The sequence below is a fragment of the Streptomyces sp. NPDC023723 genome (genome assembly GCF_040639815.1).
In the GTDB taxonomy this organism is placed as follows: Bacteria; Actinomycetota; Actinomycetes; order Streptomycetales; family Streptomycetaceae; genus Streptomyces.
Window position 1 is genome coordinate 1 of sequence record NZ_JBFAAP010000009.1, and the last position, 115,343, is coordinate 115,343.

The following is a 115,343-nucleotide window of genomic DNA, read 5'->3' on the forward strand; positions in this document are numbered from 1 at the left end:
GGCGTACGGCCGGTGACCCTGGTGCCGGTCGCGGCGTCCGAGAAGGACACACTCAGCTCCTCGACGGCGCCGGCGGCCGGGGCGGCCTCCACGGCGACGCTGTTCGGCTTGACCGTGATGACCGGGGTGCCCTTGGCGACGCGGGACCTGGTGGTGAACGCGGCGGCGAACACCGACTGGGTGGCCACCGGACCCTCCTCGCCGGCCTCCAGGTCGACGGCGTCGGTGATGATGCCCGAGCCGATGCGCAGCGCGAGGCGGGCGGCGATCTCCTTGCCCTCGGCGGAGGAGGGGACCAGCACGGCGGCCGGGGACACCTGCGAGACAGCGGCCTGGAGCGCGTCCACCTTCGGCACCACCAGGTAATCGGCGTACTCGGCGGCCTCACTGGTGAGGACCCTGACCGCGCCGTGCTCGGCCAGGGCGGCGGCGGTGCCGGCGGCACCGCTGCCCAGCGCGACGGCGACCGGCTCGCCGATACGGCGGGCCAGGGTCAGCAGCTCAAGGGTCGGCTTGCGGACGGCACCGTCCGCGTGGTCGACATAGACAAGGACTTCAGCCATGGGACTTCTTCTCTCCTGCTTGGATCAAGACGAGGGACGGTCAGCGGACACGCGGGGGCTCGGATGAACTTCTGGCCCGCCCGGCTGTTACACGAACTTTCGCTCCGCGAGGAAGGCGGCGAGCTGCTTGCCGCCCTCGCCCTCGTCCTTGACGATCGTGCCCGCGGTGCGCGCCGGGCGCTCGGCCGCCGACTCCACCACCGTGTAGGCGCTCTCCAGACCGACCTCGTCCGCGTCGATGTCCAGGTCCGACAGGTCCCAGGACTCGACCGGCTTCTTCTTGGCCGCCATGATGCCCTTGAACGACGGGTAACGGGCCTCCCCGGACTGGTCGGTCACCGACACGACCGCCGGCAGCGACGCCTCCAGCTGCTCGGAAGCGGCGTCGCCGTCCCGCCGGCCCCGGACAACCCCGTCCGCCACAGAGACCTCGGACAGCAGCGTCACCTGCGGCACCCCCAGCCGCTCGGCCAGCAGCGCGGGCACCACACCCATCGTGCCGTCGGTGGAGGCCATACCGGAGATCACCAGGTCGTACCCGGCCTTCTCCACCGCCTTGGCCAGCACCAGGGAAGTACCGATGGCGTCGGTGCCGTGCAGATCGTCGTCCTCGACATGGACCGCCTTGTCCGCACCCATCGACAGCGCCTTGCGCAACGCGTCCTTGGCGTCCTCGGGACCCAGCGTCAAAACGGTGATCTCCACATCATCGTCCGAGTTCTCGGAGATCTGGAGTGCCTGCTCGACCGCGTACTCGTCCAGCTCGGAGAGCAGACCGTCCACATCGTCACGGTCGACGGTCAGGTCATCGGCGAAGTGCCGGTCGCCGGTGGCGTCGGGCACGTACTTCACAGTGACAACGATCCTCAAGCTCACGCCCATGCCGGTCCTCCTTGGTTTCGGGCTTCGCCCGTGCATCGCACTCGCCTCCGCCGACCAGGCAGATCGAATGCTCCGGCTCTCACCCACGGTGATCCAGAAGCCGTCACCGGCATGCTAATGAATCGTGTACCGGTCGGTCAATAAAACGTCTGGGGCGTTCTCGACCGGAGCGCGCGGCGTTCAGGAGCTGGCTGGCGGCCGAGGTGTCGAGCCGACCGTCGGAGCCCAGGAGGCTTCGGGGTCTAGAGGCAGGTGCGGGAAGGTGGTCTTGAACACGTCCACCCGCTTCTCGACGTCTAGCAGGAAGTCCTCGGATGCGCCGAAGCCCCGGAAGAGGATGCCGCAGCACTCCTGGGCCAGGAAAGTGGGAGTCCAGGAGCCTTTGGGCTTGATCCACTGGTAGGTGTGATTGTGGAGGTTCAGGAACTGCAGGGTCGCCAGGCGGGGCTCCACGGCTCGGAGGGTGCCAAGGGCGATGGCCTCCGCGAGCACCTGAGAGACCAGGCGTTCGAAATCCCCGCGCTGGGCGAGCAGCGTGCGCAGTTCCGTGCCGCTCAGATCCCGGTAGTCGTGCTCATAGACCCAGATGTGATCGAGCCGGTTGAAGATGGTGGTGAGCAGCGACTCGGAGAGCAGGCGCAGGCGCAGGAGCGGGTCCGCGTCGAGGGCGGCGATCTGCCATGCGCGGGCGAGCAGGGGTGACATGACCCGGCTCTGGATCTCGATGAGCAGGTTCTCCTTGGAGACTATGTAGTAGTAAAGGGCTCCCTTCGCGAGCCCGACGGCCTGACTCAGATCGTTGATGGAGGTCGCCGCGTAGCCCTTGCGTGCGAACAGCCGGGCAGCCGTGTCGATGATCTCCTGGCGTTTGACCTCGAAGTCCGGCCCATGACCCGGTGGTCGTGGCATCGGGTTCTCTCCTGGTGTGACGGCGGGGTGGCGTGCTGGATTTACTCGACCGAACGGTACAACAATTCGGCCGCACAGCCGCTCCCGGGCAGGATGACACCCGTACCGCACCGCATCGGGGAACCGCAGGGGCGGAGCGTGAACAGCCGCCGTCCTCAAGGATCACCGTCCCGCTCACCGGCCTCGCGTGGTCGGCCGATCGCCGGCATCGGCGAGACACCGCCGCAGCACCGCATCGCTGTCGGAGTGTCGATGGCCGCCAGTGCGGCGATGCTCGCGGGTGCGTCCGGCACCGTCGTCTCCGGAGTCCTCATCGACTCGTTGGACTGGCGCTACATCTTCGTCTTCGCCGCGGCCGTCGCCGTGCTGGCGGCTCTCTGCGCGCTCAGGCTTCCGCGCTCGACCTGTGCCGACAGGGAGGTTCGCGTCGACTGGCCCGGAGCCGTTCTGTTCGCCCCGGCGATCGCTCTCGTTCTGCGTCCCTGCTGATCAAAAGAAGAGGCGCTGGACAGGCACCTGTGCCGGCCACCGCCCCGGCGCGGCCGATCTCGGTGGCAGAGGGGAACGCGTGAAGGACGACGGCACCGCGCGACCGCGGGCCGTCGTCAGCGGGCGGATCGGATCTGCGGAGTCAGCGGAACACGTCGTAGGAGGGGTCGGTGGTGTTCCGCGTGCCGGAGAATTCGGTGCCGGCTGTGGCGGGTTGCGCCACCTCGCGGTACAGGTCACCCGCATAGACCCGGTGGTCAATGGCCCAGACCCCCGCACGGCGCGACCAGCGGTCCACGTAACGGCCGCGATGGAACAGGTCGGTGACGATCCCGTCGACAGGGCGCGTACGCAGCCACACCGATACGTAGGTCTCGCTCGCCGCGGTTCCCGCGGTGTCGTCGAGTTCGACGAGGACGTTGGAAACCAGATGCGAGTGGCCGGCGAGCTGAGCGTGATATTCCCAGACGAAATCCAGAAATCCGGTGGCGGATCCCCGGTAGTCGGGACCGTAATCGGCCGTACCGTCGGAATGCCAGACGGTGTCGGCCACGGCCCGGTCCATACGGTCCAGGCCGCGACAGTAGCGGTGCAGTACTTCCGTGATCTCCTGTATCGCAGTGAGTCGGGCGATGGCCGTCGAGTCGGTGCGCATGACGTGCTCCTCTCGCGTTGAACGCCACGGGGGCCTGCGGCCCTGGCGCTCGCCTGTTTCAGGCGGAACGCATACGGCACCCTAGGTACCTCGGCGTCGGGAATCACGCCCTGTGCCCGCTGAGCGGGACCGAATCGCTGGGGAGGTGCTTCAGGTGCAGTCGGCTACACCGTTATGCGGGGGTGTGCTCCCTCGTCGCGGCGCTCGAATGACGCAAGCATCGGTGACGCAAGGTCCGCACCATGTGCGCACCGGTATAAATCCCCGTCCCTGGAGACCATGGTGAAGAAATTCCTTCTGTCGAAGCCCGTTCTGTGGTTCCTGTGCCTGTTCAACCTGCTAGCCGCAGCGATTGTCCCTTTCGCTGTCGACGGCAGTCAGGGAGTAACCGCCGCCATCGGAATGGGGCTCGTCTCGCTCAAGGCGGGAATAGGCCTGCTGTGGAAGAAGCGGGCGGTCACTCAGGGTTCTCGTTCTCGCGCTGCACAGATCTGACACGGCAGCTGTAGATGTGGCTGCGTCGTGAGTTGCGGCTGGTCAGCGGGATGGCGGACGCCTGCGGGCATGAGTACGGTCACCGCGATCATGAACGCTTGTGACGACGTTTCAGGACCAGGTGGCCGTGGAGGCTACGAGCCGAGCGGGAGTGGACGGCGGCGTTGGGGGCGGCGACCGAACAGATCGCGGACTGCTTCGAGCGCCGTGAACCACGCGCTGCGTTACGGGAGATGACCGAGGCGATGCTGATGGAGTTGGACACGCGGAACAGTTGGACGCTCGCCGAGGCCCTCGGTCACCGCGGGCCGCACCGGCTGCAGCACCTGCTCTCCCGTGCCGCCGTCGACCATGATCTGGCCCGGGACCGGATCGCCGCCTGGGCGGCCGGCGAACTCGCCGATCCGGACGCGGTGCTAATCGTGGACGAGACCGGGGACGAGAAGTCCTCCACGGACTGCGTTCGGCGCGGCCCGTCAATACTCCGGAGCATGTCCAAGTCGCGGGTGCGGGCGAGCAGGGCGCCGGCCAACTGCGGCTTGGTGGCGAACACGACGTCGTCGGGGACACGGGCGAGCAGGCCTCGTTCCTCGTCAGCGGCCCACTCGGCGCCAAGATACAGGGCCCGGTCGATCGGGGCGTGCCCGAGCCGGCTGGCGTAGGTGAGGTGGACGGCGACCTGGCACAGACCGATACCGCCCAACATCACAGCCCGCTGGCTGGCCGGCGACGAAGTCTACGGAGGCAAGGAGCTGCGCCGCACGCCCCGCGCACTCGGCCTCGACTACGCCCTGGCCGTCCGCACCGACCATCGCGTGGGGGGGCCTATGCACAGTGTCAAGATTCACTAATCGGCCAGTCATGCGGCCGATATGACGTGAAGAGCCTGACGTTTGAAAGCTGGCAGCCCTGTGACCACTGCTGTCAGCCTCTGGACCGATGATCATGTTCCGGTCAACCTTTTGTCGTGAGCATGCACGGGAGATTGTACGGTCCTACAGTGCCTGGACAACTCGTCAGGTAATGAAAGGGTGTGCGCTTCGTGTACGCGCGAATATCCCGTACCAGAGGAAGACGGACAGCTTGGATAGCGGTGGCTAGCGCCCTGCTGATACTTGTGGAAGGCTCACTCGCCGCGGGTGCCGCGGGCGCCGTCCCTCAGCACGTTTCTGATGCCACCTCGGCGGCCCAGGCCGTGGCGCGACTCGCCAGTACCACGAACGGCGAGACGGCCTCCGAGGTCAAGAAGGCGGCGGCGCACGCGAAGGGCTCCCTCGGCTGGGCCATAGCCGAGGCGAAAAGCACGGGCAAAAAGGTTGCCGCTCCCGACGAGACCACCGCTACGTCGTCCACGGTGGCCAACCCGGACGGAACGGTGACCACCGAACTCACCGCAGGCCCTGAGCGGGTGTGGCGAGATGGCGCTTGGCGGAAGATCGACGTCACCCTCACGAAGTCCTCGGACGGCTCAGTGCGGGCCAGGGAGCATCCCAACGGTCTGCGTCTCGCGGGTAAGGGCGGCTCTCAGGCGAAGTCACTGAGCGCCGCGCAGGACTCATCGGCGCGGGACCTGGTCACCCTGGGCAGCGGCGAAGACAGGGTCACGCTCCAGTGGAAGGGCGGATTACCCGAACCCGAGCTTAGTGGCACACGTGCCCGCTACCAGGACGCCGTCCCCGGTGCCGATGTGATCGTCGAGGCGACCCGGACGGGCTTCGAGCAGTTCGTTGAGATTACCGAGAAGCCAGCCGGCGGGGCCTTCACGTACACCCTGCCGCTGCGGGCCGAGGGCATGACGGCCGAGGCCCACAAGGACGGCTCGGTGGTGTTCACCGACATCGAGACCGGAGACGTCCGGGCGACCATGCCCGCCCCGGTGATGTGGGACTCGGCTGTCGACAAGGTGTCCGGCGAGCACACGCGACGGGCGCGCGTGGACATGACGGTCGTTGACAAGGGGCAGGGCGAAATCGACCTCGTCGTCGCCCCAGACTCCGACTTCCTGTCCGACAGTAAGACGCAGTATCCGGTAACGGTCGATCCCTCCACCTCCGCCCTCGCGAGCGCCTTCGATACGTACGTGCAGCAAGGCGAGACGGTCGACTGGTCCAACGACGTCGAACTCGACCTCGGCAACCCCGGCACCACAAACGCAGACGGCACCCCGCGCACCGCGCGATCATTCATCACCTGGAACACCACACCGATCCAGGACGCGCTGATCGTCGACACCAACCTGGCGCTGTACAACTTCCACTCCGGCAACACCGACTGCGCCGTGCAATCCTGGACCGTCTGGGACACCAGCGCGCCCTCAACGTCCTCACGCTGGACGTCGCAGCCCACGTGGAACAAGCAGTACCACTCCTCCACCGAGACCAAGGGCAACCCATCCTGCACGACCACCCAGCCGGACGGCTGGATCAACGCCGACGTCGACACCCTGGTACAGACCTGGGCCTCGGCGAAGGCCACCCGCGGCCACATGGGCCTGCGCGCCGCGACCGACTCAGTCAGCGCCTGGAAGCGGGTCAATTCGGGCAACGCGACCGCCAACCAGCCCAAACTGACGGTCACGTACAACTACCGTCCGCAAGACGGGTCAGCTCAGCAGGCAGGCCCGCCGTACAAGACGTACGAGGGTGTGTGGGGCGTCAACACCCTCACGCCGACCCTCAGGGACAAGTTCGCGGACGCGGACGGTGACCAGGTGAGCGGCAGCTTCCAGGTCTACGACGCGGAGACGAACACACCGATCACCACGTCGGCCGGGGACGGCGTCCTTGTCTCCGGCTATGTCGAGCCCGGTGAGTGGGCCACCGTGCAGGTCCCGGCCGGGGAGTTGACGGACGGCAAGATGTAAAGTTCCGCACCAACGCCTACGACGGCACCCACTACAACCTGGGATGGTCGCCGTGGGCGACGTTCGTCGTGGAGACCGCGGCAGCCGGTGTTCCCACCAACCTCCAGCCCGGCGACTCCTACACGATCAACGACCCCGAGCTGATCGCCGACCCCGCCCGGATCCAGGAAGTCTTCAACAGGGACGGCAACCTGGAGGCGCTCGGGCTGCTGCCGCGCACCGGTCCCTCGGCGCTGGAGCCCACAGAGACGAAGGCCGCTTGGGAACGTACGTACACCGTCGGCAGCTCTCGCTTCGCAGGAGGCCGCAAACCTGAGAACAATGGCCTCGACCCATATGAATACATCGCTGACGTCGACGAGTGCGTCAACGCCGACGACTCGGACAACAAAACCGGCTGGATCAAGAACCGGTATTCCTACTGCCAGGAGACCCTGACCTTCATGCCGGCCATCAAATGTGGCCTATGGCCGCCCGGATGCTACGCCCAGGGACTCTTCATCTCGCGGAATACACTCATCGGACATGGCAAGATCGGCGGCCTGGACGGCGGTACCTACACTCGGTACGCAGAGTTCGACTTCAACGTCGATGTCAAAGTCACCAGCGGTGACTTCAACAAGGCCGGTTCCAAGCTGAAAGCCACTCTGGAGTGTGAGGGCGACTGGGACATCGGGGTCCCGTCGACAGCCAGGGACGAGGACGCCTGCTACACCGGCTTGTACGACGGTCGCGAGGATTCTCCCAGCCAGTGGAACGCCGACGGCGACACCAAGTTCGACCTGTGGTCATCGGCCCCCAGGACACCCGACCTCGCCGACGGCGACCAGATCGCCACGGGCCTGTTCACGCCGGTCCTCAAGTTCACCATCCCGGGCTACGGCCAGGTCATTCCTTCGGAGGGCGAGGAGGGAGAGGTACGCTTCGACAGTGCCGCCTATAACACACGAGCACAGCTTGGGTCCGTATTCCCCGACGCCACACCCGCCCTGCGATACGACAGAAGCGACAAGAGCGTTGCCAATCCCATCGGGGAACCGTACGTCGGAGTCGCCGCAGTCGCGGACCACATAGGCGACGCTTTCGATGACTCGGACAGCACCTACCCGACGAAAAGCGGCAAGAACATTCCCGGTGGGGACCCACTGGATCCGATGCACCGCCTGGTTCCGGGTTATGGGGCGACCGAACTGGCACGCTACAACGCCAATCGCTCAGTTGTCTCGTCGACCTGCAACAGCAGCAGCATGCCGGGGAAACCCGGTGAAGGAGAGAGCCTCGATTGCGATGAGTTCCCCTTCGCGTCGAGTTACGAGGGAGCCGCGCGCTACCAGTACGAGGGTGATCAGTACCTCAACGACTTCTCCGTCCGCTACATCAGCCCGACCGAGAATCAGGAAGCGGGAAGACGTCTTGGCGCCTGGTACGACAACGAACGCATCCTGAGCCACGACCCGTTCATCATCCGTATTGGCGACTGACCAGGAGGAAGGCGCTCGAGCGAAGTAGTTGTGGGGCCGGTCAGCCGCCGGCCCCACAACCTATTCACTCGGCGGATGTGCGCCACATCTGCACGAGACAGTACTGATCCGCGTCGTTCAGTCTCTCATCCTGCGCCGCAGGAACCTCCAGAGTGCGCCACGAAAGCGGTGAAACGAAGGGGCCGCTCTCACTGTTGAACATCCACTGCCATCGCATCCTGTACAAACCTGGCGAGGGCAGGATCAACGGAACATCTTGCCGCCCCCCGTCGACTGTGTGAATGGCTAGATCACCGCCGGGGAACCGCACGTCCACCTCCTCTCGGCCGAACCACCGGGCCTCCTCTTCCGAAGGAAGAGTCGACCAGCTTTCCAGCCGCACGGTGACCCGAATCACCTGGGCCGGCACCTGCATGTACACGAGACCTGGGGCGGAGAGCAACCAGCTCTCGGAATTAGCCGGCAGCCCAGAAGGGTCTACTAATGTGTCATAGAGTCCGAAAGTCCGATAACTCGGAGAAACGTGGGCATCGAAGGCATCCAGTAACTTACTCATGAGACACCTCTCGCATCGACAGTTGAGTCACAAGCAGCATATGCGGAAGCGCTTCCTTATTCCGCGGCCATTATCGCGAGCGAACAGCCCTACTGGCGAAGGCGGGGACGCAGCAGGGTCGCGGGTGGTTTCGGGCGGTGTGGCGGAGGGCGGCGGTGATGTTGGTGTGACCGTCCTGGCGGTGGACGCCGATGCCGAGGTTGCGCAGGCCGGCCATGACGCGGGGCAGGCCGCGGGTGCGGATCTTTGAGGCGTCCTCGTGGAGGGTGCGGTCGCGGACGTGGTGCAGTTGGTTCTCGATGCGCCAGTGGCCGCGGATCCGGGCCGCGAGTTCGCTGCCGTCGGCCGCGCCGGGCGGCAGGCTCGTGACCAGGCAGATCCGCTCGATCGTCGGCTTGCCGGTGCCCCGGTCCCGTCTCCAGCGCACGACTTGGAGGGCCTGGCGTGCGTGCGGGTATGCGATGTGGGCGGACGCGGCGGTCTTCAGCCGGCGGATCTCGTTGCGGTGGTGGGCCCGGGTGCGCTCGATGTGGTCCGGGCGGATGTCGCGCCAGGGAAGGCGGCGGAGGCGCTCATGGAGCCGGGGGTGGTTCTGCTTTACGACGGCCAGGTGGTGAGCCCGGCGTTCGTGCAGGAAGGCGGCGTGGTCGTGCTGGGTGTGCAGGGCGTCCGCCGTGATGACGGCACCGGTCAGACCGATGCCGTCCAGGAGCGGGGCGAAGGCCGGGATCTTGTTGCTCTTCCCGTCGACCTGCCGTTGGGCGAGGACCTGGCCGCTGTGGGTCATGGCAGCGATCACGGCGGTGGCCGTCCGGCCGGCGGTGCGGGAGCCGCGGAGTGTCTTGCCGTCGATGGCGATGGCCTTCCGTCCCGGGGCCGGGGCCTTGCGTTCCTGGAGGAAGGCGCCGGTGGCGCCGTCAAGGGGCGTCGCCGTCCGCGGCGGCCAGGACGGGGCGGATGGTCGTCGCGTGAGGCGGGCGGATCCGGCCGGTCAGCGGGTCGGGGCGGAAGCCGAGCAGGGCCAGGACGCGCTGCGGTGCGCCGGAGACCACTCACCGATCGCCGTGATCGAGGCGGCGCCGGCCAGAACGGCGGCGGCCGCGGCGGTGAGCAGGGGCCGTCCATGGGTGACGGATGCCGCGGCGAGCCCGCGGGTCAGGCACCGCGGCCAGATAACTCCGCAGGTCAGCGGCTGTCTCCAGCAGGGCTGGGCCGGAGGCGTCCCCCAGTTGCCGAAGGCATGACGGCATGCGGGAAGCTGGGTGCGCAGGCATGGACTCGCTCGGTGCTCATACGGACTCGACCCCCACATGATCACCAGCGGCCATGCCTGTTCTGCGCCCAGGGCCACCCACCGGGCAGACGTCAACAAGCCGTCACTTCCGGTACCCGACAGGCAAACCACCCACCTCGACACTTCTCAATGACCCTGGTTGATGAGCGGAGCTGGGTTCCTGCAGTCGGTAGTGGTGCGGAGGGACGCGGTGCCGGCGATGTCACCGGCGGTGACTAGTCATGGTGTAGCCCGCTCCACCACGCACTCGGGAGCACGCTCCCTCGTATCCGCGGGCGGATGACGAGATCGTTTGAGACAGAGACAGAGACAGCGACCGAGACAGAGACACAGACGCAGACGCCGCGGAGTTCGTGAAGCTCCGAAGAAGGCGAAGCGTCTGGAAATCCCGGTCTCTCTGCACTCAATGTTCCCTGATCCGCATCCCCGGAGGCTTCTTCCGCCATGGCAACTGTCCTGTACCACCTGGGTCGAGCGGCCTTCCGATGGCGCTGGTTCTTCGCCCTGTTGTGGGTGGCCGTACTCGGCGTCACCGGCTTTGCCGCGACCAAGGCCCCCGCCGCGGCGGACGACGGCTTCACGATGCCGGGCATCGAGTCGCAGAAGGCCTTCGACCTGATGGAGCAGCGCTTCCCCGGCACCGCGGCGGACGGCGCCACAGCCCGGATCGTCTTCGTGGCGCCCACCGGGGAGAAGATCACCGCCACGCAGAACAAGGCGGTCGTCGAATCGCTGGTCGACGAGGCGGCGGACGGGTCACAGGTCAGCAGTGTGGTCGATCCGTTCCGGGCGAAGGCCGTCAGCAAGGACCTGACCACCGCGTACGCCACGGTCGGTTTCGAGGCCAAGGCGGACGATCTCACCGACGCCGGCAAGAAGCACCTGGAAGACGCCATCAAGAAGGCGCAGGAGGCGGGCCTGACCGTCGAGGTCGGCGGGGACGCACTGGCCACCCCCACCGAAGCCGGCGGACCGGCGGAAGCCATCGGCATCGCGATAGCGGCTGTCGTGCTGCTGATCACCTTCGGCTCGATGGCCGCGGCCGGACTGCCACTGCTCACCGCGCTGCTCGGGGTCGGCATCAGCATGACGGCGATCACCGCCCTGTCGAGCGCCTTCGGGCTCACGAGCACGACCGGCACCCTGGCCACCATGCTCGGTCTGGCCTGTGGCATCGACTACGCGCTCTTCGTCGTCTCGCGGTATCGAGAAGAACGCGCGAAGGGTCATGTGCCCCGCGAAGCAGCGGGGCTGGCGGTCGGGACAGCCGGCTCGTCCGTGGTGTTCGCCGGCCTGACGGTCGTCATCGCGCTGGCCGGTCTGTCGGTCGTAGGCATTCCCACGCTCACCAAGATGGGGCTCGCCGCGGCCGGAGGTGTTCTCATCGCCGTGCTGATATGCCTGACCGCGGTACCCGCGCTGCTCGGATTCTGGCCCAACGCCGTACTGTCACGGGGCGTACGCAAGGATTCGAAGCGCAGCAGGCGCAAGCAGCAGAAGCGACACAACGCCGGCAGTCGCTGGGCGAGCATCGTCGTACGCCACCCCGTGCCCTTCCTGCTGCTCGGCGTTGTCGGCCTGGGCGCCATCGCCGTCCCGGCACTCGACCTGCAACTCGGCATGCCGGGTGACGAGGCCAAGTCGACCTCCACGACCGAGCGCCGGGCCTACGACGCCCTGGCCGACGGTTTCGGGCCCGGGTTCAACGGGCCGCTGACTGTGGTGGTGGACGCGAAGAAGGCGCATGATCCGAACGCGGCGGTGGCCACTGTCCTGCGGGACGTCAAGGGCACCGAAGGCGTGGTTTCCGTGTCGGCGCCTCGCTACAACGAGTCCGGGGACACCGCCGTCTTCACGGCCACACCCTCAAGCAGTCCTACCGACGCGAAGACCAAGGACCTCGTCAAGGCGATCCGCGGGGAACGCGCCGTCATCGAAGCCGAGGCCGACGGCGCGAGCTTCGAGATCACCGGCACCACGGCTCTCAACATCGACGTCGCCGAGAAGGTCCAGGCAGCACTGGTCCCGTACCTCGTCGTCGTGGTCGGCCTGGCGTTCGTCCTTCTGCTGCTGGTCTTCCGATCCCTGCTCGTCCCGGTCAAGGCGGCGGCCGGTTTCCTGCTTTCGGTGCTGGCCGCCCTCGGCTCCGTGGTGCTCGTCTTCCAGCAGGGACACGCCGCCGGCCTGCTCGGTGTCGAACAGACCGGGCCGATCATGAGCATGATGCCGATCTTCCTGGTGGGCATCGTCTTCGGACTGGCCATGGACTACGAGGTGTTCCTGGTCAGCAGGATCCGCGAGGCGTACGTACACGGGGACAGCCCGCGGGAGGCCGTGGTGTCCGGCTTCCGGCACAGCGCCCGGGTCGTCGTGGCCGCGGCAGCCATCATGATGGCCGTCTTCTCCGGTTTCATCGGGGCGGGCGAGTCCATGGTCAAGATGATCGGCTTCGGACTGGCCATCGCCGTCTTCTTCGACGCGTTCGTCGTCCGCATGATGCTGGTGCCCGCCGCGCTCTCCCTGCTCGGCGACCGGGGATGGCGACTGCCGCGCTGGCTGGACCGCATCCTGCCCGACATCGACGTCGAGGGGGAGAAGCTCAGTCGCAGGGCACCCACTCCCGAACCGTCCCCCGCTGACCCCGCTCACCAGGCCGTCTCACTCCACTGAGGCAGCTGACTCAAGACAGCGGGTTTGCCCGTACTCGTGGCAACCCGCTGGTCGGAGCCGCGCCGAGCGGACGCTGCTCCGACCGCGCCACACCTCGTGGGGACGGGGAAGTGGCGCAGATCCGGGCCAGGCAGTGTGAGCTTTCCAAGCTCCTGCCGGGCCCGGATCGCTTCGTGAGCCACCTCGACTGTGTTTCGGTGCACGAGTGCGCTGCGAGTGAGGACGGGAGTGTCGACTCAACGGTCGAGATCTGTCGTTGGTCGGTCAGTGGGTGGCCGGGTCGCCGCCGGGCGGGCGTCGTATCGTCACTCTCCCCAGGCGGCGTCCGCGCTGGTGGGCGGGAGGAAGGCGGCACGGGTCAGGAAGTCGCGCAGCAACTGGCGCCACACATACCACTCGTGACCGCCGTCGACGAAGGCGGTCTGGACGTGGAGGCCGGCCGCGGTGAGGTCGCGGACCTCGCGCAGAGGGCCGCGGTGCAGGGTGAGGTAGCCCTGGTTGATGGGGTCCTGACGGCCGCCGCCGACGTACACCGAGACCTTCTTGAGGGCGGCCTTGCGCTCGTCGGTGAGCACGGTACCGGCGGGCAGCCCGGCGCTCATCATCCCGTAGTAGCCGAACTGCTCGGTGTTGTTGAGCATCAGGTGATTGGTCCGCATGCCGCCCGCTGACAGCCCGGAGTAGGCGCGGTCCGCGGCGGCCGGGGAGACGTGGTAGTGCTGCTCCATCCAGGGGAAGACCCGCTCGATCAGATCGGTGCGGTGCAGCTGGTCGGCGGTGGAGGAAGCGTAGCCGGTCGCGTTGGGCATGACGACGACCATGGGGGCGACGGCGCCGGAGTTGATCAGGTTGTCCATGATGGCGGCGACGTCGCCCTGGGTGCTCCAGCCCATCTCGTTCTCGCCGCCGCCGTGGCTGAGGTAGAGCGTGGGGTAGGGCGTCGACCGCTTCGGGTCGTAGCCGGGAGGCGTGTAGACGACCAGGTAGTTCTTGTCGACCGGAGTGAGGTGTCCGGGGGAGTCGTAGGTGACGTGCTCGAGTCTGCCGTGCGGGCCAGTGCTCGGGCCGAGCCAGGAGACGTCCGTGGTGTCGAAGTCCGGGTCGGCGGGCACGTACACCTGGCTGCGGTCGACGGCGGTGCCGTGCACGACGCCGTCCACCACGTTCCAGGCCGGATTGGCGGGGTCGGGCAGCTGGCCGGTCTGGGTGGTGTCGTCGGCGTCCGCGTCCACGAAGAAGCCGTACGTGTAGAAGCCGCCGGGCAGCGGAGTGGTGAAGGTCCACACGCCGTCCCGGCCCTTGGCCATGTCGTCGGTGCGCCAGTTCGGGCTGGTGGAATTGGGGTGGGCGATGGGTACGTCGCCGGGGCGCCACTGGGCCGGCCGGAGACCGGGGCTCTCCACCAGGTGGTCCGGGGTGGTCAGGCGCTGAGCGAGCGCTGAGGGACGTTCGAAGTACCACTCGCCCTTGATCTGCACCCGCTTCGCCTTCGGCGCGTAGTAGCGGAAGGTCACTTCGTACCCGGTGGGTCGCTTGCCCGTGTGCCGGATCACCGGCCCCGCCGAGCGGGTCTTCTTTCCGCCGGATCCGCGGCTCGGCGAGGCGAGCGGACGGCCGGCCGGGGCGGACACGGCCAGTCCGGCCGCCGGACCGCCGAGAAGGGAGGCGGAGCCGACGGTGGCGGCGAGGGCACGGGTCACGCTTCTTCGGGTGACGGACATGACGTGTTCTCCAGACCTGTGAAAGCGCACGGAACCGGGCTCAAGACCGGTACGGCGACACCGCGGTGGCACCGGGGCGAGCGGCCGGCGCGGAGGGCCGACCGGACGATGAGGTCATGGGCTGAGGATTCGGGGGAGGGCGACGACCGATAGTGACCGTTCATCGGTTGAACGGATACGAGGGAAGGTGGCGATCTTTGTAACTCCGCCTTAATCACTGTGTCAACGGATCGCACCGAATCCAGCAAGCGGGCGCGACAGCCGGGCACGGCCCCTCACACCTTCCATGACACGTGCGCTTATACCTTGGGACTCCGCTACCGGCCAGGCGCAGAGACGCAAGCTATGTATGCGCCGCTGTCCCTTTGAGACGCGCTTCGAGTCTTGAAGTCGAGTCACGGTGCTCTCAGCGTGAGTCGGCCGGACTCGGCAGCCATGGACGCACCCACCGCTGCCGGTTCCCTCACCCCGTTCGACCTGTTGCAGACCGTGCAGAACTCGCGCAGACACAGCAGAAGGAATCCCGTCCCGCTCCGGCAGCCCGAAGGTAGTCGGTTGTCGGGGAGGTGACTGTTTCTATCGTTTGAAGGGACAACCGCGCGACGTCCGGCGAGACTCGGACGTGCCAGTGGACTGGCGAAGGAGTTCCGTTGCGACGGACGCTGCACCTCGTCCGGGCCGCCGGCACCGGCGCGCTGAGGGTGGTGCTCGGCGGACCGCGACGCGAGGCAGTCGATCCGCACCGCTGACGACGCCACCCGCGAAGTGCTCCCGCTCCTGACGGGCTACTGGTCCTCGGCGCCGAGATCCTCGTAGTCGTCGGCGGCGGCCTGCACGAGAGCGAGCACGCGTGAGGAAAGTCCGCCGTTCGGGCCCGTGGCGAGGGGGGAATGCCCTAGAGTGCGGCCACCGATCTAGGGCAAGGGGGAGGGGGCACCCGAATGCCGACGACCGGGCGTTCTTCGCCTGCCGCACGGTTCCGTCTCACGCTGCTGGTCCTGATCGTCGTCGCCGCGGGCAGCCCCTGGGCGCAGCGGCCGCTGCTGGACTTCTACGTGCAGCGGTTCTACATCGAGCAGTCCGACAACGACGCGCTGCGCTGGGCGGTCCAGGCGGGCTTCTCACCGGGGTGGGAGGTGTCCGCCGAACGGTACGCCGGTACGGCCGGTCTGATCGCCAACAACCTGAGCGTCCTCGTGCTGCTGACGCTGCTCCTGCTCGTCGCCGCCCGCTTGCCGGTGCGCCGCGGCAGGCGCTGGCCTGCCTGTTTCGTGGGCGGCGTGCTGTGCGCCGGGCTGGCGAGCACCGCGGGGCTGGGCCTGTTCATGGTCTTCGTCGAGGACGCGGAGCTGGGCCCGACCGACGAGCTGGTGACGAACCTGGGGCGCAGCGCCCTGCTCTTCGGTTCGGTGCTCGGCGCGCTGCTGCTCCCGCTGTCCACCGGACGGCCGGGAACCGCATCCGGCAACGGCAACAGCAACGGCAACGGCATCGCACGTCGGCGAGCGCGCCGCGAGACAAGGGGGGAACCGTTGACGACAGCGTCTGGCTCCATGCCGGTGGGCAGCGCACCGGGGGACGTCACCCGGTACCTGTGCGCCGCGGCCTACGTGGACGAGCACTTCGCCGACCGGGTGGTGGAGGACGTACTGGCCGACGAGACCAGTGCCGTGGCCTCTTCTCCCGGGGTGGATCCGGCAGCGGTGATCCGGCACTGCCTGACCGCACAGGACCTGCGACATCGGCGCGATCTGCGTCTGGCCGCGGTGTTCGGGGCCGTGGCGCTGCTCGCGCCGCTGTGGCTCGCCGCCGTCCTGGCACTCCTGGGGGCCCTGCGGCAGGCGGGCCATCGGCCCAGCCTGGCCACCCGCGGCCGACGGCTCCCCGGCGGCGAGGCGCTGGTCCGGCTCGGTTTCTCGGCCGCCGTGTTCGTCCTCCTCGCGCTCTGCCTCGGAGTGGCGTTCTCCGGCCTGCCGGTGGACGGCTTCCCGAGCTGGCTGCTGGGCACGTACCTGGCCGCAGTGCCGGCCGTGCTCGCTTGCGTCGGGGGCGCGGTGTCCGCGTACCTCACGGTTCTCCACCACGACCGTGAGGTCGACCGGCTGCTGCGCGCCACCTTGACCAGGAAGAAGTACCGGCCCCCGCGCGGCGGCACCAAGGGACGGCCGCAGTGGGTGGCCGACCGGCTGTCGGCCGTCGAGCGGGCCGTGCAGAGCAAGGCCATCATCTACAGCGGGTACAGCCCGTTCGTCGGCTGGTCGCGGACGAGCGCGCAGTGGTCCCTGGCGGTACCGCTGCTGCCGGCCGAGGACCGGGCGGGCCTGCGGGCACGTCCCGCCGGGCCCCGGCCCTTCACGGTCGAGGAACTCGTCGACCACCTTCGCGAACGGCTCGGTTCGCTCACCGGCGACGCGGACGGCGACGGGACACGGAACGGGGAGCTTCCCGGCGGCCTGGTGATCGAGGACCGGATCCTCGCCGACGGCACCACCCTCCGCGGCGACGACGCGCGCTTCTTCACCGCCGACGCCCTGGCACCGGTCGCCGCCCTCTCGGACGAGGCGGTCCGCGACATCATGCGCCGTCCGGCCGGCGGCGTCCGCCACTGCCTGGCGATCCACACGCAACTGTGGGGCGGTGACGTGGTGCCGGCCACGTTCCTGCACGTCGCCACCGTGGGCCGGACACTCCACCTGCACATCGACCACCATGTGCTCGGCCCCGTCAGAGCCGCCTACCACGTCGTCGACCGCATGGACGGGAACATCACCACCGCCGGGCAGCGCGCGCTGCTGCTGGGCGCCCTCGCCCGCACCGGCGCGACCTTCGCCGCCGCGCCCTTCCGCGCCCTGCGGCACGCCCGCTTCGAGTCCCGTCACTCCCGGCGGATGGCCGACGAGCTCACCGCTCTACGACAGGACCCGCTGTACGACTTCGGTGCCCGCACGAGTATCCGGGAGCTGGCGCTGAGCACCGACTATCACAACTACTTCCAGGTCATGGACGCCCGGCGGGTCACCGCCCTGGTCGAGCGCCACACCATGGCGGTCGTCCGGGAGTTCCTCGACTCCCACGGCTACGACACCACCGACTTCCGCGCCCAGCAGCAGACCATCCTGAACCAGGGTGTCATCCAGCAGGGCGGTACGAGCATCATCGGCAACCAGGCGATCGGCACGGGGGCGAGCGCCACCCAGCACGTCCCGCAGCAAGCCGGTACCACCGCCCCGGGCGCCGTCGGCGCGCCCGGCCGTTAGGAGATCCCGTGAGCCGCGACGATCAGGAACGGCACGATCCACCCGTCAACAACGGGCTCGTCATCAACGGCGGCACCCACTACGTGGGCGTCCAGGCCGTGGGGCACAACGCCCGCGCGTACTCCGGTTCGGTCTCCTTCCCGCAGCAGGACGCCGCGCAGGCCGCGCGGACGGCCGAGCTTCTCGCTCTGGTCGAGCGGTTGCTGGAGGAACACCGGGCAGCGCTCGCCGACCCCGGGGCCGTCGGCAGGGAGCTGGGACGGCTGCGGGACGAACTGGACGAGGCCGAGCCGCAGCCGACGGTCCTGCGCCGCGCCCTGGACCGCATCACCGAGTTCGTCCAGCCGGTGGGCCCGCTCGTGACAGCGGTCGGACAACTCGCGGCGTCGGTCCAGGGCCTGCCCCTGCCTTGAGCACACCTTCGGTCCCGTCCTGAGTATCGCGGCGCCGGCACTCAACGCTCCTGCTCGGTGGCGGACCGCCGGCGGCGGGTGCCGGTCGAACAGCTCGTCGTAGCCGGGGCTGGAACGCGGTGCGCGAACCCTGCTGGACCGGCATCCGCGCCACCTGCGGCGGACGCCCCTGCCCAGCCGCGAACGGTGTGGCGCAGCTCACGGGAACCGTCCCTGCTCGGTGGAGAGCTCAGGGTGTGAGGTGTAATCGACATGAGTGACCATTTGCGTGCGCGTATCCGGGCGGGCGACCCGGAAGCCTTCGCGGAGTTGTACGAGGAGTACGCGCGCTTCGTCTACAACTACGCCTACCGGCTGACCGGGAACTGGTCGACGGCCGAGGAGGTGATGGGGGACACCTTCCTGGACGCCTGGCGAGGCAGGGATCAGGTGGACCCCGACCGCGGCACGCTGCGGCCGTGGTTGCTGGGCATCGCGACCAACAAGGCCCGCAACGCCAACCGGGGCACCGGCCGCCGTCTGGCCTTCCTGGCACGCCGCTTGGAGCCGGAGGCGGTGGCGGACTTCGCCGACGAGACCGTGGGTCGCGTCGACGACGCCCGGCGTCTGGCCGCCGTCCGCCAGGCCATGGGCCGACTGCGGCAAACCGAGCGGGAGGTGCTGGCGCTGTGCGTGTGGTCCGGCCTGGACTACCCGCAGGCCGCGCAGGCGCTGGGCGTCCCGGTCGGGACCGTGCGGTCGCGACTGTCCCGGGCTCGGGCCAGGCTGCGCCGGCTCACCGACCGGCAGTTGGCGCAGGAACAGGCGGAGAACCCGGCGGCGGGGACGGAACCGTCCCGCCGCCGCGGAGAGATGACCGGTGAGACCGCGTTCGCGGCTCTGCCGGCTCAGCAGATCAAGGAGACATCCCGATGACCGCCGATGGCTCTGGACCCACCCGGACCCCACAGCCGGACGCCACGGAGCGCGCCGTGCTGCTCCGGACGTTGCCGCCGCCGCCCGAGCGGGACCTCGCTGCTGACCGTCACTCCCATCACAAGGAACGGCTCATGCAGTTGATCCACGACGCCCAGTCCACCGCCCCCGCCCCGGCAGCCGTGCCCGCTCGTCGTCGGCGGTCGCTCCGTCCCGCGCTGTGGATGCCAGTCGCAGCCACCGCCCTGGCCGGTGCGCTCACGGTCACGCTCTCCAGTCACTCCGGCACCACCGGCATCCCCAGCGGCAACACCGCGGTGGTCCTGCTCGAACAGGCCGCCGACGTCGCGGCGAACACCGAGGCCACTCCGGTACGCGACGACCAGATGGTCTACGTCAAGAGCTTGACAGCCGGAGCGGAGCTGCGGTCGGACGGCTCCTACAAGCCCGGGGAGCTGCACCAGCGGGAGGTGTGGAAGTCGCAGGAACCGTCCCCCGTGAAGACCGTGGGCCTGATCCACGAGGACGGCGACTACTTTCCGCTCACCGAGATGGTGCCGTCCGGTTCCGCCGGCGTCCCGGCGGGCATCGACCGTCCCACCTACAGGTGGCTGGCCTCCCTGCCCACGGACCCGGACGCTCTGCTCAAGCGCCTGTACGCGCTGACCGAACCCGCGGACGGCCAGGAAAGGGCGCAAGCCGTCTTCGACACCATCGGCGAACTCCTGGGGGAGACGGTCATGCCGCCCCGCAACGCCGCCGCCCTGTACCGGGCCGCCGCCAGGATTCCCGGAGTGACCCGGGACGCGGACGCGGTGGACGCCTCGGGACGGCACGGGGTCGGTATCCGCCGCGTCGACGAGCGGGCCGCCACGGTCACCGAATGGGTCTTCGACCGTGACGACCTGACCTACCTCGGCGAACGCAGCTACCTCGCCGAGGACGGCACAACGGGCAAGAAGGGGACGGTACTGGCGGAGACCGCCGTCCTGCGGCGCGGCGTCGTGGACGCGTACCGTCAGCGACCGGACTCCGCTTCCTCCGACGGCACGGCCACCGAGTAACCCCCGCGCTGGACGGCGCCGTTCCGAGCCGCACACGCAGCGCCCGCCGATGGTTGTTCGTGTGTGCCGTTGAGTGAGGCACGGGGGCGCGAATCGAGTCGTCACTGCCAGACCGGACGCCTCGGCGGGGCGGCCGGTGGGGGATCACCGCGAGGCGATCGACGCGATCACCTGGACGTTCCAGACGGGATCACGGTGGAATCACCTCCCCGAAAGGTCCGGCCAGCCGCGCTGTTCTCCCCGGCGCCGGCCCGGTTCGGGCCGCTCCTGGCGGTGCCGGTCACCACGGCCGGCGTTCAAGGACTCAGTGGCACGCGCTCGCGTTCTCGCAACTCGGGGCCGGGCCGGTCGCGGAGCCGGAGGCTGATCAGCGCGGTGATCGTGAAGGCGGCGACCTGGTAGAGCATGGCATGCCCGAACGCGGTGTTCTCGTCGCCGGCGGGGGCATAGTAGGCCAGTCCGGCCGCGGCCACCCCGATGGATCCGCCGAGTTGCTGTGCTGTGGGCAGCAGTCCGGAGAGCGAACCGGCGGCGGGACCGTGCACCTCGGCCAGGACCAGGGTGAACACCGAGGCGGTGAAGGCGCCAAACGCGGCTCCGCCGACGGCCAGCACGGGCAGTGCTGCCCGGCGTCCCGCTGCCGAGCCGATGAGCGGGGTCAGCACCAGGCACATCCCGGCCAGCACCAGGGACGCGACGGTAAGCACCGTCGGCCCGTGCCGGCGGACAAGAGCGGGTGCGGCCCTGCTGCCGATGGCGGCGGCTGCGGCGAATGGCGCCGACGTCAGCGCGGCCGCGAGGGCCGAATACCCGACGGCGGACTGGAGATGGAGGAAGAGCAGGTAGGTGAAGGAAGGCACGCCGGTGTTGAACACGAACACCAGCAGCGTGCCCCTGCGCGCCGACCGGTCCCGCAGCACCGAGGGATGGATCAGCGGGTCGGGTCGGTGCGGGAGGCTGCGGACGAAGTGGCCGAGGGCGGCAACAGCCACGGCGAAGCCGGCCCATGTCCACCAGGGCCAGCCCGCCTCCCGCCCCAGCGCCAGGGGCAGGACCAGCGCGCCGGCTCCCACGGTGACCAGCCACGCACCCAGTTTGTCGACGCGGTGTCCGTCCGCTCCGCGGGTGCGGGGCAGCGCGGTCGCTCCGGCCAGCGAGGCGAGCGCCACCGGCACAGTGAGGAGCATCACCGGCCGCCAGCCGAGGCCGAAGAGATCGGCACTGAGCACGAGGCCGCCGATCAGGGGCCCGGCCAGTGACGCGACGGCCATGGTGGCGCCGTACAGGCCAAGGGCGCGCGGCCGGCGTGTCGCGGGGGTGGCGACCTGGATGAGCGACAGGATCTGGGGGGCGACCAGGCCGCTGCCCGCGCCCTGCACCAGCCGGGCCGTGATCAGCGACGCGGCGTCGGGGGCACAGGCGCCGGCCACCGAGCCCACGGTGAAGACCACGGTGCCTGCCACGAACAGCCGGCGGTAGCCGTACCGGTCGCCGAGCCGTGCGGCGGGGATGAGCAGGCATGCGTACGTCAGGGTGTATCCGGCGAGAACCAGTTGCACGGCGCCCGGGCCGGCGCCCAGGCCGGCCTGTATCGCCGGCGCGGCCACCTGGGCGACAGTGACGTTGAGCAACTGCACGAAAGTAGCGCTGAGCACCACCGGCAGCACGAGGCGACCGCCGCTCACGGCAGCAGCGCCGCGGCGAGTTCACGGGGCCGGGCGGCGAACGGGCTGTGACTGCCCGGGAGGGTGCGCACGGTGAACGGGTTGCCGGGCATGGCCCGGTCGGCTTCCTCGATCATCAGGTCCTGCACGGCCGTCGGCAGCGCCCGGTCGTCCGCGCAGCGCAGGAACGTCCGCGGGACACGCCCCCATCGGCCTGGGGTCACAATGACCGGGGTAGTGGGGATCGCCAGAGGCAGATCGGGGCTCAGTGCCGAGCGCCAGCGGTCGAAGCGGTCCAGCGGGGTGTCGTGGTAGTGGGTCTGCCGCAGTTCCTCGATGTATGCGGGGTCCTGGGAGAGCGGGTTGATCCGCACGGCGCCCAGTTCCCCGGGGTCGCCGAGATTCAGACTCCGGCCTCGTGCCGTGGCGTTCTCCGGCGAGCCGAGGTAGTCGAAGAACCGGGGCCGTCCGGCGGGCACGAAGGCCGAGAGGTAGACGATCTCGTCGACGAGTTCGGGAGCACGCTCGGCGGCGAGTGACGCGGGGCCGCCACCCGCGCTGTGCGCGACGAGCACGACACGACGGTGGCGGCGGGCCCAGTGCAGCGTGTCCAGCACGGCCTCGGCGCCGTCGTCCATCGTCACGGTGGCGAGCGCGGATTTCTCGGTCCTCAGCCCCGGCTGGCCCGGCTGGAGGTATCCGCTGGGCAGTGGCGCCTCGAAGCCGTGCCCCGGAAGGTCGATGGCCATGCTCGTGGCACCGAGTGCGGCCAGCGCGCGCTGTGTCGCCGCCCACTGCCCGGAGCCGTGCCAGGCCCCGTGCACGAAGACGAAGACGGTGTCGGCGGAGGAAGAAGCAGTCATGACCGCATTCCACGCGACCCGACTCCGGTCATCCAGCAAAAGATCTGACAAGCTGATCCGCAATACATATGAGATATGAATGGGGCCTGGCATGGAAGCGCGGCACCTGCGATACGCACTGACCCTCGCCGAGCACGCACACTTCGGCCGGGCGGCCGGTGCGCTGGGCATCGCGCAGCCTCCGCTGTCCAAACAGATCGCCGACCTCGAACGAGAAGTGGGCGCCCGCTTGTTCGACCGCACCCGCCAGGGGGTGTTCCCGACAGCCGCGGGCGCGGCCTTCCTCGCCCGGGCCCGCAGGGCGCTCGACGAGATCACGGCGGCCTCGGTCGACGCGGCCAGGGCAGCGCGCGGCGAGACGGGACGGCTGCGCCTGGGGTTCATCGCCTCGGCGCTGCTCGAACCCCTGCCGGACGTTCTGGGCCGGTTCGGCCGCGAACGACCCGACGTGCGGCTGGAACTGCACGAGATGGCGACCAACCGCAGCACGGCCGCGCTCGTCGCCGGCGAACTGGACGTGGCGATCGGCCTCGGCCGTCCACGGGGCGTCGGGGCCGAGCGGTTGGTATCGGTCCCGATCGGACACGACCACCTGGTCGCGGTCGTGAGCAGCACGCACCCGTACGCGGGGCAGTCGTCGGTAAACGTGGACCAACTGCGGCGACAGCCACTGATCGTGGCGCCGGGCGAGGACGAGCCCGCTGTCGTCACCGGCCTGCGGACCCTGCTGGGCAAGGACTCCCCGGCGCTTGCCGGCGCCACCGTCGCGAGGGACATCCACACCATCATCGGCCTCGCCGCCTGCGGGGTGGGCGTCGGTCTGGGGCCCTCCCGCATGCTGACGGCCCCACGACGGGGCACGTGGTTCTGCGAGGTCACCCCGCAGGCACCTCTGCCCGATCTGGTCCTGTCCTTCCAGGCCCGGGACCGTTCCCCGGCACTGAACGCCTTCCTCGACGTCATCCGCCAGAACTGCCCCGACGTCGGTGCCGCGCTCGACCACCGGATCGGCCCACTCGGACCTTGAGAGAAAGGCGACCGCGACTCGAACACCTGACACCAGGTCAGGCGCCGGCAACCGTGGCGTTCGGCCTGCTGGGCCGGTCGCCGTTGACCTGCTCGCCGGGCTCTCCGAGGTCGCCGTCATCGCCGACGCCACGGCGGACGCGGAGGCCGTCGCCGCGGACCTGCTCGGCCAGGCCGAGCACGGTCCCACCTCTCCGGCCCCGCTGGTCACCACCTCCGAGCCGCTGGGCCGGGACATCTGCGGCCCCGCCTGGCGTGACCAAGGTGCGGTGGCGGTCATGGACGAACCGGCCTGGTCCCCGAGCACCTGGGGTGTGCTGGAAATATCCCCCTTTCAGAAGTCCCAGTCGTCGTCGGCGGTGTCCTCCGCCTTGCCCATGACGTAGGAGGAGCCGGACCCGGAGAAGAAGTCGTGGTTCTCGTCCGCGCCGGGCGACAGCGCCGCGAGGATCTCCGGATTGACCTCGGTCTCCTCCGCGTCGAAGCGGGCCGGGTAGCCGAGGTTCATCAGCGCCTTGTTGGCGTTGTAGCGGACGAACACCGCCACGTCGTCCATCAGGCCGAGCGGTTCGTACAACTCGCCGGAGTACTTGAGCTCCAGCTGGTACAGCTCCTCCAGCAGGTCGTACGTGAACGCCCGCATCTCTTCCTGCCCGGCGGCGTCGAGCTTCTCCAGGCCACGCTGGTATTTGTAACCGGAGTAGTAGCCGTGCACGGCCTTGTCGCGCAGGATCAGGCGGATCATGTCGGCGGTGTTGGTGAGCAGGGCGTGGGTGGAGAAGTGCAGCGGGAGATAGAAGCCGGCGTACAGGAGCAGCGACGACAGGAGGGTGGAGGCGACCTTCCGCTTCAGCGGGTCGTCGCCGTAGTAGTGCCTCAGGACGGTTTTGCACCGCTGCTGGAGGACGTCGTTGTGCACGGCCCAGCGGTAGGCTTCGTCGATCTCCGGGGTGTTGGAGAGGGTCGAGAAGACTGAGGAGTAGCTGCGGGCGTGCACGGCCTGCATGAAGGCGATGTTGGTGTACACGGCCTCCTCGTGCTCGGTTCGGGCGTCCTGGATCTGGACGATCTCGCCGACCGTGGCCTGCACGGTGTCGAGCATGGTCAGGCCGGTGAACACGCGCATCGTGAGCGTGCGTTCCTCGGCGGACAGACGCCGCTGCCAGGCGTTGACGTCGTTGGACAGCGGGACCTTCTCGGGCAGCCAGAAGTTGGCGGTGAGCCGGTTCCACACCTCCAGGTCCTTCTCGTCGGTGACGCGGTTCCAGTTGACCGGACGCAGCCGGGCGGCCGGGTCGTGGCGGAAGGACGGCGGCGTGACCGAGACCTCGGCCAGCGGGGCGGGGGTGGTCGTCATGGTGCGTGATTCCAGGGGATCGTTGGCGGTCGGCTTCACAGGGTGCAGGACAGGCAGTTCTCGATCTCGGTGCCTTCCAGCGCCTCCTGGCGCAGCCGGATGTAGTAGAGGGTCTTGATTCCCTTGCGCCAGGCGTGGATCTGCGCCTTGTTCAGATCGCGGGTGGTGGCGGTGTCGCGGAAGAAGAGGGTGCAGCTGAGGCCCTGGTCGACGTGCTGGGTGGCCGCCGCATAGGTGTCGATGATCTTCTCGTAGCCGATCTCGTACGCGTCCTGGAAGTACTCCAGGTTGTCGTTGTCCATGTGCGGCGCCGGGTAGTAGACGCGGCCGAGCTTGCCCTCCTTGCGGATCTCCACCTTGGAGGCGACCGGGTGGATGGAGGCGGTCGCGTCGTTGATGTAGCTGATGGAGCCGGTGGGCGGTACGGCCTGGAGGTACTGGTTGTAGATGCCGTGCTCCCGCACGGACCGCTTCAGCTCGTGCCAGTCGTCCCGGGTGGGCAGCGTGATCCCGGCTTCGGCGAACAGCTTCCGCACCCGCTCGGTGGCCGGCTCCCACACCTGTTCCGTGTACTTGTCGAAGTAGGACCCGTCGGCGTACGCCGTGTTCTCGAAGCCGTCGAAGGCCGTGCCGCGTTCGATCGCGATCCGGTTCGACGCCCGCAGTGCGTGGAAGGCGACGGTGTAGAAGTACATGTTCGTGAAGTCGACACCTTCCTCGCTGCCGTAGTGGACACGCTGCGAGGCGAGATACCCGTGCAGGTTCATCTGGCCGAGGCCGATGGAGTGCGACAGGTCGTTGCCGTGTGCCACGGACGGCACGGCGTCGATGTGGGACTGGTCGGACACGGACGTCAGACCGCGCACCGCCGTCTCGACCGTCGCGCCGAGGTCGGGTGAGGCCATCGCGGCGGCGATGTTCAGCGAGCCCAGGTTGCAGGAGATGTCCCGGCCGACCGTCTCGTAGCCGAGTGCGGCGTCGTACCTGCTGGGGGTGTTGACCTGGAGGATCTCCGAGCACAGGTTGGACATGTTGATCCAGCCTGGGATCGGGTTGGCCCGGTTCACCGTGTCCTCGAACAGCAGGTACGGGTAGCCGGACTCGAACTGCAGCTCCGCGATCGTCTTGAAGAACTCACGGGCACTGAGTGTGGTCTTGCGGATGCGCGGGTTGGCGACGAGGTCGTCGTAGTGCTCGGTGACGGACAGGTCGGCCAGCGGCTTGCCGTACTCGCGCTCCACGTCGTACGGCGAGAACAGGTGCATGTCCGCGTTGCGTTTGGCGAGTTCGAAGGTGACGTCGGGGACGACCACACCCAGGGAGAGGGTCTTGATGCGGATCTTCTCGTCCGCGTTCTCCCGCTTGGTGTCCAGGAACCGCATGATGTCCGGGTGGTGCGCGTGCAGGTACACGGCCCCCGCGCCCTGCCGGGCACCGAGCTGGTTGGCGTAGGAGAACGAGTCCTCGAGGAGCTTCATGACCGGCACGACCCCGGACGACTGGTTCTCGATCTTCTTGATCGGGGCGCCCTGCTCGCGCAGGTTCGTCAGCAGCAGGGCCACGCCGCCGCCCCGCTTGGACAGTTGCATGGCGGAGTTGATGCCGCGTCCGATGGACTCCAGGTTGTCCTCGACGCGCAGCAGGAAGCAGGAGACCAGCTCGCCGCGCTGGGCCTTGCCGGCGTTGAGGAAGGTCGGGGTGGCCGGCTGGAAGCGGCCGGTCATCATCTCGTCGACCAGCCGGGAGGCCAGCGTCTCGTCGCCGGCGCCCAGGAACAGGGCGGTGGCGACCACCCGGTCCTCGTACCGCTCCAGGTAGCGGGAGCCGTCGAACGTCTTCAGCGTGTACGACGTGTAGTACTTGAACGCGCCGAGGAAGGTGCGGAAGCGGTGCTCGTGCGCGTACGCCTGCCGGTAGAGGCCCGCCAGGAACTCCCAGCCGTAGCGCCGGATCGGGGCTTCCTCGTAGTAGTCGTGTCCGATCAGGTAGTCGATCTTCTCCTTCAGCGTCTCGAACCGCACCGTGTTCGGGTTGACGTGCTGGAGGAAGTACTGCCGTACGGCTGCGCGGTCCTGGCCGAACTGGATGTTGCCGTCGCAGTCGTACATGTTCAGCATGGCGTTCAGCGCGTGGTAGTCCTTGCGCGCGCCGACCGACTCTCGCTGCGCCGCAGGGACCGTGACCGTTGCGGTGAGGGCGTTCACGGTCATGCCGTCAGCCGCTCCGCCGTCCGCCTGGTTGACGAGTGTCGTGTCCAAAAATCCCACAGTCCTTCCCTTACGGCGCGGACGTCGCGGTCCGTGCCCAGCAGTTCGAATCGGTACAGTTCCGGCACCCGGCACTTCGCCGAGATCACCCGGCCGGCCAGGCAGTAGTCGGCGCCGAAGTTGGTGTTGCCGGAGGCGATGACTCCGCGCAGCAGCAGCCGGTTGGCCTCGATGTTCAAAAAGCGGATCACTTGCTTGGGTACCGCGCCCGCGCGCTCTCCGCCGCCGTAGGTCGGAGTGATCAGCACATACGGCTCGGTCATCTGCGGCATGCCCTCAAGGCGTGGGCGCAGGGGGATGCGGGTGGCCGGCAGGGCCAGCTTCTCCACGAAGCGCCTGGTGTTCTCCGAGACGCTGGAGAAATACACGAGACCGCTCATCGGCCGCCGTCTCCTCTCGCTCGTTCCCGTTCATGTCCGAGGACCGGGAGGGAGGAGCGGCGCGGGACGAGCGGCGGAACACCGGGGCGGCGGAGCAAACCGATACGCCTTACCCGGAGCCGTGCGTCTGCCACCTGGCCCTCCCTCGGGGCCTCGGAGCGCGCACACCGCTGTCCGGTGTGCGCACCGGTGGCAGGTCTTCGGACTCGCGGGCGTGTCTCGTGCAGTACGAGACTCCTACTGGCCGTCGCTTCCCAGGCCCGGCATGTCGGACCCAGTGCTTGTGACGGCGGTTGTTCCCACTCACCGCTGCGGGGCAGTCCCGGTCTTTCACCGGGTTCCCTCTTGCGACGCCGAACACAGCAGTGCCCGGCGAACCACCAGCACCGCTAACACTACAGCTAGAACCGGGTGGGCGTGCACACCCCAGATGTTGTGTCGCGGCGAGAATTTGGGTAAATCCAAGCGCTGGTGTGGTCGGACGGGTGCCGGCCCTTCGCGTGTCGCGCGGCATGCGCAGACAGCAGACTCTCGGCTGCATCGGGCCGCCTTCGGCCTCGGTCGTGGTGGTGCTCTGGAAGGGCCGGGACGCTTGTGGCGTCCCGGCCCACCGCCTTCGCCGGTCAGGGGGCGGGCACCTCACCGCGGACGATGCGGGCGGCGGCGACCAGGTTCTCCAGGGAGGCGCGGGTCTCGGGCCAGGCGCGGGTCTTCAGGCCGCAGTCGGGGTTGACCCAGAGCCGTTCGGCCGGGATGGCCTGCAAGCCGGTGCGCAGCAGGTCCGCGGCCTCGTCGACGCTCGGCACGCGCGGGGAGTGGATGTCGTAGACACCGGGCCCGGCCTCGCGCGGATAGCCGTGGGCGGCCAGTTCCCGGGCCACCTGCATGTGCGAGCGGGCGGCCTCCAGACTGATCACGTCGGCGTCGAGGTCGTCGATGGCCCGGACGATGTCGCCGAACTCGGCGTAGCACATGTGGGTGTGGATCTGCGTGTCCGGACGCACCCCGCTCGTGCTGAGCCGGAACGCCTCGGTCGCCCACGCCAGGTACGCCGCGCGGTCGGCGGCCCGCAGCGGCAGCGTCTCGCGCAACGCGGGCTCGTCGACCTGGATGACCGAGGTGCCGGCCGCCTCCAGGTCGGTCACCTCGTCGCGCAGGGCGAGGGCGACCTGGCGGGCGGTGTCGCCAAGCGGCTGGTCGTCGCGGACGAAGGACCAGGCGAGCATGGTGACCGGACCGGTGAGCATGCCCTTGACTGGTCGGTCGCTCAGCGACTGGGCGTACGACGTCCAGCGAACCGTCATCGGCTCGGGGCGGGAGATGTCGCCGGCCAGGATCGGCGGGCGGACGTAGCGGGTGCCGTAGGACTGGACCCAGCCGTGCTGGGTGGCGAGGTAGCCGGTGAGCTGCTCGGCGAAGTACTGGACCATGTCGTTGCGTTCGGGTTCGCCGTGCACGAGGACGTCGATGCCGGTCGTCTCCTGGAAGGAGACGACCTCCTGGATCCTTGATGCGCTCCTCGTAGCCTGCGGTGTCGATACGGCCGGCGCGCAGGTCGGCCCGGGCCGTACGGAGTTCGCCGGTCTGCGGGAAGGAGCCGATGGTCGTGGTCGGCAGCAGCGGCAGTTTGAGGTGGGCGCGCTGGGCGGCGGCGCGTTCGGCGTACGGCTGGGAGCGGCGGGCGTCGGCGCCCGTCACGGCCTCGGCGCGGGCCCGTACGGCCGGGTCGCGGGTGATCGGCGAGCCGGCGCGGGAGGCGAGGTCGGCGCGGTTGGCGGCGAGTTCCCCGGCGATGGCGTCGGTGCCCAGGGCGAGACCCTTGGCGAGGACGGCGATCTCGGCGGTCTTCTGCTTGGCGAAGGCCAGCCAGCGCAGGACCTGCGGATTGATGTCCCGCTCGGCCGCCGTGTCCAGGGGGACGTGGAGCAGGGAGCAGGAGGCGGCGACGTCGACCCGGTCGGCGAGCCCGAGCAGGGTGCCGAGGGTGGACAGCGACTTCTGCAGGTCGTTGATCCAGATGTTGCGGCCGTTGACGACACCGGCGACCAGCCGTTTGCCGGGCAGTCCGCCGACGGCGGCCAGGGCGTCCAGGGTGGCGGCGGCAGCGTCGGTGAAGTCCAGCGCGAGTCCCTCGACCGGGGCCTGGGTCAGCACCGACAGTGCGTCCCCGAGCCGGTCGAAGTAGGAGGCGACGAGCAGCTTCGGCCGGTCCGTGAGGCCACCGAGATCGCGGTAGGCGCGCTCGGCGGCGTTCAACTCGGCCGGGGTACGGTCCTGCACGAGGGCGGGCTCGTCGAGCTGCACCCACTCGGCACCGGCCGTCCGCAGGTCGGCGAGCACCTCGGCGTACACGGGCAGCAGCCGGTCCAGCAGGGTCAGCGGCTCGAAGCCGGCCGGTGCGTCCGGTGCGGGCTTGGCCAGCAGCAGGTACGTCACGGGTCCGACCAGCACGGGCCGGGCGGTGAGGCCCTGGGCGAGGGCTTCCTTCAGCTCGGCCACCTGCTTGGTGGAGTCAGCCGTGAAGACGGTGTCGGGGCCCAGTTCGGGAACCAGGTAGTGGTAGTTGGTGTCGAACCACTTGGTCATCTCCAGCGGTGCCACCTCCTGGGTGCCGCGTGCCATGGCGAAGTATCCGTCGAGGGGGTCGGATGCGACGGCGGCACGGTGCCGCTTGGGGATCGCGCCCACCATGACGGTGGTGTCCAGGACGTGGTCGTAGTACGAGAAGTCGCAGGTGGGCACCTCGTGGATGCCGGCGTCGACGAGCTGCCGCCAGTTGCCGCGGCGCAGCTCCGCGGCGGTGGCCCGGAGGGCGTCGGCGGTGACGCGGCCCTTCCAGTAGCCCTCGACGGCCTTCTTCAGTTCCCGGTTCCGACCCTGGCGGGGGTAGCCGTACACGGTGGCCCGTGCTGCCGCGGTCGCGGACTTCGCTGTCACGGAGATCTCCTTCGCGAGATGAATCCCTGAGATCCCGGAGCCGGGACGAGAGCGCGAAGGGAACGACGGACCGGACGGCAACGACCCCTGTGCGGCAAAAGCACGGTCGTTCCATCTGGTGTGTACGCCGACCCGCCCTCGAGGCCACCGGGATGTCCACGTACGGATCGGTCCGCACGCGGGCAGTTGGCAGGTCTTCGGACTTGCGAGCACGCCCTCCGTGACGGAGGACACCTACTGGCCGTCGCTTCCCAGGCCCGGTATCTCGAACCCAGTGCGTATGACGGCGGTCGTTCCCGCTCACCGCTGCGGGGCAGTCCCGGATTCCCACCGGGTTCCCTCTTACGACGCATCCCGCCTGGCGGACGGGGCGAACCAGCTGCTGAGGTCACCCTACGGGGTGGCGCCGCGAAAGGAAGAGCGCCGTCCATCATCCGGGAGGCGGGCCGGGGCGTCCGGCGGGGGCAGCGGTGAGGGACCCTCGCCGCTGTGGTGCCGCGAGCCCTTGGGCCCGCGTTCCGCACGGCGAGGCCGGCGACCCGGGCCCGCTGGTACCGGCTCGACCCGGGGGGCCCGGACCGGTCGCCCGCCACAGCCGGTGGGCGGACATCAGCCGCCAGGCCCTGACCTTAATCCCGCCCAGGCCGGACAGGCCCTGGCCCAGTTGACCCAGCAGTGCGCACCCGGGCGTCCCGCTCCCGGACACACGGGCCCAGGCCACGCTCCGCTCCCACCGCTGCCCTCGCCGTCGGGCCGCCGCGCATGTCCGGACCGGGCCGGGAGCGTACGCCGAACCGTACAACCACGTGACACCGATACGTACACAGAGATCCCACGCGACTCGCGGCCCAGCAGCGGGAGGGGAAATGCCCCTTTGACCTGCCATGAAACCGGCGCGGTTACCCAGCCGTCCCTGCCGCCAACTCGCACACCTCTCCTTCAGCCGTATGCATTGTTTGCAGCGCCCTCCCCATAATCCGCGTCGCTGACCTTGCTCGCCCGGGTGGCCGACGCAGAGCATGAAGTCCGGCCATGGGATCCGGGACGCCCCCCCGCGATGTGCGGACGTCCGCTGGCCTCCCTGGGAAATCTGCGTTCGACTTTCACATGCATCCGACACGGAGAGATCTGGAGCGTGAACCTGCCTCCGGTGAGTGATCCTTGACGAGTCCCGCCTGCCGGGCGGCAGGCGGGACTTGCCGACAGGTGGGCCGATCAGCGAGGTCGGGTCATCAGCAGATTCCGAGTGCCTTCCCTGCCCGTGTCCTCACAGGCAAGGGAGAAACCGCGACCAATTGCCGCTCGTCGACTTCTGCTGCAAAGCAAGTTCAAAAGATGTACATGCAGACATCCCGCCTGTCGAGGCGTTCAGCCTGCCGGCCTCGCCGCCCGTGAGATCTTCTCCTCGCACGAAAGGACAGAAGCCGCAGACAAGCGCGCTCCGCATCCGCCAGGGCGACCGCACAGACCGGAACCTTCCCCCAACGAAGCCTGCTTCACCACCATTTGGCTGCGTTCAGAAAATTGAGTCGCCGGTATTGTCACGGAGATGACGGCGCCGTAGCTTTCTGACCGCGTCGACATGAAAGGGCAGGCCGCAGCCCGTCGACACATCTCATGGAACACAAGCGACTCATCGCAACCGAACAGGGACGACCGAGGTGACGCAGATGAAGCGTGAGAACGACGCGAGCGCAGCCGAAGAACCGCTGAGCAGACGGGGGTTCGTCGGAAGCTCACTGGCCGCCGCGGTGGCCGTCGCCGCAGGCAGCGCCATGGCCACCGTAGTGCCCGCGGCAGCCGACACGGCGAAAGCGGATTCGGCCGGCAAGACCACCGATCCGTCGGCCAAGCTCCAAGTGGGCGCCGCGGTGAAGGACATCACCCCGACGTCCGACATGTTCCCCCTCACCCGCGCACCCAACGTGACCCTGAACGGGGTCCTCGACCCGCTCCACACACGTGTGCTCGCGCTGTCGAGCGGTGCCGCGACCGTACTGGTCGTGTCCACCGAAACCGGGAGAGGTCCTTACGGTCCGCAGTTCGCGGAAGCCGTGGCCAAGCAGACCGGCATACCGATCGAGGCCGTGTTCCTCACGGCCACCCACTCGCACGCGGCCCCCGAGGTGACCGTCGAGCAGAACTACACGTTCGACGACAGTGACCCCGACGTCACCAACCTCCAGCGGTGGGGCAAACTGGTGATGGACCGGATGCTGGAAGCCGCCGCGGAGGCCGTGCGGAACATGCGCCCAGCGACCGTGGGCATCGGCTACTCCGAGAGCTACGTCAACGTCAACCGCAGCGCGGTCTACAACAAGGTCGCCGACGACGGAACGGTCACCGAGTACCGCAACCTCGGCTTCAACCCGACCGGCCCCACCGACCGCAAGGTCGCCACCCTCCGCTTCGACGGCCTCGACGGCGAGCCGATCGCCTTCCTCGTCAACTACGCCGTGCACGGCACCGTCATGCACGCCAACACCATCGGCGAAAACGGCGCCACGAAGATCAGCTCCGACATCCCGGGCCAGATCTCCACCTGTCTCGAAGACAAGTACGCCGGATCGGTCGCCCTCTGGCTGAGCGCCGCCGCCGGCGACCAGAACCCCATAGTCCAGAACGACATCTACACCCGCGACCCGAAGACGGGCGAGTTCTCGGAAAAGTTCTCCGACAACTACGACATCCTGAGCTACGTGTCGCGGATCAACTTCGCGGACGTGGAGACGGCGCTGGCATCGATCAGCCGCACCAGCGGCGACGTCACGGTCAACTTCGACTACGCGGAGACGACCATCCCGGGCACCACCAGCAGCGACTTCATGGTCTCACTGCAACTGCTGCGCATCGGGGACATCGCACTCGTCGGCTACTCCGGAGAACTGTTCAGCCGGCTCGGACACGACCTGAAGGACGGCTCGCTGCTCAAGCACACCCTGGTCCTCAACCACTGCTGGCAGAAGACCACCCAATACACCGGCTACGTCGCCGACGACAAGTCGAAGGCGGAGGGCGGATTCGGCACCACCGCCCCGTTCAGGACCGGCTATCTCTCCAAGGCCCTGGTCAAGCTGCAGAACGCGCTGATCAAGGAGACCGACAAGTGGACCCTGGGCGGCGACGGCACGGCCACCAACTCCGCCGGCCGTACCGTGCTGATCGGCCTGAGCGGGCGCCCCGACGGTTCGGACGCCGACCGGATCGTCAACTCCGCGGGCAAGGTGCTGCTGAAGCACGTGAAGGTCGCCAAGGACGCGAGCGGCAAGCGCCATGTGAACCTGGGCAACGGCTTCCTGCTCTACCCGGGCACCGACGCCAAGCTCGGATCGGGCAACGCGGTGGTGCGGAGCTTCGGAAGCTATCCCCAGACCGACCCCACCGGCACGACCAAACAGCCCCTGGACTGGCGACTCCTCGACATCAGCGGCAACACCGCGGTCCTCGCCACCGCCGAAATCGTGGACGGGGCCGAATTCAACCCGGACGACAACAGCAACGCCTGGAACACGAGCAACCTCCGCGCCTGGCTCAACAGCACCGGCGGCAAGAACCTGGCCGGCGACCCGACGGGCTTCTACGACGCGGCCTTCACCGCCGCGGAGAAGCGGAAGATCCTCAAGACCGCGGTGTCCATGAAGTCCTCCGGCTCCTACCCCGCCTACAACAAACTGCTCAGCAGCGACTGGTGGGGCACCTGGACCACGACCGGCACCAGCACCACGGACTACGTGTGGGCGCTCAGCGGCGAGGAGGCGTTCCGGTACTTCGGCCCCAGCAAGATCGCGACCGAGGCCGAGCTGGGCTTCGACCCGGCCAACTACACCAACGGCTACTTCGTCCCCACCGCCTACGCGCACAACGCGGGCGTCAAAATCAACGAAGGTGACAACGGCCCGTCGTTCGTCGGCTTCGGCGACGTATGGACCCGCTCGCCGGGCGCACCGGCCGACGGAACCGACTACTACGGCGTGTTCCTGGGATCCACCGGCTCCCTCAACGTCGGCCGCCCCGTCACGCGCCCCTACGGCACACTGCCGATCATCACGGTTGGCCTCGCGCTTTCGAGAGTGGGCTTGTCCGGGTCCTGATCAAATAAGCGGAGAGCGCTGCTGATCCGCGACGATGGGCTGGAGACCCTGGCCAGAGATCGTCTCCCTCGCACTCGACGCCCTGGCCCGGACGCCCATGCGTCGACGTCGACGAAGGGCCGGTCACTGGAGGCACTCCCGGGCTGAACTCCGCTGCCGAGCGTGCGGCCGGGACGCGCCCCACGGCGCCCCCCACCCCGGCCACACGCCCCCCGTACCCGCCGAGCCAGACCTCCTCCCCCCCGGCACCGCCGCCGTCAGAAGTCGGTGATCCCCCGCTCCCGTGTCTCCGGCAGCAGCAGGAGGCACACCAGGGACACACCGGCCATGGCGCTCACGTACCAGCCGACCGACGCCGAGCCGAACGCGGACTGGAGACGGGTGGCCACCAGGGGCGCGACCGCCCCTCCCGCCACCCCGCCCAGGCTGTAGGCGAGACCGGCGCCGGAATAGCGCACCCGGACCGGGAACAACTCGGGCAGGAACGCCCCCATGGGCCCGTAGATCACACCCATCAGGAACAGCGCGCCGCCGAGCCCGAGGATGATCAGGGGCAGCCGGCCGGTGTCCAGCAGGGGAAAGATCAGCGGTCCCCACACGGCCGCTGCGACCGTGCCCCACACGGCCAATGGCTTGCGCCCGAACCGGTCCGACCCGGTCGCGGCGATCCAGGTGCCGGCGGCGAGGAAGACGACGGCGGCCATGGAGGCCAGCAGCATGGGGGTGCGGCCGACACCGAGGGTCTTGGTCCCGTAGGACAGGCAGTACGTCGTCGCCGTGTAGAACAGGCCGTACGTGACGATCATCGCGCCGGAGCCGAGCAGCAGTTCCCGCGGGTGGCGCCGGACGATCCCGGCGATCGGGACCGCCTCGGTCCGTTGGTCCGCCGCCTTGCGGAACGAAGGGGTCTCGGTGATCCGGAGCCGGACGAGCAGCCCCACCCCCACCAGCACCAGGGACAGCAGGAACGGCACCCGCCACGCCCAGGCCCGGAAGGTCTCGTCGCTCACCCAGGTGGACAGCAGCAGGAAGACACCGGTGGCACCGAAGAACCCGACGGACGGACCGAGTTGGGGAAAGCTCGCGTACCGTCCCCGGCGGTCGGACGGCGCGTGCTCCACCGCCAGCAGCGCCGCTCCGCCCCACTCGCCGCCGAGCCCGAGGCCCTGGAGGAAGCGGAGCAGTACCAGCAGAGCCGGCGCCCAGGCCCCCCAGGTGTCGTAGCTGGGGAGCAGCCCGACCGCCGCCGTGGACAGCCCCATGAGGAGGAGGGAGACCACCAGGACCGATCTGCGGCCCAGCCGGTCGCCGAAGTGCCCGAACAGGACGGAGCCCAGCGGACGGGCCACGAAGGCCACGGCGTAGGTGGAGAAGGAGGCGAGCAGCGCGTTGACGGGGGAGAGGTTGGGGAAGAACGCCCCGTCGATGACGAGCGCGGCGGCGGTGCCGTAGATGTAGAAGTCGTAGAACTCGATCGCCGTGCCGATGAAGCTCGCGACGGCGACCCGGCGCAGCAGGCGGGGATCGTGCGGCCGCTCCCCGGCGCCGGGGGCGGTCGGGTGGGCGGACTCCGTCCGCTGCTCCGGTGTGCGGTGTCCGTACGGCATGGATGTCCCCCTGGTGCGTCAGGTTTCCGGACCGGTCGTCAGGAGGCGGCGCAGGATCTCCGCCACCTCCGCGGTGTGCGTGTGGGTGAAGAAGTGGCCGCCCGGGAGGGTGTGCACGCGCAGCGGCGAGCGGGTGTGCCGCTGCCACGCCCGCACCCGGGCCAGGTCGGTGAGGGGATCGGCCTCGCCCATGAGAGCGACGACCCGGCAGTCGACGGCGGAGCCGGCCCCGGGGCGGTAGCGGCTGTGCGCCCGCAGATCGCCGCGGAGGACGGGCAGGAACATGCGGCGCAGCAGCGGGTGGTCGAGGAGGACGGTGTCGGACCCGCCCAGCGACCGGATGAACGCGGTCAGCCGCTCGTCCTCGTCGTGCGTGCCGTCGTCGCGGAGCGCGAGGTCCGGCAGTTCCAGCCGGGAGGGCGCGGGGTGCCCGGAGGCGACGAGGACGATCCGCCGCTGGTCGGGCAAGCGGCGGGCGGCCTCGTAGGCCACCGCCGCTCCCAGACTGTGGCCGAACAGCAGCAGGGGGCCGTCCCCGCGGACCGCGGCGATCGCCTCGGCCGCCCGGTGCGCGAGGTCGTGCACGTCGGTGAAGAGGGGTTCGCGGCCGCGTTCCGCGCGCCCGAGATAGCGGACGCCCGCCGTCGAGGCGAGGTCGGCCAGCCGGGCCGCGAGCGGCTCGTAGGAGTCGGCGGAGCCGCCCGAGTGGGGGAAGAACAGGACCTGCCAGGAGGTGGCGGGCGGTCCGGGCAGCGGGTAACGGCGTATCCAGGGTCCGGCGTCCATCATGCCCACCGTTCTGCGCGAGGCGTCGGCGTCACAGGGAGCGCAGCAGGGCGAGCGTCCCTTCCAGTTCCTCGCGCAGCGCGGCGCCGGCTGCCTCGGCGTCCCGCTCCGCCACCGCGGTCACCAGGGCGATGTGGCCCTCCTCGCCGTGGTGCGGGTCCCCGGAGCGCAGATCGAGCAACTCGATCAGATCGAGGAGGCGTTGCTTGAGGATCGGCACGAACTGGGTGAACAGGCCGGTCAGTACGGGGTTGTGCGCGGCGGCGACCACCGCCTCGTGCAGCGCGATGTCGGCCTCGACGAACGCGGCGTTGCCCGCCTCCCCGGCGCTCCGCCGTACGGTCAGCGCCTCACGCAGGGCCGCGATGTCCGCGTCGGTGCGCCGCTGGGCCGCCAACTGCGCGGCCTCCACCTCGACGAGCATGCGCACCTCGTAGACATCGGTGATGGCCGCCTGCCGGAGCTGTGTGGACCAGTCCTCCTGGGGTGTGGCCGCGATGACGAACACACCGGACCCCTGGCGCGCCTGGACCAGACCGGCGCCCGCCAGCGCCCGCAGGGCCTCGCGGACGGTCGAGCGCCCCACACCGAGGGACTTGGCCAGGGTGGTCTCGCCGGGGAGCCTGGTCCCCACGGCCCACTCACCGCTGGTGATCTGCTCGCGCAGATGGGTGGTGGCCTGCTCGACCAGGGGAGAGGGGCGCAGGGCGCCTAGTGACATGGGAGGTTCACCTTCCCGCACCTTTCAGGTTGTCTGAGGAGCTGAGTTGTCGCTACTATACCCGGCATGCTGCTGCGCGAGCTTCTTCTTCTCGGCCGCCGCTGCGGGGCCTGACGCGACCGGCACCCCGCAGCGGGGTTTCGGACTGCGCCGGTCTCCGCACGGCTGATCGAAAGAAGCTCCGTACCGATGACTTCCTCCCCCCAGGGCGCGGTGTTCCCGACCCTGCGCACCCCCGTCGGCGACGTCCCGGCGGACGCGCCGCACTGGAACCCCCAGCGTCCGAGCGCGATGCCGCACCACCGCTACCAGTCCGCGCACGAGCGGGTGGCCCTGCCGCTGACGGACCGCACCTGGCCGTCGCGCCGGCTGGAACGGGCTCCGCTGTGGGTGCCCGTCGACCTGCGCGACGGCAACCAGGCGCTGGCCGAACCGATGGACACCGAGCGCAAGCGCCGGATGTTCGACCTCCTGGTCACCATGGGCTTCAAGGAGATCGAGGTCGGCTACCCCTCCGCGAGCCAGACCGACTTCGACTTCGTCCGGCATCTGGCCGTAAGCGGTGCCGTCCCCGACGACGTCACCGTCTCCGTGTTCACCGCGGCCCGGCAGGACCTGATCGACCGGACCGTCGCCTCCGTCGAAGGACTGCCCCGCACCCTCATCCACCTCTACACCGCGACCGCGCCCACCTGGCGTGACGTGGTGCTCGGCCGCTCCCGCGCCGAGGTGCACGCGCTGATCCACGAGGCCGCCACCCATCTGCTGCGCCGTGTCGAGGAACGGCCCAGCGCCGACATCCGGTTCGAGTTCTCGCCGGAGGTCTTCAACCTCACCGAGCCGGACTTCGTGCTGGAGGTGTGCAACAGCCTGTCCGACCTGTGGGAGGCGAGCCCCGACCGGCCGGTGGTCCACAACCTGCCGGCGACCGTGGAGATCGCCACCCCCAACGTCTACGCGGACCAGATCGAGTACATGGACCGCCACCTGGCCCGCCGCGACGCGGTGATCCTCTCGGTCCACCCGCACAACGACCGCGGCACCGGTGTCGCCTGCGCCGAACTCGCCGTCCTCGCGGGGGCGCAGCGCGTCGAGGGCTGCCTGTTCGGCAACGGCGAACGCACCGGCAACGTCGACCTGGTGACCCTGGCGCTGAACCTCTACGCGCAGGGCGTCAACCCGATGATCGACTTCTCCGACATCGACGCGGTGCGCGAGGTCGTGCAGTACTGCAACCGGCTGCCGGTCCACCCGCGCCACCCCTACGGCGGCGACCTGGTGCACACCGCCTTCTCCGGCACCCACCAGGACGCCATCTCCAAGGGCATGGCCCACCACGCCAAGCAGGCCGCGGAGCAGGGCGTGCCGGCCGACGAGGCGCCGTGGGCGGTGCCCTACCTGCCCATCGACCCCGGTGACATCGGCCGCACCTACGAGGAGGTCATCCGGATCAACTCCCAGTCGGGCAAGGGCGGCATCGCCCACCTGCTGCACACCCACCACGGCCTGGACCTGCCCCAGGCGCTGCGGCCGGACTTCTCCCGCACGGTGCAGCAGGTCACCGACTCCACCGGCGAGGAGCTGTCGCACAAGGAGCTGTGGGAGCTGTTCCGCACCACCTACCTCGCCCCGGCCCTGGACGGCCCGGTCACGCTGGAGTCCTGGAACGCCAGCGAACCCGCCCCCGGGGAGCACCGGTTCACCTGCACCCTGCGCAGCGGCGGCCGGGACCACCTCTGCGAGGGCACCGGCAACGGCCCCCTGTCCGCCTTCGCCGACGCCCTGAGCGGGATCGGTGTCACCGTGGACATCCTCGGCTACACCGAGCACTCCACCACCACCGGACCGAACAGCCCCGCCGTCGCCTATGCCGAGTGCCGTGTCGACGACGAGGTCCGCTGGGGCGCGGGCTGGGACACCTCGGTGCTCACCGCGTCCGTCCACGCGGTCATGGCCGCGGTCAACCGCTCCGGTCGGGTCACCTCGTGACCACACCCCCGGTCCTGTCCGTACGGGACGTGGACGTCGTACGCGACGGGAATCCGATCCTGCACGAGGTGTCCCTGACCGTCCGGGCCGGCGAACACTGGGCGCTGCTCGGGGCCAACGGGGCGGGCAAGAGCACCCTGCTCGGTCTCCTCGGGGCGCTGGCCCATCCCACCCGGGGCACCGTCGAGGTGCTGGGCCACCGGCTGGGCCGGGTCGACATGCGGCAGCTGCGTTCCTATGTCGGCCATGTCAATCCGCGGCACGACCTGCGCTCGCCGCTGAAGGTGCACGACGTCGTACTGACCGGCCTGACCAACACCCTGGAACGGGTGCCGCGCTGGGAGCCGACGCGCGAACAGGCCGGCACGGCCGACCGGCTGATCGCCCTGCTCGGCCTCGGTGACCGCCGCGACGCCCGGTGGCCGACCCTCTCCCAGGGGGAACGGGGCCGTGCGCTCATCGCCCGGGCCCTCATGCCCAGCCCCCGGCTCCTGCTGCTCGACGAGCCCGCCACCGGTCTGGACGTGGCCGGCCGGGAACAGCTCATCGAACGGATCGACACCTTGCAGCGCACCTACACGGGTCTGGCATCGGTGCTGGTCACCCACCACTTGGAGGAACTCCCCCCGGGGACGACCCATGTGATGCTGCTGCGCGACGGGCGCTGCCTGGCCGCCGGCCCGGCCGATGAGGTGCTGACCAGCGACCAGGTCAGCAAGTGCTTCGACCACCCCGTCCGCCTCACCCGGGCCGACGGACGCTGGAGCGTGCGGGCGGGCCGTCCGGCGGGGGAGTGGGGGACGAACGCGATGGTGGGCTGAGGGACGGCGGTCGTGGCGGTGCGTCCCCCTCGGGCGGGCGCACCACCACGACCGGCCGTCAGACCAGAGACTGGCCGGCCTTCTCGACGGCGGCCCGGGCCCGGTCCCAGTCACCGTCGAAGCAGGTGCCCAGGGCGTGCAGCCACCGCTCGACGCCGAAGCCGACGCAACCGGTGGAGACCGGGCCGCCGTCGGGCAGGGAGATGGCGCACCGCTCGCCGAAGAACGTGTGATGGATGTTGACGGAGGCGATCGCCATGTCCTGGTAGACGTACTCGTGCTTCACCGGGACGATCTGCTGGAAGGCGGCACGGTCCCCCGTCCGGTCGTAGAAGGGATCGGAGGCCGCGCGGCGTTCCAGCGGCAGACCCAGGGCACCGGACAGGGCCTCCAGGAACCGCGCCGAGTGGTCGAGATGGGCCGTGACCTGGTCGGGTGTGCCCAGCGCCACGACCTCGCGCATCCGGAACGCCTTCAGCCGGCGCAGGGCGTCGAAGTGGTCCTCGTTGCGGAAGCACTGCCCCAGCAGGGTCACCAGCTTCCCGCCCGCGGGCACCTGTCCGCCGCGGTGGTGCAGATAGACGCCGTAGCAGGCGCTGGAGGGCAGGGCGAGGCCGGCCGCCCGCAGCGAGCCGGGGGCGAACGCGCCGGCGGCGGCCTCCTGGCCGATGGTCCCGGGGCCGGCCTCGGTGACGTCCAGGGCGGCGGAGACCAGGGCCAGTTGGGGGAAGTTCTGGTACACGTCCAGGCGGGCCAGGTCGGCGACCGGAAGCAGCGGTGGCACGGTCAGCGCGACCGCGCCGGCCGCCTCGGCCCACCGGACGCAGACCCGGTCCAGTGCCTCGGCGAGCCGGGTCGGAGCCTCCTCCAGCGCGACGAGTCCTTCGGACACCCGGACACCGGTCTTGATACTCATCCCAAGCTCCTTAGCGTGAGTGGCTGATCGAGCGGCTTCTCCGGAGGGACGCTCCGTCCGCCGCGGTGGAGCAGCGGCGGGGACCGCGTCGGAGCGGTGCGCGGCGAGGGCGAGCGACACGCGCGCGAGGCGCAACGCCCTTGACGGACACGGGCTTTCCGCGCATCACAGCAGTCGCTAAGGTAACACCTCTGAGGACCTGAGTACCTGAGTGATTTTGCTCAAGGTGAGACGTGAACCGAAAGAAGAAAGAGGAACTTTCCGTGAAAAAGGGACAACTCGGCTTCCTGACCGGCACGCACGCGGTCAACGACCTGTACCAGGGGGTGATCCCCGCGATGCTCCCGTTCCTGATGACCGAGCGGCATTACAGTTACGCCGCGGTCTCCGGCCTGGCCTTCGCGGCGAGCGGCGTCTCCAGTCTGTTCCAGCCGCTGTTCGGCATCCTGTCCGACAGCAAGCCGCGCGGCTGGCTGGTCCCGGTCGGATCCGTCACCGCCGCGCTGGGCGTGGTCGCGGCCGGCCTGTCCGACTCCTACCTGCTGACCTGGATCTTCGTCGCGCTCGCCGGGATCGGCATCGCGGCGTACCACCCGCCCGCGACCAGTCAGGCTCGCGCGGCCGGCGGCTCCTCGCAGAAGGCGATGAGCGTCTTCTCCGTCGGCGGGACCGTCGGCGGCGCCGTGGCGCCCTCGCTGACGACCGTCGTCATCGGGTCGCTGGGCTTCGACGCCGGCTATCTGCTGGCCGTGCCCGCCCTGGTCATGCTGGTCCTGTGGGTGCTCAAGGGACCCTGGATGCGGTGGCGCGGTCACGAGGAGGCGGCGCCGCTGATGTCCGGCCCGGCCGGGAAGGCGGCGGGGGACGGCGCCGGACCGACCGACGACTGGCGGGCGTTCGGCCGGCTGGTGGTGGTCATCATCGGCTGGTCCATCCCCTACGTCACCGTCACTTCCCTGCTGTCCCTGCACGCCCAGCGCGACCTCGGGCAATCGGAGGCGGCGGGTGCCGTCGCGCTCACCTCGTACACCGCCGCCGGCGCCGTGGGCACCCTGCTCGGCGGCTGGATCGGGGACCGGCACGGCCGGATGACCTCGGTGCGGGCCGGGTATCTGGTGGCACTCCCGGCCCTGGCCGGCATCGTGTGGGCGCCCTGGTTCCCCGTCCTGGTGGTGTGTGCCGCCCTGTTCGGCGCCGCCATGTTCCTGCCGTTCGCCGCGCAGGTCACCCTCGCACAGGACTACCTGCCCAACCGGCCCGGCACGGCCAGCGGTCTGACCCTCGGCATGGCCATGGCGGCGGGCGGCCTGTGTTCCCCGGCGTTCGGCTGGCTGGCCGACAACAGCGGCCTGCCGTCCGCCTTCTACGCCCTGCTCGTCGTGTTCGTCGTCCCCGTCGGCCTCGCGCTGCGCCTGCGCGACCGGGTGCTGCCGGTGGCCGGCCTCCGTTCGACGCCCACCGCCGAGACGGCGGACTCCGGAGCGCCATGATGATGTCAGTCATCTTGCATTCCTGAATAATTCTTTACCGGAATCTGTCAGATGCCCAACATGTGAGATACCCATTGTGAGCCACTTCGCGATTACGTACCGTGTGACTCGCGATCGAAAGTGTTCCACCAGCCGTCAAAGCCGTACTTCAACAAGGAGAAATCCATGAAGATCGACTGGGATGACCACGAGGAACTCAAGGCAGAAGGCATCGCAATGTCGCGGCGCTTCGCCTTCGGGCAGGAAATGTCCTGCCTGAAGGTGGTAGCCGACCAGTCCGGCGACCTCGGTCTCCCGCAGCACTGGCACGAGAACGAGCAGTGGGTCGTGGTGACCGAGGGTTCCATCCGCTTCGTCTGCGACGACACCGAATACGAGCTCAACGCCGGTGACGTGGCCTACATACCGTCCCGCCAGCGGCACACCGCCACCTTCGTCGGACCGGAGGGAGCCGTCCTCATGGAGTTCTCGGCCCCGCCGCGGCTCGACCTGGCGCCCGGCTCGATCATGCCTTCCTCGATGAAGTTCGACTGAGGTCCGCAAAACGCTCACCGCCTTCTTCGATCACGTCAATGGGGGATCGATCGTGCGAAGCAGTGTGTACGGCAGGACCAATTCAGAGAAAACCATCCACGAGGTATTCGAGCAGATTGCCCGGAGATACCCGCAGCGAAAGGCTCTGGTCGGCGCCGACGGCGCGGTGACCTACGCGGAGCTGGCCGGCTCCGCCCGACGCGTAGCCCACCGGCTGACCGGCCTGGGCGTGCGGCCCGGCAGCGTCGTCCCGGTCGCGGCCCGCCGCTCACCGGAGCTGGCCGCCGTCCTGCTCGGCGTCCTGATGGCCGGCGGGGCGTACGGCGTCCTGGACGTGCGGTGGCCGCCGGCGCGCGTCACGCGGCTGCTGCGCACCATGCGGCCCGCGGTCGTCCTGGCGGACACCGCGGGCTCCGCCCGGCTCACCGAAGCGGACGTGGACCACGTCACCTTCCCGGAGCTGCGCGGCGCGGCCCCGCCCGCCGCCGAGCTGCCCCAGGTCTCGCCGGACGCCTGCGCGACCCTGTTCTGGACCTCGGGGAGCACCGGCAGCCCCAAGGCCGTACTGTCCCCGCACCGCGCCACGACCAGGCTGTTCGCCCCGGACGGATTCATGGAATTCGGCGAACGGCCGGTCATGATCCACGCGGCGGCCGTGGCCTGGGACGCCTTCAGCCTGGAGCTGTGGGGGATGCTGCTCAGCGGCGGCACCGCCGTCGTGCACGAGGACGACCTCCTGCTGCCGCCCGCGATCCGCGCCCACGTCCAGGACGCCGGCGCCACCCACCTCTTCCTGACCCCGTCCCTCTTCGACGTGATCGTGGGCGGCGACCTGACCTGCCTGGCCGGACTGCGCGCCGTCCTGCTGGGCGGGGACAAACCCTCCCCGGCGAACTGCCGCGCCCTGCTCGACGCCTTCCCCGGCATCGAGCTGTACAACGGCTACGGCCCCGTCGAGTCCTGCGTGTTCGCCACGGTCCGCCGCATCACCCGGGAGGACACCGGCACGTCCGCCGGCGTCCCCGCGGGCCTGCCGGTCCCCGGTACACGGGTGCACGTCGTGCGCGACGGGGAGCCGGTGCCGCGGGGCGAGACCGGCGAGGTCGCGATCGGTGGCGCGGGACTCGCCCTCGGCTACCTGGACGCGCCCGAGCAGACGGCTGCCGTCTTCCGGCACCTCACGGTCGACGGCGAACGCGTTCCCGTCTACCACACCGGCGACCAGGGGCGGATGGACGAATCCGGGGTACTTCACCTGAGCGGGCGTAAAGACGCCCAGCTCAAAATATCCGGGCACCGCATCGAACCCGCCGAGATAGAACACGCCGTGCGCACACTGGGCAGCACCCGGTCCGTGGTCATGCCGATCCCGGACCGCAGCGGAATGCCGCGCATCGTCCTGTTCGCCGAATCTCCCGCGCAGGCGATGACGGAACAGGAGATGCTGGGCCGGCTCCGGGACACCCTGCCGTCCTATCTGGTCCCCTCGGCCGTGCACTTCGTTCCTTCCATGCCACTCCTGGACAACACGAAAATCAACAAGCGAGAGCTCTCGGCGCGCTTCGGTTATACCTCCTGAAGGCGCTTTCAGAATTCCGAACCTAAGGAATCGACACGTGAGCACGCATGCCCAGACGGAGGAGAAATTCTCCGTCGCTCTCGAATCCATCCAAGGAAAACGCCGGATCGAGCGAGTTCTGGAAGCGGCCAACGCCCTCCTTGACCGGTATTCCGCAGAGCCCGACCGCACGGAACGCCTGAGGCTCGCACACGAGCTGATCCGACGGAATTTCACTCCGCAGATCGCGATCACCTTCGGTGACCTCACCCTCGGCCCCGACGACCCGGAAACTGCCTTTTCCGGCGAGACGCTTTTCCACTGCGAAATACACGGGCCGGACGGGACCAGTGGCTCGCTCACCGCCGCCTACACGGCTCCCGGCTCGCTGGGACTGACCGGCCCCGAGTGGCTGTCGGCGATGCGGCTGCTGGCCGGCATCGGCGGCCTCGGCGCAGGGGGTTGGATGACATGCCCACGCTAACAACGCCCGAGTCGCCGGCCGCTCTCCTGGCGCGGCCGTACTGGCACCGGCACCTGCCGGCCGGCACGGACGTGCACCGGCTGGACGCTGGGCTCTTCGCGGTGACGGGCAACGCGGCCGTCCAGGAGGTGCTCGCCCACCCCCTGATCGTGGCCGACCACCCCCTCAAGGCCAGCGCACGCGCATTTGGCCCCAACGTGCTCGACGCCGACGGACCCAGCCACCGGGCGTTCCGCGCCCTGCTCGCCCCCATCCTGTCCGCCGGGCGGATCGCCGAGTACAAGCGGACACTGATGCCCGGTCTCGTCCGCGGCCTGGTCGACAGCCTCGCGGGCACCGAGACCGACTCCTTCTACGACACCTACGCGCACCGGGTGCCGTACGGCATCGTGTGCACGATCCTCGGCATCGACGCCGCCCTGGAGCAGCGCTTCCACCGGCTGACCCGTCCGCTGGCCCGGCTGCTGGACTACCCCACCCGGGAGACCGACGAGACCCACGCCAACGTCGGCGAACTGCTGCGCCTGATCGAGGAGCAGCGGGCCGCCGGGGCCGCCGGGGCCGCCGGGGCGCACTCCCTGCTGGAGACCATCGAACGGACCCGGGACCGCAAGGGCATCTCCCTGACCGACAGCGAGGTGCGCTCCACGGCCCTGCTGTTCTTCCTGGCCGGCACGGAGACCAGCAGCGCCTTCATCACCTCGCTCGTCTACTGCCTGGGACGCGGCATCTTCGACCTGGCCGAACTGCGGGACGAGGAGGTCCGGGACGCCTACCTCGAAGAGGTACTGCGGCTCTACCCGCCGGTCCAGACGATCGTCCGCTTCGCCGCCGACGACCTCACCGTCCAGGGGGTGACCGTGCCCCGGCACTCGGCGGTCCTCGCCTCGGTCGCCGGCGCCAACCGCGACCCCAGGGTCTTCACGCACCCCGACCGGTTCCAGATCGGCAGGAACCCGAAGGGCTCGATCCCCTTCGCCGTCGGCGCCCACGCCTGCCCCGGCGCCATGCTCGCCAAGACGGAGTTCTCCCTGATCGTCGAGGAACTCCTGAAGCGCTGTTCCGAGGTGGTCGTCACCCGTGACCGCCTCGGCATGGAGAGCCAGTCGTTCGCCCACCCCACCGACTTCTCCGTCCAGTTCAGGACCAGGTAACCCCGCACCCGGCATCGGAAAAGAGGGCACAGTGGAAAGCAAGATAGCGTCGCTGCGCACATGGCTGGACGGCCTGCACGAGCGGCCGCTCGACATCCAGGACGACACCGACCTGATCCAGTCGGGCACGGTCACCAGCCTCCAGTTCGTGCAGATGGTGATCGAGATCGAGCGCCTGCACGGCCGGAAACTCGACCCGGGCGTGATCAACATCGAGTCGATGCGCACCCTCAAGGCCATCGACACCGCCGTCTTCCAGGCCGCCTGATGGCGGGGGACACCCCCCGGGTCGCCGTGGTCTCCGGAGCCTCCTCCGGGATCGGCGCGGCCGTGGCCGAGGAGTTCCTGCGCCGCGGCCACACGGTCGTCGGCCTCTCCCGGCGCGGCAACCCGGACCTGGCCGGCCGGCCCGGCTACCACGACCGCCGCGCCGACCTCCGCGACAGTGAGGCCGTACGGGCCGCGCTCACCTCGGCGGCCGACGTCACCGCCGACGGCATCGACGCCGTCGTACTCAACGCCGGCGCCTCCCCGGACCCGGTCGACCTGGTCAAGGCCGACTGGGCGACGGTGGCGGACACCTACGAGACCAACGTCCGCACGGCACTCAACCTCCTCCAGGCGACCGCCGGACCGCTCAAGCAGAACGGCGGCGGCTCCCTGACCTTCGTCGGGGCCAGCCTCGCCAACGGCTACCGGCCCGAACGCTGGGCCTACGCCGCCAGCAAGGCCGCGATGACCACCCTGATGCGCGCCTGCTCCGTCGAGTTCGCCGACGACGGCGTCGTCGCCAACGAGGTACGGCCCGGCCCGGTGGCCACCGCCATGACGATGGCCGGCCTGGACGGCGAGGTGAACGAGCAGATCATCCGCGCCATCAACGCCGGATTCGGCACCGACTGGCTCAAGTCCCCGCGCACCGTCGCGGAGTGGATCGTCACCATCGCCGCGTTCCCGTCCAACGGCCCCACCGGCCAGGTCTTCAACTACAGCCGCAAGGTCCTGTGACCCCGCCGCACATCCACGCGACACCCAAGGAAGGCAGGCAGACCGCCATGTCGAACCACCCCTCCGCCGAACAGCTCCTCGACCTGTTCAACTGGGCCTCCCCGGCCATGCTCGTCACCGACGCCGACGGCGCCGTGGTGCTGGCCAACAAGGCCGCCGCGGAACTGCTCAAGGACGCCGCCGCCACCGGTGCCGGGCTCCCCGGCGCCCTCGGCGTCGGCGACTACGCCGCGCTGCTGGCCGCCGGGACGCCGGTGGAGAACCGTGCCGTGGCCTTCGCCCACCCCGACTTCCCCTCCGGGTACGCCAACGTCGGCTTCGGCGAGGTCGACGGCGCCACCCACGGCTTCTGGGCGCTGCGCCCGGTCACCACCCACCCCACCCCCTCCCCGGCTCCCGGCGAGGGCTCCTCCACCGCCCAGGCGTGGATCCGCCAGGTCGACCGGACCGACGCGTCCTACACACCGGCCGGCGCCGACGCCGTCCCCTACATCCAGGCGTACTACGACCACTGCCCCGTCGCCATCCACCTGATCGAGGAGGACGGCACGGTCGCCCACGCCAACTGGAAGGACATCGCCATCGTCGGGGCGAGCGAGCGGCCCGACACCTACGTCGGCCACCACATCCGGCGCATCTACGCCGACCAGGACGTGGTCGAGGACTTCCTGGGCCGCTGGGGCGAGGACGCGCCGATCATCGACTTCCGCGCCGACTTCCTCAACCAGGGCGAGCGCGTCCCGGTGGTGATCTTCTCCACCGCCAACGTCGAGGGCGACAAGCTGAAGAACACCCGCTGCTTCGTCTTCCCCGACAGCCACCCGGACCGCGAGCGGGACAAGGTCAAGGCGCTCGACCTCAGCTTCTGACCTCCCCGCGCCACGCTCCGCCCCGCGACCGGGGCGGAGCCGTCCGACCGTGACGCCGGGCCCCGGCGAGCGATCCCCGCCGGGGCCCTTGCGCGCTCACGAAGCCCGTCCCGCACCCGGAGTGAACATGGCTCACACCCCTGCCCGACCGGGCGCCCGGCTCACCGGCTGGGACCCCGAGGACGAGGACGCCTGGCACCGGGGCGGCCACCGCGTGGCCCGCCGCAACCTGGTGCTCGCCGTCCTGGCCGAGCACGTCGGATTCTCCGTATGGACGCTCTGGTCCGTCCTCGTCCTGTTCATGTCCCCCGAGATCGGCCTCGGCTTCGGCCCGGACCGCAAGTTCCTGCTGGTGGCCACCCCCACCGTGGTCGGCGCGCTGCTGCGCCTGCCCTACGCCCGCGCGGTCACCCGCTTCGGCGGCCGCGACTGGACGGTGTTCTCCACCGCCCTGCTCCTGCTGCCGACCCTGGCGGCCGCCTACTTCGTGCAGCGGCCCGGCACGCCCTTCTGGGTGTTCCTGGCGATCGGCGCCCTGGCCGGCGCCGGCGGGGGCGGCTTCGCCTCCTCGATGACGAACGTCGCCGCCTTCTACCCCCGGCGCCTGCAGGGCTGGGCCCTCGGCGTCACCGCCGGCGCCGGCAACCTCGGCGTCGCCGCCGTCCAGCTCGTCGGCCTCCTGGTCCTCACGGCCGCGGGCGACACCCACCCCGCCTACGTCGCCGCCGTGTACCTGCCGCTGATCGTGGCGGTCGCGCTCCTCGCCGCCTGGAAGATGGACAACGTCGACACCGTACGGACCGAACCCGGGGCCCAGCGCGAAGCGGTCCGGGACCGCCGCACCTGGGCGGTCTGCCTGCTGTACATCGGCACCTTCGGCTCGTTCGTCGGGTACGGCTTCGCCTTCGGTCTCGTCCTGCGCCACGAGTTCGCCCTGACACCCCGTGAAACCGTCGGCTACACCTTCCTCGGCCCGCTCCTCGGCGCCTTCTCCCGGCCGCTGGGCGGGCTGCTCGCCGACCGGCTGGGCGGCGCCCGGGTCACCTTCTGGGCCTTCCTCGGCATGGCCGCGGGCACCGGCGTGCTCGTCGCCGCCACCCGCGTCGGCTCCTTCACCCTGTTCGTCACCGCCTTCACCATCCTGTTCGTCCTCACCGGACTCGGCAACGGCTCCACCTACAAGATGATCCCGGCGCTGTTCGCGCACCAGGCCGAGCAGGAGGTGACGGCCGGCTCCGACGCGGACGAGGCGTTCGCCCGGGCCCGGCGCCTGTCCGGCGCGGTCATCGCCGTCGCCGGAGCCGTCGGGGCGCTCGGCGGCGCCGCCGTCAACCTCGCCTTCGAGCTGTCCTACACCGGCTCGGGCTCCGGCACCCCGGCCTTCGCCGCCTTCCTCGTTTACTACGCGCTCTGCCTGGCCGTCCTGCGGACCCTGCGGCCGGCCCCCGCCCCCGCCGGGCACACCCCGCACCACCCGGATGCCGCGAAGGAGGCGAGCCGTGTCTGAACTGCCCGCGCCCGTACCCGAAGCGCGCACCCACTGCCCCTACTGCGCCCTCCAGTGCGGCACCCTGCTGCACGGCGACGCGGACGTCGGTGTCAAGGTGAGCCCGGCGGACTTCCCGGTCAACCGGGGCCGGCTGTGCCAGAAGGGCTGGACCGCCGCGGACGTCCTGCACACCGCCGACCGGCTCACCCGCCCGCTGGTCCGCGGCACCGACGGCCGGCTCGCGCCGGCCTCCTGGGACACCGCGCTGGACGTGGTGGCCCGGGGTCTGCGCACCCTGCGCGAGGAGCACGGCCCGGACGCCCTCGCCGTCCTCGGCGGCGGCGGCCTCACCAACGAGAAGGCGTACCTGCTGGGCAAGTTCGCCCGCCTCGCCCTGGGCACCGGCCAGATCGACTACAACGGACGGTTCTGCATGTCGTCGGCCGCGGCGGCCGGCAACGCGGCGTTCGGCCTCGACCGGGGCCTGCCCTTCCCCGTCACCGATCTGCGCGAGGCCGACACCGTCCTGCTGGCGGGCGCGAACGTCGCCGAGACCATGCCACCGCTGATGCAGCACCTCGACCGGGCCCGGCTCGTCGTCGTGGACCCCCGGCGCACCCCCACCGCCGAGCGCGCCGCCCTGCACCTCCAGCCCGTGCCCGGCACCGACCTCGCGCTCGCCCTCGGCCTGCTGCACGTCGCCGTCGCGGAGGACCTCGTCGACCGCGACTACGTCCGTACGCGCACCCACGGCTTCGACGCCGTGGCCCGCCGCACGGACGACTGGTGGCCGGAGCGGGTCGAGGAGATCACCGGCGTCCCCGCGAGGGCGCAGCGCCGGGCGGTCCGGATGCTCGCCGAGGCCCGCGGCGCCTACGTCCTCACCGGCCGCGGCGCCGAACAGCACAGCAAGGGCACCGACACCGTCGCCGCGTTCATCGATCTGGCGCTCGCCCTCGGGCTGCCCGGCCGAAGCGGCAGCGGCTACGGCTGCCTGACCGGGCAGGGCAACGGGCAGGGCGGCCGGGAACACGGCCAGAAGGCCGACCAGCTGCCCGGCTACCGCTCCCTCACTGACCCGGCGGCCCGCGCCCACGTCGCCCGGGTCTGGGGCGTGGCGCCGGACACCCTGCCGGGACCCGGCCGCAGCGCCTACGAACTCCTCGACGCGCTGGGCCGCGACGAGGGCCCGCGGGCCCTGCTGGTCTTCGGCTCCAACCCCGCCGTCTCCGCCCCGCACGCCGCGCACGTCACCGAGCGGCTCGCCGCCCTCGACCTCCTGGTCGTGGCCGACTTCGTGCCCTCGGAGACCGCCCGCATGGCCGACGTGGTGCTCCCGGTCACCCAGTGGGCCGAGGAGGAGGGGACCCTGACCAGCCTCGAAGGCCGTGTCCTGCGCCGCCGCGCGCTGCTGCCGCCCCCGCCACAGGTCCGCAGCGACCTGCGCGTCCTGCACGACCTCGCCGTACGCCTCGGCGAGCCCGCCGACCGCTATCCGACCGCTCCCCGCGAGGTGTTCGAGGAGCTGCGCGCCGCGTCCCGCGGTGGACGGGCCGACTACTCGGGGATCACCTACGACCGGCTGGACGCCGGGGAGGCGCTGCACTGGCCCTGCCCCGACACCCCGGGCGACCCGCACCCGGGCACCCCCCGCCTCTTCCTCGACCGGTTCGCCCACCCCGACGGCCGGGCCCGGTTCGCCGACGTCGACCACCGGGGTCCGGCCGAGGAGACCGGCCCGGCCTTCCCCCTGTACGCCACCACCGGCCGGGTCCTGGCGCACTACCAGTCGGGCGCCCAGACCCGCCGGGTCGCCGAACTCACCGACGCCGTCCCCGAACCCTTCGTGGAGGTCCACCCCGACACCGCCGCCCGCTGCGGCCTGGCCGACCGCTCCCTGGCCCGGGTCGTCTCCGCGCGCGGCGGCATGACGGCGCGGGTGCGCACCGACGCGACGATGCGCCTGGACACCGTCTTCGTGCCGTTCCACTTCGCCGACGACGGCCGGGCCAACCTGTTCACCCACCCCGCGCTCGACCCCCGCAGCGGCATGCCCGAGTTCAAGGTGTGCGCCGTGCGGCTCGCCCCCCTGTCAGGAGTGACACCTTGAGCGCCCCGCACACCATCCTCGTGGCCGGCGGCGGCCCGGCGGCCCGGCGGCTCACCGACCGCCTGCGCCACCACGGCCACCTGAACGTCCGCACCGTGCCGGACGACGGCCCCGGCACACCGTCCACCGGGGGGACCCGGATCGACCGGGCCCGCCGCCGGATCGTGACCCACGCCGGCGGACGGGAGACCGCGTACGCGTACGACACCCTGGTCCTCGTCCCGCGAGCCCGGCCCCTCCTCCCTGACCTGCCCGGCCTGCTGGACCCCGGCGGCCGTCTCACGGACGGTGTCGTCGTCCCCGGCACGGCCGCCGCGGTGACCGCCGCGGGCTCCGTCGCCGTCCTCGGTGACGGCCCCCCGGCCGTGGAGGCCGCGAGCGCCCTCGCCGCCCGCGGCGCCGACACCACCCTGGTGTGCTCCTCGCCCCAGCCCCTCTCCGCGTATCTCGGCACGGTCCCCGGCGGCATGCTCGCCGGGGAACTCGCACGCGCCGGGGTCACCGTCCGGTCCGCGAGCACCGCCGTACGCCGTACCCCCGGGCTCCTCCACCTGGACGACGGCACCGCCCTGCGCGCCGACACCCTCGTCCTGTGCCCGGACACCGCCCCCGACACCCGCCTCGCCCGCGCCGCCGGGCTGCGCGTCGCCCACGGCATCGTCGTCGACGAACAGCTGCGCACCAGCGACCCGCGCATCCACGCCATCGGGGACTGCGCCGAAGCCGGCGGACGGCTCCGCACCGGCCCCGGCGCCGCCTGGGAACAGACCGGGACCCTCGCCGCGATCCTCGGCGGCCACCCCGCCGCCTACCGCCCTGGACCGCCCGCGCTGCGACCGCGCGTCCACGCGGCGGACGTCGCCGCGTTCGGCAGGCTCGCCGACCTCGACCGGCCCGGCACCCGCCAGATCGCCCTCACCGACCCGGCCGGCCGGCGCTACGCGCGGCTCGCCCTGCGCGACGACCACGTCGTCGCCGCCGTCCTGCTCGGCCTGCCGCAGGCCATCGCCACCATCGGACTCCTGCACCGGCACGGCCGGCCCCTGCCTTCCGACCGGCTCGGCCTGCTGCTCGACCTGCCCGCCCGGCCGGCCCCCGACCGGGAGAGCGCGGACGACGCCCCGGTCTGCCTGTGCAACAACGTCTCGCGACGGACCCTGCGCACCGCCTGGCGGGCGGGTGCTCGTACGGTCCCGGCCCTCGCCGGGGCGACCCGCGCCACCACGGGCTGCGGGGGCTGCGGCCCGGCCGTGGCGCACCTGTGCGGCACCTGGGCCCGCGGACCGCGCGACGGCGAACTGGAGGCGGCGTCGTGACCCGGACCCTGCTCGTCGTCGGCCACGGCATGGTGGGCCACCGGTTCGTCGAACAGCTCCGCTCCAGGGACCCCGGCCGGACCTGGCGCGTGGTCGTCGTGGGGGAGGAGCACCACCTCGCCTACGACCGCGTCGGCCTCTCCTCCTACCTGGACGGCAAGAGCCGCGGCGACCTCACCCTGGTCGGCGCGGACCTCCTCAACGACCCCCGGGTGGACCTCCTGCTGGGCAGTGCGGTCACCACGGTGGACGGCGACGCGCGCACGGCACGCACGGCACACGGCGAACACCTGCGCTACGACGCCCTGGTCCTCGCCACCGGGTCGCGCCCGTTCGTCCCGCCGGTGCCGGGGCGCGACCACGACGGCTGCTTCGTCTACCGCACCTTCGACGACCTCGACGCCCTGCGGGCCGCGGCGCGTCCGGGACGTCCGGGAGTGGTCGTCGGCGGCGGGCTGCTGGGCCTGGAGGCCGCCAACGCCCTGACGCTGCTCGGCATGAGCGCACGGATCGTCGAGACCGGTCCCCACTTGATGCCGGCCCAGCTCGACGCGGGCGCCGCCGGGGTGCTGCACCGGCACGTCACCGATCTGGACATCGGCCTGCACTGCGCCACGTCCGTGGCGTCGGTCGACGCCGGAGCGGACGGCAGGGTGACATCGGTGACCCTCGCGGACGGCGCCGTGCTCGACGCCGACGTGGTGGTCTTCGCCGCCGGCGTCAGGCCCCGCGACGAACTGGCCGGGCCCCTGGGTCTGGCCCGGGGCGAGCGCGGCGGGTTCGCCGCGGACGCCTTCTGCCGGACCGCCGACGAGCGGGTGTGGGCGATCGGGGAGTGCGCGGCGGTGGACGGCCGCTGCCACGGCCTGGTGGCCCCCGGGTACCGCATGGCGGACAGCGTGGCGCGTCAGCTGACCGGGGAGGTCCCCGAGCCCTTCGACACCACCGACACCCCCGTCGCCCTCAAACTCCTCGGCGTCAACGTCGCCACCGTCGGCAGTGTGCGTCCCGACCCCGCCCAGGCGGTCGAGGCGGTCTTCACCGAGGGCACCGGCCGGTACGCCAAGGTCCTGCTGAGCCGGGACGGCGGCGATCTGCTGGGCGCCGTCCTCGCCGGCGACACCGGCCCCTTCGCCCTCATCCGCTCCCTCGTCGGCCACCGGCCGCCCGCGGACCTGGAACACCTCCTGCTGCCCTGACCCGCCCGCCGCACCCCGCCCCGAAAGGACCCCGCGTTGAACACGATCGCCTTCCTCGGTCTCGGCACCATGGGCAGCCCCATGGCCGTCAACCTCAGCGAGGCCGGACACACCGTGTACGGCTGGAACCGCAGCGAGGGCCGGACGGTCGCCCTGGTCGAGGCGGGCGGCCGGCGGGCCGCCTCGATCGCCGAGGCCGTCCGCGCCGCCGACACGGTGATCACCATGCTCCCGGACGCGCCACAGGTCGAGGAGGTCGCCTACGGCACCGACGGCGTCCTCGCCCACGCCCGCCCCGGCACCCTGCTCATCGACATGTCCACCATCGCCCCGCGCAGCTCCGTCCGGCTGGCCCAAGCGGCCGCCGAGCGGGGCGTACGGGTCCTGGACGCCCCCGTCGCGGGCGGTGAGACCGGGGCGGTCGAGGGCACCTTGTCCATCATGGTCGGCGGGGAGGCCGCCGACGTCGAGGCGGCCGGACCGGTCTTCGAGGCCCTGGGCAAGACCGTCACACACTGCGGCCCCCACGGTCTCGGCCAGACGGTGAAGGCCGCCAACCAACTGGTCCTCGCCGTCACCCTCCAGGCCTGTGCCGAGGCGGTGGTCTTCCTGGAGAAGGCGGGCGTGGACCTGGAGGCCGCCTTCGACGTCCTGGACGGCGGCCTCGCCGGCTCCCGCGTCCTCACCCGCAAACGGGCCAACTTCCTCCACCGCGACTACCGGCCCAGCTTCACCCTGGGCCTCCACCACAAGGACATGGGCATCGTCACCGACACCGCCCGCGAACTCGGCGCGGCGATCCCCCTGGGCAGCATCGCCGCCCAGCTCATGGCTTCCGCCGTGGCCCGCGGCGACGGATCCCTCGACCACTCCGCCCTGCTGCGCGGAGTGGAACTGCTCAGCGGCCACGACCCGGCGCGGTGAGGGCGGGGCTCGCCAGGAATGGTGTGAGGAACTGGCCGTGGCTTCCTCGCCTGAGTCCGGTGCTTGTGCAGCGGCCGTTTCGCCGTCCCGAGGCGCGAGGACCGGTGGCTTTCCGGCCCCCGTGCCGGCCGCGCAGGCGAAAATCCTCGTGACCGAGAACGCCATCACTGTTGATCGCCGCCGACGTCGTCCAGGTCGAGGAGCCCGGTATGCATGCCCCGCATGACGGATCACGCGGGCAGGCAATCGAGGAAAAGGGCGCCGGCCAGCAGCCCGGCGCTACCGCGCGGACTCAAGCCGCGCCGGCGCAGGTCGACGTCGAGGGCAGTGAGGGCCTCGGTCCCTGCCGGGGTCGCGGTGCCGCCCGCGTCCAGGACGGCGCGTGCGGTGGCGTGGACCTGACGCAGGCCGAGTGGGCCGGCCGCGTACAGCAGTTCGCTGTCGCGCAGGGACGCCATCACGGTCAGCAGAGCGTCCAGACGGGCCTGCGCCTCGGTGGCGCCCGCGGTGCGGGAGGCGGCCAGTACCGCGAGGGCGCGGCGCACATGCGGGAAGCCCGCGCGGGCCTCGCCGCGGGCCCCTGCCGCGCCGTACTTCACCGACATCGCCGAGCCGTGTGTCGCCCTCCGGGGCGCCCCGGGGTCCCTGTACGCGACGATCCGCTTCGCTGCCTCGGCGATCGAGTCGCCCCTCGCGGACGGGTCGAGTGCCGCGCACGCGACGAGCAGGCCGAGCGTCCACAGAGCGCCTCGGTGACCGCCACCCGCCATTTCGAGGGAGTGCTCGGTGCAACGGCCTATGGAACCGAGTTCCGCGCGCAGCAGGGCGGTGGGCCGGCCGGCGCGACGAGCTGCGGCCGCCATCGCCGTCAGGCCCGGCAGCAGGGCCTTCGCCGACCAGCGCAGGGACCGGTGATCCGGACAGCTCGTGCGGACCGAGAGATCACGAGGATCGGGCAGACCTGGCTTGGGGGTCAGGGTCAGTTGCGCGGTCAGGGCGGAAACGGCGGCTTCCGCGAGGTCGGTGTCGCGAGGGTCGGTCATGGCGGCCTGCCAGGAGAGAAGAGTAAGGGGCACTGGACAAGGAGCGCGGGACGGCGGGAGCGCGCGGAGCGTGGTCCGGGCGCGCTCCCGCCGGTTCAAGCAGTCGCTCCCGCACACCTCCGCGCGCCCCTGGTGGGACACCAGGCCCGCAGGGCCGGTCGGAGCGGTGCCCTACGACGACGCGGACGCCGAGGCCGACCCGCCGGGCATGACGGCGTCGTCGCCGTCATGGGTGGCGTCCGGGTCCACGCCCACCGTGATCGAGGCGGCGACACCCTTCGCGATCCGCTTCTTGTCGTACCGGAGGGCGAGCAGACCGCCCGTGGCGCCGCTCTGGTCGTAGATCGTGTCCTCGGTGAGGGTGGTGCGGGTGGTGGTGCTGGTCGAGTACGGATCCACCTCGGCCGAGGCGAGGACGGCCGCCTCCTCGAAGTAGAACTGACCGGTGTGGCAGGTGTGTCCGCCCTCGTAGCCGTCCTCGGTCCACTTCCCGTCCACGTGCACCTTGGTGTGGATGTGCACGGCCCTGCCCTGGTACCAGCCGGGGAAGATCGTGGTGAAGCGAACCCTGCCCTGGTGGTCGGTGCGCCAGGTGCCGCGCAGGTAGCGCTCGTCATCGGTGGGCTCCACGTGCATGCCGCCGCCTCCGCCGCCGTCGGTCGGCATGGCGGTGGGCGTGCCCGTGGGGGTGCCGGAGGGCATGCCGCCGCCGGGCAGTGCGGAACCGACAGACTCGTAGCCGGAGTAAATGCCCAGCGCGTCACAGTGCCAGATGTCGACCGCGGCGTTCCGCAGTGGCTTGCAAGTCTCGGAGTCGATCACCTTGATGGTGAGGGTCATGGGGATGCCCTCGCGATCTTCGGTGATATCCGTGCGGATCTTGTCGGCGTCGATGTAGTACGGCCCCTCGATCGCCTCGGAGCTGAGCCGGTAACAGGACTCCGTACCGCTGGATTTCGCCTCTTGGATCTCCTGCGACGAACCGTCGGCGAAAGCGGTGGAGGCCAGGACGCTTCCCGTGCCGACCACAGCCACCGCAGCACCGCCGGCCACCAGAACCTGGCGCCGGGAGGCCGGGCTCTTCTCACGCTTCGGGTTTTCCTGGGACATCGCAGTCCGTTCCCTTCGTGGAGGCCGGTCCCGCTGTGACCGGCCGGGGACGGCTCACCCTCGTGCGGCCACCTGAAACGAAACTGAAACGGACGGCTGTCCGGCCTCCGCAGCGCAACTGCGGCCGCCGTGCGCCACCCTGTGAACTGGGCTTCTGTGAACCGGATTAAAGTTCGTCGGACCGTGCGCCGGGCTCGCCGGGCGCGGGCGGCACCAGGGGCAGCAGCACGGTGAACTCGGTGTCGCCCGGCGCGCTGCGCACCTCCAGCCGGCCGGCGTGCGCCCGGGCTATCGCGGCGGCGATGGCCAGTCCCAGACCGGCGCCGCCCTGCCCGCCGCCAGTACGGGAGCGGGAGGCGTCGGCACGAGTGAAGCGTTCGAAGATCAGGGGCAGGAGCGCGGCGGGGACACCGGGACCGTCGTCGTGTACGCGGACGACGCAGTGTGTGTCCGTGGTCTGCGCCGTCACTGTGATCTCGGTGCCCGCCGGTGTGTGCGCACGGGCGTTGCCCAGCAGGTTGGCCAGTACCTGTTGCAGCCGGGCCCGGTCGCCGGTGACGGTCGTGGCGGGGTCGAGGCGCAGGAAGACCCGCCACGACCGCTCGTCGCCGGTGACACGGGCGTCCCACACCGACTCCGCCACCAGCGTCGCGACGTTCACCTCGGCCATGCACAGCGGGCGGCCCTCGTCCAGCCGGGCCAGCAGCAGCAGATCGTCCACCAGTCCGGTCATCCGGGCCGACTGCGCGGTGATCCGCTGCCAGGCCAGCTCCGGCGTGATGCGCTCGGAGCCGCCCGCCATGAGCTGCGCGTAACCCGTGATCGAGGCGAGGGGGGTACGCAGTTCATGGCTGGCGTCGGTGAGGAAACGGCGCATGCGTTCCTCCGTGCGCTGCCGCTCGGTGAGGGACTTCTCCACGTGTTCGATCAGCCGGTTGAGGGCGAGGCCCACCTGACCGGCCTCCGTACCCGGGTCGGTGTCCGCCACGGGGACCCGGCGCAGCCCGGTGACCTCGCCGCGATCCAGCGGCACCCGGGCCGCCTCGGCGGCGGTGGCGGCGACCCTGCCGAGCGGTCGCAGTTTGCGCCGGACCACGACCGCGCAGACCGTGCCGGCGAGAGTGAGCCCCACCACGGCGATGACCGCCTCGACCGTCATCAGCGCGCGGGTCATGCGCTGCACGTCGGCCATGGGCAGGCCGACCAGCACCGGAACCTCGCCGTCCGTGAGCACGGTCAGCCGGTAGTCGCCGAGCCCGGGGAGCGTCAGGGTGTGCGGTTCGCCGTCCGCGGTGACGTCCTCCAGAGCGGTGCGCTGCGCCGCCGACAGGATGCGCGGGTAGCCGTCGTCGGTGATCACTGCGGCGGTGACCAGGTCGCCGTCCCGGCTGAACCTTGCGGCGAGCGTTCCGGCGGTCTCGCCGCGCACCTTGAGGTTGCCCCGGTGCCGGGGACCGCCGGGATTCAGGTCGACCACCTGCTGACTGCGCTCGGCCGCCTCGGTGACCCGCTCGTCGAGGTCCCGCAGTAACAACTGATCCTGGACGAGTGCGGTGGCGGCGGCCGTCGTGCCGCACACCAGGACGAGCATCAGGGACATGAAGGCGACCAGCCGCGTCCGCAGGGACCGGCCTCCCGTACGGGGACCGGGTGGCTGCCGCCGGTTACGGCGGCTCAGCATGCCCCGTCTTCCGCGGGCCGGATCAGATAGCCCAGTCCGCGTACCGTACGGAGCATCGGCGCCCGCCCCTTGTCGATCTTCGACCGCAGGCTGTAGACGTACACCTCGATCAGATTGCCCTCGCCGTCGAAGGAGCTGTTCCAGATGCGGTCGAGGAGCTGTGCCTTGCTGAACACCTGCCGAGGGCTGCCCATGAGGAACCACAGCAGGTCGAACTCCTTGGTGGTCAGCTTGACCGGCGTCCCGCCCCGCCACGCCTCGCGGCTGCTCTCCGACAGGACCAGGTCGCCGAGCCTGCGGATGGACTCCTGCGGTGCGGGGGGCTCGGCGGCGGCACCGGCGCGGCGCAGCAGCCCGCGCAGCCGCAGCATCACCTCCTCCAGGGCGAACGGTTTCGTCACGTAGTCGTCGGCCCCCGCCGAGAGGCCGTTCAGCCGGTGGTTGAGGGAGTCACGGGCTGTGAGCATGAGCACGGGCAGCCGGTCGTCGTCCTGTCGCAGCAGCCGCAGCACATGCAGACCGTCGAGGTCCGGCAGCATCCAGTCCAGGATCACGGCATCCGGCGGGCACACCTGCGCGAGCCGGACAGCTCCCTGCCCGTTCCCGGCGATGTACGGTTGCCAGCCGGCGTCGGCGACAGCGGCGGAGAGCAGCCCGGACAGCTCCGGTTCATCGTCGACGATCAGTATCCGCGCGGCATTGCCCTGAACGGTGCCCTTCTCATTCATGCCTCGATAGTCCGTGCCGACCCTGTCCCGGACCTGTGTGAAAACCGGCCAGGCAGGAGTACCCATGACGCATCTGGGAGCGGAGCCGGCGGACGGATGTCAGGTCCGTAGCACCTCAGCAGATCACTCCTGGCGTCGTCACCAGTGCGTCGACGGCCCGCGACGAGTCCGGGCCCCCTCGCCTCGAAAGGAGCTCATGCCCGGAACCACTTCTTGCCCGAACAGCGTGCTGTTCGCCGCGATTGTCTCGCTCGGTCTGCTGAGCACCGCGTGCGCAAGCCGGACGATGCCGCCGCGGAGGCGTCGCCCAACGCCCCGCTGAAGCAGGGCCTGACCGTCGGCTTCCTGCCGAAGCAGGTCAGCACCCCCTACTTTGAGGTGGCCGACGGATGCCGCGACGCCTTCGTCGAAGAACACCCGGAGCTGAAGGGCATCATCTCAGCCGGCCGCCCACGCGGCGGTCGCCCTCGCCTCGGGCCGGATCACCGGCCGGGAGGACAGATGTTCCCGGCCGGTGACATGGGCTGGTTCGCGCTCGGCAAGGACGGCGTCATCACCCTCGGGGACCCGACGGTGTTCGACGCCAAGAACATCGACGCCTACGGCTTCTGACGTCGCGTTCGCCCCAGCCGGGTGTGTCCGAGGCGGATCACCTGGTCGTGGTGACCCGGTGCTCGGCGCGGGCGGCGCAGTTGGAGCCGGTGATCTGGACGCTGACGTTGCCGATGCTGCCGCCCCAGTCCACGCAGTGGGCCTTGCCGTAGACGTAGGTGGGCCCGGCGTACGAGGTGTACTGCCCGAAGTCCTCGTCGTACTCCTCGGTGTCCGGGACGTAGATCCACGCCGACATGTCCGTCGCGGTGCCCGGGGTGCTGCGGATGGTCGCCACGCAGTTCTTGCCGGTGGCGGCGTTGTAGGTGAGGTAGACGGTGCCGCGCGAGCCGACGGCGGCCGAGTTGACGGTCTTGTAGCCGCTGCCGCAGACCTTTCCGGGCGTGGTGCCGGGAGCCGCGGACGCGGGTGCGGCGAACGCCGTCGCGGTACCCAGGGCCAGGGCCGCCACGGCGGTGGCGGACAGGACGGGACGAGTGATGCGCATATTTCCCCCTTGCGGTCGTAGGAGTTGTTTGCTCCTGTCTGGTGGGACCACAGACAGAGGAGAATGGTTGTGCTCCGTGAGCGACTCCCTGTCCGGGCGCGCTCAGTTGCCCACTCGCACCGGGAACGCTTCGATCGTGGCGACGACCCGGTCGCTGTCCGGACGGACCAGTTCGACGGGGTCCGTCAGCCGGTAGGGGCCCCCTCCCGGCGGGAAGAAGTCCAGATCCGAACAGGTGAGCCTGGCCGGTTCCCTCGTCCGCAGGACCAGCGGCTCCCGGCGTGCCCGACGGCCGCGCGCCCTCTTGTCCGCTGCCTGCTCCGTCGGCTCGATGGTCACTTCGAGGTGGAGCACCATGGTGTGTTCGAGTTTGGGCGGTACGCCCGCGACGAGCTTGATCTCGTTCGCCGGGTCGGACTCCGCGTCCGTGAGCGCGACGGTGATCCGGGCGGGCGTGTCGTCGTCGATCTGCGAGGTGCCGGTCAGGTCGAACCGGGTGACGGCGGTCCGGACGGACACACCCGGGAGTTGCACCTGTGCTCCACGGATCTCCAGACGCAGGTCGCCGGTGAGGTCGACGGTGTAGGTGGAATCGCCTTGCTCGAACCGGGTGTCCTCGGCGGACACGCTCAGGTCGAAGGAGGCTCCGGGAGACGGAAGCTGGACCATGAAACCCTCCTGAACGGGGCTTTGTTGGCGTCCCGACAACTCCCTGATGCCCGACCGGCATCCCGACTCGCGCGAGGGCGCTCATGTTCAGCTAAATGAGCTAAAAGTACTACAAAGTTCGTGACCTTCGGGAGCAGCGGTGTGCCGCATCGCGGGACCGTCGCGTGCTCGCCGAGCACGTGCCCTGGCCGGCCGACCGGGCGCACGGTAGTTGATCACACCGGGGCATGGTGCCCCAACGTTCGCAGCGCCTCGACCCGCGGGGCGGCGCCGTGGGCGTGGCCGAAGAGCCGTTCCGCCCACGGGCCGGGGGAAAGCCGATGTGCGCACCGAGGGCCGGCCCCGGTCGTCGCTGGTGTGCCGAGGCCGGCGGTTGTGCTCACGCCACGCCGTCCGTTGGATGACCGTGTGGTCAGGGCGCGTCGACGAGGGTCCGGCCGTCGGTGGGTACGAGCGCGGCGATCGCGCTTGCGTAGGCGGACTGTACGCGGGAGCGCTCGGTGGCGTTCGGTATGGCGTTGGTGCAGGCCGTGCCGGCGCTCGACCCCGACATCAGCTGTGAGCAGGGGCCGGGCTTGGTGTCCGGCAGGCCGAGGCTGTGGCCCAGTTCGTGAGCGGCGATCCGGGTCTTGTTGTAGCCCTGGTCCACGGCCTGGCTGCCGAGCTCGACGCGGACCTGACCGCCCGGACGAACCGGGCCGAGTGTGGCCTGCGGCCAGCCCGTGGTCGCGACGATCACGATCTCGGCCACGGTACCGGGCGCTGCCTCCACCAGTTGGACATTGCTCACGTTCGCGTTCCAGGAGGCGGTTCCGGCCGCGATCGCGGCCTCCCAGCCCGCGGCGCGGCTGTCGTCGTAGCGAAGGGTCACCGCCGCCGCCCGCGCGGCGGACGATTCACCGGTGGGGGCGGTGGCGGCGGTCGCGGGGCCAGCCATGGCGAGGGCGAGCGCCGTGGCGGAAGTGCCCGCCTTGAGCCAAGTGCCGAGGGGCATTGCTGCTCCTTCATCCGTGGGGGGAATCCGGCCCCGGCCTCCGGGGCGTTGCGATGATATGCCCTTCAGCATGCTTTGGTCATGGACCTGTCACAGCCAATAAATCGAGCGTACGTCCACCCCTCTTCGAGCGGATGTCATTGTCCCTGCCGGGAGCGGCGGAGCGACTGAAGCAGGCAGGACGACGTGACGGTGGCCGCTTCCGCCACGGTCCGGCACAGCAGCGCACCACGCACCAGCAGTTGTGCGAGACGACGAACCGAAGGCCGTAAATGGCTTGTTGTGCTGACCGCTGAGCGGGACCGGCCCGAACCACTGTCCGCGACCGGCAGCGTGGCCGGCCAGCGCGCCGTGGAGAAGGGCGCCCAGCTCCACGGCAAGGTGCGTCGCCGGCGACTCGACCACGCCCGCAGGACCGCGCTGGACCTGGTCCGCGCATACGACTTCATCGCGCACGAAGACCTCGAGATCCGCACCATGTGCAAGGCCCCCGCGCCGAAGCCCGACCCGACCAGCCGCCCCCCCGCAACACCTCCCGCACCTGCCCCGAATGCGGGCACACCGCGAAGGAAAACCGGCCCGCACACTACGAGCCGGGCTGGTCCGTCGCGACGCCGACCCGGCGTAACGCGAAGCCCCCGGCTTCAGCCGGGGGAGGAGCCGCGCGGGTCCTTTCGTCCGCCGGCCGCTCGCCGCATACAGGGTCGGCCCTCATTGACCCCTTCCCCCCGCTCGCCTACCTTTGCGGCGTTCGTCGCAACACGTGTCGTTCGTGCCCTCGAACGCCACTCTCAAGCACCGCCTTCCCCCGAGGCATCCGGCCTCACCCGACCGGTCAAGGAGAGTGAGTGAGATGAGACGTGCCCGCGCCGCTCTGTCCGCCTTCTGTCTGGCACTGCTGGCCACCCTGTCCCTCGCGGAACCGGCCGCCGCCGCGCCCCAGACGGTCGCCAACGGTGTCCAGTTCACCGACACCTCCGGCAGCCCCGTGCACGCCCACGGCGGCGGGGTCGTGAAGACCGGCGGCTACTACTACTGGTTCGGCGAGAACCGGAACGCCGACAACACGTTCCGCTACGTGGACGTCTACCGCTCCACCGACCTGAAGAACTGGGAGTTCCGCAACCACGTCCTGACCCAGTCGAGCGCCACCGAGCTGGCGACCGCCAACATCGAGCGCCCCAAGGTCATGTACAACGCCTCCACCGGCAAGTACGTGATGTGGATGCACAAGGAGAACGGCTCCGACTACAGCGAGGCCCGCGCCGCCGTCGCCGTCTCCGACACCGTGGACGGCGACTACACCTGGCAGGGCAGCTTCCGGCCGCTCGGCCAGCACATGTCCCGGGACATCACCGTCTTCGTCGACACCGACGGCACCGGTTACATGGCCTCCGCCGCCAACGAGAACTACGACCTGCACCTCTACCGGCTCACCGCCGACTACACCGGCATCGCGAGCCTGGTCGCCAATCCCTGGCCGGGCGGCCACCGCGAGGCCCCGGCACTGTTCAAGCGCGACGGGGTGTACTTCATGCTCACCTCGGGCGCCACCGGCTGGAGCCCCAACCAGCAGCAGTACGCCACGGCCACCAGCCCCGCCGGACCGTGGAGCACCATGGCGAACGTCGGCGACTCGACCGCCTACGGCTCCCAGACCGCGTGGGTGCAGCCCGTGCAGGGCACCTCCGGCACCGGCTACCTCTACCTGGGGGACCGCTGGGGCAACTCCTTCGGCGGCACCGTCAACGACTCGCGCTACGTCTGGCTGCCGCTGACCTTCCCGACCACCACCTCGATGTCCCTGTCCTGGACGCCCGAGGTGAGCGTCGACACGGCCGCCGGCACGGTCGCCGGGACCAGCGCCACGTCCAGCACCCTGATCGCCCGGCACTCCGCCCGCTGCGCCGACGTGACCAGCCAGTCGATGTGGCAGGGCGCGCAGCTCAAGCAGTACGACTGCAACGGCGGTAACCACCAGAAGTACTGGCTGCGGCCCACCGGCGACGGCTACTACCACCTCGTCGTCAGACACAGCTCGCTGTGCGTGCAGGAGAACGCCGCCACGGTCACCCAGGAGAACTGCGACACCGCCTCGACGGCCCAGCAGTGGTCCGTGAGTGCCGCCGGCTCCTACGTCACCGTGGCCTCGCGGGCCACCGGCGAGTGCCTCGACGTGAACGGTGCGTCCACCGCCAACTCCGCCGCCGTCATCACCTACACCTGCAACGGGGCCACCAACCAGCAGTGGACGCGCGGCACCTGAGCCGGGCGGCCGTACTCAGGCGAGCAGGTCGATCGCGTCGATCGCGGTGCCGGCACTGAGGAAGCCGGTGGTCCCCGAACCGCTCACCACGTCGATCCGCAGCACGTTGTACTGACTGGTGTCGGTGAGCCAGGCACTGGCCGGCACGCTGTACGTGAACGTGTTGTTGTTGCCCCGGTAGGAGCCGTTGGTCAGCGACCGGGTGCTCGGCTGGGCGGGTGGCGAGGGGATCGACGACGTCCAGGAGTTGACACTCACCTGCGGGCGGCCGTTGGCGTACGCCGTCGTCACCCCGATGCGCAGAGTGTGCGCGGCGGCGGCCTGGGCGGCGGTCAGCCGGAAGTAGACCAGCAGACCACTGTTGACGTCCTTCCAGATGTAGCAGGGAAAGGCCGAGGTCTCCGTGCCGCTGCCGATGACCACATTGCCGGTCCAGGCGGCGGCGCGGACGTCGGAGGGGTGCGCGTACGTCATCAGATCGGCGTTCTTGAACCCGCCCGGCGAGCCCGTCCAGTCGTTGATCCGCCAGATCACGGCCGCGTTGGAGGAATCGTTGGAGGACGGTATCGCGATCGTGTTGAGAGTCGTGGTACCGCCCGCGGTGACCGTCACCGAGGTGGTGTACACGGCGAGTTCGCTCTTGAAGACGGTGAGCGTGTACGTGCCGGGCAGCACCCCGGAGACCGAGAAGTAGCCGTCCGAGGCCCGCGCCGAACCCCAGTACTGGGCAGCCGAGTTGGCGAGTCCGACCGTATAGGCGTACGCGGTGTCGCGGCCGGTGACGCCGACCCCCGTGACCCGGCCCCGGCCGCTCGCGGCCACATACCCCGAGATGCCGAGCGAGTCCGCCCACGAGGTGGTCAGAGTACCCGGGAACAGCGAGGCGGACGGCGCGCCGCCGTCGGTGAGGGCGATGACGTACGGGCCCTGGAGACCGAAGCGCTGCGCCTCGGTCTGGTTCTGGCCGTAGTACAGGATCTCGTACAGCCCGCCGCCGTCCGCGCTCTGGTGGCGCAGCAGCGAGCGGTAGAACGGGCCGCCGGACGCCTTCTCGTGATTGCTGCGCACGATCCACAGGCCGACGCCGCTCGCGCTCCAGCCGATGTAGTGGTAGTCCATCACCCGCAGCTTCGAGTAGTGCTTGGAGCGGGTCTGCCCGTCGGACTTCGCGAACACGTCCGATGCCTCGATGGCGGTGGGGGCGTACGTGTACGAGTCGGGTTCGTCATTGAGGAACAGCCCCGCCTTCACCCGCAGGATGTAACGGGTCGCCGAGACGGACGTGTCGGCCTTGTTGGTCCACAGGTAGATGTTGTTCTCACCGCTGCGGGCCGCGTAGTAGTGCCGGAGCGTGCCGTACGCGACGGAGATCAGGATCGTGGAGCCGGACTGCAGAATGCTGACGGTGGACGTGCCGAGGCCGGACTCGATGTGCGAGTTCATGCCGCCGTAGCCCTGGTACTCCACCCCCTTGTAGACCAGCGAGGCCAGATCCCCGTTGGACTTGCGCACCTTGAAGACCAGGCCGGCACCGGTGTCGACGACGTAGTTCGTGCCGTCGTCGGACCAGCCGAAGGCCGCCGCGGCCGCGGTGCGCGCCAGCGGCCCGGCGAGCGCGGCCGAACCGGCCGCGGAAGCGGCACCGAGAACGAAGGCGCGGCGACGTACAGCTCTCCCGTTGACGCCGTTCGCGGATCCGGACATGTGGGGGCCTCCTTCGGGCGGAGTGGGGGGTGCGGGTGCGGTGCGGGGCCAGAGTGACAGTCGAATCACGTTCGCGAAAGGGCTTGCGCGAGCATGGTGTTGCGAGACCGATTGAAACTCGCACACTTCATGAAAGCGCTTGCTCCGTGACGTTCAGCGACCAGGACGCGAACAGGGCCACTCGGGACAGGCCGGTGGGGTCGGCCAACACTCCTGCCGTACGCGCGGCGTTCGCCGATCCGGTGCACCGGAATCCGCACGGCCAACGGATCAACTCCCGGGGCGCCGGCGCCCGCCCCGCACGGTGTTCCACGGATGCGGTGACCAGGTGGGCCGGCGGACGCCGGTGCGGCTCCACGGACGGCCAGGGAGCTGGTCAGCCACTCTCTGCTTGGTCCCGCCCCGGGCCGGGACCGTCGGCTCCGCGGCGCGAGCCGGTATCCAGCGCCGTCACGCCGGCCATTCGAGGCGCAGCGATTTGAGCCCGTACATGTTGCCTGTCTGCTGGAGGTCCTGGCCGTCGGCGATCCGGTAGTCCGGGATGCGCCGGTGCCACTCCTCCATGGCCACGTTGAGTTCGAGCCGGGCGAGGTGTGAGCCCAGGCAGCGGTGGACCCCGGAGCCGAAGGCGATGTGGTTGGTCACCTGGCGGTGCAGATCCACCTCCAGCGGGTCCTCGTAGCGTCCCGGGTCACGGTTGCTGACCGCCAGGGGGAGCATCACCATGTCACCGGACTTGACCGGGCAGCCGCCGATGCTGACGTCCTTGGTCGCCTTGCGGGCGGGCACCACGAAAGAGTAGACGCGCAGGATCTCCTCGACGCCCGTCCGGATGAGCGACGGATCGTCGACGATGGCCCGGCGCTGTTCCGGGTGGTTCGCGAAGTGGTACAGCGACCAGCCGATCGAAATCGGCACCGTGTCGAAGCCGGCCTGGAACATCAGCACGCAGAAGGCGAGCATGTCGCGGTCGCTGATCCGCTTGCCCTCGATCTCCCAGCTCATGGCCCGGGTGAGGAGATCGTCCCGGGGGATTCGGCGTCGCTGGGCGATCTGTTCCTCGAAGTAGCCCGACGCTGCCTGGATCGCCGCCAGCTGCCGACTGCGGTCCGGGTCCTGGTCGAAGGACAGGTGCAGGATGTCGTGCACCCAGCCGAGGAACAGGTCCAGGTCCTCCTCGGGCAGGCCCATCAGCCGCATGAAGATCCTTGTCGGAAAGCGGCGGGCGAACGCGTCGAGCACCTCGGTGCCGCCAGTGTCCTTCACCACGTCGATCAGTTCCGTCGCGGCCTGCCGGACCTCGGTCTGCCGGGCGGCCATCGCCTTGGGAGAGAACTCCACGCCGAGCAGCCGCCGCCACTCGGTGTGGAGGGGCGGGTCCAGCATCTCCGGGATCCACAGGAACTTCGGGTCCGGGTCGAGAGCCGTCACCGACTTGTTGGAGAATGTCTCCCAGTCCTGGAGTGCCCGCTGCACCGCAGGGCCGTCCGTGACCACCCAGTAGCCGCGCGAGACGCTGCTGCGGAACCCGGAGTGCGCGCGGGCGATCTCGTCCCACCGCCTCTGATGGCTCAGGACCGGGCCGCCGGCGGTATTGTCGTAGGCGTAGGCGGGCACCCCTTTGTAGGTGCCGTCGGGTTCGAGCGCCGCACTCATCGCGAGTCCTCTCCAGGAACAGTGCTGCGGGCCGTATGCACACCGGTGGCTCCGGCGCGGAAATCGTCGTAACCCCTCATTCGACCGTGATGGCGTGCTCCGGACAGGCCCACGCACCCTCGCGGGCACGCTCCTCGCGGTTGGCAGGCACCTCTTCGTCAATGGGCAGGGCGTATCCGCTTTCGTCGAGTTCGTACAGCTCCGGGGCGGTCGCCGCGCAGCGGGCGTGCCCGGAGCACAGGCGCGTGTCGATAGTGATCTTCATCAAGACACTCCGTTGTCCTGGCCGCCGGGCACCGCCCGGCGGTCTGTCGCGACGCTCAGGTGGTGGCCGTGGATTGTCCGGGGCTCTGCGGCACTGGTCTGCCGTCAGCCCTGGTAGGGCTTGTCGGCCATGGACAGACCTTCCAGCGCCAGCCCCAGCGTTGCGCCCTCCTCCAGGCGCCGGGCGAGCCGCTGGCGCAGGGCGAGCGGCGTGAGCCGCAACAACAGCGGCGGCCTGGCCGCGAGACTCTCGGCCAGTTCCAGCGCCCGGGGGAGGACCTCGGCGAAGGGGAGCACCTCGTTGACCATGCCCAGCCGGAGGGCTTCGTCGGCCGGGATCACCTGCTGGGTCAGCGCCGCGTAGCGCGCCCGGTTGATCCCCAGGATCTCCTCCCAGACGACGTGGATCCCGTCACTCGGCACGACCTCGCCCGCCATGTGCGGGAAGTCCTGGAAGTGTGCTGTGTCCGAGGCGATCGTGATGTCGCCCAGCAGCACCCACTCCGAGTGAATGGTGGCCGGACCGTTGATCGCCGCGACGAGCGGCATGGGGAGGTCGACCAGAGCCCGGAGCACCTGGCGGCCCTCCCAATAGATCTCGTCCCAGTTGAGCGGCTTGAACGCCTGGCGGTCCTCGCTCACGTCCATGTTCGTCATGAAGTGGTCGCCGGTACCTGTCAGCACCAGGACCCGGTTCTCCCGGTCGTCGGAGATCTCCCTGAGCACCCGGGGGAAGTCACGGTGGAGCCGTGTGCCGAGCAGGGCGGGCTCGCCCTCGCTGTGCAGCCGCAGGGTCAGGACGCCGCTCGGGGTGCGCTCAAGGGCGAAGTCCGGGAACGCGTCGAAGTACGGTGGAGTCTCCATGCGGGAAGTCCTCGGGGTCGTAGGGGTGGCCGGGCCGGTCTCAGCGGATGTTGAATCCGGCGTCGAGCGGCCACTGGATGCCGGTGATGAACCGGGCCTGCTCCGAGACGAGGTAGGCCACGGCGTTCGCCACGTCCTCGGGCTGAAGGATGTCGAGGGGCAGGGCGTTCTGCATGCCGGAGATGAGGTTGTTCTCGCCGGCGGCGGCCTGTGCCATGAAGGCGTCCATCGCCGCGTTCTGGGTCATGCCGCTCAGTACCCCGGTCGGGTGGATGGTGTTGACGCGGATCCACTCCGGAGCGAGGGCGCCGGCGAGGTTCTGCATCAGCCCCACGAGACCGCGCTTCGCGGCGGTGTAGGCCATTCCGCTGGTGTTGAGGGAGGGCGTGCCCTTGAGCCCGGCCGACGAGCTCGTGATCACGATGGATCCGCCGCGCCCGCCGGCCCGCAGCGCCGGAAGCGCGGCCCGGACCGTGTGGAACGCGCCGGTGAGGTTGACGTCGATCACGTCGTTCCAGTCCGCCAGGAAGTCGTCGGAGTCGTCGCCCAGCCTGATGATGCCGGCGTTGGCGATGATGATGTCCACCCGCCCGAACTCGGCGTACCCCTCGTCGAACGCCGCCTGCACAGCAGCGAAGTCGCGAACGTCGCAGGCGCGGGCGACGATGTCCCGCTTCTCCGCCCGGACCAGCCGGACCGTCTCGGCGAGATCGTCCTGCGAGGCGTTCGGGTAGGTCATCGTCGGGATGTCCGCGCAGATGTCCACGCCGATGATGTCGCATCCCTCCCGGGCGAGCCGCACGGCGTGGGCCCGTCCCTGTCCCCGGGCGACTCCAGTGATGAAGGCCACTTTTCCTGTCAGGTCCTCGGACATCGGCTCTCTTTCGCAACGACGGCTAGCGGACGCAGAACCCCGCGTCCAGGGGAAGTTGGATGCCCGTGACGTAGGACGCGGCATCGCTCGTCAGCCAGGCGACGGCGTTGGCGATGTCCTCGGGCTGGAGGATGTCGATGGGCAGCGCGTTGCGCATCTGTGCGATCTCACTGCCCGCCTGGGCGGCCTTCCTGGCCAGCGCATCGTTCTGCGTCATTCCGCTCACGACGCCTGTCGGGTGGATGGTGTTCACCCTGATCATGTGCGGGGCCAAATCGTTTGCCAGGGCCTGCATATAACCGACGAGGCCTCGCTTGGCGGCGGTGTAGGCCTGGGCGCCCGCGTTCGAAGAACCCGTGCCCTTGATGCCCGCGCTGGAACTCGTGATGACGATGGAGCCGCCCCGGCCTCCGTCGATCATGGGACGCAGCCCCGCTCGCACGGTGTGGAAGACACCTGTCAGATTGGTGTCGACGATGTCCTGCCAGATCCTGACGAACTCGTCGCCCTCCTCCGCGGCGAACCGTACGATGCCCGCGTTGGCGATGATGATGTCCAGTCGCCCGAAGTGCGAGTAGCCCTCGTCGAAGGCCGTTTTCAGGGCCGGGTATTCGCGTACGTCCGCCCGGAGCCCGACCATCGTGCGCCCTTGCCGCTCGACCAGGCGAACCGTCTCGGCGAGGTCGTCCTCGGAGGCGTTCGGATAGTCCATGGTCGCGATGTCCCGGCAGATGTCGACGCCGATGATGTCGGCACCCTCCTCGGCCAGCCGTACCGCGTGCGCCCGGCCTTGACCGCGTGCCGCACCCGTGATGAACGCGACCCTGCCCGCCAGCGACCCCGCCATTTCGCTCCGCCTTCCGCTCGGATGCCCTGCTCCGTACCGGGAACGGTCCCGTCCCGGGTGCCGGACACGCGGTGCCGGACGGCCGGGGAGCATGACCCGACCTTCACCCGTCTCCCACTCGTACTCGTAGCAGCAGTGTGGAAGCCGTCCGGCAGCCCTGGTCCGCAAGTGCCCGCTCAGCGGAACGGAACGTGGACAGTTGTTGCGGGCCCCGTGCGGCACCGGGCCATCACCGGACGCGCTCGGCCGATCAGGGCGACGGGGTGCGCAGGGCGCGGCAGCCGACGACCGGCCGGAGCCTGTTGAGCGGCCGGGCCGGCCGTGCCGCGGGGTGTCCCGGCTTCGGCACCTCGGGCTCGTCGGACGGGACATGCGCGCGGGACGGCTGGGTTCCGCGCGCACGGCGTTGCCCGGCTTTTCCGAGGCGCCCGTCGCCGTTGTGCCGGTCAGCTCTGCTCGGCGGCGACCGCGTGGACCGCGTCCGCGACCGCGCCGAACGGGGTGATCTGCTGAGGACCGAAGAACAACCGGTTGTGCAGGACGGCCACCGAGAGTCCGCGTTCCGGCTCCGCCCAGGCTATGGTGCCGCCGGCCCCGGTGTGGGAGAGCACCTTGTCGGTCAGGGCGCCGCCGGGGTGCGAGTCGCTCACGTCGGGTGCGACGAGCCACAGGCCGCCGTGTCCGACCGGAAGGTGGAAGCCGTAGGTGTGGTCGACGTCCGCGGGCCGCGGCTTCAGGCACCGGCGCACGGTGTCGGTCGTGAAGAACCCCGGGTCACCGTCGCGTCCGGCCGTGGCGTAGGCCGCGAACAGCCGCGCCGTGGCACGGGCCGTCGCGATGCCTCCCGCCGAGGGCAGCCCCGCGCGTTGCACCTCGGGCAGGTTGTACATCGAGGCGGCGAACGGCAGGTGCGTGGGGGACGCCGCTTCGAGCACCTCGCTCGGCGGCAGGGCCGGCGCCTCGCCGTGCAGAACGGCCACCCGATGCCGCTGATCGTCGGGGAGGCCGAGGAAGAAGTCGTCCATCCCGAGGGGGAGCAGCACCTCCTGGCGGACGATCTCGTGGAAGGAGCGCCGCTGCGGATCGACGCGCCGCACCGCTTCGCCCAGCACCCACCCGAAGGCGTAGGGGCTGTAGGCGTTGCGCACGCCGGGCGGGTCGACCGGCACCTGGTCGGCCACCCTGGCCGCCATCGTGTCCCAGTCGAACAGCTCCGAGAGTGTGGTGTCGGGGCCGATCGTGGGTGCCCCGGAGCGATGGCTGAGCACGTGGTCGAAGGTGATGCCGTCCTTGCCGTGCGCGGCGTACTCGGGCCAGACCTTCGCCACCGGGCCGTCCAGGTCGAGCAGGCCCCGCTGGGCGTAGACATGTGCGGCGGACGCCGCCACGGCCTTGGTGACGGAGAAGACAGGGAACAGGGTGTCGCCGTCGACCGGCCGGCCGGTGCCGGTCTCGCCCGCCCACGCGTCGACGATCAGCTCACCGTCCAGCCAGGCGGCGATCTGAACACCTGTCTCGCCTCCCTCCAGCGCCTGCTCCAGTGCCCGGATGATCCTGGGGTCGGAATTCGTTGCCACGCGCTTGCCCACCAGGGCCCCCTGCAGTCGTGTCGTTTCTGCGGACCGGTGGCCGCGAGGACACCGGCGATTGCCGATGCAAGAGCATATATAGTTGACTAAATAATCGCTATGCTTTCGACCGAGCGTAGGAAATCCGGTCTCGGCCGGCCGGGTCGAGGACAAGGTCGCGAGGCTCCATCTCCCGCGGCGGGCGAGATCCCCGCTGCCCGGGTCGGTGAACGCACCCGGCCACAGCGGGAACACCGCACGCCGATCGGAGCCGAGGTCGGGTGACCAGGCGGGAAGCCCTAACCGAGGCAGGAGGACGGGGAGACGGGTCCATCCGGGCGGAGGTGGTGGTGGAAACCGGGTCAGCCGGTGGCGCGGGGCAGTGCGGCCACGAAGGGGACGTCCCGGTTGATCTTCCCCAGCTTCCGGGCGCCCTTGGGCGCCTCCATGCCTTCGAAGAACGCCGCGTTGATGTCGATGAACTGGAGGTCGGGGTCCGTCAGGTCGCCGTCGTAGCGGATGGCGGACATCGGGCAGACCTCTTCGCATGCGCCGCAGTCGATGCACTGGTCCGGGTTGATGTACATCATCCGGTCGCCCTCGTAGATGCAGTCGGCCGGGCAGACCTGGGTGCAGCTCTTGTCCTGCACGTCCACGCAGGCCTGCGTTACGACGAAGGTCACTTCTTCTCCCTGGGGTGCTGGCTGGGCGCGGTGGAAAGGGGTCCCGAGGAGGACCGGGGGTCTGCCTGCCTGGCAGGGGGCGGAACCGCGCTGGCTCGCCCCGTGGAGGCTGTTCCGTTAATCGAAACGCACGATCGGCTTAACGCTTGTCAGTGTTGTGTGTGGAGCGGGCAGTGTCAAGCAGTCGGGCAGGAGGATGCAGGCAGGGCCCGGATGTGAGGGGCGGGTCTGTCCGCTCTAAGAAACGGCCGTTCCGTTCCGTATCGCCGCTCGGAGACCGGCGTACCGCATCCCTGTGACACCGTCGTCCGTGCCGCTGGGCAGCGCGTATGTTGAGAGCGGCGGCAGTGGTGCGGTGAACGTCGGCGGGAACGGAGGGAGCGCAGGTGGATCGGCCTGTGGCAGGTCTGCTCGGAGAGGGACGAGGCAGGGGCGGAAGACCGCGGGCGACGTCCCGGGCCGAACTGGAGCGGATCGGGTTCGAGCTGTTCGACGGGCGGGGATTCGAGGCGGTGACCGTCGACGACATCGCGGCTGCGGCGGGGATCGGCCGGCGCACCTTCTTCCGGTACTTCAGCTCGAAGAACGACCTGGTCTGGGGCGACTTCGAGGTCCAGCTCGGATGGCTCCGCAAACTCCTGGCCGCCGTTCCCGCCGAAACTCCGGTCATGACGGCACTGCGCACTGCGATCGTCGAGTTCAACCGCTTCGACCCGGCGACGGTCTCCTGGCACCGCCGCCGGATGGAACTGATCCTCCATGTTCCCGCGCTGCAGGCCGACTCCACCCTGCGCTACCAGGCATGGCGGGACATCGTCACGGAGTTCGCCGCCTCGCGTGCCGGCCTGGACCCGGCCGAACTCGGACCGTCACTGACGGGACACGTCGCCCTTGCCGCGAGCGTCGCGGCCTACGAGCGCTGGCTGCGCGACGAGAACGCCGACCTGGCGGAACTGCTGGACGAGGCCTTCGGGCGCCTGGCCGCCGGACTCTGAATCCGCGGCAGCAGCGCGGCGGCCGAACGTCCGCGCACCGCTGACCACCAGACCCCCGACCCGTAGGCGATGTCGTCCAGCCTGCGCGCCACCGTGTACCGGAGGGGATCGAGCCCGGCCCGCCCGTTCGCCCGCTCAAGGATCACATCCGCGACCGCGGCTACCGCCGCGGCGCGTCGCGCGCGCCGCGACACCAGACACAGTCCCGCCGTGACCGGCCACCAGTGCCGGGTCAGCAGGGCGCCCGTCTGGCTGAGCGCGGACACCGCGCCGTTCGCGGTGAGCGCCGTCGCGGTGCGCAGCGGGCGGTCGGCCCCGTCCAGCCTGCGGCGCACGCTGAGCGCGGTCACCGCGCAGACCCCCGCCGCGACGGGCGCGGACCAGCGCCGCTGGGCGAGCAGGGCCAGCACCGCGACGGTGTTCCACGGCGCGAGGACGGCCGGGGCGACCGACCGGGGATGACGCTGGGACAGCGGGTGGGCACCCGTGCCGTATTCGGCCTTGCGGCGGAACCAGTCCACGAACCCGGTTCGGTGCTCGTGGGCCACCGTTGCGGCCGGCTCGTAGCGCAGCCGCCACCCCCGGGCGACCGCCCGCCAGCCCAGGTCGACGTCCTCACCGACGCGCATGCGCGCGTCGAAACCGGCGCCGAGGGTTTCGGTGCGGGCGACGACGCACGCCGTGGACGCCCACGAGACGAACGAACCGGGGCGTACCAGCGCCGGACGGTCGCCGAGGTCGAGGGAGGAACGGGTCTCCTCGTACCGCCCGATCCAGTTGCCGGAGCCCGCGGTGCGCAGCCCGGTGACGCGGGGTACGGCCATGCCCACCCGGGGGTCCGTGAAGTGCCGCAGCAGGGTGCTGACGGTGTCCGGGCCGAGGACGACGTCCGAGTCGACGAAAACCGTGAAGGGGGTGCGCACGAGCCGAAGTCCCGCGTTGCGGGCCCCGGCCGGTCCGAGGTTGTCCGGCAGGACGACCAGGCGCGCGCCGTGACGCCGTACGACGCCGGCGACGGACTCGCCGTCCAGGGAGGCGTCGTCGACGACGATCACCGTGCTGTCGGGAGCGATGCTGCGCAGCAACCGGTCGAGCCGGCCGGGCCGGTCGCGGACGGGGACGACGTAGGTGACGTCCGCCTTCTCGGGCAGCGGCAGGTCGGCCACGAGGGGATGCGCCAGCCCCAGTTCGAGGAGCCGGTCGGCCAGCGCCGCTGCCGCCGGAGTCCGAACGCTCAAGGTGCGGTCGGGGGCGAGCATGCCCTGCGCGCGGGTGGTCAGGCGGAGCAGCCGGGTGACCGGAGCTCCGCCGAGCAGCGCCCGCCCGTCGTCCAGGACGCGGGTGTGGCGGTCCAGGGCGATACGGAAGCCGTGGGGAAGGGCGGCCTCCCGGCGGTCCGGGGGCCCTTGACCGGAGCCCGGCCCCCGCTCCGGCTCGGTTCCCCCGTGCGGTCGGGCGGCCTGGAGTGTCATGTCTGCGTTCCTCTCCCGGGGGCGACGAGCCGGCCACGGGCGTCGGGGGCGAAGGCGGCGACGCGTCGGGCGACGGTCTCCGCCTGGATGTCGAGCAGCCGCCGTCCCTCGTCGGCGGAGGCTCCGGTGGGGTCGCCGAGGACCCCGTTGGGCGCGACGGCGCGCACGCCGCCCGCCACGAGGGCGGGCAGCAACTCGGCCAGCGGGCTGGTGTTTCCGGCCGCCGAGGCGTGCGTGTCGACACGCTCGGGGGCCAGATGCAGCATCACGGAGGTCTCGGTGTGGCCGGCGTGCGCGTCGGAGCCGGGGAAGTCGCATCCCGTCCACGCGACCTCGTGCCCTTCGAGCCGCATTTGCATGACCGCCTCGTCGAGCGAACGGCCGTTGCCGCCATGGCCGTTGACGAAGACGGTGCGGGTGGCCCACAGTCCGAGCGACCGCACCAGTTCGACCAGGACCGCGCACAGGGCCTCGTGGCCGATGGAGACGGTGCCGGGAAACCCGGCGTGTTCACCGCTGTTGCCGTAGGCGAGCGCGGGAGCCACCACGACGGAACCGTCCAGACGCCCGGCGGCCCGCTCGGCGACCGCGCGGGCTATCGCGGTGTCGGTGTCGAGCGGCAGGTGCGGGCCGTGCTGTTCGGTGGAGCCGACCGGGACGAGGACGGTCGTCCCGGCGGCGGGCACCCGGGGCCACGGGCGCCGGGAGAGTTCCGTGTCCACGCTCAGGCGGTGGTGCTGAGCGCGCCCAGGGAAGCGGCGGCCGACGAGGACACCGGGGCGCCGCCGCCGAGAACGCGGGCGAATCCGTCCGGGACGACCAGGTCGTCGGGGTCGAGACCGTCCACGGACGCGTGGCCCAGGCCGAGGACCGCGGAGTCCAGACCGCCGCGCAGGATGTCGAGGACGTTCTCCACGCCGGCCTGACCGTTCGCCGCGAGCCCCCAGAGGTACGCGCGTCCGATCAGCACCGCCCGGGCGCCGAGGGCGAGGGCCTTGGCCACGTCACCGCCCCTGCGTACCCCGCCGTCCAGCAATACCTCGATCTCGTCTCCGACGGCCTCGGCGACGGACGGCAGGATGCGGATGGTCGCGGGTGTGGTGTCGAGGTTGTTGCCGCCGTGGTTGGAGACGGAGATCGCGGTGACGCCGGCGTCGACCGCGCGGCGGGCGTCGTCCACCCGGCTCACGCCCTTGAGGAGGAACGGGCCGTCCCACTCCCGCACCAGCCAGCTCACGTCCTCCCAGGTCGGCGGGGTGGTCTGCATCCACTCGCCGTAGGCACCGAAGAAGGTGGGGGCCTGCTCCCCGGGTGGCGTGAGGTTGGGGGTGGTGAGGTCCGGGATGCGGCCGGTGCGGGCGAAGGTCCACAGCCAGCCCGGGTGCGGCAGCACACCGGGGGCGAGCTTGACCATGGTGCGCAGATCGACCTTGTCGGGGATGAAGGGGCTGCCCCAGTCGCGGCCGTGGGAGAAGGACCAGTCGAGGGTGAGGATCAGCGCCTTGGCGCCGGCGGCCTTCGCCCTCTGCATGCGCTGGACCATGACGTCCCGGGTGCCGGACCAGTAGAGCTGGAAGGCGGTGTCGGGGTTGGCCGCGGTGACCTCCTCCACCGGCTTGCTGGCGAAGGAACTGAGTCCCATCGGGATGCCCCGCGCGGCCGCCGCGCGGGCCACGGCGACCTCCCCGTCGGGGTGCACCGCCTGTACGCCGGTGGGGGAGATCACGACCGGGAACGCGGCCTTCATGCCCAGCACCGTGGTGGACAGGTCGCGCTCGGCGTGATGTCCCACCACGCGGGGAGCGAAGCCGAGTTCGGCGAAGGCGGCCAGGTTGTCGTCGATCGTGCGGCCCCGCTCGGAACCCGCGACGAGGGCACCGTAGACCATCTTGGGAAGGTACTTCTTGGCTCGCCGCTGGGCCTCGGCGACCGTTTCGAACCAGGCGTTCCTGCTCATGGGTTTCGCTTTCTCGGTGTGCGGGTGGGGACGGAGGCGTCAGGCCGGCCGCAGACCCGCGACGGGCGACTCGTCGCAGAGGCTGACGGGCATGGCCGCCGGGCTGGGCCGCCTGCTCAGCGTCAGGGGGACCGGACCCGGGCGGGCGGCCGGAGCGGTGCGGTGGCTGTGGTCGCCCGACGGCTTGGGGACGCTCGTCCGGGCTGCCAGCAACGGCTCGGCGTGACCCTGGACGCACTCGGGGTCGGGGCCGTCCAGCGGCAGCCCGGTGAAGAACTTGGCGGCCATGCAGCCGCCCTTGCAACTGTCGTAGAAGGAGCAGGAAGTGCAGGCCGACGCACCCTGCGGGGCACGCAGTTCGCGGAACAGTTCCGAGTGGCGCCACACACCGGTGAAACCGCCGCCGGCGCGGACACTGCCGGCGCGGAACGCGTCGTGGATCGCGAAGGGGCACGCGTAGACGTCGCCCACCGGGTCGATGAGGCACACCACGCGTCCCGCGCCGCACAGGTTCAGGCCCGGCAGAGCCGCTCCGAACGCCGACAGGTGGAAGAAGGAGTCACCGGTCAGCACCCGGTCGCCGTTGGCCATCAGCCAGTCGTAGAGGACGCGTTGCTGCTCGGGCAGCGGGTGCAGGTCGTCCCAGACGTCGGCGCCGCGCCCCGAGGGCCGCAGCCGGGTCAGCCGGAGCTGCGCCCCGTACTCGTCGGCGATCTCCTTGAACCGGTCGAGCTGGGCGATGTTGTGCCGGGTGCACACCACGGAGAGCTTGGCGCCCCGCAGGCCGGCGTCCGCCAGGTTCCTCAGCGCCCGCACGGCGGTGTCGAACGAGCCCTTGCCGCGTACGGCGTCGTTGACCTCGGCGGTCGCGCCGTCGAGGGACACCTGCACGTCGACGTAGGTGTTCGCCGCCAGCCTGCGTGCCACGGCGGGGGTGATGCGGATGCCGTTCGTGGAGAACTTGACGCCGACGTGGTGCTCGGTCGCGTAGTCCAGCAGTTCGAAGAAGTCGGGGCGGACGGTGGGTTCGCCGCCGCCGATGTTGACGTAGAAGACCTGCATGGCCTCCAGTTCGTCGATCACGGCCTTGGCCTCGTCGGTGGACAGCTCACGCGGGTCGCGCCGCCCGGAACTGGACAGGCAGTGGGTGCACGCCAGGTTGCAGGCGTAGGTGAGTTCCCAGGTCAGACAGATGGGGGAGTCGAGCCCCTGCTCGAACAGATCCGTCAGACGCGGGGCCGTCGTCGGTGGGGTCATGCGGTCACGGTCCTTTCCACCAGCATCGCCGAGCGGGCCAGTGCGGCGAGCGCCCGTGCGTAGCGGGGGAGTTGCGGCTCGGGCACTCCGGCCGTGAGGCAGGCGGCCCGGGCACAGGGAGCGGAGTCCAGGGCGCGGACCACGTCGAGCAGGCGCCGTTCCTTGAGGAAGGTCAGCTGTCGCGTCCCGAAGTGGTACAGGAGGGCCCCGAACGGTTCGGGGCGGACGGACACCTGGGGGTGCAGTCCCCAGGCCGAGTCGAGGTCCAGCCCGGGGCCGGCGGCCGGGGCAGGAGCCGCCGGCGGCTCCTGCGGGGTGTCAGACATGGGAGCTTCCTGATCAGTAGACGCCGCACATGCCGTCGATCGAGATCTCCTCGATGAGGTCGTCGGTCTCGACCAGCCCGTCCGCGGGGTCCGGGGCGGAGGTGTCGGCGCTCTGGTGGTGGAGGTCTGCGGTGGCGTTCTGGTCCACGGTGTTCTCCTGTCGTCCGGGCCGGGGCCCGGCGCGTCCGCGGCGAGGCGGAAGCCCGTCGAGCACTGGCGCTCTAGCGTGCGGTCACAGTATTGGCATGCGATGCCAAAAAGCTAGAGTCCGTCGCGAGGTGATGGCCGCGACCTCCTCGTGGGGCTTGCGCGGGGACCGCGGGCGGCCTTTGATCTCATGGAGATGAACTCCCGACGCACTCGTTCCCCCGGGGCCGCGCCCCTTGGCACCGCCACGCCCGATGCGGTCGTGGTCGGGGCGGGCGCGGCGGGCGCCGCACTCGCCGCCCGGCTCAGCGAGGATCCGGACCGTCAGGTCCTGCTGCTGGAGGCGGGACCGGCCCACCGGAGCGAGGCCGACTTCGGCCCCGCCCTCCTCGACGCACGGCTGGTGCCGGGGGCCCGTACGGGCCATCCGGCGGTCGACCTCTGGCCTGCCCGCCTTACCCCGGAGCGTCCCTGGGCAGTGCCCCGCGGCCGGGTGGCCGGCGGCTCGACCACGGTCAACGGCGGCTACTTCGTGCGGGCCCGGCGCGCGGACTTCGACCGGTGGTCGGCCGCGGGCAGTCCCGCCTGGGCGTGGGAGCGGGTACTGCCCTTCCTGCGCGCGCTGGAGACCGACCTGGACCACGGCGACAGCGCGGTCCACGGCGGGTCGGGACCCGTCCGGGTGTGCCGCAGCCGTCTGACGCATCCCGCGGAGAAGGCGTTCCTGGACGCCGCTCTCGCCGTCGGGCACGTCGCCGACCCCGACAAGAACGATCAGGCGTCGGCGGGTGTCGGTCCCGTTCCGTCGAACGCGGTGGACGGTGTCCGGCGCAACGCGGCGCTGTCCTACCTGACCGGCGAGGTGCTGGCTCGGCCCAATCTCCGGGTGGTCGGTGACTGCCGTGTCCTGCGGATCCTCTTCGCGGGCAGGCGGGCCACCGGTGTGCTGGTGGAGTACCGGGGGCACCGCACGGCGGTCGATGCCGGGACGGTCGTCGTCAGCGCCGGCGCGCTGGCCTCGGCGAAGCTGCTCCAGCTCTCCGGCGTCGGCCCCCGTGCGGACCTGGAGCGGCTCGGCATCCCGCTCGTGCGCGATGCCCCCGCAGTGGGGGCCGGATTCAGCGACCACCCGCAGATCATCCTGGAATGCGGCACCCAGGACGACTGGGGCGAGCCGGCGGACAACTGGATGGGGTCCTGCCTGCACCTCGAACTGGGCGGCGGACTGGGCCAGGTGGAGGTGCTGCAGTCGCTGGTACCGGTCGCGGGACTCGTGCGCGGCGAGGTGCGCGTGCCGTGCGCGCCCATGGCCTTCCTGGTCTCGGCGCTGGCGCCGCGCCCGACCGGAAGGGTGCTGGTGAAGTCGGCCGATCCGGACGTGGCACCGGTGGTCGAGCACGGATACCTGGGTACGCCGTCCGACCGGGCCCGTCTGCGCGGCGCCGTCCGCGCCGCGGTCGAGGTGCTTGCCGCGTCGGCCTTCGTGGAGGTGGGGAGCCCGGCCCCCGTCGTGGCGCCCGCGGTGCTGAAGGACGACCGGGCCCTCGACGCCTGGATACGTGATGCGCTCGGCACGTCGCAGCACACGTGCGGCACGGTTCCCATGGGACCCGAGGGCAGTCCCGGGGCCGTCGTGGACGAGTTCGGCCGGGTGCACGGGCTGAATGGGCTCGTCGTGGCCGACACCTCCATCCTCCCGGACGCTCCGCAGCGCGGCCCTGCGGCCACCGCGGTCCTTGTCGGGGAGATCGTCGCGGACGCGCTGCGTCACTGAACCCCGGTCGCCGTCCGATGTCCGGTCGCGGCGGGCGGGGCGCCCTTCGCGGAGGCCGGCGGGCCGCGCTGCCATTGACACCTGTCGCGGCGGCTATCAGGATAACGCTGTTGCGTTGTACGGCTCCCTCGTTCGTTTCAATGAGAGGGCAGAGCGAGCCGGCCGAGCCCGTGACGCTCACACATCCCACCTCCACCGACAGAGAAGGACCTGGACGATGGCCGAAGCCGTGGCCCGCCACGTCGTCATAGTCGGCGCCTCGCTCGCCGGGACCCGAACCGCGCAGAGCCTCCGGGCGCTCGGTCACCCCGGCCCCGTCACACTCATCGGCGCCGAGGACGAACTCCCCTACGACCGCCCGCCGCTGTCCAAGAAACTCCTGCTGCAGGAGTGGGCGGACACCTCCGTGGAGGAGATCCGGCTGGCCGGCGAGTCGGAACTGACCGAACTGGGCGTCCAGCTGCGGCTGGGAAATGCGGCCGTGGGCCTCGATCCCGACGCCGGGCTGGTGCGGCTCGCCGATGGCACGAGCGTCGAATACGACGTACTCGTCATCGCCACCGGCGCCGAGGCCCGCCCCTCACCGTGGAAACCCCGGTCCGGTGTGTTCCAGCTCAGGACGCTGGACGACTCGCGCTCCATCGCCGGGCGGCTCGCACTCGGTGAGCCGGTCGTCGTCGTGGGCGGCGGTTTCATCGGTACCGAGATCGCCGCCGCGGCGCGGGCACGGCGCTGCGAGGTCACGGTCGTCGACCCCCTGGCCGAGCCGATGGCCCGGCTCGTCGGCCCGGAGATCGCGGGCAGCTTGGTCGACCTGCACGTGCGCAACGGTGTGAAGACCCGCTTCGGGGCCGGTGTCGTCGGCATCGAGGGCGAGGCAGGCGACCTCACGGTCGAACTCGACGACGGAGAAAGGCTCGTGGCGTCGACCGTGGTGGTCGGGATCGGATCGGTTCCGTCGACGGGGTGGCTCGAGTCGTCCGGCCTGCGGCTCGACAACGGGGTGCTGACCGACAGGTTCCTGCGCGCCCTCGGACACGACGACATCTTCGCCCTCGGGGACGTCGCACGCTGGCCCCATCCCGGCCGGGGTGTCGACGTGCGCGCCGAACACTGGACCAACGCCGGCGACCAGGCGCGGTACGTCGCCGCCGCCGTCACGGGGGCGGTGAGCGAGCCGTACACGTCCACCGACTACGTCTGGTCGGACCAGTACGACTGGAAGGTGAACGCCTTCGGCTGGCGTGCCCCCGAGGGCCGTTCGGACGTCGTCGGCGACCTGGAGACCGACGGCCGCGTGGCCGTCGTGCACGCGGGCGTGGACGGGGCGCTGTGCGGCGCCGTGACGGTGAACTGGGTGCGGGCGCTCAACCAGGTACGACGCCTGAGCGCGTCCGGGGCATCGGCCGCGCAGGCGGTGGAGGCGATCCGCCGGCTGCCCTGAGCGCGCGGGCGGGGGCGTGCCGACGCCGGGGCTCCCTTGCGGGTCCCGGCGTCGCCGTGTGTCCGGCCGCCCCGGCGGACCCGCGGTGCTCCTTGCGCACACCGGATCGTCGCCCCGGTGGACCTGGGGCCGGACTTCGAATGCGCGCATGGCTGGAGGCCCGGATGCGCGCACGGCTGGAGGCCCGGACAGGAACTCCTGTCCGGGCCTCCAGCCGTGCGCGGGCCGTCTCGCCGGACCGGCCTAGGCCACCGGCTCACCGGCCGGCGCGATGACGACGCCCTCGGCGATCAGCTCGTCGACCTCGGACCGGGACAGCCCCAGCTCCCCGACGAGGATGTCGAAGGTGTCCTGGCCGAGCGCCGGCGGGTAGACCGGCTCGACCTCTGCGGTGTCCACGAAGCGGATCGGCGCGGCGACGTTCTCGAAGGACACGTGGCCGTTCTTCACCTCGACGAGGCTTCCGTCGCCCGCCGCCCGCGCGTCGGCGAGGGCTTCGAGGACGTTCTTCACCGGTGCCACGGGCACCGACGCCGCGGCGAGAAGCTCGACCCACTCGGCGGCGGGGCGCTCGGCGAAGCGCGGCTCCAGGATCGCCCAGAGCGACTCCTTGTTCCGGAGCCTGGCCGCCGCGTCGACGTACCGCTCGTCGGTGACCAGCCCGTCGAGACCGAGGACCCGGCACAGCCCCTCCCACATCCGGGGAGTGTTCGCGGTGACCACCAGCTCACGGCCGTCGCCCGCCCGGAAGGACCGGTAGGTGGCGATGGAGTCGTGACCGGCGCCCTGCGGACCGGGGGCGGAGTCCCGCAGGTAGGCGTACAGCGCCTGGTAGGACAGCATGGCGAGCTGACCGCGCAGCATGGAGACGTCGACGACGCGGCCACGCCCCGTCTCCTGGCGGGCCTGGAGCGCGGCCAGCAGACCGATCACGGCGAACAGGCCGGCCACGACGTCACCGGCGGGTATGCCGAGCCGCGCGGAGGGGGCTCCCGGATGGCCGTTGATGCTCATCACGCCGCTGAGCGCCTGGACCACCATGTCGTAGGCGGGCCGGTCGCGCATCGGGCCCTCCTGTCCGAACCCGCTGATCGAGGCCCACACCAGGGAGGGATGCTCCGCGACCACGTCCTCGGGGGAGATGCCCAGCCGGGCGGTGACGCCCGGCCGGAAGTTCTCCACGACCACGTCGGCACCGGCCACGAGGCGCATCAGCACCTCGCGCCCCCGCGGCGACTTCAGATCGAGCGCGATGCTGCGCTTGTTCCGGTTGTTGGCGAGGTAGTAGGCGCAGTCCCCGTCGAGCTCCGGTCCGACGATCGCCCGGCTCGAATCCCCCTGGAAGGACTCGATCTTGACGATGTCGGCGCCGAGGTCGCCCAGGAGCTGGGTCGCCGACGGCCCGGACAGGAAGGTCGTCAGGTCGATGACCCGCAGCCCCTCCAGGGGCGGCCGTTCCATGGTCGTCATGCCGCCTCGAAGATGTGGACGGTGCAGGCGCCGTGGTCCAGGCCCGCGGTGCCTCCGCCGGTGACGTGGGTCATCGCCCAGCGCGCGTCGTCGACCTGACGCGCTCCCGCCCGGCCGCCGAGCTGCCAGAACGCCTCGGCGATCTGTGCGACGCCGCTGGCGCCGACCGGGTGGCCCTTGGCGAGCAGTCCACCGCTGGGATTCACCACCACGTCGCCGCCGAAGGTGGTCCTGCCCTCTCGCAGGAGTGTCGTCGCGCTGTACTTCCCGGTGAGTCCGAAGGCCTCGTAGTAGACGAGTTCGGCGATCGAGAACGCGTCGTGGAGCTCGATCATGTCGAGGTCGTCGGGGCCGATGCCGGCCTGCGCGTACGCGTCGCGCGCCGACTCGTAGGAGATCTCCGGCTTCGTCATGTCCCGGAACCCCTCGGCCACTTGGCCCGAGTGCAGCACCGAGGCAGCCACCCGCATCCCGTTCGGGGTGCCCAGCCGCGCACGGGCGCGCTCGGAGGCCAGCACCACGACCGCGGCGCCGTCCCCCGTCGGGCAGCACATGAGCAGGGTGAAGGGATCGGCGACCGGACGGGCGGCGAGCACCTCCTCGACCGTCACCTCCTTGCGGAACTGCGCGAAGGGGTTGAGCGCGCCGTGCCTGCGTGCCTTGACGCTGACGCGTGCGAGGTCCTCGGCGGTGGCGTCGTTCTCGTACAGGTAGCGCGTGGCCCGCATCGCGTAGACGGCCGGCATGACCAGCCCCTGCTTGACCTCGCGGTCCTCGGGGGACAGCGGCAGCGTGCCGCCGCCGAACTGGGTCAGCTTCTCGACACCGATGACGACGGCCACGTCGATCAGGCCCTGCGCGATGGCCGTGTACGCCTCGTGCACCGCGGTCGCGCCGGAGGAGCAGGCGTTGTCGACGTTCACGGTCGGGACCGTGCCGAGGCCGATCTCCTTCGTGATGCGCTGACCGGTCATCATGCCGCCGTAGGAATGGCCCACGTAGACGGCGTCGACGTCCGGCTTCTCGATGCCGGCGTCTCGCAGCGCGTCGACGAGCGGGGACACGGCCAGTCCGACGTAGGACGAGCCGCGGTGCTTGCCGAAGGGGATCATCGCCGCCGAGACGACGAACACGTTGTCACTCATGAGTCTCCTCCTCACTCGCCGGTCACGGGCGTGAAGTACCAGGCGTCGCCGTCCGTGCCGAGCCGCACGCGCCCGTCGGGGCGCAGGGGTTCGGACGTCTCGCGCAGGTCCGCGAGGGTGCGGACCCCGTTGTCGAGGTCGACGTATCCGAGGGAGCGCGGACCGTCGCCGCCGACGTGCAGGCGGGTGAACGTGTAGAGGACGCCCGTCGTCGGCAGCGCGACGCGGGACACGTCCCGGCTCACGCACGTGCTGCAGACCACGCGCGTCCCGATCATCGTCGCGCCGCAGCCGCCGCAGGCGGTGCCCACCAGGCGGGGGCCCTCCGGGAACTCACCGAGGAGGCCGTCGCTCTCCAGGTCCGCGACGGTCGCGGAGACCGTCGCCTCGGTACTGGCCGTCATCTAAGCCTCTCCCTGGCCGGCAGCACCGGCGTTGCGGGCGATGGACCGGGTGGGGCACACGGTCATCGCCATCTGGATCTTGTCCTCGCTGTCGCCGTGGTCGTCGACGACGACGGCGATGCTCATGTCGTCGAGGTCGAACGTGCCGGGCGCGTAGAACGTGCACTGCCCCGACCCCATGCAGCGGTCGCGGTCGATCGTGAGATCCCCGGCCATCAGCGGCCCTCCCGCTGGACGAAGGTGAGGTGGAGGTGGTTGTGCCCGCGGAACTTGTAGCTCTCCATGAGGTCCCAGTGCCGGTCGCCGGCCGGGCCGTGGTGCTTCTCGGAGATGCCGATGCTCGCGGTGCGCTCCAGCAGCCGGGTGATCGAGAAGACGGCTTCCGCGCGCGCCAGCGGGGCTCCCGGGCAGGTGTGGATGCCGCGGCCGAAGGCCAGGTGCTGACGGGAGTTCGGCCGGGTGACGTCGAACTCGGCCGGGTTGTCGAAGACCCGTGCGTCGCGGCCGGCCGCGCCGTGCAGCAGCATGACGACCGTGCCGGGCGCGAGGTCCAGACCGCCGATGCTGGTGGCCACCTTGGTCAGCCGGAAGGAGCCCCTGATGGGTGCCTCGACGCGCAGGGTCTCCTCGATGAACTTGGGGACCAGCGCGGGTTCACGGCGCAGCCGCTCCTGCAGCTCCGGGTCCTCGGCGATGCGCGCCAGCGAGATGCCCAGCAGCTGGACGGTGGTCTCGTTGCCGGCGGCGAAGAGGTTGGCGGCGATCCGGGCGACCTGGATCGGCTCGGGCAGCGTCCCGTCGGGGAAGGTGGCCACGGCCATGCCGGTGAGGATGTCGTTGGCGGGGACGGCCCGCCGCTCCTCGATCTTCTGGACGAAGTAGTCGTAGAGCCGCTCCAGGGTGTTGCCGTGGGCGGTCTGGAGCTTGAGGTTGCCGAGTACGGGGCCGGGGCGGGTGGCCAGGAGTTCGATGAGCATGGGGTGGTCGGACACGGGGACGCCGAGGAGGTCGGCGACGGCGAGCACCGCGTAGCGCTTGCTGTAGTCCCAGATGTAGTCGCAGCCCCCAGCGGGAAGCAGTTCGTCGAGGAACCGGTCGGCCGTGGCCTTGAGGAAGTCCTCGTTCTCCTTGAGGCGCTTGGGGGTGATGAGTCCCATCAGGAGGGCGCGGTGATCGGTGTGCATCGGCGGGTCGAACGTCACGATCTGGTCGTTCGTCGGGAAGTACCGCCGGTGCTGTTCGAGGAGATCCGTCAGGTCGTCGCCGGCCAGCTCCACCGGGAGGTCCACGACGGGCCCGCCGGTGCGGTTGATGGAGGAGTAGACCTCGGGCTGGTGGTAGACCTGCAGCGCCTCTTCGTAGCCGGTGACGATGACGACGCCGTACTTGTCCTCCCGCCAGACCGGATGGTTGGCGAGCATGTGGTCGAAATACGGTGCCGAGTCCGCCGCCACTGATGCGTCGGTGAAGAAGTCGATCTCCGTCGGGTCGATGTCCACGGTGCTCATCCGCACCCCTTTCCCTCAGTGCGCCTCCGGCTCTGTCGAGGAGCCTTGACGGCTCTGAAAACCGGTCTGGTGCGGCGTATGAATGCGTTTCGTTTTACCGAACAGTCGTACTGTTATGCGCTAGCCATAGGATGAAGCTCTCCAGATGGCGCGTCAAGGAGTCGACCGGGAATCCACTGCTCCGATGGTGCGCGACGAGCCATTGACAGCGGCTTCGGGCGCGGAGCAGAATCCTTGCGGTGTTGCGTTGAAGAGCTCACTTGTTCTGTTCTGGGTGAACGAGGATGGACATAGTGGCCCCCCGACAGTTCCGGGCGCCGACGTCGTGGCGACCACGGCGGTCCGGCCGACCGGCGTCCCGGGCGGACCGGTACACGCCACGAGGCCGGCGGTGTCCCCAGCCCGCGTGTGAGCCGCACGCCGCAATCCGACTCGACAGCCAGTCCTGGCAGACATGGAGTGACCCGGATGACCGACGACCTCGGACCCGACCCGCTCGCCCCCTGGGAGCGGGAGATCGCGGACGCGCACGCCGCCGCCCGGCACACCGCGGGGGTCCAGTGCCGCGGTTCCGTGGCACTCATCGACGAGGCGGCCAGGCTGCGCGGCGCCGCCCAGGTCCGCCTCGGCCGGGCCGTCTCACTGGAGCGGGAGGTCGAGACTGGCAGCGCCTCGGCAACGCGGAACTCCCCGACGGCCACGGCGACGTGAGCCTCAAGGTCCAGGTCGGCCTGTACGGACGCCACGCCCACGGCGGCGAGGTCATCACCTACGACCCGCACGGAGTGCACAACACCCACCTCGACGGACTCGCCCACATCGGGGCGGACGGCGGGTGGCACGGGCCCGTTCCCGCCGCCGCCTCGGAGACCGACGAGGACACGATCGTGAACTGGGCGCAGCACGGCATCGCCACGCGCGGTGTCCTGCTCGACGTCACGGCGGCCCGGGGCGTGGACTGGATCCCCGCCGAGGAGCCCGTCACGGGTGCCGACCTCGACGCCGCCCTCGCCGCCACCGGGGTCACCCTGGAGCCGGGCGACGCGCTGATCGTCTATCAGGGGCGCGACCGCTACGAGGCCGCCGGGAATGTGTACCCGAGTGGCGCGGCCGCCGTGCGCCGGCCCGGCATCGGGCAGGACGGCGCGCGGTGGCTCGCCGCCCAGGACCTGGGACTCGTGCTGTGGGACTTCCACGACGCCCGCGACAACCCCGGGGGACGGCTGGAGGTCCACGGCCTCATCTACTCGATCGGACTCGCGCTGATCGACAACTGCCTTCTCGGGCCCGCCGTTTCCACACTGAAGGACGCGGGTATTTCTACCGGTCTGCTGGTGGCGGCCCCGCCAGCGATTCACCGTTCGACGGGTGTACTCGTCAACCCGCTCCTGCTCTACTGATCAAACCTCCGAGTCACGTCTGATGCCGGCCGGGACAACTCGGCCGGCATCAAGGCATGCCGTGTTGCACCCCCGCGTACAGCGGGCCACGTTCCGAAGGAGTTACTCGCATGATTGTCGGAGTGCCCCGCGAGCCCGCCGGGGAGACCCGGGTGGCCGCCACACCCGCGACCGTACGTCAGCTCATCGCCCTCGGCTACGACGTGGTGATCGAGGCAGGGGCCGGCGCGCTCTCCTCGTTCTCCGACGCCGCCTTCACCGAGGCGGGCGCCGCCGTCGGCACCGCCGACCACGCCTGGGACGCGGACCTGGTCCTGCGGGTGAGCGGACCCGTCACCGGGGACATCGACCGTCCCAAGGACGGCGCGTACCTGATCAGCACCCTGGCACCGGCGGTCAACCCGGAGCTCGTCGACGCCCTGGCCGAGCGGGACATCACGGTCCTCGCCATGGACGCCGTTCCGCGGATCAGCCGCGCGCAGTCGCTCGACGTGCTGTCGAGCATGGCGAACATCGCCGGGTACCGCGCGGTCGTGGAGGCCGCCCACGAGTTCGGCCGCTTCTTCACCGGCCAGGTCACCGCGGCCGGCAAGGTCCCCCCGGCCAAGGTCCTGGTTGCCGGGGCGGGAGTGGCGGGCCTGGCCGCGATCGGTGCCGCCGCCAGCCTGGGCGCCGTCGTACGGGCCACGGACCCCCGGCCGGAGGTGGCCGACCAGGTGAAGTCCCTCGGCGGGGAGTACCTCCCGGTGGTCGTGGACGAGCAGGCCCAGCAGTCGTCGGACGGCTACGCCAAGGCGACCTCCGAGACCTACAACGAGGCCGCGGCCAGGCTCTACACCGACCAGGCCGCCGACGTCGACATCGTCATCACCACCGCCCTCGTCCCGGGCCGGGCGGCACCCCGGCTCCTCACGGCCGCGGACGTCGCCTCGATGAAGCCCGGGTCGGTCATCGTGGACATGGCCGCGGGGCAGGGCGGCAACGTCGAGAACAGCGTGGCCGGCAAGCGGATCGTCACCGAGAACGGGGTGACCGTCCTCGGCTACACCGACCTCGCGGGCCGGCTGCCCACCCAGGCCAGCCAGCTCTACGGCACCAACCTCGTCAACCTGCTCAAGCTCCTCACCCCCGGCAAGGACGGCGTCGCCGTCCTGGACCTGGAGGACCCCGTCCAGCGCGGCATCACCGTCGTCCGCTCCACCGGCGACGGACGCGGCGAGAAGCTGTGGCCCCCACCGCCGGTCAGCACCAGCGCGGCGCCGGTGCGGACCCCGGCCCCCGAGGCCCGGCCCGAGCCGGAACCGCGCGCTGCGATGTCGGCGGCCGCGAAGACCGCGCTCGTCCTCACCGGTGTCGCACTGCTCTGGCTGGTGATCGCGTTCGCGCCGGCGCCCCTTCCGGCGGACTTCACCGTCCTCACCCTGGCCGTGGTCGTCGGCTACTACGTCATCGGCAAGGTCCACCACGCCCTGCACACCCCCTTGATGAGCGTCACCAACGCCATCTCCGGTGTCATCGTCGTCGGCGCGCTGCTCCAGGCAGGGCTGGATCTGCCGCTGGTCCAGGTCCTGGCGGGCGCGGCCACCCTGCTCGCCGCGATCAACATCTTCGGCGGCTTCGCGGTGACCCGCCGCATGCTCGCCATGTTCAGCAAGGGGAACTGACGTGTCCGTAACCTCGATCGCCACCGCGGCCTACCTCGCCGCCGCCCTCCTGTTCATCCTGTCGCTCGCCGGACTGAGCAAGCACGAGACCGCCCGACAGGGCTGGACCTACGGCGTCGCCGGCATGACGGTCGCCCTGGCGGCCACCATCGCCCTGACCGTGCACGACAGCACCGTCCGCGGCACCACCCTGCTGGTCGTGGTCCCCGCACTCGTCGTCGGCGGCGCGGTCGGCCTCTGGCGGGCACGCGTCGTGCGGATGACCGGAATGCCCGAGCTGATCGCCCTGCTGCACTCGTTCGTCGGTCTGGCCGCCGTCCTGGTCGGCTGGGCCTCGTACGTCGAGGTCGAGCGCCACGGCCTCGCCGGGGCCGAGGGGTCGCTGCTGCGCATCCACCACGCGGAGGTGTTCATCGGCATCTTCATCGGTGCCGTCACCTTCACCGGCTCGATCGTCGCCAACCTCAAGCTGAGCGCGCGCATCAAGTCCGCCCCTCTGGTGCTGCCGGGGAAGAACGCCCTCAACCTGGCGGCGCTGGTGCTCTTCGCCGCACTCACCGTCGTCTTCGTGGTCCGTCCCGCCCTGTGGTCGATCACGGCCGTGACGGTCGTCGCGCTGCTCTTCGGCTGGCACCTGGTGGCGTCGATCGGCGGCGGCGACATGCCCGTCGTGGTGTCGATGCTGAACAGCTACTCGGGCTGGGCCGCGGCCGCGAGCGGATTCCTGCTCAACAACGACCTGCTCATCGTCACCGGCGCGCTCGTCGGATCCTCCGGCGCCTACCTGTCGTACATCATGTGCAAGGCCATGAACCGTTCGTTCTTCTCGGTCATCGGCGGCGGCTTCGGCATCGAGGCGCCCCGAGGCGACGACGACGGCGCCCAGGGCGAGCACCGGGAGACCTCCGCCGCGGAGACCGCGGAACTGCTGGCCCGCGCCTCGCGCGTGGTGATCACCCCCGGCTACGGCATGGCGGTGGCCCAGGCGCAGTATCCGGTGGCCGAGTTGACCCGGCTGCTGCGAGAGCGGGGCGTGGAGGTGCGCTTCGGCATCCACCCGGTGGCGGGCCGGCTGCCGGGACACATGAACGTCCTGCTGGCCGAGGCCAAGGTGCCCTACGACATCGTGCTGGAGATGGACGAGATCAACGACGACTTCGCCGACACCGACGTCGTCCTGGTCATCGGCGCCAACGACACCGTCAACCCGGCCGCCGACGACGACCCGAGCAGCCCCATCGCCGGCATGCCGGTGCTGCGGGTGTGGGAGGCCGCGCACGTCGTCGTCTTCAAGCGGTCCATGGCCAGCGGCTACGCCGGCGTGCAGAACCCGCTGTTCTTCCGCGAGAACACGGCGATGCTCTTCGGCGACGCCAAGGCCGGTGTCGACGAGATCGTCGGCGCGCTGGCCGCCGTGCGCCCCGAACTCGCCGCCGTCTAGGACCTCTCCGCCGGGAAGGTACGGCGAAGCCGCCGGGCTCCGGGCCGGGTGAAGGCGGACCCGCCCCGGCACGCCGAGTGGCGCCGACTGCTGGGCGCGGAGTTCTCACCCAGGGCGACGATGGTCGCCCAGGAGGCGGAGGTCCGGCAGGCCGCGACGGAACTCGTCGACGAACGGGTGGACGGCGGATGCCCGCTGCTTCGTGTCGCCGTGCTGCGCCGAAGGGGCGGGTGCCTCGCGTGAACCGCACGCGAGACACCCGCCCCTGTTGCCGGCACGGTTCCGTCAGGAAGGCACCCCGGCGTCCAGCGTCGAGAGCAACTGGCCGCCGTCGAGTTTGAGCTGCTGTCCGGTGACCCACCGCGACTCGTCCGAGGCGAAGTACAGGACGGCCGCGGAGATCTCCTCGACCGAGAGCCACGGCACGCCCATCGGGGACTTCGTCTCCAGGGACGGGATCATTTCCTCCCGGGTCGGGTTCTCCAGGTCCGGGCGGAACGCGTGGTACATGAACTCGTTGTCCATCATCCTGGTGTCGACGTTCGTCGGGTGGACGACGTTGACCCGGATCCTCTGGTCGGCGTAGATGCTCGCGAGGTCGTGCCCCAGTCGGGCCACGTGGCGCTTGGAGTGCGCGTAGCCGAGACCGCCCGCGCCAGTGATGTCGACGGAGCCCTTGAGCAGCGCCGCTGTCGATCCGGTGAGGATGATCGAGGCGCCGGGCCCCAGGTGCGGTGCCGCGGCGGCGGTCGTGTTGACCACGCCGACCATGTTCACCTGGACGACGTCGAAGAAGGCCTGCGGCGTGTTCGAACCCATGGTCAGGATGCCGGCCTGGGCGACGACCACGTCCAGCTTGCCGAGCTCCTGGACGCCGGCGTCGATGGCCGACTGGAGCTGCGACAGCACACGGACGTCGGCCTGCCGGGCGACGATGCGGCGGCCCTGGGCCTCGACCAGCCGGACCGTCTCGGCGAGGTCCTCCTTGGTGGCCATCGAGTAGGGCGCGGTGTCGATGTCCTCCAGGAGGTCGACGGCGATGATGTCCGCGCCCTCCTCGGCCAGACGAACTGCGTGGCTGCGGCCCTGACCCCGCGCCGCACCCGTGATGAGGGCGACCTTGCCCTCGACGCGTCCCGACATGAATCTCTCCTGGTTGTCGATAACGAGGCGAACACCCGTGCGATCGCCAGTGGTGCGGGGACCTCAGTGGCTCTGCGAGTACTCGCTCGGGATCTCGTCGAGGATCAACGTCTTCGACTCGAGGTAGGGGAGCAGGCCGTCCCGCCCGCCCTCGCGACCCACTCCGGACTGCTTGAAGCCGCCGAATCCCATGCGGGGATCGGTCCGGTAGCCGTTGTGCCCGACCGTGCCGGCGCGGATGCGGCGGGCCACGTGATGGGCGCGGTCGGCGTCGTTGGTGAACACGGTGGCGTTGAGCCCGAAGACGGTCTCGTTGGCCAGTGCCACCGCGTGCTCCTCGTTGTCCGCCGGAATGACGCTGAGGACGGGACCGAAGATCTCCTCCTGCGCGATGGTCGAGGTGTTGTCGACTCCCGCGAAGACGGTCGGCTCGATGTAGAAGCCCCGGTCGAACCCGGTCGGACGGCTGCCGCCGGTGACCAGGCGGGCGCCCTCGGCCGTGCCCTTGGCGATGTACTCCTCCACCCGGTCGCGCTGGCGCTCCATGGCGAGAGGGCCGAGCTGGGCGTCGGGGTCGAAGGGGTCCCCGAGGCGGGCGGCGGCGAAGGAGGCGCCGAGCGCCTCGGCGAACTCGTCGTGGCGGTGACGGCTGACGATGATCCGGGTCAGGGACGAACACACCTGCCCGTTCAGCGTGCACTCGGCGGCCGCGAGCGTCCTGGCCGCCTCCTCGATGCCGTAGTCGTCGAGGATCACGGCGGGCGACTTCCCGCCGAGTTCCAGGGTGTAGCGGGCCACGCGGTTGCCGCAGAGACTCGCGATACGTCGGCCGGCGGCGCTGGAGCCGGTGAAGGCGATCTTGTCCACGCGAGGGTCGCGGACCAGCGCCTCGGAGACCTCGCGGTCCGCGCAGAGGACGTTGAGCACGCCGGCCGGCAGCCCGATCTCCTCGGCGACCTCGGCGAGCACGTAGGCCTCGCCCGGCGCCTCGGGCGGGGCCTTCAGCACGACGGTGCAGCCCGCCAGCAGCGCGGGAGCGACCTTGTACGCGGCCAGCGACATCGGGGTGTTCCAGGCGACGATCGCGCCCACCACGCCGACCGGTTCGCGGACCACGGCGGCGAAGCCGCCCTGGGCCGACTCGTGCCGGACCGTGAAGGGGAAGTCGGCGGCCAGGTCCGCGTAGTAGTCGTAGTGCGCGCCCACCCGCTCGATGGACGCGCGCGACATGGAGTGGAGCACGCCGACCTGCCGCGTCCACAGCAGGCTCGCGTCGGCCGCCCGGCGGCGCAGCCCGTCGGCGATCCGGCGCAGCCACTCGGCACGCTCCGAGGGGGTCAGCAGTGGCCAGTCGGAGTGGTCGAAGGCGCGCCGCGCGGCGGCGACGGCGCGCGCCATGTCGTCGCCGTCGGCCAGCGCGGCGCTGTAGTAGTGCTCCTCCGTCGCGGGATCGACGATGTCGAAGGCGGCCGCGGAGGCCGGTTCGACCCACCGTCCGTCGATGAAGAAACGGTCCGGGTGCCGCAGGGGCAGGGGCTGGTCCCGGAAGGAGGAAGCCGGGGCCGACCGGGTGTCGGGGGTACTGCTGGGGTGGCTGGACAAGCAAGCCTCCGTGATCCGGACCGCGGGCAGAGGCTCGCGGGCGTCAGTAAGGGGAGAGGCATGGAGACCGTTGAACGGAACGTTCGTTGCCTTATGCGGTCCAGTCAGCATCTTCCTGCGCGCTACGGACTGTCAAGGGTCTGGTCACGGGTCATTGGGGGAGTGGCGGGCCAGGGCTTCGCCGGACGGGCGGACGTCGACACCGGACGGCATCAGCAGGGACGATCCTCCGATGTTTCGCACGATCAGCGGAGTTCCCGTGGGGGTGCGTGGCGGAAAAGGGCGGGGCGAAAACCGCTCGGACTGTGCGTGCAGACCTCTTGACGGGCCTTGATGGCCGGATCACACTCGGGACGCTGTAGCGATCGAGTGTCCCCTTCAACGGAACGCAAAGGGGAAGGTGGCGTGCTCTCGCCAGTTCTCCCGTCGCCCAGCCACCCCGTACTCGCAGGCTCCGGATGAAAGAGGCAATGATGCCGCCCATCACCCCAGGAGAGGACGTGCGTCCCGCGCGTCCCGTCCCGTTCGTCATCGGGATCCTGATTCTGGCCGCAATAGTCAGCTCCTTCGAAGCCACCATGATGTACACAGCCCTGCCGGACATCATCCGGGAGTTCCGCGCGACCCCTGGGGACGCCGGATGGGTCCTCACCGGATTCCTGCTGGTCGGCGCGGTGTCGGCGGCCATCAGCGGTCGTCTCGGTGACGCCTTCGGCCGTCGTAACGTCATGATCGTCGTCTTGGCGGCCTCCATCGTCGGTTCCGTCGTGAGCCTGGCGTCGGACAGCCTCGGCGGGCTCATCGCCGGACGTTCCATCCAGGGACTCGCCGGCGGTCTGGTGCCGCTGTGCGTCGGCATCCTGCGCGAGACCCTTCCCCGGCAGAACCTGCCCGTCGCCGTCGCGGTCGTCGCCGGCGCCGCGATGTGGGGCGGTGCGGCCGGCAACGTGGTCGCGGGCAACATCGTCGACGCCTGGGGCTGGCACCAGGTGTTCGTGGTCGCCGCGGCCCTGGCGGCCGTCACCACGGTCGGCGCCTGCATGCTCCCTCGGCCCACCGTGAGGACGAGGATCGAGCGGGTCGACTGGCTCGGGGGTGTGCTGTTCGCGCCGGGTATCGCGCTCGCTCTCTACGGCGTCAACGAGAGCAGCACCTGGGGCTGGTCGAACGGCAAGACCCTCGGTTGCATACTCGGCGGCGTCGCGATCCTCGTCCTGTGGACGCTGTGGGAACTGCGCGTCGACAAACCACTGATCAACATCCGCTTCTTCTTCGACCGCAAGCTCGGTCTCACCCTCGTCGCGACAGCACTCGTCTCCTTCGGCACGCTGGGCGTCTCCGGCTTCGTGGGCCAGCTGATCTGGCAGAGCCCGGACTCGGCGCCGGTCGGCCTCGGGCTCAGCGCCGGTACCGCCGGTGACCTCTCCTTCGGGATCGGCCTGATCGGTTTCGCGCTGTCGCCGCTCAGCGGGCGCATCTCACGCAACGGCCGGGCCCGCAACGCCCTGCTCGTGGGCACTGTCCTCAGCATCGCGGCGGCGGTCCTGTCCGCCGTGCTGCTGGGCACCGTGGTCGGCTTCGTCATCGCGCAGATCGTGCTGACCGGTGCGACCGGCTTCCTGCTCAGCTCGCTGCCGAACATGGTGGTCGAGAGCGTGCCCGACGAGAACACCAGCGAGGCACAGGGCGTGTACATGGTCACCCAGACCGCGTTCTCGGGTGTGGGTACGTCGATCGGCACCGTGCTGCTGTCCCACCACCTGGTGGCCGGCACCCCGTTCAGTGCCCGGTCCGGCTACACCGAGCTGTTCACGATGGTGGGCGTGGCCGCGGCCGCCGCCATGGTCGTGACCCTCTTCATCCGGCGCGGTGAGCGCACCGGGCCGGAGGACGACGCCCGGCGCGCGGCCAGAGCGGAGGGACTGGCGGACGCCGTGGCCATCACCCCCGAGACCATCTGATCCGGTCCGCGGCCCGACGTCCGCGACCCTGTCCGTGCTTCCGCCGGCCGATGCCGTCCGAGCGGGACCGCGGACAGGGCCGCTGCCGGCGGATCCGGCGGACGGTCGTGCGAGGAGACCGATTCTTGAACGAGCCCGATCCCCAGTTCCACGTTCGCATGCCGTACCACCCCCGCATTCACGTGCCGGGTCTCGAGGAGGCCGAGGACTTCCTCGCCCGCGTCTTCGGCAGGCCGAGCGTCAACTTCGCGGTGGTCATGCCGAAGCCGCCGGGGCCGGGGCCCGCGCGCCACCTCACCGGGGGTGTGCAGCGATTCCCGGACGTCGGCACTCCCCGCCCGCGGAGCACCGGCTGGTGTCGACGGCGTCAAGGCGCTGTACGGGACTCTCCGCGCGCGGGGCTTCCGGCTGGTGGACGCGCACGACGACCCCCTGACGGCCGAGGAGTGGCCGGGCGGCCCGTCGCCGTTCCACACCGCGGCCGAGGAGAGCGATCCGCTCGGCATCCAACGGCCCGCCCGGCACACGGTCCTGACGACGTGTCCGCAGCGTGTTTCGACCTCATCGCCGACGTGCTCGGCGGCGAGGTTGTGCGCGAGGGGTACGAGGAACTGCGCGCGGTGGGCGGCCCGTTTGCCATACTCGCGGGCACCGTCCTCCACTTCGCGACTCCCGCGGCCGGTGCGGACGCCGAGGTGGGTCCGGTCCCGGCCACCTACCATGCGATCACGTGGAAGGTGGCCGACCTGGACCGCGTGGCCAAGCACCTCACCTTCCAAGGCGTGCGTATCGCGCGCCGGTCGGACACCGCTGTCGTGACCGACCCGACCACGAGCCTCGGGATCCCCTGGGGCTTCACCACCGTCTCCACCTGAGGAGTCATCACATGACCGACACCACGACGCAGCCCGAGCGCGAGATCCTCCTGGCGCTCACCAACGCGGTGGAGGGCAGGGAGGACGAGTTCCGGGACTGGTACTGGGGGACCCACATCCCCGAGATCCTCGCGCTCCCCGGCTTCCTCTCGGCGCGCCGCTACCGGGCGACGGGCCCCGACGCGGGCGCGCCCCACCGCTACGTGACGCTCTACGAGGTGGAGGGGTCCGCGGAGGAGGCGCGTACCGCCCTCTTCACGGCTGGCCTGAGTTCCAGCGACGCGCTCGACGTCTCGTCCGTGGTGATGCTGCCGCTGGCACAGGGAGCGGACGTGTCCATCGGGTCGTAGGACGACGACTCAGCGGTCTGCCGGCGCCTCGCGGCGTGTTCCTGTCCCGTCGGGCGGTTCCGCGGAGGCGGGCCGGGGCGGAAGCGGCCGCGCTCACCCGCCCTGAACCCGGACGCGGCGGTGGCCGGTACGCAGTCGCGTACCGGCCACCGCCGCCGTTGTCGTCGCGGGAGCACGCTCCGCCGTCACTGACCGCCGGCCGGGTTCTCGACACCGGTGAACCGCCGGGTGAGGCGCTCCGCCGCGGCCTTCACCAGCTCGATGAACTCCGATGTGGTCGCCGCGTTGAAACGGCTCTCGGGGATGGTGATGCCGACGTCGCCGATGACCGAGCCTCCCGGGCCGAGCACGGGGGAGGCGATGGCGATGGCTCCGTCGATGCGTTCGCCGTGGGACAGGGCGTAGCCGTCCTGCCGGACCTGGGCCAGCCGTTCCGCGAGCCGTTTCGGGTCGACCACTGTTCGTGCGGTGAGCGCCTCCAGGTCGGTTCGGGCGATCTCGGTCTGCACCTCGGAGGGCAGGAAGGCGAGGATCGCCAGGCCGCTCGCTCCGGCGTGCAGGGGCAGCCAGACGCCGCAGGGGACCGTGTAGCGCAGCGGGTGCGACGTCTCCACGGACAGCGCGAACATCATCTCGCGACGCTGGTCGTTGTAGATCGCGAAGAACGAGGACTCACCGCTGCGCCCGGTCAGGTCCTCCAGGATGTCGTTGGCCGCCTCGCGCAGCGGGAAACGGGTGGTCGTCGTCCAGGCCAGCCGCAGGAACTCCATGCCGAGCCGGTAGCTTCCCGCAGGAGTGCGGGACACCATGCCCAGTTCCTCCAGATCGCTGAGGAGCCGGTGGGCGGTGCTGGCGCTGACGCCAAGACGATTGCCCAACTCCCTGACGCCGTAGGTCTGTTTGCCGCCGTCGACCATGGCGGTGATAATCTCGAATCCTCTGGCCAGGGGATGTCGCTGACGATCGGGTGTGGCCGCCGTCGAACCGTTTGCCTGCGTCTCCACGCTGTGCTCCTCACTGCTCGCCGACCGGGACAACGGCTGGGGTCCTCGGCGAAGCGGTCGAGCATGCATTCCGTTCAGCCGAATTACGGTTCTCTTGTAGCAAACATTATCAGCAGGCACCTGCCGCTCGGTGCTGGCGTGTTCATGATTTCCGCGTCGATGCGAGGCCGGTGCCCCGACGTGCAGAGCATAGGGCGGTGCGGTCGCGGACGGCCGTCCCGGCGGACTCCGGGCGAGTGGAGGAGGGGGGCGTGGTTCCCGGACGGCACGCGCGCCGCCCGGGAACCACGCCCCCGCCTGCTCAGCTGGCCGGAAGGGCCGTCCCGGTGTCCGCGGCCGTCCGCTCCTGGGTGATGCCGGCCGCGGCGAGCAGCGCGGTCCTGCTGTGCAGCTTGACGCGGTTGCGACCCGTCTCCAGCCCGAGTGCGCCCTCCGCGGTCTCGATGGCCTGCCATCGTTTCCAGTCGACCACTGCCACGCCGCGCGAACGAAGCAGGCTGTCGACATCCTCGGAATCCGTGCTGCGGGCGGGTACGGACGCCAGGTCGGCCAGAACGGCGGCCGAGGTCTCGCTCGCGCACAGCCTGTTGGTCCCGATCACACCGCTCGGCCCGCGCTTGGCCCACCCGACCACGTACAGGCCCGGCACCGTCACGTCGCCGTCCAGCACGCGCGAGTCACGGTGCGGGACGGTACCGGTGGCGTCGTCGAACGGGACGCCGGCCAGGGGAGCACTGCGGTACCCCACCGCGGGCAGCGCCAGGCCGGTGGCGAGTTGCTCCACCCGCGTGGGGTCGGAGGTGCGGGCGAGCGAGATGCCGCTGAGGGTGCCCTGCCCGGTGAATTCCAGCGGCGTCCGGTCGAAGAGGAGGCGGACCGAGCGCGCCCGGTGGGCTGCCGGACGCTCGGCGATCTTCTCCAGGGCCGCAAATACCCGCCTCGCTGCCGGACGCCCGGACAGGACGGCCTCCCGTTCCGGCGTCAGACGCAGGTCCGCGGGGTCGACGACGAGGTCCGCGCCCTCGACGTTCGACAGCTCCAGCAGTTCCTTGAGCGTGAACCTGGCGGCTTCCGGCCCGCGCCGCCCCACGACGCAGACCTCGCGCACGGAGTGGCCGGCCAGGGCATCGACGACGTGCTCGGGCACATCGGTGCGCCGCAGCTCGTCGGGGGTGCGGACCAGCATGCGCGCCACGTCGAGGGCGACGTTTCCGACGCCGATCACCACGGCCCGCTCGGTGGAGAGAACGGACGGGTCGAAAGAAGCATCCGGATGGCCGCTGTACCAGGAGACGAAGTTGCGGGCGGCGATCACGCCGCCGAGTTCCTCGCCGGGCAGGCCGAGCCGGCGGTCGAGAGGCGCCCCGTGGGCGATGATGACGGCGTCGTAGTGCCGCCGTATTTCCTCCACGGTAATGTCGGCGCCCACCGTCACGTTGCCGAGGAACCGGACGCGCTCCTGCTCGAAGACCTCGGACAGGGAGGCGATGATCGACTTGATCTTCTGATGGTCGGGTGCCACGCCGTACCGCACCAGCCCGAAGGGTGCGGGAAGCCTCTCGAAGACGTCTACGCCCCCGTCGAACGCGGGATCCTCGGCGAGGATCTGGGCGCAGAAGACCCCGGCCGGGCCGGAGCCGACGACCGCGACGCGAGGTGGACTCATCGTCGCACCGCCTTCGTGCGGGGCGCGTTGCCGCGGAGGCGGGTGCGGGAGGTCCGGCGGTGCCGGCGCTCGTTCCCGACGTCCGGGCGCACCGGAGTCAGTGCGAAGGTCACGTCATCTCCCTGGGGTTTCTCGGCACGGGGTCCCGCCGGAGCGCACGGCGCGGAGGGGCGGCCCCGATGATCGGCGGCTCCTGTTGTCCCGGATGCAGAGTCCTTGACCTGCAGCAAACCCGTACAACGGAACACATGATTCCTTCAGTGGAGTCTTGTGTGCAGTGTGCGGAGTGTCAAGACGCCGGATCGCCGCAGGTGCCGTCACGGCGTGTTCGGAGGTCGTCGAGGGAGATGTCGCCGGAGTGGTGTCCAGCACCCGGTCCGCGTCCCAAGGGGTTGACACCATCCTTTTCCGGCGGAGAAGCTGAGCCTGCCATCGCAAACGGAACGACTGTTCTTGTAAATGGAACGGTTGGCTAGGACGAGGACGCGATCCCATGACACAGAGTCAGGCTGCTCGAACCCGTCGACGGGAGCGCCCGTGACCGCGGGAGGACGGGTCGCGGTCGTCACGGGCGGCGGCGCGGGAATAGGCCGGGCGATCGCCGAGCGTCTGGCGGACGACGGTTTCAAGGTGGCGGTCATCGACATCGACGCCGCCGCGACGGACGACACGGCGTCGTCCATCGGCAAGGCGGGAGGGACGGCCCGCGCCTACCGGGCCGACGTGAGCGACCGCGGCCAGGTCGACTCGGCGCTCGCCGCGATCCGGACCGACCTGGGTCCGGTGGCCGTGGTGGTGGCCAACGCCGCGATCGCGCGGCAGCAGCCATTCCTCGACATGACCGCCGAGCAGTGGGACCGGACCCTGGCAATCAACCTGACCGGGACCTTCAACGTCGTGCAGTCGGCCCTGTCCGACCTGGTCGGCGCCGGCTGGGGCCGCGTCGTGCTGATCTCCTCCTCCAGCGCCCAGCGCGGGGCACCACGCATGGCCCACTATGCCGCCTCGAAGGGCGGGCAGATGGGTTTGGCCAAGGCTCTCGCCGTGGAGTTCGCCAAGGCGGGTGTGACGGTGAACACCGTCGCCCCTTCCTCGATCGACACTCCGAGCGTCCGCAAGAAGCGCGAGACGGGCGCCATACCGTCGGCCGAGGAGATGGCGAAGTTCATCCCCGTCGGCAGGACGGGGACCGGCGAGGACATCGCCGCAGCCGTCTCCTATCTGGTTTCGGACGAGGCGTCGTACGTGACGGGACAGACCGTCAGCGTCAACGGCGGCTCCTTCATCGGGTGATCATATGAGTGAGTCACGTATTCCGCCCCGCCCCGTCGACGACTGGAACGACGACGTCGACGACGCGTTCTCCGCGCTGCGGGCCCACGTCCCCAACGCCCCCGCACCGGACGCCGACGCCCCCGCTGTCCGCCCCCGGTCGAACATCCTCGGCATCTACGCGTGGCACCCCGACTTCGTGCGCGGGTGGATGCCGTTCTCCAATCATCTGCGCAACTCGACGCTGTCGGACAGGGTCCGGGAGATCGCCATCGTCCGCACCACCTGGCTCGGCTTCGGCGAGTACGAGTGGGCCCAGCACGTGCGCATGAGCAGGGCGGGCGGATGGCTGACCGACGCCGAGATCGACGGCCTGGCCGAGGGACCCGGCGCCGCCGTCTGGTCGAAGGCGGACGCTGCCGTCGTCAGGGCGGTGGACGAACTGGTGACTGCCAAGAACGTCACGGACTCAACCTGGGCCGCCCTGGAGGCGCAGTTCTCCCGGCAGCAGCTCATCGACTTCGTGTTCACCGTGGGCACCTACGACATGCACTGCACGTCGTTCAACGCCCTCGGCCTCCAGCTCGACCCCGGCATGGACGGGTTCCCCGACAGTCACCGGTCCGCGCAGTGAGCGGGGAGCAGCCGGGGACGCGAGCGGGGCTCCGGCAGGCGGGTCCTCACGTTCGGCGGGGGCGCCGGGTTCCACGCGCACAGCGGCTTCCTGGACGTTGAACTGCGCAACCCGGAGCTGTGGTTCACGGAGCACGGAACGGCTCTGCACATCCGTTCCGCCGACAGCACCTGTCCGGTGCTCGCGACAGCGATACCGGACGGCCCGGGCCGGACGACGGGACCGTCGCCGTCCTCACCGAGGAGGGAGCCGCGGTGTTCGGCGGCGTCTGTGCCCCGGGCACCGAGCCGGCCCCGCTCGTCCTTCGTGCACTGCTAGATTGAGAGGTCATGGCACAGACATCTCCCGAGCGGCCGGCGCGACGCCCCGGTCCGCGCTCCGGCGGGCAGCGCAACGCCCGCGGGGAAGAGACGCGGCAGCGGATTCTCGTGGCGGCCGAGCGTCTCTTCGCCGAGCACGGCATCTCCGCCGTACCGCTGCGGGACATCGGCGTCGCGGCCGGCCAGCGCAACCATGCCGCCGTGCAGTACCACTTCGGGGACCGTGAGGAAGTCGTCAAGGCGATCATGGAGTTCCGCGGAGCCGAGAGCGAGTCCGAGCGGGCCTCCATCGTCGCCGGACTGGCGGTCGCCGGAGGAGCGCCCACGGTCACCGACGTGGTGGGCGCCTTTGTGCGGCCCCTCGCCATCCACCTGCGGTCGGACAACCACTACTTGGCCTTCCTGTCGCTGTACATCACCGAGGCGGGCGGCTACGTCGGACTGGACGGGGTGCGTACCGGTCAGTCCGTCGCCACGTTGCGCGCCCTGCTGGACCGTCTCCTCCCCGGGCTTCCCGCGGAGGTGCTGGACGAGCGCTGGCTGACGGTGGAGACGAGTGCCGTGCACGCCCTGGCGCGGTACCACTCCGCCCTGCGCAAACGGATCCCGCTGGTCGCGACGACGGACGTCCTGGTCGGTGACCTGGTCACGTTTCTCGGCGCCGGGCTGGTGGCCACCCCCAACCCGGGCGACGTCTGGGGCACGCCCTCGCGCTGACCCTCCGGGAGCGGGCACCCCGGCTGTCGCGCCACGGTCGCCGACCTCGCTGCCCCCGGTCGCAGCAGGGAAGCATGTGGCCGCCGGCATCACGGAACTGGGGGAGGCCGTCGGCCTGGCGCGGGGCTGCGCAAGCTGTCACAGGCGCTGCTGGCCCGCTCGGTGTGTGCAGTGTGGTGTTCGTGTCGGTGGGTGTCACGGCAGACGGTCGTACTCCCGCCCGCTCCTCCGGCAGGACACACCGTCCGGCCGGGGGAGCGGGCGGGGTGCACGTGTGCGTCCCGGCCCCGGGTGGGGGTCGGCGTCGCGGCGGTGCGGGTGAGCGGCCGGCATATGGGCGCGTCGGTGTCACGTGGCGGACGAGCCGCGATGCGAAGGCGCCGACCCGGTAGGGCAGTGCCTCCCGGCATCGCCGGGGACACCCCTCATTCGTGCGGCACGGCCGGCGGAGACGGCGGTCCGGAGGGCGTCCCGTTCTCGCACCGACCGATTCTCGCACCGACCGAACCACCTGGTGCAGGCCGCGAGAGTGCGACGCGGCGGCGACGACTCAGGACGAACGCGCAACTTCCGGAGGTCTGCGCTCAGCGGCCGAGGTGGTCCATGAATTCCGCGGCCCAGGCGTACAGGTTCTCGGGCACCTGGTAGCCGGACTGGTCGTTGATCTCGTCCCAGTGCGCGGCGATCTCCTCGATGGTCGGAGCGCCGTCCGAGGGCGAGCGGTAGCCCGGGGTGACCCCGAGGAACCACCGCGCGAACCTCCTGGCTCCCGCCACCAGAATCTCGCCGTTGACCTGGCAGTCCTCGTGTGCGAGATAGCCGACCATCGGCGAGACCAGGTCCGTCCGCATGGCCTCCAGTCGCGCGTCGTCCATCTGCGTGGTCGTGATGTTCGGCTTCGTCGACGTGCTCGGCCGGGTGACCGCGTTGGGCGCGATGGAGTTGACCAGGATTCCGTGCGGTCCGGCGGCCTGGGCGAGGCTGCGGGTGAAGCCGATCAGTGCTCCCTTGGCGGTGGCGTAGGCGAGGTTGTCCGGGAGGCCGAACATGCCGGTCGACGTCGTCGTCACCACCCGGCCGTAGCCCTGTTCGACCATGTACGGCCACGCGGCCCGGGTGGTGTGCCACGTACCGCGCACGTGGACGTCCAGGGTGCGTTCCAGATTCTCCGCGTCGGCCTCCGGGAACGTGGCGAAGCGGGAGATGCCGGCGTTGTTCACGACGATGTCGACACGTCCGAACTCCCGGACGGTGTGGTCGACGAGCGCGTGACACCCCTCCTCCCGGCCGACGTCGTTCGTGTCGGAGACGGCCGTGCCTCCCGCCGCGACGATCTCCCGGACGGCGTCGTTGGCCGGTCCTTCGTCCCGGCCGTCGCCCTCCTTGGTGCCGCCGAGGTCGTTGACGACGACCTTTGCGCCCCGCCGCGCCAGCAGCAGGGCGTGGGCCCGGCCCAGGCCGCGGCCGGCGCCGGTCACGATGGCGACGCGTCCGTCGAAACGGAGGTCGGAGTCGGGGTTCGTGGCGCTCATCATTCTCCTTTGAAGTGACGTCCCCGTATTTAATCACCACTGCTTATTTAGTTCAATGGTTGCGGAATCGCTAGGCACCTTGCCGCATCGGATGACGTCTCGGGGTGTTGTCAGTTTTCAGCACTTGTGCTTACATCCGGACTGGCTGCCGCGTGGGCAGCCCAGACCGATGGGGAGTGAGCCGGGATGACGGAGCGGGTCGGCAGTGACGTCGATGTCGAGGTGCTGGTGATCGGTGCCGGGGTGGTGGGCATCTACGCGCTCTACCGGGCGCTGGACGAGGGCTTCTCCGCCCAGACGCTCGAAGCGGGTGAGGGCGTCGGTGGTGTCTGGTACTGGAACCGCTACCCCGCCGCCCGCTTCGACTCCGAGAGCTACACGTACGGCTACCTGTTCTCGAAGGAACTGTTCGGCGACTGGCGCTGGAAGGAGGAGTTCGCGACCCAGCCCGAGATCGAGGACTACCTCAACCACGTCGTCGACCGCTTCGCCCTCCGCGAGCACATCCGCACAGGGGAGCGCGTCGTCTCGACGGTCTACGACGAGACGGCCAACTTGTGGGTGGTGACGACGGAGAAGGGCAGCGTCGTGCGCGCCCGCTGGGTGATCTCCGCGACGGGCGGTCTCTCCGTTCCGCACTACCCGGAGATCGACGGACTCGACGACTTCCGGGGCATCTCCCACCACACGGGCGCGTGGCCGCACACGCCGTTGGACTTCGCCGGGAAGCGCGTCGCCATCATCGGCAACGGGCCCAGCGGTGCCCAGCTCCTGCCCGCCATCGTGGACACCGTCGCGTCGGTGGACCTGTACCAGCGCACCCCCACCTGGACGACGCCGCTGAACAACGCGCCGATCACCGGCGAACGCCACAAGTGGCTCAACGACAACTACGAGCAGATCGTCAAGACGCTCACCACCTCGCCGTCCGGCTTCCTGCACGAGCCTGCGGGCAAGTTCTCGACGGCGGACTCGGCGGAAGAGCGGCAGGCCTTCTACGAGAAGATCTGGCTCAGCCCCGGCTTCGCCAAGCTCACGTCGAACTACTACGACATGACGACGAACCGCGAAGTCAACCTGGAGTTCTGCGAGTTCCTCGCCGACAAGATCCGTTCGATCGTCGAGGACCCGAGGACGGCCGAGCTGCTCATCCCCAAGGACCACCTCTTCGGCGCCAAGCGCCCGCCGTTCGTGAAGGACTACTACGAGTCCTTCAACAAGCCGAACGCCGGCCTCGTCTCGCTCCGGGAGACCCCGATCGTCCGCGTGGACGCCACCGGCATCGAGACCACCGAGACGCACCGGGATTACGACATCATCGTGTACGCCACCGGCTTCGACTTCGGTACAGGCGCGCTCACCCGCATGGGCGTCCGGGGGCGCCAGGGCCTCGACCTCTCCACCGACTGGGAGGACGGACCCTCCGACTTCGGCGGCTTCAGTGCGCACCTCCTGCCGAACTTCTTCTTCCCCGGCGGTCCGCACGGCGCGGGCGGTGGCAACTACCCCCGCTACTCGCAGGACCAGATCGACTGGGTCATCGACACGCTGCGGTACGCCCGTGAGCACGGGTACGACACCTTCGAACCGACGGCGGCGCAGCAGGACCAGTGGATGACCATGATCGAGACTCTGGCGCCGCAGTCGATCTTTTCCGCCGAACACAGCCACTACTACGGAGCCAACGTCCAGGGGAAGGTCCGCAAGTTCCTGCTCAACCCCGGTGGCCGGGGGAAGCTCCACGAGATCCTCGACGAGGCGTCCTCGACCGAGGACTACAACGGCGCGTTGTCCCGCTCGCGCCGGACCACGGACGCGGACGAGTAGACGCGGCCCTGGGGCGGACGACGAGCGCCGGGCCGCACAGACCTCCGTGAACCCCGTCATTGCTCCCCCCCCCGCCGTCGAGGGGACGGTCCGCGGAAGGTGGTGGTGACGGGTTTCTTGACGCCGGATGGAGCCATCTCGTTAAATAGTCAAATCCGTTAGGCAATTTAGATGAATCGAACGGAAGTGTTCAACGCCTCGGCCGAAGCCGCGGCCCAGCAGGCGCAGCCGCCACCGAGCCGTGGCCGTGTCAGGTTCCGCTGTCCGACTGGGAGGCTGACCCCCGAATGATCCGGGTCAAGACGGAACCGCTGCCGCGAGGCGTCCTGCCGTCCGTGTCGTGGGTCGCCACCGGTTCGCGGCTGCCGGTCCCGGCGTTCGGAAAACTGACGGTCGACACCCTCCGGGCGGCACGGGTGCCGGCCGGGGTCCGGCTCGCCTTCACCGGTACGGCGTCGGTGATCGAGTTGCTGTTGGAGACAGGGGAGTGGGCCAGTGTTCCCGCGCCCACCGTCCCCGATGCCTTGGTCATCCAGGTGCCGGGCCGGCCGCCCCGCCCGGTCGGCCTGCCGGCCGGACGCGGGACCGCGCGGCTGGAGTTCCCGGAGCGGAACCCGGCCGGTGTCGTGCGGGTGTACCTGCCCGAGGCGACCGGGATGGAGATCCTGGAACTCGCGGCCGACCGTCCGTTGGAGCCGGTGCCACGAGGCCCTCTGCGGGTGGTGTACGGCGGCTCCATCACCCGGCGATGGCCGGTCTCGACGCCCGGACCTGCCTGGCCGTCACGGGTCGCCGACGCCCTCGGGCTCGACTTGGTCGACCTCGGCTTCGCCGGCGCCGCCCGCGGTGAACTCCCGACCGCCGACGTCGTGGCCGTCTCGGGCGCCGACGCCGCGACGCTGGCCTGGGGAACCAACGGGCACTCGGCGTTTCCCACCAGCGCGGCCCGGATCGCCGAGACCATGAGGTTCTGCCTGACCACCGTGCGCGAGGGACTGCCCGTCGCGCCGATCACCGGTGAGCCCGATCGCTCACCCTCGTCCCGGGCCGCCATCTCGTCCCCGCAGCCCTGCTCGTGGACGGCATCCACCCCGGTGACGGCGGGCACCGCGACCTCGCGGCCGCCGTCGGCCCGCGGGTCGCCGCCGGACTCGTGCCGGGAACCGAACGCGTGCGGTCCGGCGTGCCGTGACACCCAACGACGGCGGGGCCAACGCCCGTACGCCGCAGGGGACGCGCGGGATGCCGCCACCGTCGCCTCCCCGACAGCCAGGCACCACCCGCGAGAGCCGCCGCACCAGGGCGGGGAAGGCAGTGAGATGAACGAGACGAGCGTGTTCCGGCTGGACGGCAGGGTGGCCGTGGTCACCGGCGGTGGCAGCGGCACCGGGCGGGCGACGGTGGAGGTGCCGGCCACGGCCGGTGCCCGGGCCGACTTCGCGACCGCCGGGACAGGCGCCTACGCCGCAGCGAAGAAGGGGCCGAGACCCTGACCCGTACCTCCGCCGTCGAACTGGGAACGCGCGGCCCCCGGGTCGACGGCGTGGCCCCCGGGTGGACGGACACCGGCATCACACGCCAACTTCTGTATCTCGCCTCCGACGCCGGCCGTTTCGTGACCGGACACGTGATCCGGGTCGACGGCGGCGCCTCCATGGCCTGAAGGGACGCTCATGTCAGGAAGACTGCAGGACAGGATTGCGCTGATCACGGGTTCCGCGCGCGGTCAAGGCGCCTGCGAGGCCGCCCTGTTCGCGCGGGAGGGGGCCCAGGTGATCGTCACCGATGTCCTGGACTCCGCGGGCGAGCGGACCGCGGCCGAGGTGAAGGGGCTCTACCTGCACCTCGACGTCACCTCCCTCGCCGACTGGGGCGCGGCGGCCGACGTGGTGCGGGAGCGGTTCGGGCGCCTCGACGTCCTGGTCAACAACGCCGGTGTCGCGCCCGCCCGGCTGGGCCGGGTGGACGAGACCGACGTCGAGGACCATCTCCGGCTCTTCGACGTCAACGTCCACGGCGCGTTCTACGGCATCCGCACCATGCTCCCCCTGCTGGAGGAGGGCCAGAACGCCTCGATCGTCAACGTGTCCTCGATCGACGGCCTGACCGGTGTCGGCTCGATGGCGAGCTACGTGGCGTCGAAGCACGCCCTGACCGGCCTCACCCGTTCCCTGGCGATCGATCTGGGGCCATTGGGAATCCGGGTCAACTCCCTGCACCCGGGGATCGTCGACACGCCGCTGGTCCGTTCGATCGGCGAGGCCCGGTCGGCGCGGCTGGCGCGCACGGTCGCCCGGCAGCCGCTGACCCGGATGGGCCGGCCGGAGGAGATCGCGGCCATGGCTCTCTTCCTCGCCTCCGACGAGTCCTCGTACTGCACCGGAGCCCGGTTCACCGCCGACGGCGGTCACCTCGCCGGCCCGTACCGAGAAGCCCCTGTCTAGCAACGGGGGCACCGCACCGGCCGGACCACGGAGGGCGTTCTGCCTCGCGCCGTCCGGCCCCACCCCACGCCAGTCCCTGCCGCACGCCTCCCCCGACCGGCCGGAGCGAGCCACGACGGCCGGTAACCACGGGCTCCCGCGCAGAGCGAGGTTGTCCCGCTACGCAGAGCCGACGAGATTCCCGGCAGGCATGGTCGACCGGGTAGTCATGATCCGGGGCGTCTTCGAACGGTCCACTCAGCAGTTGGTGAGTGCCCCGCTGCTGAACAGGGGCGACAACGATCACCGGCCCGTACTGTGCTCGACCAGGCGATCCTCGCCTACTCGCCCGAGGAGGCCGTGGACGAGTACCTCTGGAACGGGCTGAGCCGGCGTACGGGGACGAGCATCGCCGCTCCGCAGGCACTGCGGTCCGCCCTCGAAGGGATCCGCGGGTCCGGCTGCGCCACCGAAGTGGGCGAGGCCGCCCGCGCGGTGTCCCGCGTGGCCGCGCCCGTCCTCGCCCTGGACCGCGCGGTCGCCGGCATCTCGGTGTGCGGGCCGTGCGAACGCGTCCACGTGGATGACCTGGAGTTCCGTGCGAAGTGGAGCGCGGCCGAGATCTCCCGGCGTCTGCGGGCGGCTTCGCCCGGATCACGGCCTCACCCGCGCCCTTTGATCAGTGCTGTCCCGCTCAGTGGACACCTGCCGTCCGCCGTGGTGGCGCAGGTCGCACGATGAGTACGTGATGGACGAAGGGTGAAGACAGTGAACCCGCGACGGCCGGCCCCGCGCTCCAGGCCCAGTGCCGCATCGGCGGGCGCCGCGGCCGCGGTTGTCGGAGGACTGCGGACGTCACCAGGGAGGGCGAGCAGGCCTACGTCCGCAAGGTCGTCAAGGGCCCCGTCTGGCGCTGCTCGGCGGTGGCGGGTTCCTGCGGGATGCACGCCTGTGCGCTGGCACAACGAGGGCGATGCGAAGAGCCGTCCCAGCGAGAACGTCCACTTCCCGGGCACCTCCACGGCGAACTTCTCCACTTCGGAGGAGTGGAGGGGGCGCGGCGAGTTCCCCGAACTGAACCTCACCCCGGTGCCGAAGCATATGCCGAAGGTCCCGGCGGCGTCGCCGCCCGCGGACGAAGGGAGTGCACAATGACCAACACCGTTCCCGAGGCGCCCGTTCCGAGCGCCCCGAACGCACACCGTTTCCAGGGCAAGGTCGTCTTCGTCACCGGAGCGGCCCGCGGGCAGGGCCGCGCCGAGGCGGTGCGGTTCGCTGCGGAGGGCGCGGACATCATCGCGCTGGACATCTGCGAGGACCTGCCCACCACCGAGTACCCGGGGGCGACCGTCGAGGACCTCGCCGAGACCGCGCGCCTCGTCGAGAAGCTGGGCCGGCGCGTGCTCACCCACAAGGCGGACACCCGGGACTTCCCCGCCTTGCGTGACGCGCTCCAGGAGAGCGTCCGTGCACTGGGCCGGCTGGACGTCGTGGTGGCCAATGCCGGCATGACGACCTTCGCCCGTACCTGGGAGATCGAACCCGAGAACTGGCAGGCGACGCTCGACATCAACCTGACGGGCGCCTTCCACACCGTCAAGGCAGCCGTGCCGATCATGATCGAACAGGCGACCGGCGGAGCGATCGTCTTCACCAGCTCCGTCGCCGGGCTGCGCGGACTGCCGTTGCTCGCCGACTACGTGGCGGCCAAGCACGGGGTCACCGGACTGTCCAAGACCCTCGCCAACGAACTGGGCGAGTACCGGATCAGGGTCAACACCGTCCACCCGCACGGCGTGAACACCAAGTTGGTCCCGGGCATCCGTCCGGTCCTGGAGCAGGATCCCCAACTCGGCGCCTTCTTCCAGGGCGTTCTGCCCGACGGGATCAGCGAGGCGGAGGACATCGCGGCGGCCGTGGCCTGGATCGCCTCGGACGAGGCCCGGCACGTCACCGGCGTACAGCTGCCGGTGGATCTCGGCCGTACCAACCGCTGACCGCGACTCCACCGGCGCGTTTCGGTATCCCGATGACCGGAATCCGGCCAACCGGGGCGAGGGGACCCGGCTCACACTGTGCCTCGGACCGGCCGAGAGACCGGTGGCCCGCACGGGCGCGGGCCAGGTGGCAGCGGCAAGGGACGGCCGCCGTCGTCTCCGGGGTTCCGCCCGTGGCGCTTGCCGCGGGCGGAACCCCGACACGAACACGAGGAGGACAGCGATGGCCGCAGGGGAGACCTACGACCTTGTCGTCGTGGGATCGGGAGGGGGCGGGCTCGTCGGTGCCTACGTCGCCGCGTCGCGGGGGCTGCGCACACTGGTGATCGAGAAGACGGACCGGGTGGGCGGAACGACCGCCTACTCCGGAGCGGGACTCTGGTTCCCCGGGTCGGCCCCGCTGAAACGGGCGGGCGTCCAGGACGAGGACGCCGCCCGGGACTACCTGCGCGACGTCGTGGCCGACGACACCCGGGAGCATCTGCAGGACGCCTACCTCGAAGCCGGCCGGATGCTGATCGACGAGCTGGAGCGGAACCCCTGGTTCCAGTCCTTCGTGTACGGGCCGGTACCCGACTACTTCGCGTCGGCACCGGGCTCCTCACCGGCCGGCCGGACCATCTTCCCGCCGTCCGTCGCCGCCACCGACCTCGGGGAGCACGCCGCGCTGGTGCGGGACACGATCCCCACCGAGCGCTGGGGAGTCGAGCCGGCCCCGGTGCTCGACGGCGGCCGCGCGCTCGTCGGCAGGGCCCTGGCCGCCTTCCTGGAAACCGGCAAGGGGACGCTGCTCCTCGACACCCGTCTGGAGAGCCTGGTCGTGGAGGGGGACCGCGTCGTCGGCGTCACGGCGACGAGCGACGGCGAGGAGGTCACCTTCCGTGCCGGGCGGGGAGTGCTCCTGGCGGCGGGCGGCTTCGAACGCGACGCCGAACTGCGCAAGAAGCACCACGCCGTTCCGCTCGACGGCACATGGTCGAACGGGGCTCCCGGCAACACGGGAGACGCACTGCGGGCGGGCATCGCGGTGGGCGCGGCCACCGACCTCCTGGACGAGGCGTGGTTCGTGCCGGGTCTGGTCCAGCCGGACGGCCTCCCGGTGTTCTTCACGGGCACCCGCGGCGGCATCTGGGTCAACGCCGCCGGCGAGCGCTTCGTGAACGAGACCCGTCCCTACGACCAGGCGGGACACGAGCTCGTGCGGCTGCACGCGACCTCCGGCGTCTCCCACGTGCCGAGTCACTGGGTGTTCGACCAGCGGCAGCTCGACCGCGACGGTTTCGGCGGCGACCCCAGCCTGCCGCCGGATCCGGCCTGGTTCGAGTCGGGTGCCCTGACGAAGGCCGACTCCCTGGAGGAACTGGCGAAGCGGATCGACGTACCGTACGAGGCGCTGCGCGCGTCGGTCGACGAGTTCAACGGTTACGCCGCCACCGGCGTCGACGAGCGCTTTCACCGGGGCGAGACACCGTGGGACCGGATGCATCAGCAGATCGTGGGCTTCCCGGCAGGGCCCGTGATGAACTACCCGGCGACCGAAGTGCCCGGTTTTCCCCACCAGTTGCTGCTGCCGATCGACGCACCGCCTTACTACGCGGCGACGATCGTGCCCTCCGACATCGGGACCAAGGGCGGCCTGCGGACCGACGAGAACGCGCGGGTGCTGCGCGAGGACGGTGCGGCGATCCCCGGTCTCTACGCGGCGGGAAACACGGCCGCGGCCATGTCGGGCCGGGTGTATCCGGGCGCCGGGACGCCCATTGGCAGCAGCCTCGCCTTCGCCTACCGCGCCGTGGTGGATGTCGTGAGCAGGCCGACGGGGTAGCCCCCGGGGTCGAAGGTGCGCGGAAGGTCCGGCGGTGCGGGGCGCCCACCGGACCTCCTCCGGGCGGGCGGGGCGCGACCGGACGTCGGGGGATAGCGGCCTGCGGCTCAGGCCTGGTCCGCGGCCACGGCGTGCACGGCGTCCCCGATACCGCCGAAGGGCGCGACGGGCTGAAACATGGACGGTCCGAACGGCAGATGGGCGGGCGAGGCCTCCTCCAGCAGCCGGTCCGTGTTCGGTACGGGGGCGCTGTCCCCGTTGCGCGTCGACGCGCCGGACGGCCTCGCCGGGCACCCAGCCGAAGGCGAACGGGCTGTAGGCGTTGCGGCTGCCGGGAGCCGCGACCGGCGTCCGGGCGGCGACCCGCCTGACCATGGCGTCCCGGTCGCACAGTTCGTCGAGCCCGGTGTCGGCCCCGATGGTGGGCGCCCCGGAGCGGTGGCTCAGCACATGATCCAGGGTGATGCCGCCCTTGGCGTGTGCCGAGTACTCCGGCCAGACGTCGGCCACCGGGCGTATCGAGGCCGAGCAGACCGCGCTGCGCGTACAGGTGGATGAGACTCGCGACGACCGCCTTGGTCACGGAGAAGACGGGGAACAGTGTGTCGGCGTCGACCGGCCGCCCCGTGCCGGTCTGGCCGGCCCAGGCGTCGACGATCAGTTCCCCGTTCAGGTAGGCCGCGTGCTGCTCCGGATCGAGCCGCGAAAGAGTATATATAGTTAAAGAAATTTGCGCTATTGTCACGCTCGGGCCAGAGGTTCGGCAGGCAACGGCAGGCCCTGTCCCCATCGCAGTGACGTGAACGAAGGAGGACCGGCATGACCGGGCGAGTCGAGGGCAAGGTCGCTTTCATCACAGGCGCGGCGCGTGGGCAGGGCCGCAGTCACGCACGCCGACTGGCCGAGGAGGGAGCCGACATCATCGCGGTCGACCTCTGCGAGGACATCGGGTCCAACCACTACGCGCTGGCCCGGGAGGCCGACCTGGCAGAGACCGCCCGCCTCGTCGAGAAGGCCGGCCGACGCGTCGTCACCCGCCGGGCCGACGTGCGCGAACGGTCCCAGCTCCTGGCCGCCGTCAGTGAGGGGGTCGCCGAACTCGGGCGGCTGGACATCGTCGTGGCAAACGCCGGGATCGCACCGCTGGGCGCCGACGTGCCCGAGGAGGGGTTCCTGGACGCGGTGTCGGTCGACCTGGTCGGTGTCATCAACACCGTCGAGGCGTCCTACCCCCACCTCGGCGCCGGTGCGTCCGTCATCTGCACGGGATCGGCCGCGGGGCTGATGGAGGGGGGCACCGACAGCCCCGAGGGCGGCCCCGGTGGTGCCGGGTACTCCCACGCCAAACGCGGAGTCGCGCGGTTCGTCCACGACCTGGCCGGGCAACTCGCGAAGCGTTCCATCCGAATCAACGCCGTGCACCCGACCAACTGCGACACGGACATGCTGCACAGCGAGCCCATGTACCGCATTTTCCGGCCCGATCTGGAGAACCCGACGCGTGCCGAGGTCGAGCCCGCGTTCCGCACCATGCAGCCCATGCCGATCTCGTACATCGACCCTTCGGACATCAGCAACGCGGTGCTCTTCCTGGCCTCGGACGAGTCCCGGTACGTGACCGGCCTTCAGCTCAAGGTGGACGCCGGGGCGACGCTGAGCCGGAGCACGTCGGGAGCGCCGGCCTAGTGACCTGAGTCGGAGATTCGCCGTTGGTCGGGTGTGAGTCGTCCGGGGCCGAGGATTCCGCCGTGGTCGGTGACTGAGGCCCAGCGGGCTGTGCCGGAGTGCGCCGGGGGTACTCGATCACCGACCTGTGCCGCCTGCTGGCAATCATCCCGGACACGGTCCGCACGTGGCGGCGCCGCTTCCTCGAGCGGGAGCTGGAGGTCCTGCCGATGATGCCCGGCGTCCCCGAACGCCGCAGCCACGACTACGTCCGCGCCGGCACCACCAC

Annotated in this window: 95 protein-coding genes, 9 pseudogenes and 2 riboswitches (1 of these 106 running past the window's edge); of the genes and pseudogenes, 51 read left to right on the plus strand and 53 right to left on the minus strand. The window is 70.5% G+C overall.

Annotated elements, in window-relative coordinates; translation table 11 throughout:
• The 3 genes and pseudogenes from AB0G32_RS12770 to AB0G32_RS12780 all read right to left on the minus strand — a co-directional run.
• A pseudogene (locus AB0G32_RS12770) lies at positions 1-563 on the minus strand (electron transfer flavoprotein subunit alpha/FixB family protein); the annotation flags it as partial.
• A gap of 87 nt (positions 564-650) precedes the next feature.
• Positions 651-1,439, minus strand: a complete 789-nt coding sequence (locus AB0G32_RS12775) for an electron transfer flavoprotein subunit beta/FixA family protein (protein ID WP_361162352.1) — start codon at positions 1,437-1,439, stop codon at positions 651-653.
• A gap of 186 nt (positions 1,440-1,625) precedes the next feature.
• On the minus strand, positions 1,626-2,354 hold the full coding sequence (locus AB0G32_RS12780) for a TetR/AcrR family transcriptional regulator (protein ID WP_361162017.1): 729 nt from the start codon (positions 2,352-2,354) through the stop codon (positions 1,626-1,628).
• Positions 2,355-2,606: 252 nt separating this feature from the next.
• On the opposite strand from AB0G32_RS12780, the gene AB0G32_RS12785 reads away from it, so the two are divergent.
• On the plus strand, positions 2,607-2,843 hold the full coding sequence (locus AB0G32_RS12785; RefSeq protein WP_361162019.1) for a hypothetical protein: 237 nt from the start codon (positions 2,607-2,609) through the stop codon (positions 2,841-2,843).
• A gap of 142 nt (positions 2,844-2,985) precedes the next feature.
• Here the strand turns inward: AB0G32_RS12785 and AB0G32_RS12790 are convergent, their stop codons facing one another.
• The gene (locus AB0G32_RS12790; protein ID WP_361162021.1) at positions 2,986-3,498 is read right to left on the minus strand and encodes a nuclear transport factor 2 family protein; all 513 of its coding nucleotides are present in this window, start codon (positions 3,496-3,498) and stop codon (positions 2,986-2,988) included.
• 279 nt (positions 3,499-3,777) lie between these two features.
• Here AB0G32_RS12790 and AB0G32_RS12795 point away from each other — a divergent pair, with 279 nt between their 5' ends.
• Both AB0G32_RS12795 and AB0G32_RS12800 read left to right on the plus strand, forming a co-directional pair.
• On the plus strand, positions 3,778-3,993 hold the full coding sequence (locus tag AB0G32_RS12795) for a hypothetical protein (RefSeq protein ID WP_361162023.1): 216 nt from the start codon (positions 3,778-3,780) through the stop codon (positions 3,991-3,993).
• Between the two features lie 245 nt (positions 3,994-4,238).
• Positions 4,239-4,478, plus strand: a pseudogene (locus AB0G32_RS12800) (transposase); the annotation flags it as partial.
• A gap of 17 nt (positions 4,479-4,495) precedes the next feature.
• Here AB0G32_RS12800 and AB0G32_RS12805 read toward each other — a convergent pair.
• A pseudogene (locus tag AB0G32_RS12805) lies at positions 4,496-4,675 on the minus strand (transposase); the annotation flags it as partial.
• Between the two features lie 603 nt (positions 4,676-5,278).
• Here AB0G32_RS12805 and AB0G32_RS12810 point away from each other — a divergent pair.
• Positions 5,279-6,939: pseudogene (locus tag AB0G32_RS12810) on the plus strand (DNRLRE domain-containing protein); the annotation flags it as partial.
• A 1,462-nt stretch (positions 6,940-8,401) separates the two neighbouring features.
• Here the strand turns inward: AB0G32_RS12810 and AB0G32_RS12815 are convergent.
• From AB0G32_RS12815 to AB0G32_RS12825, 3 genes are all read right to left on the minus strand, one after another.
• Positions 8,402-8,893 carry a hypothetical protein gene (locus tag AB0G32_RS12815; protein ID WP_361162025.1) on the minus strand — a complete coding sequence of 164 codons (492 nt, stop codon included), beginning with the start codon at positions 8,891-8,893 and terminating at the stop codon, positions 8,402-8,404.
• 70 nt (positions 8,894-8,963) lie between these two features.
• Positions 8,964-9,752: an ISAs1 family transposase gene (locus AB0G32_RS12820; protein WP_361162354.1), complete on the minus strand. Its 789-nt coding sequence runs from the start codon at positions 9,750-9,752 to the stop codon at positions 8,964-8,966.
• A 58-nt stretch (positions 9,753-9,810) separates the two neighbouring features.
• Positions 9,811-9,945 carry a hypothetical protein gene (locus AB0G32_RS12825; RefSeq protein ID WP_361162027.1) on the minus strand — a complete coding sequence of 45 codons (135 nt, stop codon included), beginning with the start codon at positions 9,943-9,945 and terminating at the stop codon, positions 9,811-9,813.
• A gap of 686 nt (positions 9,946-10,631) precedes the next feature.
• Here AB0G32_RS12825 and AB0G32_RS12830 point away from each other — a divergent pair.
• Positions 10,632-12,857, plus strand: coding sequence for an MMPL family transporter (locus tag AB0G32_RS12830; protein WP_361162029.1), 2,226 nt, complete (start codon positions 10,632-10,634; stop codon positions 12,855-12,857).
• 305 nt (positions 12,858-13,162) lie between these two features.
• Here AB0G32_RS12830 and AB0G32_RS12835 read toward each other — a convergent pair whose 3' ends face one another.
• On the minus strand, positions 13,163-14,578 hold the full coding sequence (locus tag AB0G32_RS12835) for an alpha/beta hydrolase-fold protein (protein ID WP_361162031.1): 1,416 nt from the start codon (positions 14,576-14,578) through the stop codon (positions 13,163-13,165).
• A gap of 941 nt (positions 14,579-15,519) precedes the next feature.
• Between AB0G32_RS12835 and AB0G32_RS12840 the strand changes: the two genes are divergently transcribed.
• From AB0G32_RS12840 to AB0G32_RS12855, 4 genes are all read left to right on the plus strand, one after another.
• Positions 15,520-17,835, plus strand: coding sequence for a hypothetical protein (locus AB0G32_RS12840; RefSeq protein WP_361162033.1), 2,316 nt, complete (start codon positions 15,520-15,522; stop codon positions 17,833-17,835).
• 8 nt (positions 17,836-17,843) lie between these two features.
• The gene (locus AB0G32_RS12845; protein ID WP_361162035.1) at positions 17,844-18,248 is read left to right on the plus strand and encodes a hypothetical protein; all 405 of its coding nucleotides are present in this window, start codon (positions 17,844-17,846) and stop codon (positions 18,246-18,248) included.
• Positions 18,249-18,500: 252 nt separating this feature from the next.
• On the plus strand, positions 18,501-19,163 hold the full coding sequence (locus tag AB0G32_RS12850) for an RNA polymerase sigma factor (RefSeq protein WP_361162036.1): 663 nt from the start codon (positions 18,501-18,503) through the stop codon (positions 19,161-19,163).
• Positions 19,160-20,227, plus strand: a complete 1,068-nt coding sequence (locus tag AB0G32_RS12855) for a CU044_5270 family protein (protein WP_361162038.1) — start codon at positions 19,160-19,162, stop codon at positions 20,225-20,227. Before AB0G32_RS12850 ends, AB0G32_RS12855 begins: the two co-directional genes overlap by 4 nt.
• A 296-nt stretch (positions 20,228-20,523) precedes the next feature.
• On the opposite strand, the gene AB0G32_RS12860 is transcribed toward AB0G32_RS12855, so the two are convergent.
• The gene (locus AB0G32_RS12860; protein ID WP_361162040.1) at positions 20,524-21,912 is read right to left on the minus strand and encodes an MFS transporter; all 1,389 of its coding nucleotides are present in this window, start codon (positions 21,910-21,912) and stop codon (positions 20,524-20,526) included.
• Complete coding sequence (locus tag AB0G32_RS12865) at positions 21,909-22,754, minus strand: alpha/beta fold hydrolase (protein ID WP_361162042.1); 846 nt, start codon at positions 22,752-22,754, stop codon at positions 21,909-21,911. The genes AB0G32_RS12860 and AB0G32_RS12865 overlap by 4 nt, the downstream gene beginning before the upstream one ends.
• Positions 22,755-22,845: 91 nt before the next feature.
• Between AB0G32_RS12865 and AB0G32_RS12870 the strand changes: the two genes are divergently transcribed.
• Complete coding sequence (locus tag AB0G32_RS12870) at positions 22,846-23,781, plus strand: LysR family transcriptional regulator (RefSeq protein WP_361162044.1); 936 nt, start codon at positions 22,846-22,848, stop codon at positions 23,779-23,781.
• Positions 23,782-23,818: 37 nt separating this feature from the next.
• Here AB0G32_RS12870 and AB0G32_RS12875 read toward each other — a convergent pair whose 3' ends face one another.
• Positions 23,819-23,962, minus strand: a complete 144-nt coding sequence (locus AB0G32_RS12875) for a hypothetical protein (RefSeq protein ID WP_361162377.1) — start codon at positions 23,960-23,962, stop codon at positions 23,819-23,821.
• Here AB0G32_RS12875 and AB0G32_RS12880 point away from each other — a divergent pair.
• A complete protein-coding gene (locus tag AB0G32_RS12880; protein WP_361162356.1) occupies positions 23,900-24,166 on the plus strand; it encodes a histidinol dehydrogenase in 267 nt (88 codons plus the stop codon). The two genes, AB0G32_RS12875 and AB0G32_RS12880, sit on opposite strands and share 63 nt — an antisense overlap.
• On the opposite strand, the gene nrdF is transcribed toward AB0G32_RS12880, so the two are convergent.
• The 4 genes and pseudogenes from nrdF to metE all read right to left on the minus strand — a co-directional run bounded on the left by nrdF (position 24,115) and on the right by metE (position 30,721).
• The gene (gene nrdF / locus AB0G32_RS12885; RefSeq protein ID WP_361162046.1) at positions 24,115-25,137 is read right to left on the minus strand and encodes a class 1b ribonucleoside-diphosphate reductase subunit beta; all 1,023 of its coding nucleotides are present in this window, start codon (positions 25,135-25,137) and stop codon (positions 24,115-24,117) included. The two genes, AB0G32_RS12880 and nrdF, sit on opposite strands and share 52 nt — an antisense overlap.
• A 35-nt stretch (positions 25,138-25,172) precedes the next feature.
• Positions 25,173-27,347: a class 1b ribonucleoside-diphosphate reductase subunit alpha gene (gene nrdE, locus AB0G32_RS12890; protein WP_361162048.1), complete on the minus strand. Its 2,175-nt coding sequence runs from the start codon at positions 27,345-27,347 to the stop codon at positions 25,173-25,175.
• Positions 27,344-27,784, minus strand: a complete 441-nt coding sequence (gene nrdI, locus AB0G32_RS12895) for a class Ib ribonucleoside-diphosphate reductase assembly flavoprotein NrdI (protein ID WP_361162050.1) — start codon at positions 27,782-27,784, stop codon at positions 27,344-27,346. Before nrdI ends, nrdE begins: the two co-directional genes overlap by 4 nt.
• A 173-nt stretch (positions 27,785-27,957) precedes the next feature.
• Positions 27,958-28,181: riboswitch (cobalamin riboswitch) on the minus strand.
• A 226-nt stretch (positions 28,182-28,407) separates the two neighbouring features.
• Positions 28,408-30,721: pseudogene (metE, locus tag AB0G32_RS12900) on the minus strand (5-methyltetrahydropteroyltriglutamate--homocysteine S-methyltransferase).
• 170 nt (positions 30,722-30,891) lie between these two features.
• Positions 30,892-31,116, minus strand: a riboswitch (cobalamin riboswitch).
• Positions 31,117-32,391: 1,275 nt separating this feature from the next.
• On the opposite strand from metE, the gene AB0G32_RS12905 reads away from it, so the two are divergent.
• Complete coding sequence (locus tag AB0G32_RS12905; RefSeq protein ID WP_361162052.1) at positions 32,392-34,812, plus strand: neutral/alkaline non-lysosomal ceramidase N-terminal domain-containing protein; 2,421 nt, start codon at positions 32,392-32,394, stop codon at positions 34,810-34,812.
• Positions 34,813-35,069: 257 nt separating this feature from the next.
• On the opposite strand, the gene AB0G32_RS12910 is transcribed toward AB0G32_RS12905, so the two are convergent.
• The 3 genes from AB0G32_RS12910 to AB0G32_RS12920 are packed head-to-tail and all read right to left on the minus strand — an operon-like array spanning position 35,070 to position 37,926.
• A complete protein-coding gene (locus AB0G32_RS12910; protein ID WP_361162054.1) occupies positions 35,070-36,419 on the minus strand; it encodes an MFS transporter in 1,350 nt (449 codons plus the stop codon).
• An 18-nt stretch (positions 36,420-36,437) separates the two neighbouring features.
• Positions 36,438-37,205: an alpha/beta fold hydrolase gene (locus AB0G32_RS12915; RefSeq protein WP_361162056.1), complete on the minus strand. Its 768-nt coding sequence runs from the start codon at positions 37,203-37,205 to the stop codon at positions 36,438-36,440.
• Between the two features lie 31 nt (positions 37,206-37,236).
• Positions 37,237-37,926 carry a FadR/GntR family transcriptional regulator gene (locus AB0G32_RS12920; RefSeq protein ID WP_361162058.1) on the minus strand — a complete coding sequence of 230 codons (690 nt, stop codon included), beginning with the start codon at positions 37,924-37,926 and terminating at the stop codon, positions 37,237-37,239.
• Positions 37,927-38,115: 189 nt separating this feature from the next.
• Between AB0G32_RS12920 and leuA the strand changes: the two genes are divergently transcribed.
• Both leuA and AB0G32_RS12930 read left to right on the plus strand, forming a co-directional pair.
• Positions 38,116-39,915 carry a 2-isopropylmalate synthase gene (gene leuA, locus AB0G32_RS12925; protein ID WP_361162060.1) on the plus strand — a complete coding sequence of 600 codons (1,800 nt, stop codon included), beginning with the start codon at positions 38,116-38,118 and terminating at the stop codon, positions 39,913-39,915.
• Positions 39,912-40,736, plus strand: a complete 825-nt coding sequence (locus AB0G32_RS12930) for an ATP-binding cassette domain-containing protein (RefSeq protein ID WP_361162062.1) — start codon at positions 39,912-39,914, stop codon at positions 40,734-40,736. Before leuA ends, AB0G32_RS12930 begins: the two co-directional genes overlap by 4 nt.
• Positions 40,737-40,794: 58 nt before the next feature.
• Here the strand turns inward: AB0G32_RS12930 and AB0G32_RS12935 are convergent, their stop codons facing one another.
• Positions 40,795-41,652: a hypothetical protein gene (locus tag AB0G32_RS12935; protein ID WP_361162064.1), complete on the minus strand. Its 858-nt coding sequence runs from the start codon at positions 41,650-41,652 to the stop codon at positions 40,795-40,797.
• A gap of 263 nt (positions 41,653-41,915) precedes the next feature.
• On the opposite strand from AB0G32_RS12935, the gene AB0G32_RS12940 reads away from it, so the two are divergent.
• The 13 genes from AB0G32_RS12940 to AB0G32_RS13000 all read left to right on the plus strand — a co-directional run bounded on the left by AB0G32_RS12940 (position 41,916) and on the right by AB0G32_RS13000 (position 55,787).
• Complete coding sequence (locus AB0G32_RS12940; protein WP_361162066.1) at positions 41,916-43,142, plus strand: MFS transporter; 1,227 nt, start codon at positions 41,916-41,918, stop codon at positions 43,140-43,142.
• A 165-nt stretch (positions 43,143-43,307) separates the two neighbouring features.
• The gene (locus AB0G32_RS12945; RefSeq protein WP_361162068.1) at positions 43,308-43,676 is read left to right on the plus strand and encodes a cupin domain-containing protein; all 369 of its coding nucleotides are present in this window, start codon (positions 43,308-43,310) and stop codon (positions 43,674-43,676) included.
• 52 nt (positions 43,677-43,728) lie between these two features.
• Positions 43,729-45,255, plus strand: a complete 1,527-nt coding sequence (locus AB0G32_RS12950) for an amino acid adenylation domain-containing protein (RefSeq protein WP_361162070.1) — start codon at positions 43,729-43,731, stop codon at positions 45,253-45,255.
• Positions 45,256-45,292: 37 nt separating this feature from the next.
• On the plus strand, positions 45,293-45,718 hold the full coding sequence (locus AB0G32_RS12955) for a hypothetical protein (RefSeq protein WP_361162072.1): 426 nt from the start codon (positions 45,293-45,295) through the stop codon (positions 45,716-45,718).
• Positions 45,706-46,872: a cytochrome P450 gene (locus AB0G32_RS12960; RefSeq protein ID WP_361162074.1), complete on the plus strand. Its 1,167-nt coding sequence runs from the start codon at positions 45,706-45,708 to the stop codon at positions 46,870-46,872. Before AB0G32_RS12955 ends, AB0G32_RS12960 begins: the two co-directional genes overlap by 13 nt.
• A 31-nt stretch (positions 46,873-46,903) precedes the next feature.
• Positions 46,904-47,140, plus strand: a complete 237-nt coding sequence (locus AB0G32_RS12965) for a phosphopantetheine-binding protein (protein WP_361162076.1) — start codon at positions 46,904-46,906, stop codon at positions 47,138-47,140.
• The gene (locus AB0G32_RS12970) at positions 47,140-47,880 is read left to right on the plus strand and encodes an SDR family oxidoreductase (protein WP_361162078.1); all 741 of its coding nucleotides are present in this window, start codon (positions 47,140-47,142) and stop codon (positions 47,878-47,880) included. Before AB0G32_RS12965 ends, AB0G32_RS12970 begins: the two co-directional genes overlap by 1 nt.
• 47 nt (positions 47,881-47,927) lie before the next feature.
• Entirely contained in the window at positions 47,928-48,749 is an 822-nt protein-coding gene (locus AB0G32_RS12975) for a PAS domain-containing protein (RefSeq protein ID WP_361162080.1), read from the plus strand.
• A gap of 127 nt (positions 48,750-48,876) precedes the next feature.
• Positions 48,877-50,256, plus strand: a complete 1,380-nt coding sequence (locus tag AB0G32_RS12980) for an MFS transporter (RefSeq protein ID WP_361162082.1) — start codon at positions 48,877-48,879, stop codon at positions 50,254-50,256.
• Positions 50,249-52,348, plus strand: a complete 2,100-nt coding sequence (locus tag AB0G32_RS12985) for a molybdopterin oxidoreductase family protein (RefSeq protein WP_361162084.1) — start codon at positions 50,249-50,251, stop codon at positions 52,346-52,348. Before AB0G32_RS12980 ends, AB0G32_RS12985 begins: the two co-directional genes overlap by 8 nt.
• On the plus strand, positions 52,345-53,664 hold the full coding sequence (locus AB0G32_RS12990) for an FAD-dependent oxidoreductase (protein ID WP_361162085.1): 1,320 nt from the start codon (positions 52,345-52,347) through the stop codon (positions 53,662-53,664). Before AB0G32_RS12985 ends, AB0G32_RS12990 begins: the two co-directional genes overlap by 4 nt.
• Positions 53,661-54,863 (plus strand): FAD-dependent oxidoreductase, encoded by a 1,203-nt coding sequence (locus tag AB0G32_RS12995; RefSeq protein WP_361162087.1) that lies wholly within the window; start codon positions 53,661-53,663, stop codon positions 54,861-54,863. Before AB0G32_RS12990 ends, AB0G32_RS12995 begins: the two co-directional genes overlap by 4 nt.
• Positions 54,864-54,899: 36 nt before the next feature.
• Positions 54,900-55,787 (plus strand): 2-hydroxy-3-oxopropionate reductase, encoded by an 888-nt coding sequence (locus tag AB0G32_RS13000; protein ID WP_361162089.1) that lies wholly within the window; start codon positions 54,900-54,902, stop codon positions 55,785-55,787.
• Positions 55,788-56,017: 230 nt separating this feature from the next.
• Here the strand turns inward: AB0G32_RS13000 and AB0G32_RS13005 are convergent, their stop codons facing one another.
• The 4 genes from AB0G32_RS13005 to AB0G32_RS13020 all read right to left on the minus strand — a co-directional run bounded on the left by AB0G32_RS13005 (position 56,018) and on the right by AB0G32_RS13020 (position 60,349).
• A complete protein-coding gene (locus AB0G32_RS13005; protein WP_361162091.1) occupies positions 56,018-56,830 on the minus strand; it encodes a triphosphoribosyl-dephospho-CoA synthase in 813 nt (270 codons plus the stop codon).
• 171 nt (positions 56,831-57,001) lie between these two features.
• The gene (locus AB0G32_RS13010; protein WP_361162093.1) at positions 57,002-57,940 is read right to left on the minus strand and encodes an intradiol ring-cleavage dioxygenase; all 939 of its coding nucleotides are present in this window, start codon (positions 57,938-57,940) and stop codon (positions 57,002-57,004) included.
• Between the two features lie 166 nt (positions 57,941-58,106).
• Positions 58,107-59,621, minus strand: a complete 1,515-nt coding sequence (locus AB0G32_RS13015; protein WP_361162094.1) for an ATP-binding protein — start codon at positions 59,619-59,621, stop codon at positions 58,107-58,109.
• Complete coding sequence (locus AB0G32_RS13020; RefSeq protein WP_361162096.1) at positions 59,615-60,349, minus strand: response regulator transcription factor; 735 nt, start codon at positions 60,347-60,349, stop codon at positions 59,615-59,617. Before AB0G32_RS13020 ends, AB0G32_RS13015 begins: the two co-directional genes overlap by 7 nt.
• 445 nt (positions 60,350-60,794) lie before the next feature.
• Between AB0G32_RS13020 and AB0G32_RS13025 the strand changes: the two are divergent.
• A pseudogene (locus AB0G32_RS13025) lies at positions 60,795-60,961 on the plus strand (rhamnose ABC transporter substrate-binding protein); the annotation flags it as partial.
• 37 nt (positions 60,962-60,998) lie between these two features.
• Here the strand turns inward: AB0G32_RS13025 and AB0G32_RS13030 are convergent.
• The 3 genes from AB0G32_RS13030 to AB0G32_RS13040 form a co-directional block, all read right to left on the minus strand.
• Positions 60,999-61,448, minus strand: a complete 450-nt coding sequence (locus AB0G32_RS13030; protein WP_361162098.1) for a spore-associated protein — start codon at positions 61,446-61,448, stop codon at positions 60,999-61,001.
• Positions 61,449-61,550: 102 nt separating this feature from the next.
• Positions 61,551-62,117, minus strand: a complete 567-nt coding sequence (locus AB0G32_RS13035) for a hypothetical protein (RefSeq protein WP_361162100.1) — start codon at positions 62,115-62,117, stop codon at positions 61,551-61,553.
• Positions 62,118-62,529: 412 nt separating this feature from the next.
• Positions 62,530-63,111, minus strand: a complete 582-nt coding sequence (locus tag AB0G32_RS13040; protein ID WP_361162102.1) for a snapalysin family zinc-dependent metalloprotease — start codon at positions 63,109-63,111, stop codon at positions 62,530-62,532.
• Between the two features lie 853 nt (positions 63,112-63,964).
• On the opposite strand from AB0G32_RS13040, the gene AB0G32_RS13045 reads away from it, so the two are divergent.
• Entirely contained in the window at positions 63,965-65,377 is a 1,413-nt protein-coding gene (locus AB0G32_RS13045; protein WP_361162103.1) for an RICIN domain-containing protein, read from the plus strand.
• Positions 65,378-65,392: 15 nt separating this feature from the next.
• On the opposite strand, the gene AB0G32_RS13050 is transcribed toward AB0G32_RS13045, so the two are convergent.
• From AB0G32_RS13050 to fdxA, 8 genes are all read right to left on the minus strand, one after another.
• Entirely contained in the window at positions 65,393-67,081 is a 1,689-nt protein-coding gene (locus AB0G32_RS13050; RefSeq protein WP_361162105.1) for a rhamnogalacturonan lyase B N-terminal domain-containing protein, read from the minus strand.
• Between the two features lie 450 nt (positions 67,082-67,531).
• Complete coding sequence (locus AB0G32_RS13055; RefSeq protein ID WP_361162107.1) at positions 67,532-68,737, minus strand: cytochrome P450; 1,206 nt, start codon at positions 68,735-68,737, stop codon at positions 67,532-67,534.
• Between the two features lie 76 nt (positions 68,738-68,813).
• A complete protein-coding gene (locus tag AB0G32_RS13060; RefSeq protein ID WP_361162108.1) occupies positions 68,814-69,002 on the minus strand; it encodes a ferredoxin in 189 nt (62 codons plus the stop codon).
• 104 nt (positions 69,003-69,106) lie between these two features.
• Positions 69,107-69,865, minus strand: a complete 759-nt coding sequence (locus tag AB0G32_RS13065) for an enoyl-CoA hydratase/isomerase family protein (protein WP_361162110.1) — start codon at positions 69,863-69,865, stop codon at positions 69,107-69,109.
• Between the two features lie 40 nt (positions 69,866-69,905).
• Positions 69,906-70,739 carry a mycofactocin-coupled SDR family oxidoreductase gene (locus AB0G32_RS13070; protein WP_361162111.1) on the minus strand — a complete coding sequence of 278 codons (834 nt, stop codon included), beginning with the start codon at positions 70,737-70,739 and terminating at the stop codon, positions 69,906-69,908.
• Between the two features lie 22 nt (positions 70,740-70,761).
• Positions 70,762-71,586: a mycofactocin-coupled SDR family oxidoreductase gene (locus AB0G32_RS13075; protein ID WP_361162112.1), complete on the minus strand. Its 825-nt coding sequence runs from the start codon at positions 71,584-71,586 to the stop codon at positions 70,762-70,764.
• 446 nt (positions 71,587-72,032) lie between these two features.
• Complete coding sequence (locus AB0G32_RS13080) at positions 72,033-73,163, minus strand: serine hydrolase domain-containing protein (protein ID WP_361162114.1); 1,131 nt, start codon at positions 73,161-73,163, stop codon at positions 72,033-72,035.
• A 353-nt stretch (positions 73,164-73,516) separates the two neighbouring features.
• Positions 73,517-73,837: a ferredoxin gene (gene fdxA / locus AB0G32_RS13085; protein ID WP_361162115.1), complete on the minus strand. Its 321-nt coding sequence runs from the start codon at positions 73,835-73,837 to the stop codon at positions 73,517-73,519.
• 398 nt (positions 73,838-74,235) lie between these two features.
• Between fdxA and mftR the strand changes: the two genes are divergently transcribed.
• Positions 74,236-74,832, plus strand: coding sequence for a mycofactocin system transcriptional regulator (gene mftR / locus AB0G32_RS13090; protein WP_361162116.1), 597 nt, complete (start codon positions 74,236-74,238; stop codon positions 74,830-74,832).
• Here the strand turns inward: mftR and mftF are convergent.
• Genes mftF through mftA form a run of 6 tightly spaced genes read right to left on the minus strand, consistent with a single transcriptional unit; the run spans position 74,748 to position 79,992 of the window.
• Positions 74,748-76,304 (minus strand): mycofactocin biosynthesis glycosyltransferase MftF, encoded by a 1,557-nt coding sequence (mftF, locus tag AB0G32_RS13095; protein ID WP_361162118.1) that lies wholly within the window; start codon positions 76,302-76,304, stop codon positions 74,748-74,750. The two genes, mftR and mftF, sit on opposite strands and share 85 nt — an antisense overlap.
• Positions 76,301-77,026: a mycofactocin biosynthesis peptidyl-dipeptidase MftE gene (gene mftE / locus AB0G32_RS13100; RefSeq protein WP_361162120.1), complete on the minus strand. Its 726-nt coding sequence runs from the start codon at positions 77,024-77,026 to the stop codon at positions 76,301-76,303. Before mftE ends, mftF begins: the two co-directional genes overlap by 4 nt.
• Before the next feature lie 2 nt (positions 77,027-77,028).
• Entirely contained in the window at positions 77,029-78,261 is a 1,233-nt protein-coding gene (gene mftD / locus AB0G32_RS13105; protein ID WP_361162122.1) for a pre-mycofactocin synthase MftD, read from the minus strand.
• 39 nt (positions 78,262-78,300) lie between these two features.
• Entirely contained in the window at positions 78,301-79,518 is a 1,218-nt protein-coding gene (gene mftC, locus AB0G32_RS13110) for a mycofactocin radical SAM maturase (RefSeq protein WP_361162124.1), read from the minus strand.
• Entirely contained in the window at positions 79,515-79,844 is a 330-nt protein-coding gene (gene mftB / locus AB0G32_RS13115; protein ID WP_361162126.1) for a mycofactocin biosynthesis chaperone MftB, read from the minus strand. Before mftB ends, mftC begins: the two co-directional genes overlap by 4 nt.
• Positions 79,845-79,857: 13 nt before the next feature.
• Positions 79,858-79,992 (minus strand): mycofactocin precursor MftA, encoded by a 135-nt coding sequence (gene mftA / locus AB0G32_RS13120; protein ID WP_361162128.1) that lies wholly within the window; start codon positions 79,990-79,992, stop codon positions 79,858-79,860.
• A 195-nt stretch (positions 79,993-80,187) separates the two neighbouring features.
• Here mftA and mftG point away from each other — a divergent pair, with 195 nt between their 5' ends.
• Positions 80,188-81,765: a mycofactocin system GMC family oxidoreductase MftG gene (gene mftG / locus AB0G32_RS13125; RefSeq protein ID WP_361162130.1), complete on the plus strand. Its 1,578-nt coding sequence runs from the start codon at positions 80,188-80,190 to the stop codon at positions 81,763-81,765.
• Positions 81,766-81,982: 217 nt separating this feature from the next.
• The gene (locus tag AB0G32_RS13130; protein ID WP_361162132.1) at positions 81,983-83,209 is read left to right on the plus strand and encodes an FAD-dependent oxidoreductase; all 1,227 of its coding nucleotides are present in this window, start codon (positions 81,983-81,985) and stop codon (positions 83,207-83,209) included.
• A 243-nt stretch (positions 83,210-83,452) separates the two neighbouring features.
• On the opposite strand, the gene AB0G32_RS13135 is transcribed toward AB0G32_RS13130, so the two are convergent.
• Genes AB0G32_RS13135 through AB0G32_RS13155 form a run of 5 tightly spaced genes read right to left on the minus strand, consistent with a single transcriptional unit; the run spans position 83,453 to position 87,736 of the window.
• Complete coding sequence (locus tag AB0G32_RS13135; protein ID WP_361162134.1) at positions 83,453-84,679, minus strand: CoA transferase; 1,227 nt, start codon at positions 84,677-84,679, stop codon at positions 83,453-83,455.
• Positions 84,676-85,824 carry a thiolase family protein gene (locus tag AB0G32_RS13140; RefSeq protein WP_361162136.1) on the minus strand — a complete coding sequence of 383 codons (1,149 nt, stop codon included), beginning with the start codon at positions 85,822-85,824 and terminating at the stop codon, positions 84,676-84,678. Before AB0G32_RS13140 ends, AB0G32_RS13135 begins: the two co-directional genes overlap by 4 nt.
• 11 nt (positions 85,825-85,835) lie before the next feature.
• Positions 85,836-86,228, minus strand: coding sequence for an OB-fold domain-containing protein (locus AB0G32_RS13145; RefSeq protein WP_361162138.1), 393 nt, complete (start codon positions 86,226-86,228; stop codon positions 85,836-85,838).
• The gene (locus tag AB0G32_RS13150) at positions 86,229-86,444 is read right to left on the minus strand and encodes a ferredoxin (RefSeq protein ID WP_361162139.1); all 216 of its coding nucleotides are present in this window, start codon (positions 86,442-86,444) and stop codon (positions 86,229-86,231) included.
• On the minus strand, positions 86,444-87,736 hold the full coding sequence (locus AB0G32_RS13155; RefSeq protein WP_361162141.1) for a cytochrome P450: 1,293 nt from the start codon (positions 87,734-87,736) through the stop codon (positions 86,444-86,446). Before AB0G32_RS13155 ends, AB0G32_RS13150 begins: the two co-directional genes overlap by 1 nt.
• A 468-nt stretch (positions 87,737-88,204) precedes the next feature.
• Between AB0G32_RS13155 and AB0G32_RS13160 the strand changes: the two genes are divergently transcribed.
• From AB0G32_RS13160 to AB0G32_RS13180, 5 genes are all read left to right on the plus strand, one after another.
• Entirely contained in the window at positions 88,205-88,447 is a 243-nt protein-coding gene (locus AB0G32_RS13160) for a hypothetical protein (protein WP_361162143.1), read from the plus strand.
• Complete coding sequence (locus AB0G32_RS13165) at positions 88,444-89,136, plus strand: cyclase family protein (protein WP_361162145.1); 693 nt, start codon at positions 88,444-88,446, stop codon at positions 89,134-89,136. Before AB0G32_RS13160 ends, AB0G32_RS13165 begins: the two co-directional genes overlap by 4 nt.
• A 110-nt stretch (positions 89,137-89,246) precedes the next feature.
• Positions 89,247-90,800, plus strand: coding sequence for a Re/Si-specific NAD(P)(+) transhydrogenase subunit alpha (locus AB0G32_RS13170; protein WP_361162146.1), 1,554 nt, complete (start codon positions 89,247-89,249; stop codon positions 90,798-90,800).
• Between the two features lies 1 nt (position 90,801).
• Positions 90,802-92,241, plus strand: a complete 1,440-nt coding sequence (gene pntB / locus AB0G32_RS13175; protein WP_361162148.1) for a Re/Si-specific NAD(P)(+) transhydrogenase subunit beta — start codon at positions 90,802-90,804, stop codon at positions 92,239-92,241.
• A gap of 48 nt (positions 92,242-92,289) precedes the next feature.
• Complete coding sequence (locus AB0G32_RS13180; RefSeq protein WP_361162149.1) at positions 92,290-92,484, plus strand: hypothetical protein; 195 nt, start codon at positions 92,290-92,292, stop codon at positions 92,482-92,484.
• Positions 92,485-92,526: 42 nt separating this feature from the next.
• Here the strand turns inward: AB0G32_RS13180 and AB0G32_RS13185 are convergent, their stop codons facing one another.
• Positions 92,527-93,384 carry a mycofactocin-coupled SDR family oxidoreductase gene (locus AB0G32_RS13185; protein ID WP_361162150.1) on the minus strand — a complete coding sequence of 286 codons (858 nt, stop codon included), beginning with the start codon at positions 93,382-93,384 and terminating at the stop codon, positions 92,527-92,529.
• Between the two features lie 63 nt (positions 93,385-93,447).
• Positions 93,448-94,986, minus strand: a complete 1,539-nt coding sequence (locus AB0G32_RS13190; protein ID WP_361162152.1) for an aldehyde dehydrogenase — start codon at positions 94,984-94,986, stop codon at positions 93,448-93,450.
• 500 nt (positions 94,987-95,486) lie between these two features.
• On the opposite strand from AB0G32_RS13190, the gene AB0G32_RS13195 reads away from it, so the two are divergent.
• From AB0G32_RS13195 to AB0G32_RS13205, 3 genes are all read left to right on the plus strand, one after another.
• Positions 95,487-96,947, plus strand: a complete 1,461-nt coding sequence (locus AB0G32_RS13195) for an MFS transporter (protein ID WP_361162154.1) — start codon at positions 95,487-95,489, stop codon at positions 96,945-96,947.
• 539 nt (positions 96,948-97,486) lie between these two features.
• On the plus strand, positions 97,487-97,822 hold the full coding sequence (locus tag AB0G32_RS13200) for a hypothetical protein (protein ID WP_361162156.1): 336 nt from the start codon (positions 97,487-97,489) through the stop codon (positions 97,820-97,822).
• Positions 97,823-97,833: 11 nt separating this feature from the next.
• The gene (locus AB0G32_RS13205) at positions 97,834-98,172 is read left to right on the plus strand and encodes a hypothetical protein (protein ID WP_361162158.1); all 339 of its coding nucleotides are present in this window, start codon (positions 97,834-97,836) and stop codon (positions 98,170-98,172) included.
• Positions 98,173-98,357: 185 nt separating this feature from the next.
• Here the strand turns inward: AB0G32_RS13205 and AB0G32_RS13210 are convergent, their stop codons facing one another.
• Together AB0G32_RS13210 and AB0G32_RS13215 are read right to left on the minus strand one after the other, a co-directional pair.
• The gene (locus AB0G32_RS13210; protein ID WP_361162160.1) at positions 98,358-99,176 is read right to left on the minus strand and encodes an IclR family transcriptional regulator; all 819 of its coding nucleotides are present in this window, start codon (positions 99,174-99,176) and stop codon (positions 98,358-98,360) included.
• Between the two features lie 301 nt (positions 99,177-99,477).
• Positions 99,478-100,842 carry an FAD-dependent oxidoreductase gene (locus tag AB0G32_RS13215; protein WP_361162162.1) on the minus strand — a complete coding sequence of 455 codons (1,365 nt, stop codon included), beginning with the start codon at positions 100,840-100,842 and terminating at the stop codon, positions 99,478-99,480.
• Positions 100,843-101,379: 537 nt separating this feature from the next.
• On the opposite strand from AB0G32_RS13215, the gene AB0G32_RS13220 reads away from it, so the two are divergent.
• From AB0G32_RS13220 to AB0G32_RS13230, 3 genes are all read left to right on the plus strand, one after another.
• Positions 101,380-102,135, plus strand: a complete 756-nt coding sequence (locus AB0G32_RS13220; RefSeq protein WP_361162164.1) for an SDR family NAD(P)-dependent oxidoreductase — start codon at positions 101,380-101,382, stop codon at positions 102,133-102,135.
• A gap of 4 nt (positions 102,136-102,139) precedes the next feature.
• Positions 102,140-102,748, plus strand: coding sequence for a carboxymuconolactone decarboxylase family protein (locus AB0G32_RS13225; RefSeq protein ID WP_361162166.1), 609 nt, complete (start codon positions 102,140-102,142; stop codon positions 102,746-102,748).
• Positions 102,749-103,077: 329 nt separating this feature from the next.
• On the plus strand, positions 103,078-103,785 hold the full coding sequence (locus AB0G32_RS13230) for a TetR family transcriptional regulator (RefSeq protein WP_361162168.1): 708 nt from the start codon (positions 103,078-103,080) through the stop codon (positions 103,783-103,785).
• Positions 103,786-104,369: 584 nt separating this feature from the next.
• Here the strand turns inward: AB0G32_RS13230 and AB0G32_RS13235 are convergent.
• Positions 104,370-105,317 carry an SDR family NAD(P)-dependent oxidoreductase gene (locus AB0G32_RS13235; RefSeq protein WP_361162170.1) on the minus strand — a complete coding sequence of 316 codons (948 nt, stop codon included), beginning with the start codon at positions 105,315-105,317 and terminating at the stop codon, positions 104,370-104,372.
• Positions 105,318-105,503: 186 nt separating this feature from the next.
• On the opposite strand from AB0G32_RS13235, the gene AB0G32_RS13240 reads away from it, so the two are divergent.
• The 6 genes from AB0G32_RS13240 (at position 105,504) to AB0G32_RS13265 (ending at position 113,389) form a co-directional block, all read left to right on the plus strand.
• Positions 105,504-107,144, plus strand: a complete 1,641-nt coding sequence (locus AB0G32_RS13240; protein WP_361162172.1) for an NAD(P)/FAD-dependent oxidoreductase — start codon at positions 105,504-105,506, stop codon at positions 107,142-107,144.
• Positions 107,145-107,431: 287 nt separating this feature from the next.
• Complete coding sequence (locus AB0G32_RS13245; RefSeq protein WP_361162174.1) at positions 107,432-108,637, plus strand: SGNH/GDSL hydrolase family protein; 1,206 nt, start codon at positions 107,432-107,434, stop codon at positions 108,635-108,637.
• Positions 108,638-108,817: 180 nt separating this feature from the next.
• A complete protein-coding gene (locus tag AB0G32_RS13250; protein WP_361162176.1) occupies positions 108,818-109,588 on the plus strand; it encodes a glucose 1-dehydrogenase in 771 nt (256 codons plus the stop codon).
• Positions 109,589-109,885: 297 nt separating this feature from the next.
• Positions 109,886-110,308, plus strand: a complete 423-nt coding sequence (locus tag AB0G32_RS13255; protein WP_361162178.1) for an IclR family transcriptional regulator C-terminal domain-containing protein — start codon at positions 109,886-109,888, stop codon at positions 110,306-110,308.
• A gap of 410 nt (positions 110,309-110,718) precedes the next feature.
• The gene (locus AB0G32_RS13260) at positions 110,719-111,564 is read left to right on the plus strand and encodes a mycofactocin-coupled SDR family oxidoreductase (protein ID WP_361162180.1); all 846 of its coding nucleotides are present in this window, start codon (positions 110,719-110,721) and stop codon (positions 111,562-111,564) included.
• Positions 111,565-111,787: 223 nt separating this feature from the next.
• A complete protein-coding gene (locus tag AB0G32_RS13265) occupies positions 111,788-113,389 on the plus strand; it encodes an FAD-dependent oxidoreductase (protein WP_361162182.1) in 1,602 nt (533 codons plus the stop codon).
• A gap of 270 nt (positions 113,390-113,659) precedes the next feature.
• Here the strand turns inward: AB0G32_RS13265 and AB0G32_RS13270 are convergent.
• Together AB0G32_RS13270 and AB0G32_RS13275 are read right to left on the minus strand one after the other, a co-directional pair.
• Positions 113,660-113,899: pseudogene (locus tag AB0G32_RS13270) on the minus strand (serine hydrolase domain-containing protein); the annotation flags it as partial.
• A 13-nt stretch (positions 113,900-113,912) separates the two neighbouring features.
• Positions 113,913-114,179, minus strand: a pseudogene (locus AB0G32_RS13275) (serine hydrolase domain-containing protein); the annotation flags it as partial.
• A 29-nt stretch (positions 114,180-114,208) separates the two neighbouring features.
• Between AB0G32_RS13275 and AB0G32_RS13280 the strand changes: the two are divergent.
• Both AB0G32_RS13280 and AB0G32_RS13285 read left to right on the plus strand, forming a co-directional pair.
• Complete coding sequence (locus AB0G32_RS13280; RefSeq protein ID WP_361162184.1) at positions 114,209-115,075, plus strand: mycofactocin-coupled SDR family oxidoreductase; 867 nt, start codon at positions 114,209-114,211, stop codon at positions 115,073-115,075.
• 200 nt (positions 115,076-115,275) lie between these two features.
• Positions 115,276-115,343 (plus strand): annotated as a pseudogene (locus AB0G32_RS13285) (IS630 family transposase) (its annotated part continues 132 nt past the right edge of the window); the annotation flags it as partial.

Coding starts and splice junctions, on each gene's coding strand:
- AB0G32_RS13135 (WP_361162134.1), bottom strand. CDS start 84,679: ATGACGACCATGGAACGGCCGCCCCTGGAGGGGCTGCGGGTCATCGAC.
- AB0G32_RS12870 (WP_361162044.1), top strand. CDS start 22,846: ATGGAAGCGCGGCACCTGCGATACGCACTGACCCTCGCCGAGCACGCA.
- AB0G32_RS13205 (WP_361162158.1), top strand. CDS start 97,834: ATGACCGACACCACGACGCAGCCCGAGCGCGAGATCCTCCTGGCGCTC.
- AB0G32_RS13065 (WP_361162110.1), bottom strand. CDS start 69,865: ATGGAGACTCCACCGTACTTCGACGCGTTCCCGGACTTCGCCCTTGAG.
- mftF (WP_361162118.1), bottom strand. CDS start 76,304: ATGACACTCCAGGCCGCCCGACCGCACGGGGGAACCGAGCCGGAGCGG.
- AB0G32_RS12945 (WP_361162068.1), top strand. CDS start 43,308: ATGAAGATCGACTGGGATGACCACGAGGAACTCAAGGCAGAAGGCATC.
- AB0G32_RS13020 (WP_361162096.1), bottom strand. CDS start 60,349: ATGAATGAGAAGGGCACCGTTCAGGGCAATGCCGCGCGGATACTGATC.
- AB0G32_RS13030 (WP_361162098.1), bottom strand. CDS start 61,448: ATGCGCATCACTCGTCCCGTCCTGTCCGCCACCGCCGTGGCGGCCCTG.
- AB0G32_RS13055 (WP_361162107.1), bottom strand. CDS start 68,737: ATGAGTGCGGCGCTCGAACCCGACGGCACCTACAAAGGGGTGCCCGCC.
- AB0G32_RS13240 (WP_361162172.1), top strand. CDS start 105,504: ATGACGGAGCGGGTCGGCAGTGACGTCGATGTCGAGGTGCTGGTGATC.
- AB0G32_RS13280 (WP_361162184.1), top strand. CDS start 114,209: ATGACCGGGCGAGTCGAGGGCAAGGTCGCTTTCATCACAGGCGCGGCG.
- AB0G32_RS13170 (WP_361162146.1), top strand. CDS start 89,247: ATGATTGTCGGAGTGCCCCGCGAGCCCGCCGGGGAGACCCGGGTGGCC.
- AB0G32_RS13035 (WP_361162100.1), bottom strand. CDS start 62,117: ATGGTCCAGCTTCCGTCTCCCGGAGCCTCCTTCGACCTGAGCGTGTCC.
- mftC (WP_361162124.1), bottom strand. CDS start 79,518: ATGACCCCACCGACGACGGCCCCGCGTCTGACGGATCTGTTCGAGCAG.
- AB0G32_RS13160 (WP_361162143.1), top strand. CDS start 88,205: ATGACCGACGACCTCGGACCCGACCCGCTCGCCCCCTGGGAGCGGGAG.
- AB0G32_RS13140 (WP_361162136.1), bottom strand. CDS start 85,824: ATGAGTGACAACGTGTTCGTCGTCTCGGCGGCGATGATCCCCTTCGGC.
- AB0G32_RS12905 (WP_361162052.1), top strand. CDS start 32,392: ATGAAGCGTGAGAACGACGCGAGCGCAGCCGAAGAACCGCTGAGCAGA.
- nrdE (WP_361162048.1), bottom strand. CDS start 27,347: ATGACCGTGAACGCCCTCACCGCAACGGTCACGGTCCCTGCGGCGCAG.
- nrdF (WP_361162046.1), bottom strand. CDS start 25,137: ATGACGACCACCCCCGCCCCGCTGGCCGAGGTCTCGGTCACGCCGCCG.
- mftB (WP_361162126.1), bottom strand. CDS start 79,844: ATGTCTGACACCCCGCAGGAGCCGCCGGCGGCTCCTGCCCCGGCCGCC.
- AB0G32_RS13225 (WP_361162166.1), top strand. CDS start 102,140: ATGAGTGAGTCACGTATTCCGCCCCGCCCCGTCGACGACTGGAACGAC.
- AB0G32_RS13075 (WP_361162112.1), bottom strand. CDS start 71,586: ATGGCGGGGTCGCTGGCGGGCAGGGTCGCGTTCATCACGGGTGCGGCA.
- AB0G32_RS12915 (WP_361162056.1), bottom strand. CDS start 37,205: ATGGACGCCGGACCCTGGATACGCCGTTACCCGCTGCCCGGACCGCCC.
- AB0G32_RS13070 (WP_361162111.1), bottom strand. CDS start 70,739: ATGTCCGAGGACCTGACAGGAAAAGTGGCCTTCATCACTGGAGTCGCC.
- AB0G32_RS12865 (WP_361162042.1), bottom strand. CDS start 22,754: ATGACTGCTTCTTCCTCCGCCGACACCGTCTTCGTCTTCGTGCACGGG.
- AB0G32_RS12935 (WP_361162064.1), bottom strand. CDS start 41,652: ATGAGTATCAAGACCGGTGTCCGGGTGTCCGAAGGACTCGTCGCGCTG.
- AB0G32_RS12910 (WP_361162054.1), bottom strand. CDS start 36,419: ATGCCGTACGGACACCGCACACCGGAGCAGCGGACGGAGTCCGCCCAC.
- AB0G32_RS12975 (WP_361162080.1), top strand. CDS start 47,928: ATGTCGAACCACCCCTCCGCCGAACAGCTCCTCGACCTGTTCAACTGG.
- AB0G32_RS12835 (WP_361162031.1), bottom strand. CDS start 14,578: ATGTCCGTCACCCGAAGAAGCGTGACCCGTGCCCTCGCCGCCACCGTC.
- AB0G32_RS13060 (WP_361162108.1), bottom strand. CDS start 69,002: ATGAAGATCACTATCGACACGCGCCTGTGCTCCGGGCACGCCCGCTGC.
- leuA (WP_361162060.1), top strand. CDS start 38,116: ATGACTTCCTCCCCCCAGGGCGCGGTGTTCCCGACCCTGCGCACCCCC.
- AB0G32_RS12815 (WP_361162025.1), bottom strand. CDS start 8,893: ATGAGTAAGTTACTGGATGCCTTCGATGCCCACGTTTCTCCGAGTTAT.
- AB0G32_RS13005 (WP_361162091.1), bottom strand. CDS start 56,830: ATGACCGACCCTCGCGACACCGACCTCGCGGAAGCCGCCGTTTCCGCC.
- AB0G32_RS13150 (WP_361162139.1), bottom strand. CDS start 86,444: ATGGCCGGGGATCTCACGATCGACCGCGACCGCTGCATGGGGTCGGGG.
- AB0G32_RS13145 (WP_361162138.1), bottom strand. CDS start 86,228: ATGACGGCCAGTACCGAGGCGACGGTCTCCGCGACCGTCGCGGACCTG.
- AB0G32_RS12855 (WP_361162038.1), top strand. CDS start 19,160: ATGACCGCCGATGGCTCTGGACCCACCCGGACCCCACAGCCGGACGCC.
- AB0G32_RS12840 (WP_361162033.1), top strand. CDS start 15,520: ATGCCGACGACCGGGCGTTCTTCGCCTGCCGCACGGTTCCGTCTCACG.
- AB0G32_RS12920 (WP_361162058.1), bottom strand. CDS start 37,926: ATGTCACTAGGCGCCCTGCGCCCCTCTCCCCTGGTCGAGCAGGCCACC.
- AB0G32_RS12790 (WP_361162021.1), bottom strand. CDS start 3,498: ATGCGCACCGACTCGACGGCCATCGCCCGACTCACTGCGATACAGGAG.
- AB0G32_RS13130 (WP_361162132.1), top strand. CDS start 81,983: ATGGCCGAAGCCGTGGCCCGCCACGTCGTCATAGTCGGCGCCTCGCTC.
- AB0G32_RS13215 (WP_361162162.1), bottom strand. CDS start 100,842: ATGAGTCCACCTCGCGTCGCGGTCGTCGGCTCCGGCCCGGCCGGGGTC.
- AB0G32_RS13155 (WP_361162141.1), bottom strand. CDS start 87,736: ATGAGCACCGTGGACATCGACCCGACGGAGATCGACTTCTTCACCGAC.
- AB0G32_RS12795 (WP_361162023.1), top strand. CDS start 3,778: ATGGTGAAGAAATTCCTTCTGTCGAAGCCCGTTCTGTGGTTCCTGTGC.
- AB0G32_RS13250 (WP_361162176.1), top strand. CDS start 108,818: ATGTCAGGAAGACTGCAGGACAGGATTGCGCTGATCACGGGTTCCGCG.
- mftD (WP_361162122.1), bottom strand. CDS start 78,261: ATGAGCAGGAACGCCTGGTTCGAAACGGTCGCCGAGGCCCAGCGGCGA.
- AB0G32_RS13265 (WP_361162182.1), top strand. CDS start 111,788: ATGGCCGCAGGGGAGACCTACGACCTTGTCGTCGTGGGATCGGGAGGG.
- AB0G32_RS12970 (WP_361162078.1), top strand. CDS start 47,140: ATGGCGGGGGACACCCCCCGGGTCGCCGTGGTCTCCGGAGCCTCCTCC.
- AB0G32_RS12785 (WP_361162019.1), top strand. CDS start 2,607: ATGGCCGCCAGTGCGGCGATGCTCGCGGGTGCGTCCGGCACCGTCGTC.
- AB0G32_RS13040 (WP_361162102.1), bottom strand. CDS start 63,111: ATGCCCCTCGGCACTTGGCTCAAGGCGGGCACTTCCGCCACGGCGCTC.
- AB0G32_RS13235 (WP_361162170.1), bottom strand. CDS start 105,317: ATGAGCGCCACGAACCCCGACTCCGACCTCCGTTTCGACGGACGCGTC.
- AB0G32_RS13245 (WP_361162174.1), top strand. CDS start 107,432: ATGATCCGGGTCAAGACGGAACCGCTGCCGCGAGGCGTCCTGCCGTCC.
- AB0G32_RS13230 (WP_361162168.1), top strand. CDS start 103,078: ATGGCACAGACATCTCCCGAGCGGCCGGCGCGACGCCCCGGTCCGCGC.
- AB0G32_RS13050 (WP_361162105.1), bottom strand. CDS start 67,081: ATGTCCGGATCCGCGAACGGCGTCAACGGGAGAGCTGTACGTCGCCGC.
- AB0G32_RS13260 (WP_361162180.1), top strand. CDS start 110,719: ATGACCAACACCGTTCCCGAGGCGCCCGTTCCGAGCGCCCCGAACGCA.
- AB0G32_RS12830 (WP_361162029.1), top strand. CDS start 10,632: ATGGCAACTGTCCTGTACCACCTGGGTCGAGCGGCCTTCCGATGGCGC.
- nrdI (WP_361162050.1), bottom strand. CDS start 27,784: ATGAGCGGTCTCGTGTATTTCTCCAGCGTCTCGGAGAACACCAGGCGC.
- AB0G32_RS13045 (WP_361162103.1), top strand. CDS start 63,965: ATGAGACGTGCCCGCGCCGCTCTGTCCGCCTTCTGTCTGGCACTGCTG.
- AB0G32_RS13010 (WP_361162093.1), bottom strand. CDS start 57,940: ATGTCCCAGGAAAACCCGAAGCGTGAGAAGAGCCCGGCCTCCCGGCGC.
- AB0G32_RS12850 (WP_361162036.1), top strand. CDS start 18,501: ATGAGTGACCATTTGCGTGCGCGTATCCGGGCGGGCGACCCGGAAGCC.
- AB0G32_RS12960 (WP_361162074.1), top strand. CDS start 45,706: ATGCCCACGCTAACAACGCCCGAGTCGCCGGCCGCTCTCCTGGCGCGG.
- mftG (WP_361162130.1), top strand. CDS start 80,188: ATGAACTCCCGACGCACTCGTTCCCCCGGGGCCGCGCCCCTTGGCACC.
- AB0G32_RS13015 (WP_361162094.1), bottom strand. CDS start 59,621: ATGCTGAGCCGCCGTAACCGGCGGCAGCCACCCGGTCCCCGTACGGGA.
- AB0G32_RS13185 (WP_361162150.1), bottom strand. CDS start 93,384: ATGTCGGGACGCGTCGAGGGCAAGGTCGCCCTCATCACGGGTGCGGCG.
- AB0G32_RS12780 (WP_361162017.1), bottom strand. CDS start 2,354: ATGCCACGACCACCGGGTCATGGGCCGGACTTCGAGGTCAAACGCCAG.
- AB0G32_RS12980 (WP_361162082.1), top strand. CDS start 48,877: ATGGCTCACACCCCTGCCCGACCGGGCGCCCGGCTCACCGGCTGGGAC.